Origin of the sequence: Streptomyces sp. BB1-1-1 (assembly GCF_031597775.1) — a bacterium.
GTDB lineage: Bacteria > Actinomycetota > Actinomycetes > Streptomycetales > Streptomycetaceae > Streptomyces > Streptomyces thinghirensis.
In genome coordinates this window covers 1,535,819-1,651,161 of the sequence record NZ_CP134203.1, presented here as the reverse complement: position 1 = coordinate 1,651,161, position 115,343 = coordinate 1,535,819, and the positions used below count along the sequence as shown (strand labels likewise).

The 115,343-nt window shown below is 71.8% G+C and carries 98 protein-coding genes, 8 pseudogenes and 1 riboswitch (2 of these 107 running past the window's edge); of the genes and pseudogenes, 69 read left to right on the top strand and 37 right to left on the bottom strand.

Annotated elements, in window-relative coordinates; all coding sequences use genetic code 11:
• The 5 genes from RI578_RS07665 to RI578_RS07645 all read right to left on the bottom strand — a co-directional run.
• Nucleotides 1-155 carry the 5' end (the start) of a TIGR04222 domain-containing membrane protein gene (locus tag RI578_RS07665; RefSeq protein WP_310870383.1) on the bottom strand. The gene continues 490 nt to the left of window position 1, outside the view, so 155 of the gene's 645 nt are visible here — the first part of the coding sequence; the start codon lies at nt 153-155; the stop codon falls past the left edge of the window.
• Nucleotides 156-222: 67 nt separating this feature from the next.
• On the bottom strand, nt 223-474 hold the full coding sequence (locus tag RI578_RS07660) for a hypothetical protein (protein WP_310870382.1): 252 nt from the start codon (nt 472-474) through the stop codon (nt 223-225).
• A 450-nt stretch (nt 475-924) separates the two neighbouring features.
• Nucleotides 925-2,403, bottom strand: a complete 1,479-nt coding sequence (locus tag RI578_RS07655; protein WP_310870381.1) for a catalase — start codon at nt 2,401-2,403, stop codon at nt 925-927.
• Between the two features lie 178 nt (nt 2,404-2,581).
• The gene (locus tag RI578_RS07650; RefSeq protein ID WP_121749895.1) at nt 2,582-3,472 is read right to left on the bottom strand and encodes a 2-hydroxy-3-oxopropionate reductase; all 891 of its coding nucleotides are present in this window, start codon (nt 3,470-3,472) and stop codon (nt 2,582-2,584) included.
• 48 nt (nt 3,473-3,520) lie between these two features.
• Entirely contained in the window at nt 3,521-4,360 is an 840-nt protein-coding gene (locus tag RI578_RS07645) for a TIM barrel protein (RefSeq protein ID WP_310870380.1), read from the bottom strand.
• A gap of 139 nt (nt 4,361-4,499) precedes the next feature.
• On the opposite strand from RI578_RS07645, the gene RI578_RS07640 reads away from it, so the two are divergent.
• From RI578_RS07640 to RI578_RS07605, 8 genes are all read left to right on the top strand, one after another.
• Nucleotides 4,500-4,766, top strand: coding sequence for a hypothetical protein (locus RI578_RS07640; protein ID WP_310870379.1), 267 nt, complete (start codon nt 4,500-4,502; stop codon nt 4,764-4,766).
• Entirely contained in the window at nt 4,763-5,131 is a 369-nt protein-coding gene (locus RI578_RS07635; protein WP_310870378.1) for a helix-turn-helix domain-containing protein, read from the top strand. The genes RI578_RS07640 and RI578_RS07635 overlap by 4 nt, the downstream gene beginning before the upstream one ends.
• 167 nt (nt 5,132-5,298) lie before the next feature.
• Complete coding sequence (uraD, locus tag RI578_RS07630; protein WP_310870377.1) at nt 5,299-5,808, top strand: 2-oxo-4-hydroxy-4-carboxy-5-ureidoimidazoline decarboxylase; 510 nt, start codon at nt 5,299-5,301, stop codon at nt 5,806-5,808.
• Nucleotides 5,809-5,810: 2 nt separating this feature from the next.
• Complete coding sequence (gene uraH, locus RI578_RS07625) at nt 5,811-6,212, top strand: hydroxyisourate hydrolase (RefSeq protein ID WP_310870376.1); 402 nt, start codon at nt 5,811-5,813, stop codon at nt 6,210-6,212.
• Between the two features lie 7 nt (nt 6,213-6,219).
• A complete protein-coding gene (gene pucL, locus RI578_RS07620) occupies nt 6,220-7,155 on the top strand; it encodes a factor-independent urate hydroxylase (protein ID WP_121749901.1) in 936 nt (311 codons plus the stop codon).
• A gap of 64 nt (nt 7,156-7,219) precedes the next feature.
• A complete protein-coding gene (locus RI578_RS07615) occupies nt 7,220-8,632 on the top strand; it encodes a nucleobase:cation symporter-2 family protein (protein WP_310870375.1) in 1,413 nt (470 codons plus the stop codon).
• 70 nt (nt 8,633-8,702) lie between these two features.
• Nucleotides 8,703-10,103: an 8-oxoguanine deaminase gene (locus RI578_RS07610; RefSeq protein WP_310870374.1), complete on the top strand. Its 1,401-nt coding sequence runs from the start codon at nt 8,703-8,705 to the stop codon at nt 10,101-10,103.
• A 276-nt stretch (nt 10,104-10,379) separates the two neighbouring features.
• Nucleotides 10,380-11,765, top strand: a complete 1,386-nt coding sequence (locus RI578_RS07605; RefSeq protein WP_310870373.1) for a nucleobase:cation symporter-2 family protein — start codon at nt 10,380-10,382, stop codon at nt 11,763-11,765.
• Nucleotides 11,766-11,873: 108 nt separating this feature from the next.
• On the opposite strand, the gene RI578_RS07600 is transcribed toward RI578_RS07605, so the two are convergent.
• The 4 genes from RI578_RS07600 to RI578_RS07585 are packed head-to-tail and all read right to left on the bottom strand — an operon-like array spanning nt 11,874 to nt 14,878.
• A complete protein-coding gene (locus RI578_RS07600; RefSeq protein WP_310870372.1) occupies nt 11,874-12,296 on the bottom strand; it encodes an acyl-CoA thioesterase in 423 nt (140 codons plus the stop codon).
• 57 nt (nt 12,297-12,353) lie between these two features.
• Nucleotides 12,354-13,010 carry a hypothetical protein gene (locus RI578_RS07595; protein WP_310870371.1) on the bottom strand — a complete coding sequence of 219 codons (657 nt, stop codon included), beginning with the start codon at nt 13,008-13,010 and terminating at the stop codon, nt 12,354-12,356.
• A gap of 49 nt (nt 13,011-13,059) precedes the next feature.
• Nucleotides 13,060-13,659, bottom strand: coding sequence for a histidine phosphatase family protein (locus RI578_RS07590; protein WP_310870370.1), 600 nt, complete (start codon nt 13,657-13,659; stop codon nt 13,060-13,062).
• 10 nt (nt 13,660-13,669) lie between these two features.
• Nucleotides 13,670-14,878, bottom strand: coding sequence for a pyridoxal phosphate-dependent aminotransferase (locus tag RI578_RS07585; RefSeq protein ID WP_310870369.1), 1,209 nt, complete (start codon nt 14,876-14,878; stop codon nt 13,670-13,672).
• Between the two features lie 88 nt (nt 14,879-14,966).
• Here RI578_RS07585 and RI578_RS07580 point away from each other — a divergent pair, with 88 nt between their 5' ends.
• Entirely contained in the window at nt 14,967-15,608 is a 642-nt protein-coding gene (locus RI578_RS07580; protein ID WP_310870368.1) for a helix-turn-helix domain-containing protein, read from the top strand.
• An 86-nt stretch (nt 15,609-15,694) separates the two neighbouring features.
• Here RI578_RS07580 and RI578_RS07575 read toward each other — a convergent pair whose 3' ends face one another.
• The 3 genes from RI578_RS07575 to RI578_RS07565 all read right to left on the bottom strand — a co-directional run bounded on the left by RI578_RS07575 (nt 15,695) and on the right by RI578_RS07565 (nt 19,325).
• The gene (locus tag RI578_RS07575) at nt 15,695-16,498 is read right to left on the bottom strand and encodes a hypothetical protein (protein ID WP_310870367.1); all 804 of its coding nucleotides are present in this window, start codon (nt 16,496-16,498) and stop codon (nt 15,695-15,697) included.
• Complete coding sequence (locus RI578_RS07570; protein ID WP_310870366.1) at nt 16,498-17,763, bottom strand: VWA domain-containing protein; 1,266 nt, start codon at nt 17,761-17,763, stop codon at nt 16,498-16,500. Before RI578_RS07570 ends, RI578_RS07575 begins: the two co-directional genes overlap by 1 nt.
• 62 nt (nt 17,764-17,825) lie before the next feature.
• The gene (locus RI578_RS07565; protein ID WP_310870365.1) at nt 17,826-19,325 is read right to left on the bottom strand and encodes an IucA/IucC family protein; all 1,500 of its coding nucleotides are present in this window, start codon (nt 19,323-19,325) and stop codon (nt 17,826-17,828) included.
• Nucleotides 19,326-19,428: 103 nt separating this feature from the next.
• On the opposite strand from RI578_RS07565, the gene RI578_RS07560 reads away from it, so the two are divergent.
• Both RI578_RS07560 and RI578_RS07555 read left to right on the top strand, forming a co-directional pair.
• Nucleotides 19,429-20,964 carry an IucA/IucC family protein gene (locus tag RI578_RS07560; RefSeq protein WP_310870364.1) on the top strand — a complete coding sequence of 512 codons (1,536 nt, stop codon included), beginning with the start codon at nt 19,429-19,431 and terminating at the stop codon, nt 20,962-20,964.
• 30 nt (nt 20,965-20,994) lie between these two features.
• Entirely contained in the window at nt 20,995-21,909 is a 915-nt protein-coding gene (locus RI578_RS07555; RefSeq protein WP_310870363.1) for a HipA family kinase, read from the top strand.
• 82 nt (nt 21,910-21,991) lie between these two features.
• On the opposite strand, the gene aceB is transcribed toward RI578_RS07555, so the two are convergent.
• On the bottom strand, nt 21,992-23,614 hold the full coding sequence (gene aceB, locus RI578_RS07550; RefSeq protein ID WP_310870362.1) for a malate synthase A: 1,623 nt from the start codon (nt 23,612-23,614) through the stop codon (nt 21,992-21,994).
• Between the two features lie 184 nt (nt 23,615-23,798).
• The gene (locus RI578_RS07545; RefSeq protein WP_310870361.1) at nt 23,799-24,407 is read right to left on the bottom strand and encodes a nucleotidyltransferase family protein; all 609 of its coding nucleotides are present in this window, start codon (nt 24,405-24,407) and stop codon (nt 23,799-23,801) included.
• Nucleotides 24,408-24,604: 197 nt separating this feature from the next.
• On the opposite strand from RI578_RS07545, the gene RI578_RS07540 reads away from it, so the two are divergent.
• A complete protein-coding gene (locus tag RI578_RS07540; protein ID WP_310870360.1) occupies nt 24,605-24,919 on the top strand; it encodes a DUF5955 family protein in 315 nt (104 codons plus the stop codon).
• A 36-nt stretch (nt 24,920-24,955) separates the two neighbouring features.
• Here RI578_RS07540 and allR read toward each other — a convergent pair whose 3' ends face one another.
• Nucleotides 24,956-25,759 carry an allantoin degradation transcriptional regulator AllR gene (allR, locus tag RI578_RS07535; RefSeq protein WP_310870359.1) on the bottom strand — a complete coding sequence of 268 codons (804 nt, stop codon included), beginning with the start codon at nt 25,757-25,759 and terminating at the stop codon, nt 24,956-24,958.
• A 230-nt stretch (nt 25,760-25,989) separates the two neighbouring features.
• Between allR and allB the strand changes: the two genes are divergently transcribed.
• Together allB and alc are read left to right on the top strand one after the other, a co-directional pair.
• On the top strand, nt 25,990-27,345 hold the full coding sequence (gene allB, locus RI578_RS07530; RefSeq protein WP_310870358.1) for an allantoinase AllB: 1,356 nt from the start codon (nt 25,990-25,992) through the stop codon (nt 27,343-27,345).
• 44 nt (nt 27,346-27,389) lie between these two features.
• The gene (gene alc / locus RI578_RS07525) at nt 27,390-28,520 is read left to right on the top strand and encodes an allantoicase (RefSeq protein ID WP_310870357.1); all 1,131 of its coding nucleotides are present in this window, start codon (nt 27,390-27,392) and stop codon (nt 28,518-28,520) included.
• A 223-nt stretch (nt 28,521-28,743) separates the two neighbouring features.
• Here the strand turns inward: alc and RI578_RS07520 are convergent, their stop codons facing one another.
• Nucleotides 28,744-29,514: an SDR family oxidoreductase gene (locus tag RI578_RS07520; protein WP_310870356.1), complete on the bottom strand. Its 771-nt coding sequence runs from the start codon at nt 29,512-29,514 to the stop codon at nt 28,744-28,746.
• 130 nt (nt 29,515-29,644) lie between these two features.
• On the opposite strand from RI578_RS07520, the gene RI578_RS07515 reads away from it, so the two are divergent.
• A complete protein-coding gene (locus RI578_RS07515; RefSeq protein ID WP_310870355.1) occupies nt 29,645-30,259 on the top strand; it encodes a dihydrofolate reductase family protein in 615 nt (204 codons plus the stop codon).
• Between the two features lie 86 nt (nt 30,260-30,345).
• The gene (locus RI578_RS07510; RefSeq protein WP_310870354.1) at nt 30,346-30,741 is read left to right on the top strand and encodes a ribonuclease domain-containing protein; all 396 of its coding nucleotides are present in this window, start codon (nt 30,346-30,348) and stop codon (nt 30,739-30,741) included.
• Nucleotides 30,742-30,791: 50 nt separating this feature from the next.
• Here RI578_RS07510 and RI578_RS07505 read toward each other — a convergent pair whose 3' ends face one another.
• On the bottom strand, nt 30,792-30,992 hold the full coding sequence (locus tag RI578_RS07505) for a hypothetical protein (RefSeq protein WP_310870353.1): 201 nt from the start codon (nt 30,990-30,992) through the stop codon (nt 30,792-30,794).
• Nucleotides 30,993-31,171: 179 nt separating this feature from the next.
• Between RI578_RS07505 and RI578_RS07500 the strand changes: the two genes are divergently transcribed.
• Both RI578_RS07500 and RI578_RS07495 read left to right on the top strand, forming a co-directional pair.
• Nucleotides 31,172-32,422 (top strand): histidine kinase, encoded by a 1,251-nt coding sequence (locus RI578_RS07500; protein ID WP_399059646.1) that lies wholly within the window; start codon nt 31,172-31,174, stop codon nt 32,420-32,422.
• 115 nt (nt 32,423-32,537) lie between these two features.
• Nucleotides 32,538-33,218 carry a response regulator transcription factor gene (locus RI578_RS07495; RefSeq protein ID WP_310870351.1) on the top strand — a complete coding sequence of 227 codons (681 nt, stop codon included), beginning with the start codon at nt 32,538-32,540 and terminating at the stop codon, nt 33,216-33,218.
• A gap of 102 nt (nt 33,219-33,320) precedes the next feature.
• Here RI578_RS07495 and RI578_RS07490 read toward each other — a convergent pair whose 3' ends face one another.
• Complete coding sequence (locus RI578_RS07490; protein WP_310870350.1) at nt 33,321-34,343, bottom strand: Gfo/Idh/MocA family oxidoreductase; 1,023 nt, start codon at nt 34,341-34,343, stop codon at nt 33,321-33,323.
• Between the two features lie 129 nt (nt 34,344-34,472).
• Between RI578_RS07490 and RI578_RS07485 the strand changes: the two genes are divergently transcribed.
• From RI578_RS07485 to RI578_RS07425, 13 genes and pseudogenes are all read left to right on the top strand, one after another.
• On the top strand, nt 34,473-35,210 hold the full coding sequence (locus RI578_RS07485; RefSeq protein ID WP_310875695.1) for a myo-inositol degradation transcriptional regulator: 738 nt from the start codon (nt 34,473-34,475) through the stop codon (nt 35,208-35,210).
• Nucleotides 35,211-35,430: 220 nt separating this feature from the next.
• A complete protein-coding gene (locus tag RI578_RS07480) occupies nt 35,431-36,435 on the top strand; it encodes a sugar ABC transporter substrate-binding protein (protein ID WP_310870349.1) in 1,005 nt (334 codons plus the stop codon).
• Nucleotides 36,432-37,475, top strand: coding sequence for an ABC transporter permease (locus RI578_RS07475; RefSeq protein ID WP_310870348.1), 1,044 nt, complete (start codon nt 36,432-36,434; stop codon nt 37,473-37,475). The genes RI578_RS07480 and RI578_RS07475 overlap by 4 nt, the downstream gene beginning before the upstream one ends.
• Nucleotides 37,472-38,263 carry an ATP-binding cassette domain-containing protein gene (locus tag RI578_RS07470; RefSeq protein ID WP_310870347.1) on the top strand — a complete coding sequence of 264 codons (792 nt, stop codon included), beginning with the start codon at nt 37,472-37,474 and terminating at the stop codon, nt 38,261-38,263. The genes RI578_RS07475 and RI578_RS07470 overlap by 4 nt, the downstream gene beginning before the upstream one ends.
• Before the next feature lie 115 nt (nt 38,264-38,378).
• A complete protein-coding gene (locus RI578_RS07465; protein ID WP_210961637.1) occupies nt 38,379-39,527 on the top strand; it encodes an ROK family glucokinase in 1,149 nt (382 codons plus the stop codon).
• Nucleotides 39,524-40,105 carry a sugar kinase gene (locus RI578_RS07460; RefSeq protein WP_310870346.1) on the top strand — a complete coding sequence of 194 codons (582 nt, stop codon included), beginning with the start codon at nt 39,524-39,526 and terminating at the stop codon, nt 40,103-40,105. The genes RI578_RS07465 and RI578_RS07460 overlap by 4 nt, the downstream gene beginning before the upstream one ends.
• Nucleotides 40,106-40,800: 695 nt before the next feature.
• A pseudogene (locus tag RI578_RS07455) lies at nt 40,801-43,494 on the top strand (DEAD/DEAH box helicase); the annotation flags it as partial.
• Nucleotides 43,491-45,878: an SWIM zinc finger family protein gene (locus RI578_RS07450; protein ID WP_310870345.1), complete on the top strand. Its 2,388-nt coding sequence runs from the start codon at nt 43,491-43,493 to the stop codon at nt 45,876-45,878. The pseudogene RI578_RS07455 and the gene RI578_RS07450, both read left to right, overlap by 4 nt.
• A gap of 86 nt (nt 45,879-45,964) precedes the next feature.
• Nucleotides 45,965-46,633: a dienelactone hydrolase family protein gene (locus RI578_RS07445; RefSeq protein WP_310870344.1), complete on the top strand. Its 669-nt coding sequence runs from the start codon at nt 45,965-45,967 to the stop codon at nt 46,631-46,633.
• A 126-nt stretch (nt 46,634-46,759) separates the two neighbouring features.
• The gene (locus RI578_RS07440) at nt 46,760-47,422 is read left to right on the top strand and encodes a phosphoribosyltransferase (RefSeq protein WP_310870343.1); all 663 of its coding nucleotides are present in this window, start codon (nt 46,760-46,762) and stop codon (nt 47,420-47,422) included.
• A gap of 228 nt (nt 47,423-47,650) precedes the next feature.
• Nucleotides 47,651-49,144: a PHB depolymerase family esterase gene (locus RI578_RS07435; RefSeq protein WP_310870342.1), complete on the top strand. Its 1,494-nt coding sequence runs from the start codon at nt 47,651-47,653 to the stop codon at nt 49,142-49,144.
• A 184-nt stretch (nt 49,145-49,328) separates the two neighbouring features.
• Nucleotides 49,329-49,982, top strand: a complete 654-nt coding sequence (locus RI578_RS07430; protein ID WP_310870341.1) for a hypothetical protein — start codon at nt 49,329-49,331, stop codon at nt 49,980-49,982.
• Nucleotides 49,983-50,035: 53 nt separating this feature from the next.
• Nucleotides 50,036-51,520, top strand: a complete 1,485-nt coding sequence (locus RI578_RS07425; RefSeq protein WP_310870340.1) for an alpha/beta hydrolase — start codon at nt 50,036-50,038, stop codon at nt 51,518-51,520.
• A 103-nt stretch (nt 51,521-51,623) separates the two neighbouring features.
• On the opposite strand, the gene RI578_RS07420 is transcribed toward RI578_RS07425, so the two are convergent.
• From RI578_RS07420 to RI578_RS07395, 6 genes are read right to left on the bottom strand one after another with little or no spacing between them, the layout of a single operon-like run.
• Entirely contained in the window at nt 51,624-52,595 is a 972-nt protein-coding gene (locus tag RI578_RS07420) for a fumarylacetoacetate hydrolase family protein (protein WP_310870339.1), read from the bottom strand.
• A gap of 55 nt (nt 52,596-52,650) precedes the next feature.
• Nucleotides 52,651-53,583 carry a VOC family protein gene (locus RI578_RS07415; RefSeq protein WP_310870338.1) on the bottom strand — a complete coding sequence of 311 codons (933 nt, stop codon included), beginning with the start codon at nt 53,581-53,583 and terminating at the stop codon, nt 52,651-52,653.
• Nucleotides 53,584-53,587: 4 nt separating this feature from the next.
• Nucleotides 53,588-54,586, bottom strand: coding sequence for an amidohydrolase family protein (locus RI578_RS07410; protein ID WP_310870337.1), 999 nt, complete (start codon nt 54,584-54,586; stop codon nt 53,588-53,590).
• A complete protein-coding gene (locus RI578_RS07405; RefSeq protein ID WP_310870336.1) occupies nt 54,583-55,713 on the bottom strand; it encodes an FAD-dependent oxidoreductase in 1,131 nt (376 codons plus the stop codon). Before RI578_RS07405 ends, RI578_RS07410 begins: the two co-directional genes overlap by 4 nt.
• Nucleotides 55,714-55,736: 23 nt before the next feature.
• Nucleotides 55,737-56,699: a cyclase family protein gene (locus RI578_RS07400; RefSeq protein WP_310870335.1), complete on the bottom strand. Its 963-nt coding sequence runs from the start codon at nt 56,697-56,699 to the stop codon at nt 55,737-55,739.
• Nucleotides 56,696-57,691 carry a fumarylacetoacetate hydrolase family protein gene (locus RI578_RS07395; RefSeq protein ID WP_310870334.1) on the bottom strand — a complete coding sequence of 332 codons (996 nt, stop codon included), beginning with the start codon at nt 57,689-57,691 and terminating at the stop codon, nt 56,696-56,698. The genes RI578_RS07400 and RI578_RS07395 overlap by 4 nt, the downstream gene beginning before the upstream one ends.
• Nucleotides 57,692-57,825: 134 nt before the next feature.
• On the opposite strand from RI578_RS07395, the gene RI578_RS07390 reads away from it, so the two are divergent.
• From RI578_RS07390 to RI578_RS07345, 10 genes and pseudogenes are all read left to right on the top strand, one after another.
• On the top strand, nt 57,826-58,755 hold the full coding sequence (locus RI578_RS07390) for a LysR family transcriptional regulator (RefSeq protein ID WP_310870333.1): 930 nt from the start codon (nt 57,826-57,828) through the stop codon (nt 58,753-58,755).
• Between the two features lie 272 nt (nt 58,756-59,027).
• Nucleotides 59,028-59,387, top strand: coding sequence for a hypothetical protein (locus RI578_RS07385; RefSeq protein ID WP_310870332.1), 360 nt, complete (start codon nt 59,028-59,030; stop codon nt 59,385-59,387).
• A gap of 150 nt (nt 59,388-59,537) precedes the next feature.
• Nucleotides 59,538-60,518, top strand: a complete 981-nt coding sequence (locus RI578_RS07380; protein WP_310875693.1) for a ferric reductase-like transmembrane domain-containing protein — start codon at nt 59,538-59,540, stop codon at nt 60,516-60,518.
• A 67-nt stretch (nt 60,519-60,585) separates the two neighbouring features.
• Nucleotides 60,586-60,711, top strand: a riboswitch (cobalamin riboswitch).
• 71 nt (nt 60,712-60,782) lie between these two features.
• Nucleotides 60,783-61,178 (top strand): (2Fe-2S) ferredoxin domain-containing protein, encoded by a 396-nt coding sequence (locus RI578_RS07375; protein ID WP_310875692.1) that lies wholly within the window; start codon nt 60,783-60,785, stop codon nt 61,176-61,178.
• Nucleotides 61,179-61,236: 58 nt separating this feature from the next.
• Nucleotides 61,237-61,725 (top strand): GNAT family N-acetyltransferase, encoded by a 489-nt coding sequence (locus tag RI578_RS07370; RefSeq protein ID WP_310870331.1) that lies wholly within the window; start codon nt 61,237-61,239, stop codon nt 61,723-61,725.
• Nucleotides 61,722-61,889, top strand: a pseudogene (locus tag RI578_RS07365) (tartrate dehydrogenase); the annotation flags it as partial. The gene RI578_RS07370 and the pseudogene RI578_RS07365, both read left to right, overlap by 4 nt.
• 86 nt (nt 61,890-61,975) lie before the next feature.
• Nucleotides 61,976-62,173: a hypothetical protein gene (locus RI578_RS07360; protein ID WP_310875993.1), complete on the top strand. Its 198-nt coding sequence runs from the start codon at nt 61,976-61,978 to the stop codon at nt 62,171-62,173.
• Nucleotides 62,174-62,343: 170 nt separating this feature from the next.
• The gene (locus RI578_RS07355) at nt 62,344-62,499 is read left to right on the top strand and encodes a hypothetical protein (RefSeq protein ID WP_010059700.1); all 156 of its coding nucleotides are present in this window, start codon (nt 62,344-62,346) and stop codon (nt 62,497-62,499) included.
• Between the two features lie 535 nt (nt 62,500-63,034).
• Nucleotides 63,035-63,541: a hypothetical protein gene (locus RI578_RS07350; RefSeq protein ID WP_310870330.1), complete on the top strand. Its 507-nt coding sequence runs from the start codon at nt 63,035-63,037 to the stop codon at nt 63,539-63,541.
• A 137-nt stretch (nt 63,542-63,678) separates the two neighbouring features.
• Nucleotides 63,679-64,389, top strand: coding sequence for an AIPR family protein (locus RI578_RS07345; protein WP_310870329.1), 711 nt, complete (start codon nt 63,679-63,681; stop codon nt 64,387-64,389).
• On the opposite strand, the gene RI578_RS07340 is transcribed toward RI578_RS07345, so the two are convergent.
• The 3 genes and pseudogenes from RI578_RS07340 to aztA form a co-directional block, all read right to left on the bottom strand.
• Nucleotides 64,339-64,926, bottom strand: coding sequence for a hypothetical protein (locus RI578_RS07340; RefSeq protein WP_310870328.1), 588 nt, complete (start codon nt 64,924-64,926; stop codon nt 64,339-64,341). The genes RI578_RS07345 and RI578_RS07340 overlap by 51 nt on opposite strands.
• A 17-nt stretch (nt 64,927-64,943) precedes the next feature.
• Nucleotides 64,944-65,963, bottom strand: a pseudogene (locus RI578_RS07335) (permease).
• Between the two features lie 93 nt (nt 65,964-66,056).
• Nucleotides 66,057-66,791, bottom strand: a complete 735-nt coding sequence (gene aztA, locus RI578_RS07330; protein WP_310870327.1) for a zinc ABC transporter ATP-binding protein AztA — start codon at nt 66,789-66,791, stop codon at nt 66,057-66,059.
• A gap of 23 nt (nt 66,792-66,814) precedes the next feature.
• On the opposite strand from aztA, the gene aztB reads away from it, so the two are divergent.
• The 4 genes from aztB (at nt 66,815) to aztD (ending at nt 71,215) form a co-directional block, all read left to right on the top strand.
• Complete coding sequence (gene aztB / locus RI578_RS07325; protein WP_310870326.1) at nt 66,815-67,711, top strand: zinc ABC transporter permease AztB; 897 nt, start codon at nt 66,815-66,817, stop codon at nt 67,709-67,711.
• Between the two features lie 10 nt (nt 67,712-67,721).
• Nucleotides 67,722-68,963, top strand: coding sequence for a hypothetical protein (locus RI578_RS07320; protein WP_310870325.1), 1,242 nt, complete (start codon nt 67,722-67,724; stop codon nt 68,961-68,963).
• Complete coding sequence (gene aztC, locus RI578_RS07315; RefSeq protein ID WP_310870324.1) at nt 68,960-69,922, top strand: zinc ABC transporter substrate-binding protein AztC; 963 nt, start codon at nt 68,960-68,962, stop codon at nt 69,920-69,922. The genes RI578_RS07320 and aztC overlap by 4 nt, the downstream gene beginning before the upstream one ends.
• Nucleotides 69,923-70,012: 90 nt before the next feature.
• Nucleotides 70,013-71,215 carry a zinc metallochaperone AztD gene (gene aztD / locus RI578_RS07310; RefSeq protein WP_310870323.1) on the top strand — a complete coding sequence of 401 codons (1,203 nt, stop codon included), beginning with the start codon at nt 70,013-70,015 and terminating at the stop codon, nt 71,213-71,215.
• A 188-nt stretch (nt 71,216-71,403) separates the two neighbouring features.
• Here aztD and RI578_RS07305 read toward each other — a convergent pair whose 3' ends face one another.
• Entirely contained in the window at nt 71,404-71,892 is a 489-nt protein-coding gene (locus RI578_RS07305; RefSeq protein WP_310870322.1) for a Fur family transcriptional regulator, read from the bottom strand.
• A 134-nt stretch (nt 71,893-72,026) separates the two neighbouring features.
• On the opposite strand from RI578_RS07305, the gene RI578_RS07300 reads away from it, so the two are divergent.
• The 5 genes from RI578_RS07300 to RI578_RS07280 all read left to right on the top strand — a co-directional run bounded on the left by RI578_RS07300 (nt 72,027) and on the right by RI578_RS07280 (nt 77,406).
• Nucleotides 72,027-72,248, top strand: a complete 222-nt coding sequence (locus RI578_RS07300; RefSeq protein ID WP_310870321.1) for a ferredoxin — start codon at nt 72,027-72,029, stop codon at nt 72,246-72,248.
• A 187-nt stretch (nt 72,249-72,435) separates the two neighbouring features.
• Nucleotides 72,436-74,022, top strand: a complete 1,587-nt coding sequence (locus RI578_RS07295; protein ID WP_310870320.1) for an ABC transporter substrate-binding protein — start codon at nt 72,436-72,438, stop codon at nt 74,020-74,022.
• The gene (locus tag RI578_RS07290; RefSeq protein WP_310870319.1) at nt 74,019-74,969 is read left to right on the top strand and encodes an ABC transporter permease; all 951 of its coding nucleotides are present in this window, start codon (nt 74,019-74,021) and stop codon (nt 74,967-74,969) included. Before RI578_RS07295 ends, RI578_RS07290 begins: the two co-directional genes overlap by 4 nt.
• A complete protein-coding gene (locus RI578_RS07285; RefSeq protein ID WP_310870318.1) occupies nt 74,966-75,826 on the top strand; it encodes an ABC transporter permease subunit in 861 nt (286 codons plus the stop codon). Before RI578_RS07290 ends, RI578_RS07285 begins: the two co-directional genes overlap by 4 nt.
• A complete protein-coding gene (locus RI578_RS07280; RefSeq protein WP_310870317.1) occupies nt 75,823-77,406 on the top strand; it encodes an ATP-binding cassette domain-containing protein in 1,584 nt (527 codons plus the stop codon). Before RI578_RS07285 ends, RI578_RS07280 begins: the two co-directional genes overlap by 4 nt.
• A gap of 72 nt (nt 77,407-77,478) precedes the next feature.
• Here RI578_RS07280 and RI578_RS07275 read toward each other — a convergent pair whose 3' ends face one another.
• A complete protein-coding gene (locus RI578_RS07275; RefSeq protein ID WP_310870316.1) occupies nt 77,479-79,143 on the bottom strand; it encodes a (2,3-dihydroxybenzoyl)adenylate synthase in 1,665 nt (554 codons plus the stop codon).
• 281 nt (nt 79,144-79,424) lie between these two features.
• Between RI578_RS07275 and RI578_RS07270 the strand changes: the two genes are divergently transcribed.
• The 11 genes and pseudogenes from RI578_RS07270 (at nt 79,425) to RI578_RS07220 (ending at nt 103,697) form a co-directional block, all read left to right on the top strand.
• Nucleotides 79,425-86,066, top strand: coding sequence for a non-ribosomal peptide synthetase (locus tag RI578_RS07270; RefSeq protein WP_310870315.1), 6,642 nt, complete (start codon nt 79,425-79,427; stop codon nt 86,064-86,066).
• On the top strand, nt 86,063-91,636 hold the full coding sequence (locus RI578_RS07265) for a non-ribosomal peptide synthetase (protein WP_310870314.1): 5,574 nt from the start codon (nt 86,063-86,065) through the stop codon (nt 91,634-91,636). Before RI578_RS07270 ends, RI578_RS07265 begins: the two co-directional genes overlap by 4 nt.
• Complete coding sequence (locus tag RI578_RS07260) at nt 91,633-92,784, top strand: saccharopine dehydrogenase NADP-binding domain-containing protein (RefSeq protein WP_310870313.1); 1,152 nt, start codon at nt 91,633-91,635, stop codon at nt 92,782-92,784. The genes RI578_RS07265 and RI578_RS07260 overlap by 4 nt, the downstream gene beginning before the upstream one ends.
• Nucleotides 92,781-94,838 carry a Gfo/Idh/MocA family oxidoreductase gene (locus RI578_RS07255; RefSeq protein ID WP_310870312.1) on the top strand — a complete coding sequence of 686 codons (2,058 nt, stop codon included), beginning with the start codon at nt 92,781-92,783 and terminating at the stop codon, nt 94,836-94,838. The genes RI578_RS07260 and RI578_RS07255 overlap by 4 nt, the downstream gene beginning before the upstream one ends.
• A 9-nt stretch (nt 94,839-94,847) precedes the next feature.
• Nucleotides 94,848-96,113: a cytochrome P450 gene (locus tag RI578_RS07250; RefSeq protein ID WP_310870311.1), complete on the top strand. Its 1,266-nt coding sequence runs from the start codon at nt 94,848-94,850 to the stop codon at nt 96,111-96,113.
• Nucleotides 96,110-96,949: an alpha/beta fold hydrolase gene (locus tag RI578_RS07245; RefSeq protein WP_310870310.1), complete on the top strand. Its 840-nt coding sequence runs from the start codon at nt 96,110-96,112 to the stop codon at nt 96,947-96,949. The genes RI578_RS07250 and RI578_RS07245 overlap by 4 nt, the downstream gene beginning before the upstream one ends.
• Nucleotides 96,950-97,034: 85 nt before the next feature.
• A complete protein-coding gene (locus tag RI578_RS07240) occupies nt 97,035-97,763 on the top strand; it encodes a class I SAM-dependent methyltransferase (protein ID WP_310870309.1) in 729 nt (242 codons plus the stop codon).
• Nucleotides 97,760-99,646, top strand: coding sequence for an ABC transporter ATP-binding protein (locus RI578_RS07235; protein WP_310870308.1), 1,887 nt, complete (start codon nt 97,760-97,762; stop codon nt 99,644-99,646). Before RI578_RS07240 ends, RI578_RS07235 begins: the two co-directional genes overlap by 4 nt.
• The gene (locus RI578_RS07230; RefSeq protein ID WP_310870307.1) at nt 99,643-101,400 is read left to right on the top strand and encodes an ABC transporter ATP-binding protein; all 1,758 of its coding nucleotides are present in this window, start codon (nt 99,643-99,645) and stop codon (nt 101,398-101,400) included. Before RI578_RS07235 ends, RI578_RS07230 begins: the two co-directional genes overlap by 4 nt.
• A 64-nt stretch (nt 101,401-101,464) precedes the next feature.
• Nucleotides 101,465-102,871: a salicylate synthase gene (locus tag RI578_RS07225; RefSeq protein WP_310870306.1), complete on the top strand. Its 1,407-nt coding sequence runs from the start codon at nt 101,465-101,467 to the stop codon at nt 102,869-102,871.
• A 153-nt stretch (nt 102,872-103,024) separates the two neighbouring features.
• Nucleotides 103,025-103,697 (top strand): annotated as a pseudogene (locus RI578_RS07220) (class I SAM-dependent methyltransferase).
• 2 nt (nt 103,698-103,699) lie between these two features.
• On the opposite strand, the pseudogene RI578_RS07215 reads toward RI578_RS07220, so the two are convergent.
• The 3 genes and pseudogenes from RI578_RS07215 to rpmG form a co-directional block, all read right to left on the bottom strand.
• Nucleotides 103,700-104,245 (bottom strand): annotated as a pseudogene (locus RI578_RS07215) (cobalamin biosynthesis protein CobW); the annotation flags it as partial.
• Nucleotides 104,246-104,273: 28 nt separating this feature from the next.
• On the bottom strand, nt 104,274-104,528 hold the full coding sequence (locus RI578_RS07210) for a type B 50S ribosomal protein L31 (protein ID WP_310870305.1): 255 nt from the start codon (nt 104,526-104,528) through the stop codon (nt 104,274-104,276).
• A 46-nt stretch (nt 104,529-104,574) separates the two neighbouring features.
• A complete protein-coding gene (rpmG, locus tag RI578_RS07205; protein ID WP_310870304.1) occupies nt 104,575-104,748 on the bottom strand; it encodes a 50S ribosomal protein L33 in 174 nt (57 codons plus the stop codon).
• Here rpmG and RI578_RS07200 point away from each other — a divergent pair.
• Nucleotides 104,716-104,847 (top strand): annotated as a pseudogene (locus RI578_RS07200) (50S ribosomal protein L28); the annotation flags it as partial. The gene rpmG and the pseudogene RI578_RS07200 sit on opposite strands and share 33 nt — an antisense overlap.
• Nucleotides 104,847-105,190, top strand: a pseudogene (gene rpsN / locus RI578_RS07195) (30S ribosomal protein S14). The pseudogenes RI578_RS07200 and rpsN, both read left to right, overlap by 1 nt.
• A 46-nt stretch (nt 105,191-105,236) precedes the next feature.
• Here the strand turns inward: rpsN and RI578_RS07190 are convergent.
• The 3 genes from RI578_RS07190 to rpmF form a co-directional block, all read right to left on the bottom strand.
• A complete protein-coding gene (locus RI578_RS07190) occupies nt 105,237-106,067 on the bottom strand; it encodes a class I SAM-dependent methyltransferase (RefSeq protein WP_310870303.1) in 831 nt (276 codons plus the stop codon).
• A gap of 74 nt (nt 106,068-106,141) precedes the next feature.
• Complete coding sequence (locus RI578_RS07185) at nt 106,142-107,329, bottom strand: GTP-binding protein (protein WP_310870302.1); 1,188 nt, start codon at nt 107,327-107,329, stop codon at nt 106,142-106,144.
• A 7-nt stretch (nt 107,330-107,336) separates the two neighbouring features.
• On the bottom strand, nt 107,337-107,507 hold the full coding sequence (gene rpmF, locus RI578_RS07180; protein ID WP_310870301.1) for a 50S ribosomal protein L32: 171 nt from the start codon (nt 107,505-107,507) through the stop codon (nt 107,337-107,339).
• A 615-nt stretch (nt 107,508-108,122) separates the two neighbouring features.
• Here rpmF and RI578_RS07175 point away from each other — a divergent pair.
• From RI578_RS07175 to RI578_RS07155, 5 genes and pseudogenes are all read left to right on the top strand, one after another.
• Nucleotides 108,123-108,754 (top strand): annotated as a pseudogene (locus RI578_RS07175) (transposase).
• Nucleotides 108,755-108,774: 20 nt separating this feature from the next.
• A complete protein-coding gene (locus RI578_RS07170; RefSeq protein ID WP_310870300.1) occupies nt 108,775-110,145 on the top strand; it encodes an alpha/beta fold hydrolase in 1,371 nt (456 codons plus the stop codon).
• A 44-nt stretch (nt 110,146-110,189) separates the two neighbouring features.
• Nucleotides 110,190-110,825, top strand: coding sequence for an MBL fold metallo-hydrolase (locus RI578_RS07165; protein ID WP_310870299.1), 636 nt, complete (start codon nt 110,190-110,192; stop codon nt 110,823-110,825).
• A gap of 65 nt (nt 110,826-110,890) precedes the next feature.
• Nucleotides 110,891-111,670, top strand: coding sequence for an exodeoxyribonuclease III (locus RI578_RS07160; protein ID WP_310870298.1), 780 nt, complete (start codon nt 110,891-110,893; stop codon nt 111,668-111,670).
• A gap of 73 nt (nt 111,671-111,743) precedes the next feature.
• Complete coding sequence (locus RI578_RS07155) at nt 111,744-112,151, top strand: DUF6278 family protein (protein WP_310870297.1); 408 nt, start codon at nt 111,744-111,746, stop codon at nt 112,149-112,151.
• Nucleotides 112,152-112,368: 217 nt separating this feature from the next.
• On the opposite strand, the gene RI578_RS07150 is transcribed toward RI578_RS07155, so the two are convergent.
• Nucleotides 112,369-113,121 carry a hypothetical protein gene (locus tag RI578_RS07150; protein ID WP_310870296.1) on the bottom strand — a complete coding sequence of 251 codons (753 nt, stop codon included), beginning with the start codon at nt 113,119-113,121 and terminating at the stop codon, nt 112,369-112,371.
• Between the two features lie 119 nt (nt 113,122-113,240).
• Here RI578_RS07150 and ggt point away from each other — a divergent pair, with 119 nt between their 5' ends.
• Entirely contained in the window at nt 113,241-115,043 is a 1,803-nt protein-coding gene (gene ggt, locus RI578_RS07145; RefSeq protein WP_310870295.1) for a gamma-glutamyltransferase, read from the top strand.
• Nucleotides 115,044-115,046: 3 nt separating this feature from the next.
• On the opposite strand, the gene RI578_RS07140 is transcribed toward ggt, so the two are convergent.
• Nucleotides 115,047-115,343 carry the end of an ATP-dependent Clp protease ATP-binding subunit gene (locus RI578_RS07140; protein WP_310870294.1) on the bottom strand. It continues 2,232 nt past the right edge of the window, so only the last 297 of its 2,529 coding nucleotides appear in the window; its start codon lies beyond the right edge, outside the window; its stop codon occupies nt 115,047-115,049.

Sequence of the window (115,343 nt, the reverse complement as noted above, 5' to 3'; positions counted from 1 at the left end):
CCGGGCGGGCCGGCGTCCAGGGCACCGCGCAGATACAGGTCCACCACGGCGACGGTCACGGCGGCACGGGGGCCGCCCCGCAACAGCGCGACCTCGTGCGGTGCGAGCCGGACCGTCCTGCCGTCGTGCCTGCCGTCGTCCCCGTCGTCGCCCATGAGACCACCCCCGAGAGCACCCCGTGTGCCCGGGGTTGTGCCCGCTGCCGGGGGCACCTACGCGCGTTCAGCCCTCGTGGTGCTCGTGGTGCTCGTGCAGTCCCGGCCAGTCGTCCGGGCCGCCGCCCTGCCACTCGACCAGCTCGCTCTCCGCCACGTCGGTCACGTACAGGTCGGCCAGCCGCAGCAGCTCGGCGACGTCGTCGACGTGCGAGGCGACGCCCAGCGTCTCGTCACCGGAGGTGACCCGGCGGGAGCCGTCGAGTGCGGGGGAGTGGACCACGATGTGCGGATGCTCGGGTGGGTGTGCCGTTGCCATGCCTTCAGGCTGCTGCGCGGGCAGCCGATCCGCACCCCGGCGAACGCCGAGAAGCGCCGGATGCGGGACCGTCCGCATCCGGCGCTGCTCAGCCGGTGAAGGTTCTTCGCGTGATGTCACGCTGTGTCACGTGGTGTCCGTCCGACAGCGCGAGGCTGGGCGCGACAGGTCGTTCGCGCCGCCGGACGGAGTTCTCGGGCCCCTTCTCGCGAAGGGGCGGGTGGTGGCTGGGACCGCGGCGGTGCGACGGGTCCGGAACGCCTCTCCCCTCAGGTCGTAGGAGAAGCTTCCGGGCCCTTCACCACCGCACTGGCTCGCAGGCCGCCGCGGTCCTCGCCCTGCCCGCGCCGGCACCGGGCGGCCACCCCTCATCCGGGCCACTCCGGCGCCTGCGCGGGCCGCGCGCACGGTCCCGGCCTCCCCGCCGGGTCCCGCGCGCGAGCCGGTGGATCAGTCCTCGCGCAGGGAGCGGACCGCCTCCTCCACACGCTTGCCGTACTCGGTGTCGGCGGCGTGGAAGTGCGCGAGGTTCTTCTCGACCACGTCGTTGCGGGAGACCTGGGACAGGCCGCCGGCGATGTTCGCGATCAGGCGCTTCTTCTCGTCCTCGGACATCAGGCGGAACAGCTCGCCCGCCTGGAAGAAGTCGTCGTCCTTGGTGTGCTGCGGCGCCTCGTGGGTGCCGGTGTGGCCGGACACCGCGAGCGGGGCCGCCAGCGCACGGCCGGTCTCGACCGGGCCGTCGTAGGAGTTCGGCTCGTAGTTCTTGGCGCCGCGGCCCTGCGCGTTGGCGGCCATCAGACCGTCGCGGCCGTAGTTGTCCGCGCCGCCGAGCACCGCCTTCGGGGCGTTCACCGCGAGCTGGGTGTGGTTGACGCCCAGGCGGTAGCGGTGCGCGTCCGCGTAGGCGAACAGGCGGCCCTGGAGCATCTTGTCGGGGGAGGGGCCGATGCCCGGAACGAAGTTGTTCGGGGAGAACGCGGCCTGCTCGACCTCGGCGAAGACGTTGTCCGGGTTGCGGTCCAGCACCAACCGGCCCACGCGCTTGAGCGGGTAGTCGGCGTGCGGCCACACCTTGGTCACGTCGAACGGGTTGAAGCGGTAGTTCGCCGCGTCGGCCACCGGCATCAGCTGCACGTGCAGCGTCCAGGACGGGTACACGCCCCGCTCGATGGCCTGCACCAGGTCCGTCTGGTGCGAGGTCGGGTCCTCGCCCGCGAGCTTCGCGGCCTCGTCGGCGGTCAGGCAGCGGATGCCCTGGTCCGTCTTGAAGTGGTACTTGACGAAGTACGACTCGCCCTTGGCGTTCGTCCACTGGTAGGTGTGCGAGCCGAAGCCGTCCATGTGGCGGTACGACGCCGGGATGCCGCGGTCGCCCATCAGCCAGGTGATCTGGTGCGTGGCCTCGGGGGAGTGCGCCCAGAAGTCGAAGACGTTGTCCGGCTCCTGACGGCCCGAGAACGGGTCGCGCTTCTGCGAGTGGATGAAGTCGGGGAACTTGATCGGGTCCTTGATGAAGAACACCGGGGTGTTGTTGCCGACGAGGTCGTAGTTGCCCTCTTCGGTGTAGAACTTCAGCGCGAAGCCGCGCGGGTCGCGGACCGCGTCCGCGCCGCCCAGCGAGTCGGCCACGGTGGAGAAGCGCAGGAAGACCTCGGTGCGCTTGCCGACGGTGTTCAGGAAGTCGGCGTGCGTGTAGTCGGTGACGTCGTCGGTCACCTCGAAGTGGCCGTAGGCGCCGGAGCCGCGGGCGTGCACCACGCGCTCCGGGATGCGCTCGCGGTTGAAGCGGGCCAGCTTCTCGATGAGGTGCTGGTCCTGGATCAGGAGGGGGCCGCCGATGCCGGCGGAGGCGGAGTTCTGGTTGTCTGCGACCGGGGCGCCGGACTCCGTGGTGAGAGTCCGCGTCGTGAGCACGCGCTGCGACATCGGGGACCTTCCGTGCGAGTGGTCAGCGGAAAACTGTTTCCGCTTCGTGGAGCCTAAGTTCGGGTGAGATGCACGTCAACAGTTTGTTGAAGTGGGTTCCGGGTGGCGTCGCCGCTCGGGCGCGACAGGACAGGTGTCAGCGACGGCGCCACCCGGAGGTCTCGTGAGGTGCCCGCGGTCAGACCTGGGCGCCGGACAGGCGCTCCACGGCCCGCAGCAGGGCCGAGTGGTCCAGGCCGCCGTCACCCTGGGCGCGCAGCGAGGCGACCAGCTGGGCGACCGTGGCGCCGACCGGCAGCGCGGCGCCGACGTTGCGGGCGGCGTCGGTGACGATGCCCATGTCCTTGTGGTGCAGGTCGATGCGGAAGCCCGGCTTGAAGTCGCGGTTGAGGAAGTTGTCCTTCTTCCGCGTCAGCACGGTCGAGCCGGCCAGGCCGCCGTTGAGGACGTCGAGGGCGGCCTTCAGGTCCACGCCCGACTTCTCCAGGAAGACCACGGCCTCGGCGCACGCCTGGATGTTCACGGCGACGATCAGCTGGTTGGCGGCCTTCACGGTCTGACCCGAGCCGTGCGGACCGCACAGCACGATGGTCTTGCCCAGCGCCTCCAGGAGCGGCTTGGCCTCGTCGAAGTCGGCCTGCTCACCGCCGACCATGATGGACAGCACGGCCTCGATGGCACCGGCCTCGCCGCCGGAGACGGGGGCGTCCAGGACGCGGATGCCCTTGTCCTTCGCGGCCTTCGCGAGGTCGACGGAGGTCTGCGGGGTGATCGAGGACATGTCGACCAGCAGCGCGCCGGACTTCGCGTTCTCCAGGATGCCGTCGGGGCCGTAGGCGATGGCCTCGACCTGCGGCGACGCGGGCACCATGGTGACGACGACGTCCGCGTCGCGCACGGCCTCGGCGATGGAGCCGGCCACGGTGCCGCCGGCGGCGGACAGACGGTCCAGCTTCTCCTGCTCCAGCGTGAAGCCGGTGACCTGGTAACCCGCCTTGATCAGGTTCTCCGACATGGGGGATCCCATGATGCCGAGACCGATCCAGGCGACCTTGGGAAGCGTGCTCATGATGGATGCCTCTCTGAAAATCTCTGGAAAGTTCGTGCGGTACGGCGCTCAGCGGGCCGCGCGGGCCTCGGCGGGCAGCCAGGAGAAGGCCTCGGCGCTGGGGTTGTCGCCCGGCTTGTACTCCAGGCCGACCCAGCCGTCGTAACCGGCCTTCCTCAGCTGGTCGAGCAGCTCCTCCAGCGGGAGGGAGCCCGTGCCCGGGGCGCCGCGGCCGGGGTTGTCGGCGATCTGCACGTGGCCGGTCTTCGCGGCGTACTGCTCGATCACCCGCGGCAGGTCCTCGCCGTTCATGGACAGGTGGTAGAGGTCCATGAGGAACTTGGCGTTGCCGAGTCCGGTGGCCTCGTTGACCTTGTCGACGACCTCGATCGCGGCCGGCGCCGAGACCAGCGGGTACAGCGGCGACTCGGGCTTGTTGAGCGCCTCGACCAGCAGGATCGCGCCGATCCGGTCGGCCGCGCGGGCGGCCAGGACCAGGTTCTCCAGCGCGAGCCTGTCCTGCTCGGCCGGGTCCACGCCCTCGACGCGGTTGCCGTACAGGGCGTTGAGCGCCGTGCAGCCCAGCGACTTCGCGAAGCCGGCGGCCACGTCGATGTTGGCGCGGAACCGGTCCGACTCCTCGCCGGGGACCGACAGGGCGCCGCGGTCGGGGCCCGGCAGCTTCCCGGCGTAGAAGTTCAGCCCGGTGAGCTGGACGCCCGCGTCCTCGATGGCCTTCTTCAGGCCGTCGAGCTCGGACTGCTCGGGGGTGGGCGAGTCGATCCAGGGCCACCACAGCTCGACCGCGGTGAAGCCGGCCGCGGCGGCGGCCGCGGGACGCTCCAGGAGCGGGAGTTCCGTGAAGAGGATCGACAGGTTGACGTTGAAGCGCTGGTCTGCGAATCCCATCGGATGCCGCGCTCCCTTCCGTTTCGATCTAGTTCCGCATTACGGAAGTTCGTTTCTGCTTAATGGAAGATTGCCGTCGGTCGACGGAGCTTGTCAAGAGGGGGCGGCGGAAACGGTCACCGCGCGTTAGGTTGACCGGGTGCGATTGAGAGTGGAGTTCACGACCGAGCCCTTCGACCTGGAAGAGGCACCCGCGCACGCGGTGGTGGCCCGGGAGGTCGTCGAGGCCGCGGAGCTGGACGAGGTCGACGTCGGCCCGTTCGGCAACACCGCCGAGGGCGGTGCCGACGCGGTACTCACCGCCGTGGACGCGCTGCTGCGCCGGTCCCTGGAGGCGGGCGCCACCAGGATCTCGCTCCAGGTGAACGTGGTCGAGGAGAGCGCGGGCGGGGAGGGTGAGCGGTGACCGGGCCGGGGGAGGAGCCCTTCATCGCGGCCGTGAAACCCCTGGTCGACGCCATCGGCGGCGAGATACTCCCGCCGGACGAGGCCGGCCAGGACGACGTGGTGCTCTCCTGGGAGGGCGCCGATGCCGTCGCCGTACGCCTGCCGCAGCTCGCCGACTCCCTGGACCACATCCTGGCCGCCATGGAGCGCCGGGAGGGCAGGCCGCTGGCCGAGCTCGACCGGCGGAGCAAGCAGGAGGTCGTGCGCACCCTGGAGGCGCGTGGCGCCTTCTCCGTGCGACACGGCGTGGAGACCGTCGCGGGCGCACTCGGTGTCAGCCGGTTCACCGTGTACAACTACCTCAACCGCGAGAAGGGTGCCTGACCGGAGAACGGCGTCTGACCAGGCACGACCTCATGAACGGCAAGCCGCCGTCCGGTTACCGGGCGGCGGCTTTCGTCACCCCGAATTTTCAACAAAGTGTTGACGGCTTGTTTCCGAGGGCGTTAGCTATCGGCACGCCCGTTCAGCACAAGGCCACGGAGGCTCCCGTGACGTCCACTTCCGCGTCGGGCCTGGCCCGTTTCAACACCCTCGAGGAGTCCGCGGCACTCGCGGAACTCCACGAGGCGTGTGCCTCCACGGCGTGGGCCCGGCAACTGCTCGCAGCCCGCCCCTTCGCCACCCCCGAGGACCTGTACACCGCCAGTGACGCCGCCATGGCCGAGCTGACGGCGGACGACCTCGCGGAGGCGATGGCCGGGCATCCGCCGATCGGCCGCCCCAAGCCGGGCGACCCGACCTCGTCCCGCGAGCAGGCGGGAATGGCCGGCGCCGCCGAGGAACTCAAGGCGGAGATGCTCGAACTCAACCTGGCCTACCAGGAGAAGTTCGGCCACGTCTTCCTCATCTGCGCCACCGGCCGGACCGGCGAGCAGATGCGGGACGCGGCTCTGGAGCGGATCGGCAACTCGCCCGAGCAGGAGCGAGAGATCGTCCGCACCGAACTGGGGAAGATCAACCGCATCCGCCTGAACCGACTCGTCGAACAGGACGCCTGACCATGAGCACCAGCACCACCGCCTCCGTGTCCACGCACATCCTGGACACCAGCGTCGGCCGCCCCGCCGAGGCCGTCGCCGTCCGACTCGCCGCCCGCGCGGGCAGCGAGGCGGACTGGCAGACGCTCGGCGGCTCCGCGACCGACGCCGACGGCCGGTGCAAGGACCTCCCGGCACTGCCGGAGGGCACCACACACGTACGGCTCGACTTCGAGACCGAGACGTACTTCGCCAAGAAACAAGCCGCGGCCCAGCAGGACGCCCCCGCGCTCCGGGACAGCGAGAACGGCCGGCCGGTGTTCTTCCCCGAGGTCACCATCACCTTCGCGGTGGTGCCCGGGGAGCACTACCACGTTCCGCTGCTGCTCAACCCGTTCGGCTACTCCGTTTACCGAGGGAGCTGACCGACACATGACCCGTTTCGTCCTGGGACAGAACCAGTACGGCAAGGCAGAGAACCGCGTTGTCAAGATCACGCGTGACGGCGACACGCACCACATCAAGGACCTGAACGTCTCCGTCGCCCTCTCCGGCGACATGGAGGAGGTCCACCGCAGCGGGTCCAACGCGAACGTCCTGCCGACCGACACCACCAAGAACACGGTGTTCGCCTTCGCCAAGGAACACGGGATCGAGAGCGCCGAGGACCTCGGCGTCAAGCTCGCCCGCCACTTCGTGGACAACAACGAGCCCATCCACCGGGCCCGCATCCGCGTCGAGGAGTACGGCTGGGAGCGGATCGAGACCTCCAAGGGCGGCGCCCGCTTCGTCGGCTCGGAGGAGATCGCCCACTCCTTCGTCCGCACGGGCCAGGAGACCCGCGTCGCGGAGATCACCTACGACGGCCACGGCATCCAGGTGCTCTCCGGCTTCAAGGACCTGACCGTCCTGAACTCGACCAACTCCGAGTTCTTCGGCTACCTGAAGGACAAGTACACCACCCTCAAGGAGGACTACGACCGGATCCTCGCCACCACCGTCTCCACCTGGTGGCGGCACAACTGGGACGGCGTCGACTCGCACGCCCCGGACTGGGACCGCTCGTACAACGGTGTGCGCAAGCACGCGCTCCAGGCGTTCGCCGAGACCTACTCGTACTCGCTCCAGCAGACCCTCTTCGAGATGGGTGTGCGGGTGCTCAACTCCCGCGACGAGGTCGACGAGATCCGCTTCTCGATGCCCAACAAGCACCACTTCCGCTCGGACCTGTCGCCCTTCGGGATCGACAACGAGGCCAAGGACGGCGCCGTCTACTACGCCGCCGACCGTCCGTACGGCCTGATCGAGGCCACCATCCTGCGGGACGGTGCCGAGCAACTCATCCCGGTCGACATGACCAACCTCTGACGCGGACAGCGCGCCCCCGGCCGGCCATCCGGACCCGGGGGCGCGCCACACCGGAGGAAACAACATGGCACTGCCTGCGAAAGGGCCCGTCACAGGCCCGGGTTCCACCCCGCCGGTGCACAAGGAGGACGCCGTCACGTCCGTGCACCCGGTGGACGAGAAGCTCCACCCCTCACGGCTCGTCCCCGCCGCGCTCCAGCACATCGCCGCCATGTACGCGGGCGTTGTCACTCCTCCGCTCATCATCGGCCAGGCCTGCGGACTCGACCTCGAGGGCCGCACCCGGCTGATCGCCGCGAGCCTGCTCATCGCGGGCATCGCCACCCTGATCCAGACCATCGGCGTCAAGGGCTTCATCGGCAACCGCCTGCCCTTCGTCAACGCCGCCTCCTCGGCCGGCATCGCGCCCATCCTCGCCATCGCCGAGACCAACGGCGACGGCCGCCAACTCCCCGCCATCTACGGCGCGGTGATGGTCGCCGGTATCTTCTGCCTCGCCGTCGGCCCGTTCTTCGGCCGACTGCTGCGCTTCTTCCCACCGCTGGTCACCGGCGTCGTCATCACCCTCATCGGCGTCACGCTGATGCCCGTCCCGGTCGGCTGGGCCCAGGGCGGCGACAAGGCCGCCGCCGACTTCGGCTCGATGCGCAACCTCGCGCTCGCCGCCTTCACCCTCGGCGTCATCCTCGTCATGCAGCGCTTCGGCAAGGGGTTCCTCAAGCAGGTCGCCCTGCTCTTCGGACTGCTCATCGGCACCCTGGTCGCCATCCCCGCCGGCATGGCCGACTTCAGCGCCCTGAAGTCCGCCCCGGTCGCCGCGCTGCCCACGCCCTTCGCCTTCGGCGCCCCCGAGTTCCAGCCCGCGGCCATCCTGTCGCTGTGCATCGTGATGCTGGTCCTGATGACCGAGTCCAGCGCCGGCATGCTCGCCCTCGGCGAGATCTGCGACCGCCGCGCCGACTCCAAGGTCATCACCCGCGGCCTGCGCACCGACGGCCTCGCCACCATGATCGGCCCCGTCTTCGGCGGCTTCCCCACCTCCGCCTTCGCCCAGAACGTCGGCGTCGTCTCCCTCACCCGGGTACGCAGCCGCTACGTCGTCGCCGTCGCCGGCGCCACCCTGCTGGTCCTCGGCGCCTTCCCGGTCCTCGGCGCGGTCGTCTCCCTGGTCCCGATGCCGGTCCTCGGCGGTGCGGGCATCGTGCTCTTCGGCTCGATCGCCGTCAGCGGCATCCGTACGCTGTCCGAGGCCGGACTGGACGACAGCTCCAACATCATCCTGGTGGCCGTGGCGCTCGGCGCCGGCATCATCCCGCTGGCCGCGCCGACCTTCTACGCCGAGTTCCCGGCGTGGGCCCAGACCGTCCTCGGCTCCGGCATCAGCGCCGGTGCGCTCGTCGCGGTCTCGCTCAACCTGTTCTTCCACCATCTCGGCACCCGGAGCCGCCAGACGGTTCCGGCACTCAAATCCTCCTAGGGTCCTGCCGTGCCCTCCCCGTGGGTACTCACTCCCGCCCATGGGCCACACTGAAAGAGAAGGAAGCAGCATGGCAGCATCATCGGCAGCCGAGCGCGTGGCCGAGCGCGTGGTCATCGAGAACTGCGCGATCGCCACGGTGGACGCGGGCGACACCGAGATCGCCTCGGGCCACCTGGTACTCGCCGGCAACAGGATCGAGTCCGTCGGCGCGGGACAGGCGCCCCAGGGCCTTGAGAACGTGGTCCGCCGGATCGACGCGACCGGTCACCTGGTCACGCCCGGCCTGGTCAACACCCACCACCACTTCTACCAGTGGATCACCCGGGGTCTGGCCACCGACCACAACCTCTTCAACTGGCTGGTCGCGCTCTACCCGACCTGGGCGCGCATCGACGAGCCGATGGCGTACGCGGCGGCCCAGGGCTCCCTCGCGATGATGGCCCGCGGCGGCGTCACCACCGCCATGGACCACCACTACGTCTTCCCGCAGGGCTCCGGCGACCTGTCCGGCGCGATCATCCGCGCCGCCAGTGAGATGGGGGTCCGCTTCACCCTCGCCCGCGGTTCCATGGACCGCGGCGAGTCCGACGGCGGGCTGCCGCCGGACTTCGCGGTGGAGAGCCTGGACGGCGCGCTCGCCGCCACCGAGGCCACCGTCAAGGAGCACCACGACTCCTCCTTCGACGCGATGACCCAGGTGGCCGTCGCCCCCTGCTCCCCCTTCTCCGTCTCCACCGAACTGATGCGCCAGGGCGCGGAGCTGGCCCGCCGGCTCGGCGTGCGGCTGCACACCCACGGCTCGGAGACCGTGGAGGAGGAGAAGTTCTGCCACGAGCTGTTCGGCATGGGCCCGACCGACTACTTCGAGTCCACGGGCTGGCTCGGCGAGGACGTGTGGATGGCGCACTGCGTCCACATGAACGACTCCGACATCGCCGCCTTCGCCCGCACGAAGACCGGCGTCGCGCACTGCCCGTCCTCCAACGCGCGACTTGCCGCCGGCATCGCCCGCGTCCCCGACATGCTCGCCGCCGGCGTCCCGGTCGGCCTCGGCGTCGACGGCACCGCCTCCAACGAGTCCGGCGAACTCCACACCGAACTGCGCAACGCCCTGCTCATCAACCGCCTCGGCGCCCACCGCGAGGCCGCGCTGAACGCCCGCAAGGCGCTGCGGCTGGGCACCCACGGCGGCGCCCAGGTCCTCGGCCGGGCCGCCGAGACCGGCTCGCTGGAGCCGGGCAAGCTGGCCGACCTCGTGCTGTGGCGGATGGACACCCTCGCCCACTCCTCCATCGCCGACCCGGTGACCGCCCTGGTCTTCGGCGCCGCGGCCCCGGTCACGGCGTCGTTCGTGAACGGCCGCCAGATCGTCGAGAACGGCCGGCTGCTCACGGTCGACGAGGACGCCATCGCCCGCTCCACCCGGGACGAGGCGCGGCGCCTGGCGCGAATCGCGGCGCAGGGCTGAACGACCGGGCAGCCGGTCCGCCGGCCCGCCGGTAGTCACCCTCGTACAACTGAACACCACTAGATCTCCGGCCGGGAGGGACGGCTTCCGGCCGGTAGCCGTGGACCCGAGCGGGGTCCATGGCGGCCGTCTCCGGGGCGTGCGCCCATGCGCACGCCCCCGGAGCGGTCACCGTTTCCCCGAACGGCCCGTCACGGTCCCGCACGACCACCACCAGCACCACCTCCCTGACACCCGCGTCAGAGTCGACGTGTACCCGACCGGAGGAACGCCGCCGTGGCCGACCACCCTGTTGACGAGAAACTCCCGCCACTGAAAATGGCGACGACCGGCCTGCAGCACGTGGCCGCCATGTACGCCGGAGTCGTCGCACCACCCCTGATCGTCGGTGCGGCCATCGGCCTCACCGCCACCGAACTCACCTTCCTCACCGGCGCCTGCCTGTTCACCGCCGGCCTCGCCACCTTCCTGCAGACGCTCGGCATCTGGAAGATCGGTGCCCGGCTGCCCTTCGTCAACGGCGTCACCTTCGCCGGTGTCGCCCCCATGACCGCGATCGTCGCCTCCACCGAGGACAAGTCCGACGCGCTGCCGATCATCTTCGGCGCCGTCATCGTCGCCGGACTCCTCGGATTCATCGCGGCCCCCTTCTTCAGCAAGGCGATCCGCTTCTTCCCACCGGTCGTCACCGGCACGGTCATCACCCTGATCGGCATATCCCTGCTGCCGGTGGCCTTCGGCTGGGCGCAGGGCGCCAGTCCGGAGGCCGACGACTTCGGGTCCGCGACCAACCTGGGCCTGGCCGCCATCACCCTGGTCATCGTCCTTCTGCTGCGCCGCTTCACCCGCGGTTTCGTCAAGCAGATCGCCGTACTGCTCGGCCTCGTCGCGGGCACGCTCATCGCCATCCCGTTCGGTGTCACGGACTTCGGGCCGGTCGCGGACGCGAGCGTCGTCGGCTTCCCGACCCCGTTCCACTTCGGCGCCCCGCAGTTCCAGCTCGCCGCGATCCTCTCCATGTGCGTGGTGATGGTGGTCTCGATGACCGAGTCCACCGCCGACATGCTCGCCCTGGGCGAGATCGTGGACCGCAAGGCCGACGAGAAGACCATCGCGGCCGGCCTGCGCGCCGACACCCTCGGCTCGGCGGTCAGCCCGCTGTTCAACGGCTTCATGTGCAGCGCCTTCGCCCAGAACATCGGCCTCGTCGCGATGACGAAGATCCGCAGCCGCTACGTCGTCGCCGCGGGCGGCGGCTTCCTGGTCCTGATGGGCCTGTGTCCGATGGCCGCCTCGCTCATCGCCGTCGTGCCCCGGCCGGTCCTCGGCGGTGCCGGCGTGGTGCTGTTCGGCTCGGTCGCGGCCAGCGGCATCCAGACCCTGGTCCGGGCGAGCCTGGACAAGGACAACAACGTCCTGATCGTGGCGGTGTCCCTGGCCGTCGGCATCATCCCGATCGCGGCGCCGGAGTTCTACCACTCGTTCCCGGAGAACGCGAAGATCATCCTCGACTCGGGCATCTCGACCGGCTGTGTGGCCGCCGTCCTGCTCAACCTGATCTTCAACCACATCGGCCAGGGACGGGAGGCGGAGGAAGTGACCCATCCCATGGAAGCGGGGGAGGAGATCACCGAGGCGTCCCGCGCCGCGGCCACGCCGTGAGGCCGGGTGCCTTAAACACGCGGGTCGGCGCCTCGACGAGAGGCGCCGACCCGCACACGTCACCGCCCCCGCCGCCCGGAACCGCCGGACGCCTGGGCGTCGCGTCGGTCACAGACCGAACAGGCCCGGCCGCGCCGCCAGTTCCTTGAACCGCTGCCGCGGATCGGCCATCAGTTTGCGGGCGCCGAGGTCCATGAGCCCGCCGACGCCCTCGACCTCGGCCGCGACCGTGCCGTCCGCCTTGCGGATGATCTGCCGGATGCGGAACGTCTTGCCCTCGCCCCACTCGAACGCGCAGGTCACCTCGACCTCGTCGCCCGCGAGCAGTTCCCGCCGGAAGCGGATGGTCGTCTCCAGGGCCACGGGCCCCACGCCGCGGGCCACCAGGTCGGCCTGCCGGATTCCGGCCGCCCGGAGCAGCGACCAGCGGGCGTGCTCGGCGTAGTTCAGGTACACGGCCTGGTTCAGGTGGCCCTGGGTGTCGGTCTCGTACCCGCGGACGGTCACCGGCACGGAAAACGGCTCGCTCACCGCTACTGCCTCTCCTCGTGGACGTGCTGACGCCCGATCCTGACACGGCCGCGTCCGTCACACCTTGCGCGGGGACGCCAGCAGATAACGCACCCTGGTCCGTGGCTCCGTGTACTCACCGACCTGCCAGCCCGCGCCCTCCAGAGTCGCCCCGCAGCCTCGTAGCGCGGTGCCGTCGGGCCCGTACACGGCGACGGCCTCCGGCTGCGGTGTCGCGCGCACCCGGTACCCGTCACCGCCGTCCGGGCCGGCCGGCCGGTGTCCCGCCGCCTCCAGGGCGAGCGCGGCGGCCTGCACGAGATGCGTCCGCTCCCACCCGCAGGGCCGGTCCGTGCTCCCGTCGGAACCCGTCATCCGGCGCAGCTCCAGCAGCCCCTGCCAGGCGCTGCGCACCTCACGCAGCCGCGCGGGCCCGGCGTCGCCCGGCACGGCGTCCTCCCCGCCCACCCGCGCGGCGAACACCCCACCGGCGGCCGGCGCGGCGGACGGTGCCGCGGGCTCGGTCGTCGCCGGTGTCCGGGGCCCGGCGGGGGACTCCCGTATCCGATGCCCGGCCGGCGTCAGGAAGTGGTCGTGCGGCGGGCGCGGGTGCCGGAAGGCGAGCCCTCGCTTCACCAGCGCCGCGAGCTGCGCCTCCGTCCCCTTCAGACGCCCGGTCGCGGGGTCGGCGGCGTCGATGACACGCCGCTGCGCGGCGGTGGGCGACAGTGCCACGGCGTCCTCCCTCCCTCATCGGTGCCGCCGGTGGAGACGGCGACACCCCCTAGGACGGAGGTCTGACATTCCACGCGGCGATCACCGGCCGCCCGTGCTCGGTGCCCAGCCGGCACAGCGTCCCCGTGCCCAGCTGGAACAGGGCGCCGTCCGATGCCGGAAGCCCCAGGTGCCGCGCGGTCAGCACCCGCAGGAAGTGCCCGTGTGCCACCAGCACCACGCACCCCTCGGTGTTCGCGAACGCGGCCTCCACCTTGGCCAGCACCCGGTCGGCCCGCTCCCCGACCTGCTCCGGAGTCTCCCCGGGGTGGTCCGGCGGTCCCGCCGTGACCCCGTCCGTGAACAGGAACCAGTCCGGCCGGCTCCGGTGGATCTCGACCGTCGTGATCCCCTCGTACCCGCCGTAGTCCCACTCGTGCAGATCCGGTTCGATCCGCACCCCGTGCAGCCCGATCAGCTCCGCCGTCTCCCGGGCCCGCTGGAACGGGCTGACGAAAGCGGCCCCGATCCGGTGCGACCGGATCAGCGGTACGAGGCTCCGAGCCTGCTCCCGCCCGTTCTCGGTCAGCGGCACGTCCGTCAGCCCGGTGTGCCGCCCGGACCGTGACCACTCGGTCTCACCGTGCCGGACCAGAAAGAGATCACCCATGCCGCCCAGGCTACTGCCGGTACCCGCCCAGGAACCGTCCGATCCGCCCGATGGCGGCCTCCAGGTCGTCCGCGTGGGGCAGGGTCAGGATGCGGAAGTGGTCGGGGGAGGGCCAGTTGAAGCCGGTGCCCTGGACCACCTGGATCTTCTCCCGCAGCAGCAGGTCCAGGACGAACCGCTCGTCGTCGTGGATCCTGTGCACCTTCGGGTCGATGCGCGGGAACGCGTACAGCGCGCCCTTCGGCTTCACGCACGACACACCCGGGATCTCGTTCAGCTTCTCCCAGGCCACGTCCCGCTGTTCGCGCAGCCGCCCGCCCGGAGCCGTCAGCTCGCGGATCGACTGGCGGCCGCCGAGCGCCGCCTGGATGGCGTACTGGGCGGGCGCGTTGGCGCACAGCCGCATGGAGGCCAGCATGGTCAGGCCCTCCAGGTAGTCGCGCGCGTGCTGCCGCGGTCCCGTGACCACCAGCCAGCCGGAGCGGAAGCCCGCCACCCGGTAGGTCTTGGACAGGCCGCAGAAGGTCAGGACCACCAGGTCGGGGGCGAGCGCGGCGGCCGAGTGGTGCACGGCGTCGTCGTACAGGATCTGGTCGTAGATCTCGTCGGCGAAGACCATCAGGCCGTGCCGGCGGGCGAGGTCGAGGATGCCCTCGACGATCTCCTTGGGATAGACGGCGCCGGTGGGGTTGTTGGGATTGATGATGACGACCGCCTTGGTGCGGTCGGTGATCTTCGACTCCATGTCGGCCAGGTCCGGGTACCACTCCGCCTGCTCGTCGCACAGGTAGTGGACCGCCTTGCCGCCCGCGAGGGTCGTCACCGCCGTCCAGAGGGGGAAGTCGGGGGCGGGGATCAGGATCTCGTCGCCGTCCTCCAACAGGGCCTGTACGGCCATGGAGACCAGTTCCGAGACGCCGTTGCCGAGGAAGACGTCGTCCACGTCGACTTCCAGGCCGAGGGCCTGGTAGCGCTGGGCGACGGCCCGGCGGGCGGAGAGGATGCCCCGCGAGTCGGTGTATCCGTGCGCTCGCGGCAGCATGCGGATCATGTCCTGGAGGATCTCCTCCGGCGCCTCGAAGCCGAAGAGCGCCGGGTTGCCGGTGTTCAGGCGCAGCACGCTGTGCCCCGCCTCCTCCAGCGCGTTGGCCTGCTCGATGACCGGGCCGCGGATCTCGTAACAGACCTCGCTGAGTTTGTTCGACTGCCGGAACTCCATTGCGGCGCTTCCCCTCCGGTATCTGGTGTTGCTTGGTTTTACCAAGCAGGAGCTTGGAAAGTCCAACAACTTGTCTACACTGCGTCGCATGTCACCTCGCCGAAGCTACGACCAGTACTGTTCCGCCGCCCGCGCGCTCGACGCCGTCGGCGACCGCTGGACCCTGCTGATCGTCCGGGAGCTGCTCGCCGGTCCGCGGCGCTACACCGACCTGCACGCCGACCTGCCCGGCGTCAGCACGGACGTACTCGCCTCGCGGCTGAAGGACATGGAGCGCGACGGACTGACGACCCGGCGCCGGCTGCCCCCGCCCGGAGCGGCGTATGTCTACGAACTGACCGCTCGCGGGAGCGAGTTGCTGCCGGTGCTGGAGGCCCTCGGCGCGTGGGGCGCCGGCGAGCTGGGGGAGCGGAGGCCGACGGACGCCCTGCGGGCGCACTGGTTCGCGCTCCCCCTGCGGCGGGCCCTGCGGGAGGCCGGGGTGGCGGAGGGGCTCATCCAGGTCCGGCTCGAGGAGGGGAACTTCCACCTCTGCGCGGGCGGGGACGGGAAAGACCCCGTGTACGGCGACGGGTCCGCGCCGGGGGAGCCCGACGCCCTGCTCGTGCTGGACGCCGGGACCTGCGCCGCGCTCAGCCGTGGGGAGTTCGGCCTGCGGGACGCCGTGCGGGACGGCCGCGTCGCGGTGACCGGCGACGGAACGGCGGCCAAGGCGCTCCGGGAGGGGTGATACGGCGGAAGGCCCCACAAGGCCCGCCGGGGACGGGCCTTATGGGGCCTTCGGGAGCGGGCCTTATGGGGCCTTCGGGGGTGGCGTCAGACGCCCGGCGGTACCCGCCCAGGCCGTCCCGCCCCGCGGGTCAGCGCGTATCCGCCGATGCCCGCCAGCGCGGCCAGCACGCCGCCGATCCCGGTCCACACCCACCGGTCGGACCACCATCCGGAGGACCAGCCGTCGTCGGGCTCGATCGCGGACAGCACGGCCCCGCGTTCCGAGTCCTCCTCGTCCGCGCCGGACTTCATCGCCACGCCCGGCACCAGCGGCTCGGCCAGCGAACCGTCCACCGCCGCCGCGCCGCCCATGTCCTCGGAGTCCACCCGGACCTCGGCCGAGACCGGGACACCCAGGTCCGACGTCGGGAGGTTCACCGCCGTCAGCCGGATGTAGTACGTCCCCGGCAGCGGATCGTCGGCCCACGGCTCCGACCAGGCACGGACCGTGCGCAGCACGCAGGCCAGCTCCACGGACGAGGTGCCCGCCGCGGCGGTGCGGGACTGCGCGCCGTACTGACAGGCCTGGCGGCGGCGCAGGCCGTCGTACACGTCGATCCGCCAGGTCTCGGCGGCGTGCTTCTCGGGCAGCCGCACCGTGGCCTCGACGGTGGGGCGCTGCCCGGCGTCGGCCGGGAACGACCAGTACAGGTAGTCACCGGCGGAGCCGTTGGCCGTGGCCCGCTGCCCCTGCTCGATCTCGGTCGCCGTACGGAAGGCCGTGCCCGCCTCGGTCGGCGCGCCGGCGTCGTCCGACGGGCTCGCGGAGGGCGAGGAGTCGGCCGCCGCGGGGGACACGGCGAGCCCGAGCAGCAGCGCCGCGGCGCCCAGCACTCGTGTGAAGCGCATCAGTTGGTCCTCCAGACCGCGAACCGCCAGCGCGAGAGCCAGCCCCACAGCAGACCGGCGAGGAACCCGGCCAGGATCAGCGCACCGAGCAGCCACCAGCCGCGCCCGAGGCCGAAGGAGGCCACGTCGCCGGCGTCGCTCGGACCGTCCACGACGTCGACGGTCAGCTCCACCGGCAGCCCGGGCGTGGTCTTCACACCGGCGGCGACGGAGAAGGAGTTGGTGACCTGGAGGCACACGGTCTCGGCAGGGGCGTCCTCCTCGTCGCTCGCCGCCTTCGGATACCGCAGCCCCGTGGAGAGCACATCGGTACGGCCGTTGCCGGCCGCCTCGCCGCGCACGATCTCCCGGCCGTGCACCGTCACCGCCCGCAGCAGCACCCCGTAAGAGGGGTTCACGGCGCGGTCGGCACCCACGCTGACCGAGGCGCGCAGTTCCTGGCCCGGCTCCACGTCCACCCGGTACCAGCGCTGCCGGCCGAACTCCTCGCGGTCGGTGTACAGCCCCGATTTCAGCGTCGGCGCCTTCGCGCACGCGTCCGCGCCCTCGGTGGCGACCGGAGTCACCACCGGGTCGGCCGCGCGGTCCACCAACTGGTTGACCTTGTCGGTGAGTTCGTCGGTGTGCTCGACCGAGGTGTACGTCCCGCCGGTCGCCTCGGCGATGCAGCTGAGCTGCTGCCGCATCTTGGCGTTGGGCACCAGACCCAGCGTGTCGATGGTCAGCCCGATGCCCTTGGCGGCGATCTCCCGGGCCACCTCGCACGGGTCGAGCGGGGCGCAGGTGTCCTCGCCGTCACTGATCAGCACGATGCGCTTGGAACCGTCGCCGCCGTCGAGGTCGTCGGCCGCCTGGAGCAGCGCGGGGCCGATCGGCGTCCAGCCGGTGGGTGCCAGCGTCGCCACCGCCGTCTTGGCCTCGGTGCGGTCCAGCGGGCCGACCGGATAGAGCTGCGCGGTGTCCTTGCAGCCGGTCTTGCGGTCGTCGCCCGGGTAGTCGGCGCCCAGAGTCCGGATCCCCAGCCGCACCTCCTCGGGCGTCGCGTCGAGCACCTCGTTGAACGCCTGCTTCGCCGCGGCCATCCGGGTACCGCCGTCGATGTCCCGCGTCCGCATCGAACCGCTGACGTCGAGCACCAGGTTGACCTTCGGCGCGTCCTCGCCCGTGGGTTCACCGGCGGCCGCTGGGGCCGGGAAGGCGATCCCGGCCGTCAGCGCGGCGAGCAGGGCACAGGCACCCGCCGCCAGCCGTGTTCTTGTGATCATCGGCGGATCTTAATGATCAGTGGTGCCGGGCTCCAAAACGAGACCGCGACGACGCCCCGACTTCATTTCCAGTGCAGCGGATTGGGCAACTCCGCCCACAGATCCCCGGCGCCGCCCGACGAAGTACGCATCAGTGACAGGGCCTTCACCGGCAACGGCTCCCCGCACAGCGGCACGACGTCCGCCGTGCGCGGCAGTTCGCCCACGGCCGCCTCCATCGCGTCCCGCAGCGCCGCACCCGAGCCCGCCGTCGCCGCCAGGGCCCCTCCCACCAACGAGCCGAACAGCTTGCGGCGCAGCACCGGCGGGTCGTCGGTGAGCATCCGGGCGGGCAGGTCCGGGGCGTCGACGCCGTGCCGTGCGAGGCGGGCCGGGCTGACGCGGATGTCGGCCAGGTCGCGGTAGACCAGGCGCAGCGGCTCGCCCGCCGGGGACAGCACGACGAGGAGGTTCTGGCCGTGTGCCTCCAGGGCCACGCCCAGTTCCAGCGTGCGCAGTCCGACGGTGAGCGCGAGACGTGCGAAGGAGGCCAGCCACGCCGGGGAGCGGGGCAGCCCGGTGGTCGCCAGCGCGGCCACCGGTACGACGTACTCGCCCGGGGCCGCGTACGCCCGCGGCGACTCGCGCAGTACGGCGGCCAGGTCGGGGGAGTGGGCGGTGGCCGCGCCCAGCGTGCGGGTCACGTGCAGCAGGCCGTCCGTGCGGGCCGCCAGATCCTCACCGAACGACGACAGGGTCGCCGACGCGGCGATCGAGGCGATCGAGATGTCCCGTACGGAGGACGTCAGCCGGGTGCTCAGCGCGGTCTTGACGTGCGGTCCGCCGGGCACGGCGAGCGTGCGCAGGGACATCAGCGGGTGGGCGGCGAGCTGGTCGTCGCACGCTCGCTTGAGCACGTGCGCGGCCTGCCACGGGTGCACGGGCACCAGTACGTCCGCCCCGTCGCGCAGTCCCCGCGGCCACTCGCCCGTCATCAGGCACTCGGCCGCCGGAACCGGCACCAGCCCCAGCCCCACCACCGGTCCGTGCTCGGGCGCGTACGCGAGCTGCTCCGCCACCGAGAAGCCGGGTCGGGAACGGCAGCCGGGGTGGTACGGATGCCCGTCGACCACCCGCTGCTCCCAGGCCCAGTCACTGTCCGGCCACTCGTCCGGGTGATTCTCCCGGCCCGCCCGCGACAGCGCCAACGACGCGACACCGTGCCCGAGTTCGGCGGCGAACCCCGCGGAGTGCGGTACGGCGAGGTCCGTCATCAGCCGCGCCGGATCGTCGTACGGGACCTCGTCGAGCCGTACGACGCGGACGTAACCGTCCGTGCGGTACGGGTCGGCGGCCGGACCGGCCAGTCGGCGGCCGTCCCGGAGGCGCAGGACCAGTCCCTCCCCGACGGGCTCCCGGCCGGCGATCCACGGCAGGGGTTCATGGGCGAACGCCCGCCACAGCCGGGACAGCACGGCCGCGCGGGCGCCGGGCAGCTCGGCCGTGAACCGGGCGACCAGACCGGGGCGGACGGCCGCCAGCTCGTCGGCGACCTCGGCCTCTGCGCTGGGGGGACGATGCACGGGCGGGCTCCTCGGGTACGAGTAGGACGTCACGGCACACGGGCGACGACAGACATACTGATCGTCCCCGCCATCTCCGCCATGGACAGACCGTAGGGAACGAGTGGAACGCGTGGATCTCCTGCCCCCGCCCACCGGCGCCGACGCCGCCTCCCCGGACGACGTCGCGGAACGCGCCGACGCCCATGCGGCGGTGCCGCTGCTGAACTGCCTGCTGCGCGAGGTCGCCGAACCGCTGCCGGGCCCCGGCACCCGGCCGGTGTACCGGCTGCCCGGCGGCAGACTGCTGCGCGTACGCGGAGGCCGGCGACCCGCCGAGCCGGAGGTGCGCGCGGCGGACGGCTGGCACCGCGTCGGCCACACCGAGCTGGTGAAACTCGTCGCGGAGGAGCTGCGCCGGCACACGGGTCTGCCCAACCACGAACTGCCCACCGAGATGACCGACAGCCGGGACGCGGTGGCCGCGCTGCTCACGGCACGCGCGCGGGCGACCCCGCCCGAGGACCCGTATCTCCGCTCCGAGCAGTCCCTGCTCACCGGCCACACCCACCACCCCGCCCCCAAGGCGCGCGGCGGTGGCCCGCACGCGGGCTGGCTGCCGTACGCGCCCGAGGCACACGCCCGTTTCACGCTGCCGCTGCTCGGCGTGCGCGAGGACACGGTCGTCGACGAGGGCGACACCGCCGCCCTGGACGCCCTGGGCGAGGCCCCGCCCGGCTACCGGCTGCTCCCGGCCCACCCCTGGCAGCTCGACCTGGCCGGAACCGCCCTGGCCCCGGCCATCGCCGACGGCCGCCTCCTCCGGCTGGGCACGACCGGCTTCCCCACCTGGCCGACGGCCGCGATCCGCACGGTGTACGCCCCCGAGTACCTTCCGGGGCGCGACCTGTTCCTGAAGTTCAGCCTCGACGTGCGCATCACCAACGACATCCGCCGCCTGTGGCGCCACGACCTGATGAGACTGCGCCGCACCGACACGGCGGTCACCGAGGCCTTCGCCGCCATCGGGTCCCCGGCGGCCTGGCTCGGCGACCGCGGCTACCGCACCGCGGACTTCGCCTTCGAGGAACTGGCCGTCGTGGTCCGCGACGGACTGCGGGACCGCGTCCTGCCGGGCGCGACCCCGCTGCTCGCCGCCGCACTCGTCGAGGGCTTCCCGGGCAGCCCGCTGGAGGGCGCCACGGACCCGGCGGCCTGGTGGGAGGCCTACCTGGCCGCGGTCATCCCACCCGTGCTGACCGCCTTCGCCGACGACGGCGTCGTCCTGGAGGCGCACCTGCAGAACACGCTGGTCGCCGTGGACGCGGGCGGCACACCGGTACAGGCCCTGTTCCGGGACGCCGAGGGCGTCAAGCTGCTGCCGGACACCTCCCGGGCGGCCGGCTGGGAACGGCTGGTGTACTGCCTGGTCGTCAACCACCTCTGCGAGATCGCCGCCGCGCTGGCCGAGTACCACCCCCGCCTCGACCCGTGGCCCGCCGCCCGCCACGCCCTGGCCGGCCACGACCTGCCCGAGATCCCGGCCCTCCTCGCCTCGCCCACCCTCCCGGGCAAGACCAACCTCCTGCTGCGCTGGACGGGCGCGGACGGCGCCGACGCGCGGTACCGGCCGCTGCCCAACCCTCTGCTCAGGGCGTGAGTGTCAGCGGCCTGGCTTACCCTGGCCGGTGTGCTGCGCGACGTGACTGCTGTTCGATACGTGACCCCGCTGACGTCAGGCGGCTCCGTCCCCGGAGTCGTCGAGGCCGACGACCTCGGCACCTACGTCGTGAAGTTCACCGGCTCCGCGCAGGGCCGCAAAGCGCTGGTCGCCGAGGTGGTCGTCGGCGAGCTGGCGCGTGAGCTGGGGCTTCGGGTGCCCGAGTTGGTGCTCGCCCACTTCGACCCGTCGATCGCCGCCGACGAACCGCACCAGGAGGTGCGGGACCTGCTGAACGCCAGCGCGGGACTCAACCTCGGCATGGACTACCTGTCGGGCGGCGCCGACTTCACGCCCGAGGTCGCGGAAGTCTTCCCGGTGGACGCGGAGGAGGCCGGGCGCGTCGTCTGGCTGGACGCCCTCACCGTGAACGTCGACCGCACGGTGCACAGCTCCAACCTGATGGTCTGGCCGACCTTCGGCACCGCGCCCCCGCGCCTGTGGCTCATCGACCACGGGGCGGCCCTCGTCTTCCACCACCGCTGGGACGCCTCCGCACCGGACAAGGCGTACGACTTCCGCCACCACGCCCTCGGCCACTACGCGCCGGACGTCCGCGCCGCCGACGCCGAACTGGCGCCGAAGGTGACGGAGGAGCTGCTGCGCGAGGTGGTGGCGCGGGTGCCGGAGGCCTGGCTTACCTGTGAGGCCGGCTTCGACACGCCGGACGAGGTCCGGGGCGCCTACGTCGGCTATCTGCACGCGCGCGTCCGGGCCTCCCGCGACTGGCTGCCCACCGACTTCCCGACCCGCGAGGAACTCGCCGCCGAGAACGCCGCCCGTGCTGCGCGCACCCGGCGGGGCCGTCCCGACTGGCTCAAGCGAGTACCCGACCTGCACGGCAAGCCGCCCGCCGAGCAGGACTGGTCCGTGCACCTGGGCTGAGACGCGTCCGCGCCCCCGGTGCTGTGCGGTACCGGGGGCGCGGACGGGCTCTCCTGCGGACGGGCTCTCCTGGGGCCGGGCGTCAGCCCTTCAGCTGCTCGTACGCCGGCAGCGTCAGGAAGTCGGCGTAGTCCTCGTCGAGGGAGACGGTCAGCAGCAGGTCGTGGGCCTGCTGCCAGTTGCCGGCCGCGAAGGCCTCGTCGCCGATCTCGGCGCGGATGTTCGCCAGCTCCTCGGCGGCGACCTTGCGGGCCAGCTCCGCGGTGACCTGCTCGCCGTTGTCGAGGACGACCTCCGCGTTGATCCACTGCCAGATCTGCGAGCGGGAGATCTCGGCGGTGGCCGCGTCCTCCATCAGGTTGAAGATGGCGACCGCACCGAGGCCGCGCAGCCACGCCTCGATGTAGCGGATGCCGACCTGCACGGCGTTGACCAGGCCCGCGTACGTCGGCTTGGCGTCCAGGGAGTCGACGGCGATCAGGTCGGCCGCCTTGACGTCGACGTCCTCGCGCAGCCGGTCCTTCTGGTTGGGCCGGTCGCCGAGCACCTTGTCGAAGGACTCCATGGCGATCGGGACCAGGTCGGGGTGGGCGACCCAGGAGCCGTCGAAGCCGTCGCCGGCCTCGCGGTCCTTGTCGGCGCGGACCTTCTCGAAGGCCACCTTGTTGACCTCGGCGTCCCGGCGGGACGGGATGAACGCCGCCATGCCGCCGATCGCGTGCGCGCCCCGCTTGTGGCAGGTGCGGACGAGGAGCTCGGTGTACGCGCGCATGAACGGGGCGGTCATCGTCACCGCGTTGCGGTCCGGGAGGACGAACTTGGCGCCACCGTCACGGAAGTTCTTGACGATGGAGAACAGGTAGTCCCAGCGGCCCGCGTTCAACCCGGAGGCGTGGTCGCGCAGTTCGTAGAGGATCTCCTCCATCTCGTACGCGGCCGTGATCGTCTCGATCAGGACGGTGGCGCGGACGGTCCCCTGCGGGATGCCGACGTAGTCCTGCGCGAAGACGAAGACCTCGTTCCAGAGGCGGGCCTCCAGGTGCGACTCCGTCTTCGGGAGGTAGAAGTACGGGCCCTTGCCGAGGTCCAGCAGGCGCTGGGCGTTGTGGAAGAAGTACAGGCCGAAGTCGACCAGGGCGCCGGGGACCGGCCGGCCGTCGACCTGGAGGTGGCGCTCGTCGAGGTGCCAGCCGCGCGGGCGCATGACGACCGTCGCCAGTTCCTCGTCCGGGCGCAGGGCGTACGACTTGCCGGTGCGCTCGTCGGTGAAGTCGATGCTCCGCGTGTAGGCGGAGGCCAGGTTGAGCTGGCCGAGGACGACGTTCTCCCAGGTCGGTGCGGAGGCGTCCTCGAAGTCCGCGAGCCAGACCTTCGCACCCGAGTTGAGGGCGTTGATGGTCATCTTGCGGTCGGTCGGGCCGGTGATCTCGACCCGGCGGTCCTGCAGCGCGGCCGGAGCGGGGGCCACCTTCCAGGAGTCGTCCGCGCGGACGGCGGCGGTCTCCGGGAGGAAGTCGAGCGTGGAGGTGCGGGCGATCTCGGCGCGGCGCTCCGCACGGCGGGCGAGGAGTTCGTCACGCCGGGGCGTGAACCGCCGGTGCAGCTCGGCCACGAAGGCGAGCGCCGCATCGGTGAGGACCTCCTCCTGCCGGGGCAGGGGCTCGGCGTCGACGATGGCCAGCGTGGACGGCGCTGGTGCGGACATGAGCTGTCACTTCCTTCAGCGGTGGCACCGGGTGCCAACGGGCACGTATGGGGCATAGCGCACTCGCTGTGCGGTCGAGTGCTTCTGGTCAGTGGATAGTAGTTTCCTCATTGTGGAACTTCAATGGTTTGTTGATGTCGAGATTCTCTGAGTCGAGGGAAGGTGGCGCCCAGTGCCACACTCCTTACTCAAGGTGGCGCAGGTCGGCCTCGGTGTCGATGTCGTACGGCCGCGCCACGTCCGCGCACTCCACCAGCGTGATGTCCGTCTCGTGTTCCCTCAGATAGGCGCGTGCCCCCCGGTCCTCGGTGGCAGTCGCCGAGACGCCTGCCCAGTGGGCGGCGCCGAGGAGGACGGGATGCCCGCGCTCGCCCGCGTACGCCGCCGAGGCGAGCGATGTCTCGTCCCGGTAGGCGGCGCGCACCCGCGCCATCGCCTCCGCTCCGATGCCGGGCTGGTCCACCAGTGAGACCAGCGCGGCCCGCAGACCGGCCCCGGCCGGCCCGGCCAGCGAGTCGAGCCCGGCGCGCAGGGACGACCCCATGCCCTGCTCCCAGTCGGGGTTGTCCACGACGACGCACCCGTCGAGCGCCGCCCGTGCGCGTACCGTCTCGGCCCGCGCCCCCAGGACGACGTGCACGCGGGCGCAACCGGCCGCGCGCAACGCGGCGATCGCGTGTTCGACGAGTGGATGTCCGCGGTGTTCGAGCAGTGCCTTGGGGCGTCCGCCGAGTCGCCGCCCGCCCCCGGCGGCGAGCAGCAGCCCCGCTACCTGGTCTTCGTTCTCCGTCATGGGTCCTGCATACCTGACCGCCCGCCAAACGCTCCGGCGTGCGCGGGTTTCGGGAGACTGAAATTCGGTCCGCGCGGTGGCGCGTCCGGTGCGGGGTGGCGTTTACTGGCCCGCGTCCCCGGCGCCCGACCAGTGGTCAGGGGCGCTCGGCGCGATCATCACGTAGGGGCGCACAACGGGGTGCGAGGGGGAGGGCTGTGTTGCGGAGCTTGGGGCAGAGGCAAGTGACCGTGGGTGACGAGGACGTGAGGGTGGCGGCACTGCGGACCGCGGTGTCCCGGTTGCGCCGCCAGCTCGCCCTGTTGCCTGCCGATTTCCCGGACCGGGCCATCGCCGAGGACGAACTTGCCGACCTTGCCGCGATGGCGAACCACGGTGTCCCCGAGGTGCCGCGGCTGCACCGTGCCCTGCTGCTGATAGCCGGCGCGATCGGCTCCGTCAGCGCCCTGTCCCGGGGGCTGACGGAGGTCCGGCACGCCGTGGAACTGTTCGGCGACCCCCCGCGCCGCTGAGTCCCGCGCCGCTGAGTCCCGCGACGCGGGGGCGGGTCACGCCGCCGGGTTGCCGTTCGAGGTGAGCAGGGCCTGCGACAGCTCCGCCGCCACCTGCTGGAGCAGCGGCACCATCCGCTCGGTCGCGGCCTCCGTGACCCGGCCGGCCGGGCCGGAGATCGAGATCGCCGCCGCGGTGGGGGAGTTCGGCACGGAGACGGCCAGGCAGCGGACGCCGATCTCCTGCTCGTTGTCGTCGATCGCGTACCCCTGGCGCCGCACGTCCGCCAGCGCCGCGATGAAGCCGTCCGGCGTGGTGATCGTCTTGTCGGTCGCGGCCGGCATGCCGGTCCGGCCCAGCAGGGCCCGCACCTCGTCCGCCGGGAAGTCCGCGAGCAGCGCCTTGCCGACGCCCGTGGAGTGCGGCAGGACGCGGCGGCCGACCTCGGTGAACATGCGCATCGAGTGCTTGGACGGCACCTGGGCGACGTACACGATCTCGTCCCCGTCGAGCAGCGCCATGTTCGCCGTCTCGCCGGTCTCCTCGACCAGGCGGGCCAGGTGCGGGCGGGCCCAGGTGCCGAGCAGCCGGGCGGCGGACTCGCCGAGCCGGATCAGCCGGGGGCCGAGCGCGTAGCGGCGGTTGGGCTGCTGGCGTACGTACCCGCAGGCCACGAGCGTGCGCATCAGGCGGTGGATGGTCGGCAGCGGCAGGCCGCTGCTCGCGGAGAGCTCGCTCAGGCCGACCTCGCCACCCGCGTCCGCCATCCGTTCGAGCAGGTCGAAGGCGCGCTCCAGGGACTGGACGCCGCCTGTGGCGGACCTGGCGGAGTCGGTGGTGCTGGCGCTGGACGTCGGCACGGCACGTTCCTTTCGGGGCTGGCGGGAGGAAAGAAGCGTACCCGGCGGCCGGTTGACTACCGGCTTGTACGTAGCTACGTTCTGCTTGCTGGAATTCTAATTCCGCTTTGTGGAAACGTCCAGGGTGAGCCCGCTGGGCATGCCCGCACAAAGGGTGCCTCTTGACGGCGCGGAACCGGGAATGAAGACTTCTTCAACAGAACGTTGAAATCGGTGAGAGAGAGGTTCGGGTGTCCGAAGCTGAACTGGTGCTGCGCTCGACGCGCGTCATCACTCCCGAGGGGATACGCGCCGCGTCGATCGCGGTGACCGGGGAGAAGATCACGGCCGTCCTGCCGTACGACGCCCCCGTCCCGGCGGGCGCCCGGCTGGAGGACGTCGGCGACCACGTCGTGCTGCCCGGCCTGATCGACACCCACGTGCACGTGAACGACCCCGGCCGCACCGAGTGGGAGGGCTTCTGGACCGCCACCCGCGCCGCGGCGGCCGGCGGCATCACCACCCTCGTCGACATGCCGCTCAACTCCATCCCGCCGACCACCACGGTCGAGAACCTGCGCACCAAGCGCGAGGTCGCCGCCGACAAGGCCCACATCGACGTCGGCTTCTGGGGCGGCGCCCTGCCCGACAACGTCAAGGACCTGCGCCCGCTGCACGAGGCCGGGGTCTTCGGCTTCAAGGCCTTCCTGTCGCCGTCGGGCGTGGACGAGTTCCCGCACCTCGACCAGGAGCAGCTCGCCCGGTCCCTCGCGGAGATCGCGGCCTTCGACGGCCTGCTGATCGTGCACGCCGAGGACCCGCACCACCTGGCCGCGGCCCCGCAGCAGGGCGGCCCGAAGTACTCGCACTTCCTCGCCAGCCGCCCGCGCGACGCCGAGGACACCGCGATCGCCGCGCTCCTCGCGCAGGCCAAGCGGCTCAACGCGCGCGTGCACGTGCTCCACCTGTCCTCCAGCGACGCCCTGCCGCTGATCGCCGAGGCCCGCGCCGACGGCGTACAGGTCACCGTCGAGACGTGCCCCCACTACCTCACCCTCACCGCCGAGGAAGTGCCGGACGGCGCCAGCGAGTTCAAGTGCTGCCCGCCGATCCGCGAGGCCGCCAACCAGGACCTGCTGTGGCAGGCACTGGCGGACGGCACGATCGACTGCGTGGTCACCGACCACTCGCCGTCCACCGCCGACCTCAAGACCGACGACTTCGCCACCGCCTGGGGCGGCATCGCCGGCCTCCAGCTCAGCCTGCCGGCCATGTGGACCAAGGCCCGTGAGCGCGGCCACGGCCTGGAGGACATCGTGCGCTGGATGTCCGCGAACACGGCACGCCAGGTGGGACTCGACGGACGCAAGGGCGCCATCGCGGCCGGCCACGACGCCGACTTCGCGGTCCTCGCCCCCGACGAGACGTTCACCGTCGACCCGGCCGCCCTCCAGCACCGCAACCGCGTCACCGCGTACGCGGGCAAGACCCTGTACGGCGTCGTGAAGTCCACCTGGCTGCGCGGACAGCGCGTCGTGGCGGACGGCGCGTTCACCGAGCCGAAGGGACAGCTCCTCACCCGGACCTGGCCCGTCCGGACCCCCTGAATCCAGCTCACCTCGAACGACCCCGAAAGGAACACCTGATCACCGTGACGGCCCAGCAGAACCCCTCGTTGGCCAGCTTCACCGGAGACGCGAACCCCTACGGAGGCGGCGACCCGTACGCGGACTACCGCACCGCCGACCTCCCCTTCACCCAGTACGCCAATCTTGCCGACCGGCAGCTCGGCGCGGGTGTCGTCGCCGCCAACGACGAGTTCTTCGCCCAGCGCGAGAACCTGCTGGTGCCCGAGCCCGCCGAGTTCGACCCCGAGCACTTCGGGCACAAGGGCAAGGTCATGGACGGCTGGGAGACCCGCCGCCGCCGCGGCGTCTCCGCCGAGCAGCCCTGGCCGACCGAGGACGACCACGACTGGGCGCTGATCCGCCTCGGCGCCCCCGGCGTGATCCGCGGCATCGTCGTCGACACGGCCCACTTCCGCGGCAACTACCCGCAGGCGGTCTCCGTCGAGGGCGCCTCGGTCGCCGGCTCCCCGTCGCCGGAGGAACTGCTCGCGGACGACGTGAAGTGGACGACCCTCGTCCCGCGCACCGCGGTCGGCGGCCACGCGGCCAACGGCTTCGCCGTCTCGGCCGAGCAGCGCTTCACGCACCTGCGTCTCAAGCAGCACCCGGACGGTGGCATCGCCCGTCTGCGCGTGTACGGCGAGGTCGTCCCGGACCCGGCGTGGCTCACCGCCCTCGGCACCTTCGACGTGGTCGCCCTGGAGAACGGCGGCCAGGTCGAGGACGCCTCCAACCTCTTCTACTCGCCGGCCACCAACACCATCCAGCCGGGCCGCTCCCGCAAGATGGACGACGGCTGGGAGACCCGCCGCCGCCGCGACCAGGGCAACGACTGGATCCGCTACCGGCTGGTGGACCGCGCCCAGATCCGCGCGATCGAGATCGACACGGCCTACCTGAAGGGCAACTCGGCCGGCTGGGCGTCGGTGTCCGTGAAGGACGGCGAGTCCGGCGAGTGGCGCGAGGTGCTGCCGCGCACCCGCATGCAGCCCGACACCAACCACCGCTTCGTCCTGCCCGAGGCGGCCGTCGGCACCCACGCGCGCGTGGACATCTTCCCCGACGGCGGCATCTCCCGCCTGCGCCTGTTCGGCTCGCTGACGGAGGACGGCGCCACCCACCTGGCCGCCCGCCACCAGGAACTCGGCGGCTGACCCAGTAGACGGACCGGCCGCCTGCCGAACGGGGCGGCCGACCCACGAACGGACCGGCCGCCCCACCGGAACGGGGCGGCCGGCCCTCCAAGACCCGCGGGGCGCACCGGCTGGACAGCACCGGTGCGCCCCGCGTGTGTGACAGCACCGGTGCGCCCCGCGCGTGTGTCCGCCGACGAGCGCGTCACCCACGCCGGTGCCGTCCCCGCAGCGGATCCGCCGCTTACGCCGCGTGCCCGCCGTCCACCGCGAACTCCGCGCCCGTGACGTACGAGGCGGCCGCCAGGTACGCCACCGTCGACGCGACCTCGTCCGCCGTGCCGAAGCGGCCCAGCGCCGTCATGGCCGCCTGCCCGCCGGCGTAGGGGCCGTCCGCCGGGTTCATGTCGGTGTCGATCGGCCCGGGGTGGACGATGTTGGCCGTGATCCCCCGCGGACCCAGCTCCCTGGCCAGGGCCTTGGTCAGCCCGATCAGCGCCGACTTGCTCGTCGCGTAGAGCGTCCCGCCCGGTCCGGGCACCCGCTGGGTCATGCAGGTGCCGATCGTGATGATCCGGCCGCCCTCGGTCATGTGGGACGCGGCCGCCTGCGAGGTCAGGAAGACCCCGCGCACGTTCACGGCCAGCAGCCGGTCGACGTCGGCGAGCGACAGCCCCTCCAGCGGGCCGAGCAGGCCCACGCCCACGTTGTTGACCAGCACGTCGAGGCGTCCGCCGAGCGCCTGTGCCGCCCGCTCCACCACCCCGGCCGCCTCGTCGGCGTCGGCGGAGTCCGCCCGCAGCGCCACCGCCCGTCGCCCCAGTGCCTCGACGGCCCGTACGACGTCCTCGGCCGCGTCCTTGCCGTTCACATAGGTGAGGGCCACATCGGCGCCCTCCCTCGCCAGCCGCAGCGCGGTCGCCGCGCCGATACCGCGACTGCCGCCCGTCACCAGGGCGGTCCGGCCGGTCAGAGGTGCCGAAGGGTGAGCAAGTGTTTCCGTGTTCGTGTTCATGGGTCCATCCCAGCGGGCCGGGCCCCCGCGCGCTGGCGGCGAACGGACGTCGACCTGACCGATGAGTTACGGGCGCCGGCGCGGTCTGAACCGATGACAGTGAAGACCACGGCACCGGAAGGCACCCGTCATGGGCAAGCTCGTACTCACCACGTTTCTCACACTCGACGGCGTCTACCAGGCCCCCGGCGGGCCCCGGGAGGACACCCGCGACGGCTTCGAGCAGGGCGGCTGGAGCGTTCCGTACGGCGACGAGGACTTCGGCCGGTTCGTCGACGAGGTCTTCGGCCGCGTCGGCGCGTTCCTCCTCGGCCGCCGCACGTACGACATCTTCGCCTCGTACTGGCCCAAGATGACCGACCCGGCCGACCCCGTCGCGTCCAAGCTGAACGGTCTGCCGAAGTACGTCGCCTCCACCACCCTCACCGACCCCGGCTGGGCGGGCACGACCGTGCTCGGCGGCGACCTGGCCAAGGAGGTCACGGCGCTGAAGGAGCGCACCGACGGGGAGCTTCAGGTGCACGGCAGCGGAGCCCTCGCGGGTTCGCTGCTGGCGCTCGACCTCGTCGACACCGTCCACCTGCTGACCTTCCCCGTGGTGCTCGGTGCGGGCCGCCGCCTCTTCGCGGAGGGCGCCCTGCCGACGGCCTTCCGGCACACCGGCGGGCGGGTGACGGCCGCGGGCGTCTCCATCCAGTCGTACGACCTGGCCGGGCGTCCCGAGTACGGCTCGTACGAGCTGTGAACTCGCCGAAAACACATATGACTTCCCGGTAAACTCCACGACCTTGTCATTGACATGCCACTGTCTACGCGCGTCATCATGAGGTCATGCGATTCCCCCCACGCGCCGCTCGGCTCGGCGCGGCAGCCGCAGTCCTGTCCGCCCTTCTCGTGGGCGGCACCGTCTCCGCGACCACGGCCGGCGCCGCCCCCGCGGCGGTCGGCGACATCTGCTACAGCGACCTGCCCTCGCAGGCGCACGACACGCTCGACCTGATCGAGCAGGGCGGCCCCTACCCCTTCGAACAGGACGGCACGGTCTTCCAGAACAGGGAGGGCATCCTGCCCAGCCGGTCCACCGGCTACTACCACGAGTACACGGTGATCACCCCCGGCTCCGACACGCGCGGCGCCCGCCGGATCGTCACCGGCGACGCCTCCCAGGAGGACTACTACACGGCCGACCACTACGCCTCGTTCGACCTCGTCGACTACGGCTGCTGAGGGCGTCGACCACCGGGTCCGCCGTCCGGGGCCGGGGCCGGGGCCTGGGCTCACCCTGACTTACGGCTCTCGGCGGCGGCGAACAGCGCGCCGCCGAGAGCGAGCAGCGCGACACTCGCGTAGACCTCGTAGCCATCGAGGGGACCGATCCGCTGCACCAGGCCCCAGTTCCAGTCGGTGAACTCGTGCACCAGGCCCGCCACACCCTGAATCACGGCCATCAGGCCCAGGAACTCCAGCAATTCCTTCATGACCCCGACTCTCGCCCCGCGGTCCCCCCACGCACATCGGCCGCGGGGCGAGCCCTGCCCGACGAAAGGCGCCGTCCTGTGCGACCCGGCGCGCCGAAAGTCTCCGGTCCCGCGACTTTGGTCGGTGATCCCGTCCTGCCGGCCGTCACCGTCGCCGTCGCTGCGTAGATTTGTCGACTGTGAACAGTGACAAGCAGGCCACGACACCCCCCGCCTTCGCGAGGCGGCGCTGGGTGCTGCCGGCGGCGCTGGTCGAGGACCTGTACCCGGAATCGCGGCGGCCCGGCGGGCGGCCCCGGCGCACCGCGCGCGACTGGATCGTCGACTTCACGTGCTTCCTGCTCGCGGTCGTCATCGGTCTGCTGGCCGCCGACACGCTCCAGGACGAGCCGGACCTCTCACCGGCCATGGAGGTCGCCGACCAGGTGGTCGGCGCCCTGGCCTGCGCCGCCGTGTGGCTCCGGCGCCGGTGGCCGGTCGGGCTGGCCGTGGCGATGCTGCCCGTCTCCCTCGTCTCGGCCACCGCGGGAGGCGCCGTCCTCGCCTCCCTGTTCACCCTCGCCGTACACCGCCCCTTCCGGTACGTGGCCTGGACCGGCGGCGCGAGCCTCGCCCTGGTCCCCCTGTACTACTGGATGCGCCCGGAACCCGGCCTGCCCTACTTGGCGTCGCTCGTCATCGCCTTGCTGCTCGCCGTCGCGGTCATCGGCTGGGGCCTGCTCGTCCGGTCCAAGCGCCAGCTCCTGCTCAGCCTCCACGACCGGGCCCGACGCGCGGAGACGGAGGCGCGGTTGCGGGCCGAGCAGGCGCAACGGCTGGCCCGGGAGGCCATCGCCCGTGAGATGCACGACGTCCTCGCGCACCGGCTGACACTGCTCAGCGTGCACGCGGGCGCCCTGGAGTTCCGGCCCGACGCACCCCGCGAGGACGTGGCGCGGGCGGCCGGTGTCATCCGCGAGAGCGCGCACGATGCCCTCCAGGACCTGCGGGAGATCATCGGCGTCCTGCGGGCCGGGGAGTCCGACGACGCGGGCCGCCCCCAGCCGACGCTCGCGGCACTGGAAGCGCTGGTCGCCGAGTCCCGGGAGGCCGGCATGAAGGTCGCCCTCGCCGGCCGGGTCACCGACCCCGCCGCCGTGCCCGCCTCCGTCGGCCGCACCGCCTACCGCATCGCCCAGGAGGCCCTGACCAACGCGCGCAAGCACGCCCCCGGCACCGAGGTCACCGTCTCCGTCACCGGGGCCCCGGGCGACGGTCTCGCCATGTCCGTGCGCAACGCCCCGCCCGAGGGCGAGGCGCCCCACGTGCCCGGCTCCGGGCAGGGCCTGATCGGGCTGACCGAGCGCGCCACGCTCGCGGGCGGCACCCTGGAGCACGGCCCCACGCCCGAGGGCGGCTTCGAGGTGCGGGCACGGCTGCCGTGGGGGTGAGCCGGGAGCCGGCGAACGGACGACGGCCGTCGCCGAAGCCCCCGAAGCCTCCGAAGTGACCGCAGTCGCCGGAGGACCCGACTCGCCTGCCGGCAACCGTGGTTTCGTAAGGGCCATGACTGCGATCAGACTGCTCCTCGTCGACGACGACCCGCTGGTGCGGGCCGGGCTCTCCTTCATGCTGGGCGGCGCGGAAGACGTCGAGATCGTCGGCGAGGCCGCCGACGGTGACGAGGTCGAGGCGCTCGTCGACCGCACCCGCCCGGACGTCGTCCTCATGGACATCCGGATGCCGGTGGTGGACGGACTGACGGCCACCGAGCGGCTGCGGGGCCGCCCGGACGCCCCGCAGGTGGTCGTGCTCACCACCTTCCACGCGGACGAGCAGGTGCTGCGCGCCCTGCGCGTGGGCGCCGCCGGCTTCGTCCTCAAGGACACCCCGCCCGCGGAGATCCTCGACGCGGTGCGCAAGGTGGCGGCGGGCGACCCCGTCCTGTCGCCCGCCGTGACCCGGCGGCTGATGGAGCACGCGGCCGGTACCGCCGCCGACACCAGGCGCACGCGCGCGCGTACGCGCGTCGCCGCCCTCAACGACCGTGAGCGCGAGGTGGCCGTCGCGGTCGGCCGGGGCCTGGCCAACGCCGCCATCGCGGCGGAACTCTTCATGAGCGTCGCCACCGTCAAGACCCACGTCTCACGCATCCTGGCCAAGCTCGACCTCAACAACCGGGTCCAGGTGGCCCTGCTGGTCTACGACGCGGGGCTGCTGGACGAGGACGGGGAGGACACCCCCTAGCCGAAGACACGGGCGTCGGCGTTGCCGCGTGCTCGGCCCGGGGAGCCGGAGTCCGCCGACGGCTTCCGCAGGAACCCCCTCACGAACCCGCTCACGAACCGCTCATCCCGCCACGGACGCCTCGGCCCCCGGGATCTCCGCCAGCCGCACCGGTCTGCGCTCGCGCCGGGAGCTCTCACAGGCCTCGGCGATCCGCAGCGCCTGAAGCGCCTCGCGCCCGTCGCACGGATTGGCCCGCTCGCCGCGCACGACCTCGACGAACGTGGTCAGTTCCGTCTCGTAGGCCGGACCGAACCGCTCCACGAAGCCGGTCCACGGTTTGTCCGCGGCCGGCGGCCCGGTGGGCTCCGTCGAGGCGATCGGCGTACGGTCGTCCAGGCCCACGACGATCTGGTCCAGCTCCCCGGCCAGCTCCATGCGCACGTCGTACCCCGCGCCGTTCAGCCGCGTCGCCGTCACCGTGGCCAGTGTGCCGTCGTCCAGCGTGAGGAGCGCCGCGCCCGTGTCCACGTCGTCCGCGGCGCGGAACATCGGCGGCCCGGCGTCGGACCCGGCGGCGTACACGTCGGTGATCTCCCGGCCGGTCACCCAGCGCAGGATGTCGAAGTCGTGGATGAGGGTGTCCCGGTAGAGCCCGCCGGACTGCGGCAGATACGCGGCCGGCGGCGGCTCCTGGTCGCTGGTCACCGCCCGGACGGTGTGCAGCCGGCCGAGCCGCCCGGACCGTACCGCCTCACGGGCCCCCGTGTAGCCGGTGTCGAAGCGGCGCTGGAACCCCATCTGCAGGATCGTCCCGGCGGCTTCCACCTCGGCGATGGCCTGCAGCGTGCCGGGCAGGTCCAGGGCGATGGGCTTCTCGCAGAACACCGGTAAACCCGAACGTGCTGCCCGACCGATCAGTTCGGCGTGGGCCGGCGTCGCCGTGGTGATCACCACGGCGTCCACGCCCCACTGGAAGATCTCGTCCACTCCTGGTGCCGCCGTCTCGCCCAGCCGGTGGGCCAGGTCCTGGGCACGCGCGATGTCGGCGTCCGTGAGGATCAGGGATCCGACGTCGCGATGACGGCTGAGCGTGTTGGCGTGAACGGTACCGATGCGGCCCGTTCCGATGACCCCGATGCGCATGGAATCAAAGTGGGCTCACAGCCCGTGCGCTGTCAATGCGTATGTCCGGACAATCGAACTACACAACTTCCCGTCAACAGCGCACGGAGCTACGCTCGGCCCGTGCCGAAACCAGAAGTGGACCCCACCGTGTCGCTGGACCTCAGCGTGGATCGCAGCAGCCCCGTGCCGCTGTACTTCCAGCTGTCGCAGCAGCTGGAGGCGGCGATCGAGCACGGCGCGCTGACCCCCGGCAGCCTGCTGGGCAACGAGATCGAGCTGGCCGCGCGGCTCGGCCTGTCCCGGCCCACCGTCCGCCAGGCCATCCAGTCGCTCGTCGACAAGGGCCTGCTGGTGCGCCGTCGGGGCGTCGGCACCCAGGTCGTGCACAGCAAGGTCAAGCGCCCGCTCGAGCTCAGCAGTCTCTACGACGACCTGGAGGCGGCGGGCCAGCGCCCGGCCACGAAGGTCCTGGTCAACACCGTCGTCCCCGCGACCGCCGAGGTCGCCGCCGCGCTCGGCGTCGCCGAGGAGAGCGACGTGCACCGGGTGGAGCGGCTGCGGCTGACGCACGGAGAGCCGATGGCGTACCTGTGCAACCACCTGCCGCCCGGTCTCGTCGACCTGGACACCGCGCAACTGGAGGCCACCGGCCTGTACCGGCTGATGCGCGCCGCCGGGATAACGCTGCACAGCGCCCGCCAGTCCATCGGCGCCCGCGCCGCCACCGCCGACGAGGCCGAGCGGCTCGGCGAGGACGAGGGCGCCCCCCTGCTCACCATGGAGCGCACGACCTTCGACGACACGGGACGCGCGGTCGAGCTCGGCACGCACACCTACCGGCCGTCCCGCTACTCCTTCGAGTTCCAGCTACTCGTACGGTCCTGACCTGCGCCGACCGCCGGCCCGGGGGCGCCGGGTGATTCCCGTGCGGCTCGCCGTGCGAGTTCGTGCCAATGTCCGGACAATGTGACCGACGCCTGCTCCCCGGCGCCGAGTGATCGATTGCCATGTCGGACAATGGGGCGTTTGGGGTTTCGAGAACCCGGCCGGGTTCCCGCGGAGCCCCGGCACGCACAGCACGGCACAGCAAGAAGGGCACGGCCTCGTGGCACGGTTTCGGACATGGGTGGGCATAGCGCTGGCAGGGGCACTGTCGGTGTCCCTGGCCGGGTGCAGCAGTACTGGCGGCAAGCGCGCCGAGGATGCCCGCAAGGCCGCGTCGGCCCAGGGGAAGGCGGCGGTGAACACGCCCCGCTGGACCTTCGCGATGATCACTCACTCGGGTGATGGCGACTCGTTCTGGGACATCGTCCAGAGCGGCGCCGAGCAGGCCGCGGTGAAGGACAACATCAACTTCCTGTACTCCCAGGACGACGAGGGCCAGCAGCAGGCGCAGCTCGTGAACGCGGCCATCGACAAGAAGGTCGACGGGATCATCGTCACGCTGGCCAAACCCGCCGCCATGAAGTCCGCCCTGGCCCGTGCCCAGAAGGCGGGCATCCCCGTGATCACCGTGAACTCCGGCTCCGAGGAGTCCAAGAAGTTCGGCGCCCTCACGCACATCGGGCAGGACGAGACGATCGCCGGCGAGGCGGTCGGCGAGGAACTGAACGAGCGGGGCCGCGAGCAGGCGATCTGCGTGCTGCACGAGCAGGGCAACGTCGGTCACGAGCAGCGCTGCGACGGCGTCGAGAAGACCTTCGACGGCAAGATCCAGCGGCTCTACGTCAACGGCACCAGCATGCCGGACGTGCAGTCCGCCATCGAGGCCAAGCTCCAGACCGACAAGTCGGTCGACGCGGTCGTCACCCTGGGCGCCCCCTACGCCGACACCGCGGTGAAGGCCAAGCAGGGCGCGGGCAGCAAGGCCGAGATCGACACCTTCGACCTCAACGCCAAGGTGGCCGCCGGACTGGAGGACGGCACCCTCGGCTTCGCCGTCGACCAGCAGCCCTACCTCCAGGGCTACGAGGCGGTCGACCTGCTGTGGCTGTACAAGTACAACGCCGACGTCCTCGGCGGCGGCCGGCCGGTGCTCACCGGTCCGCAGATCATCACCAAGGACGACGCCGCCGAGCTGGCCGACTACACCAGGCGGGGCACCCGATGAGCGCGGGCACGGACGTGGCGACCGCTGACGAAAGGATTCTGCAGACCTCTCCGCTGCGGAAACTCCTGGGCCGTCCCGAGCTGGGCTCCGTGGTCGGCGCGATCGCCGTCTTCGTCTTCTTCGCGTTCTTCGCCGACAGCTTCCTGCGCGCCACCAGCCTCAGCACGGTCCTCTACGCCGCCTCCACGATCGGCATCATGGCCGTCCCGGTGGCGCTGCTGATGATCGGCGGTGAGTTCGACCTGTCCGCGGGCGTCATGGTCACCTCGTCGGCGCTGGTGTCGTCGATGTTCAGCTACCAGATGACCGCCAACGTCTGGGTCGGCGTCGGCGTCTCCCTGCTGGTCACCCTGGCGATCGGCGCCTTCAACGGCTTCATGCTCACCCGCACCAAGCTGCCCAGCTTCATCATCACGCTCGGCACCTTCCTGATGCTGACCGGCCTGAACCTGGGCTTCACCAAGCTGATCGACGGCACCGTCTCCACCAAGACGATCGCCGACATGGAGGGCTTCCCCTCCGCCCGTGAGATCTTCGCCTCCACGCTCACCATCGGCGGCGTCGGCTTCAAGGTCACCATCCTGTGGTGGCTCGCCCTGGTCGCCGTCGCCAGTTGGATCCTGCTGCGCACCCGCGCCGGCAACTGGATCTTCGCGGTCGGCGGCAACAAGGACGCCGCCCGCGCGGTCGGCGTCCCGGTGACCAAGACCAAGATCGGCCTCTACATGGGCGTCGGTCTCGGCGCCTGGATCTCCGGCCAGCACCTGCTCTTCTCCTACGACGTCGTCCAGTCCGGCGAGGGCGTCGGCAACGAGCTGATCTACATCATCGCGGCCGTCATCGGCGGCTGCCTGATCACCGGCGGCTACGGCAGCGCCGTCGGCTCGGCGGTCGGCGCGTTCATCTTCGGCATGACCAGCAAGGGCATCGTCTTCGCCGAGTGGAACCCCGACTGGTTCAAGTTCTTCCTCGGAGCGATGCTGCTCCTCGCGACCCTGCTCAACGCCTGGGTCCGCAAGCGCGCGGAGGCCACCAAGTGACCGGGACGGAAGCACGTACGGCGCTCGTCGAGCTGTCCGGCGTCAGCAAGAACTACGGCAACGTCCGCGCCCTCGAAGGCGTGTCCCTGGAGGTCCACGCGGGCGAGATCACCTGCGTGCTGGGCGACAACGGCGCCGGCAAGTCGACGCTCATCAAGATCATCGCCGGTCTGCACCAGCACGACGGCGGCACCCTGAGCATCGACGGCGAGGAGACCCGCCTCTCCTCCCCGCGCGAGGCACTGGACCGCGGCATCGCCACCGTCTACCAGGACCTGGCCGTCGTCCCCCTCATGCCGGTCTGGCGCAACTTCTTCCTCGGTTCGGAGCCGCGCAAGGGTGTCGCCCCCTTCAAGCGCATGTACGTCGACCACATGCGCCGCACGACCCGCGCCGAACTCCTGCGCATGGGCATCGACCTCCGCGACGTAGACCAGCCCATCGGCACCCTCTCCGGCGGCGAGCGCCAGTGCGTGGCGATCGCCCGCGCGGTGCACTTCGGCGCGAAGGTGCTGGTGCTCGACGAGCCGACGGCGGCACTGGGCGTGAAGCAGTCCGGCGTCGTCCTGAAGTACGTGGCGGCGGCACGTGACCAGGGCCTGGGTGTTGTCTTGATCACCCACAACCCGCATCACGCGTACCTGGTGGGCGACCGGTTCGTCCTGCTGAAACGCGGCACGATGGTGGGCAACCACGAGCGCGAGGACATCACCCTGGACGAGCTGACGCGGCAGATGGCGGGCGGAACGGAGCTGGACGATCTACGCCACGAACTGGAACGCAGCTAGGGGCGCGGGGAACGGCGCGACCAGCCACAACGAACCCGCACCCGGTAACGAACCGCTTCCACCCACCCCCTGTCCATTCGGCACCCAGCGTGAGCGTGCGGCACAATCGCACCCGATGAGCACCTACCGCGACTTCACCGCCCCCATCGGCTCCCGCCGCGCCCCGGTCCTGCGCACCGTGGGCACGAGGGAACGCCGCTCGCACCTCACGGCACCCCGCGTGCCGACGGTCGGCATCGACATCGGCGGCACGAAAGTCATGGCGGGCGTCGTCGACGCCGACGGCAACATCCTGGAGAAGCTCCGCACGGAGACCCCGGACAAGTCCAAGAGCCCCAAGGTGGTCGAGGACACCATCGTCGAACTGGTGCTGGACCTCTCCGACCGGCACGACGTGCACGCCGTCGGCATCGGCGCGGCCGGCTGGGTCGACGCCGACCGCAACCGCGTGCTGTTCGCCCCCCACCTGTCCTGGCGCAACGAACCGCTGCGCGACCGCATCGCCGGCCGTCTCGCCGTGCCCGTCCTGGTGGACAACGACGCCAACACCGCCGCCTGGGCCGAGTGGCGCTTCGGCGCCGGCCGCGGCGAGGACCACCTGGTCATGATCACGCTCGGCACCGGAATCGGCGGCGCGATCCTGGAGGACGGGCAGGTCAAGCGCGGCAAGTACGGGGTCGCCGGAGAGTTCGGCCACATGCAGGTCGTCCCCGGCGGCCACCGCTGCCCGTGCGGCAACCGCGGCTGCTGGGAGCAGTACAGCTCCGGCAACGCCCTGGTCAGGGAGGCCCGCGAACTGGCCGCCGCCGACTCGCCGGTGGCGTACGGGATCATCGAGCACGTCAAGGGCAGCATCGGCGACATCACCGGCCCGATGATCACCGAGCTGGCCCGCGACGGCGACGCCATGTGCATCGAACTGCTCCAGGACATCGGCCAGTGGCTCGGCGTCGGCATCGCGAACCTCGCCGCGGCCCTCGACCCGTCCTGCTTCGTGATCGGCGGCGGGGTCAGCGCCGCCGACGACCTGCTGATCGGCCCCGCGCGCGACGCCTTCAAGCGCCAGCTCACCGGCCGCGGCTACCGCCCCGAGGCCCGCATCGTCCGCGCCCAGCTCGGCCCCGAGGCCGGCATGGTGGGCGCCGCCGACCTGTCCCGGCTGGTCGCCCGCAGATTCCGCCGCGCCAAACGGCGCCGGGTGGAGCGGTACGAGCGCTACGAGCGGTACGCGGAGGCCCGCCGCACGCCCCGGGAGTCGCTGTGACGGATTCCCTGCCCCACCAGGCCGGGCCCCCGGACGGGCCCAGGCGTCCGGTGGAGGACCGCCGGCACAGGATCCGCCGCCGGTCGCTCACCCTGCTCATCATCGTGCTGCTCATCGGCATCCCGGCCGGCTACCTCATGATCTCCGCCAACCAGAGCCGCGACAGCGGCCGGGAGAAGGAGGCGAAGTACGCGGCGACCGGCATGACCGAGGGCTGGCCGTCCAAACTGCAGCGCCGGGTCTACGAGGTGCCCGTCCCGGTCCCGTCCGAAGAGGTCGCCTACTACGAGACGAACAACTGGAAGACCAGTCGCCTCTACGTCCAGTTCGAGACCACCAACGCCGGCCTGGACGCCTTCCTGGCGGGGCTGGGCGTCGACCGGGACGCACTGGAGAGCGGCAAGATCGCCATCAGCGACCGCGCCCAGCGGGTCACCGGCTGGGAGTTCGGCGGGTCGGGAGCCTGGTACGGCCTCGTCAACGAGCAGCGGAATCCGGCGCCCACCCAGGACGTCGTGGTGAACATGGACGACCCGGACTACCCGATGGTGTACGTCGTCTCGCGCACGGTTCCCTAGACCGCGCACAGGCGTCGCCGACCGGGCCCCGGCAGGGCGCCGGGGCCGATTGTCAGACCCCGCCCGTAAAGTCGAAGACATCTGATCGGGCACGCGGGCGGGAGGTGACAGGACGTATGAGCGACATGGCCGTGGTGGGCACGATGGCCACCGGTCGAGCGGGGGAGCGGGACGAGGCGACGCGGCCGGAGGCAGCCACTCCGTCCGTCCCCGTCCGGCTCGCGGCCGTCTTCCTGCCCGCGCCTCTCCCGCGCGATGGACGGATCGCCTTCTGGGACCCCGAGGACGGCCTCGCGGCCACCGCCTTTCCCGAGCACGGGGCTGCCGCCGCGACGCCGGAAGGCGGGGCGGCTGCCGTTTCGTCTTCCAGGGACGGTGGGTCGGCCGTTTCGTCTTCCGGGGGCGGTGGGTCGGCCGCCTCGCCTCCCGGGGGCGGCGGGTCGGCCGTTTCGTCTTCCGGGGGCGGTGGGTCGGCCGCCTCGCCTCCCGGGGGCGGCGGGTCGGCCGTTTCGTCTTCCGGGGGCGGTGGGTCGGCCGCCTCGCCTCCCGGGGGCGGCGGGTCGGCCGTTTCGTCTTCCGGGGGCGGCGGGTCGGCCGCCTCGCCTCCTGGGGACGGCGGGTCGGCCGCCTCGCCTTCCGGGGGCGGCGGGTCGGCAGCCGCTTCGCCTTCCGGGCACGGCGCCCGGCCCGCCGGGGCCACGGACCTCACCGTCGTACGGCGGCACGGCGCCGGGGTGCGACGCCGGACGACGCCCGCGTTGTCCCTCCCGCTCGCCGAGGCACTGCCCCTGCTGGTGCGCGCCCGGCACGACCCGGCCGCCCACCCGGCCACCGCCTGCTGGGGCGCCGCGGCCCTGCACGCCCTGCGGCTCGCCGCGCGCGGCCGGCTCCTGCCCGGCCTGACGGCGACCGGACACGACGCCTGGCGGGCCGGCCCGCTGGACCCCGACGACATCGCGCACCTGCGGTCGGTGGCCGCCGCCCTGCCCCCGGAGGGCCACGCGGTCCCGCTGGACGGCCCAGGCCCGATCCGGCTGCCGGAACCGGAAGCACTCGTCCGCGCCTTCCTGGACGCGGTCGCCGACACCCTGCCCCGCACCCCGGCCGCGCCCCACGCCTCGGGCCGGCCCTTCGCCGCACGCGCGGCGCAACACCTGCCGGACGCCCACGACTGGGCCGCGGAGGTCGCCGCCGGCATGGACGCGGGCGTGCGGATCTCGCTGCGCCTGGATCTGTCGGCGTACGACCTGTTCGACGGGGACGACGAGGGCAACGGCGGCGCGCGCAGCGCGGGTGCGGCGGTCGTCCAGGTGCACAGCCTCGCCGACCCCACCCTCGTGGCCGACGCGGCGGACCTGTGGTCGGGAGCGGCCGACGCGGCGTTCGGTCCCCGCGCGCGCGTGGACGCCGCCCTCGGGGTGCGGCGCGCGGCACGGGTCTGGCCGCCGCTCGACCGGCTCACCGAGCAGGACGTGCCCGACGTCCTCAGCCTCTCCGAGGAGGAGGTCATCGACCTGCTGGGCGTGGCGGCCGGCCGGCTCTCCGCAGCCGGGGTCGCCGTGCACTGGCCCCGCGACCTCGCCCAGGACCTCACCGCGACCGCGGTGGTCCGGCCCGCGCCCGGCTCCGCGACCGACGGCACCGGCTTCTTCGAGAGTGAGGATCTCCTCCAGTTCCGCTGGCAGCTGGCGATCGGCGGCGACCCGCTCACCGAGGCCGAGATGGACACCCTCGCGGAGGCCCACCGCCCGGTCGTCCGGCTGCGCGACCGGTGGGTGCTGGTCGATCCCGCCCTGGTCCGCCGCGCCCGCAAGCGCGACCTCGGCCTGCTCGACCCGGTCGACGCCCTGTCCGTCGCCCTCACCGGCACCGCGGAGGCCGACGGCGAGACGGTCGAGGTGGTGCCGGTCGGCGCGCTGGCCGCCCTGCGCGACCGGCTCACGGCAGGTGTCCGCCCCGCCGAACCGCCGCCCGGCCTGCACGCCACCCTCCGCGACTACCAGCTGCGCGGCCTGGCCTGGCTCGACCTCATGACCTCGCTCGGCCTCGGCGGCTGCCTCGCCGACGACATGGGCCTCGGCAAGACGGTCACCGTCATCGCCCTGCACCTCAAGCGGGCCCGCACCGAACCGACCCTGGTGGTCTGCCCGGCCTCGCTGCTGGGCAATTGGCAGCGGGAGATCACCCGGTTCGCACCCGGCCTCCCCGTCCGCCGCTTCCACGGCCCCGATCGCACCCTGGACGATCTGACCGGCGGCTTCGTCCTCACCACGTACGGCACGATGCGGTCCGCCGCGGCGACCCTGGCCGAGCAGCCCTGGGGCATGGTCGTCGCGGACGAGGCGCAGCACGTCAAGAACCCGTTCTCGGCGACGGCGAAGGCTCTGCGGACGATCCCGTCCCCCGCGCGCGTGGCGCTGACCGGCACACCGGTGGAGAACAACCTCTCCGAGCTGTGGGCGCTGCTCGACTGGACCACCCCCGGGCTCCTCGGTCCCCTGAAGTCCTTCCGCGCCCGGCACGCGCGCGCGGTGGAGAACGGCGAGGACGAGGAGGCGGTGGAGCGCCTCGCCGGCCTGATCCGTCCCTTCCTGCTGCGCCGCAAGAAGTCCGACCCGGGCATCGTCCCGGAGCTGCCGCCGAAGACCGAGACGGACCACCCCGTCCCGCTCACCCGCGAACAAGCCGCGCTGTACGAGGCGGTGGTGCGCGAGTCGATGCTCGCCATCGAGTCGGCCGAGGGCATGGGCCGCCGGGGCCTGGTGCTCAAGCTCCTGACCTCGCTGAAGCAGATCTGCGACCACCCCGCACTGTTCCTCAAGGAGGAGCACCCGCCGGGCCGAGCGGATCGACTGACCGACCGCTCCGGCAAACTCGCCCTGCTCGACGAGCTGTTGGACACGCTCCTCGCGGAGGACGGTTCGGCGCTCGTCTTCACGCAGTACGTCGGCATGGCCCGCCTCATCACCTCCCACCTGACCGCCCGCGCGATCCCGGTCGACCTGCTGCACGGCGGTACGCCGGTGCCGGAGCGCGAGCACATGGTGGACCGCTTCCAGAGCGGGGCCACCCCGGTCCTCGTCCTCTCCCTGAAGGCCGCCGGCACCGGCCTGAACCTCACCCGCGCGGGGCACGTCGTGCACTTCGACCGCTGGTGGAACCCGGCGGTCGAGGAACAGGCCACCGACCGCGCCTACCGCATCGGCCAGACCCAGCCGGTCCAGGTCCACCGCCTCATCACCGAGGGCACGGTCGAGGACCGCATCGCCGAGATGCTCCAGTCCAAGCGTGCCCTGGCCGACGCGGTCCTCGGCTCCGGCGAGGCGGCCCTCACCGAACTGACGGTCCGCGAACTGTCCGACCTGGTGTCCCTGCGGAGGCCGTCATGACCCCCCGGCCCGCCGACGAGGCCCGCCGCGCCCTGCGCGAGGCACGCGAGCGAGGCGAGGGGGCGGCGCCTGGACCGACCGTCGATGCGGATGCGGCAACCGAAGCCGAAGCCGAAGCGGCCGCCCCCGAACGCGAGCCGGCGCAGGCGCAGGCGCAAGGTCATGACCAGCACCAGCACCAGCACCAGCACCCTGACCGGGGCCGGAATCGGGATCGGAAGCCGGAGGAGCGCACCGAGCGGCCCCGCCCCGGGGACGTCGCACGCGCGGCGCTGCGCAGCGCGCGGACCGCACGGCATGCAGGGGAGGACGACGGAGCGGGCGGCGCGACGGGGGAGGAAACCAACCGGCCCGAAGACGTGACTCGCTCTGCTGGGCGGCCGATCGTCTCTGACGGAACAACAGTCGCCGCCCCGGCGGATCACTCCGATGATGCGGCGACCGATGCCTCGGCCTCGGCCTCCGACCCGACGTCCCTCCCCGGTGAGGCGACCGCCGACGCGGCCCCCGCGGCACGCCCAGGCTCCGCGGGCACGAGCGACAGCCGGCCGGCGGATGTGGCGCGTGAGGCGTTGCGGGCGGCTCGCCGGCAGGCGACGGCGGACACCGCGGCCAAGGGGGCGGAGGGCACCCGGCGGCTGTCCCGCCCGGCCCGTCGTCCGCAGGGGGGCGGCGGTTCGCGCACCGCCGACGCCCGCGCACGGGCCGTACGGGACTTCGCGGCGGACGCGTTCCGTCTCCCCCCGGAGGCGGACCCCGACGAGGATGCCCTGACCCCGGACGAGCCCGCCTCCGACTCCACTCCCACGCCGTATCGCGCCGCGCGTTCAGAGGGTGCTGCCGAGGGCCCGTCTCCTGCCGCCGGTGAGCCGTGGCTTCCATCACTTCCGTCCACGTTGTCCTACGAGCCACCGCCCCCACGCCGGCAGGCGCCACCGCGACCCGGGCGTGCCCCGGCGGCGCCGGACCGAGCTCCGCACCCGGCGGCTCCGGGCCGGGCTCCGCACCCGGCGGCTCCGGACCGGGCTCCGCACCCGGCAGCGCACGACCAGACGTCCCCCCAACCGCCCGCGAACCAGACGTTCCCCCCGCCGCCCGCGACCCCTCGCACCCCCCGCTCGATGGCCGCGCCGGGCCGGGACGGCGAGCTGCGTCGTACCTTCCCCGCCCTCCCGCCCCGCGCGGCGGCGGACGGGAGTCTCGCCGGGACCTGGTGGGGAAACGCGTGGGTGACGGCGCTGGAGGAGGGCGCCCTGGACGCCGCGCGGCTGGCGCGAGGGCGGGGGTACGCCGAGCGGGGACACGTCGACGCCATCACCGTGACGCCCGGCCTGGTCCTCGCCTACGTGCAGGGCAGCCGGCCCCGGCCGTACCGCGTGCAGATGCGGCTGCGCACGCTCGACGACGCCGACTGGGAGCGGTTCCTGGACGCGGCCGTCGAGCGTCCCGGCCACATCGCCGCGCTCCTCGACAAGGAGCTGCCCCACTCCCTGGCCGACTGCGGTGTCCCCCTGCTCCCCGGCCCCGGCGACCTCGCCCCGCAGTGCAGTTGCCCCGACTCCGGGCACCCCTGCAAGCACGCCGCCGCCCTCTGCTACCAGACGGCACGTCTGCTCGACGCCGACCCCTTCGTCCTGCTCCTGCTGCGCGGCCGGGGCGAACGCGAGCTGCTCGACGCCCTGTCCCGGCTGAACGCGGCCCGTGCGGCCCGCGCCGCCCAGGATCGCGGACCGGAGCCCCTGCCCGGTGTCCGGGCCGCCGCGGCACTGACGGCGCGCGCCCTGCCGCCCCTCCCGGCGCCGCTGCGCCCGCCCCCGCACCCCGAACAGCCCCCGGCCTACCCGGCGGCACCGGGCGGCCCCGACCCCTTCGCGCTGGACCAGCTGGCCACCGACGCCGCCGCCCGCGCCCACGCCCTGCTCACCACGGGCCGTGACCCGGTCGGCGGGCTGACGCTGTGGCAGGACGCCGTGCGCCTCGCCGCGGCCCGCCCCGGTTCCGGCCTCACCGTCGGCACCCGAGCGCTCTACGCGTCCCTCGCGAAGGCCGCCGGCCGCGACACGGCGGACCTGGCGCGCGCCGTGGCCGCCTGGCGCCAGGGCGGACCGGAGGGCCTCGACGTCCTGGAGGAGCCCTGGGACCCGCCGGCCGGCCGCTTCGACCGAGCCCGCCCGCTGCTGCTCGCCGCCGACCTCCCCGCCTTCCGCCCCTGGCGCAACCGCCTCACCCACCCCCAAGGCCACGTCCAGCTCAGGCTCGGCCGGGCAGGGCTCTGGTACGCCTACGAGTCGGAACCCGGCCGCGACGACTGGTGGCCGCGCGGCACCCCCGACCTCGACCCGGTCGGCGCCCTGACGGGCCTGGGCGGTCCCGGCGACCTCTGACCGACGGCTCCGCCGCCGTCACCTGCCGGTAGGGCCGGACTCAGCGGGTACCCGGACCCCGCACAGCTGAGGGGAGATGAGTGCTCATGGTCTCGCAAACCGTCTCGCGAACCGCGAAGGTCCCCTCGGGAGACGCGAGCCTGGACGGCGACCTGACGCTTCCCGCCGGGGCGCCGGGGGTGATTCTTTTCGCACACGGCAGCGGCAGCTCACGACTCAGCCCCCGCAACCGCGCGGTCGCCGCCGGTCTGCACCGGGCCGGGTTCGGCACGCTCCTGCTGGACCTGCTGACCGAGGACGAGGAGCGCGAGGACGCCGCCACGGCACGGCACCGCTTCGACATCGCGCTGCTGACCCGGCGGTTGACGGACGCCGTCGACTGGCTGGAGCGACGCCCGGACACCGCGGCGCTGTCCGTGGGCCTGTTCGGGGCGAGCACGGGAGCGGGGGCCGCGCTCGCGGCGGCCGCCGAGCGGCCGAACCGGGTGTCCGCCGTGGTGTCGCGGGGCGGGCGGCCGGACCTCGCAGGCGACGTACTGCCTCTGGTCACCGCCCCGGTCCTGCTCGTCGTCGGCGGCGGCGACGCGGCGGTACTCGATCTCAACCGGGAGGCCGCCGAGGAGCTGTCGGCACCCCACCGGATCCATGTCGTACCGGGCGCCACGCACCTCTTCCCGGAACCCGGCGCACTGGCACAGGTGACGGAGGCCGCCGCCGGCTGGTTCCGTGACCACGTGCCGGGAAGGCTTCCGTGACCAGGCGGGCAGGACCCGGCCGCCGTCCCCGCGGTCGGTCCGCCACGGTTTCACCGGCGTCCGGAGGGAAACCCCGGACAGTGGCGCACACTCTTCGCCTCGCGTGAGAAGGGCGGACACCAGGCCATGCGATTCAACGACCGCACGGAGGCCGGCCGCGAACTCGCCCTCCGGCTGAAGGAGCGGGCAGCGAACGGCGAGTTCCCGGACACCGTCGTTCTCGCGCTGCCCCGAGGCGGTGTCCCCGTGGCCGCCCAGGTCGCGCGGGCACTCGATGCGCCGCTGGACGTGCTGGTCGTACGCAAGATCGGTCTTCCCGGCCGACCGGAGGCGGGCATCGGCGCGATCGTGGGTGACGATCCGCCGCTGTTCGACCGACGGGCCCTGGAGATGCTCGGCCTGAGCGAACACCGCCTCGCCCCGGATGTGGAACGCGAGCGCGCCGAACTGCACCGCCGCGCTCTGCTCTACCGGGGTGACCGGTCCGCGCCCGACGTCAGAAACCGGACCGTGATCCTCGTCGACGACGGTCTGGCCACCGGAGCCACCGCCCGCGCCGCCCTGCGGCACCTGCGCGGCCTGGCACCCGCACGGCTGATCCTGGCGGTCCCCGTCGGTGCTGCCGAGTCCTGCGCCGAGATGCGCTCGGCGGCCGACGACGTCGTCTGCCTGTACCAGCCGTCGGACTTCCAGGCGGTCGGCCTCTGGTACGAGGACTTCGAGCAGGTGAGCGACGACGAGGTGACCGGGACACTGCACGAACTCAGCACCTCGACGCACGACGGCTGACGTACGGGGCCGGACCGCGCGACCGCGCGGGACCGCCCGGAGCACGGTCTCCCCATACACTCCGGAGCCGAACCGGGACCATGGACCGCCGTCACACACGGCCCACGCCCACCCTGGTTGTTCCGTCCATGCCAACAGTGGCATGGGCGCCGGATGATGCGCACACACCGATGACCAGGCACCTGGCATCGCTCCGAGAGCGCGTCCATCCTCCAGGAGGCAGCCGACATGGGACAGCCGCACCCTCCGCCCCGCGCCCCCAAGGGCCGCCACCTCCTCGAAGGCGTCCGCCGCTGGATCACCGCCGCGGCCGGCGCCCTCGCCCTGACCGCCGCACTGGTGGCCGCGGGCCCGCCGGCGTCCGCCGCAGGCCTGACCCAGGTCACCGGGTTCGGTACCAACCCCGGCAACCTGTCCATGTACGCGTACGTGCCCGACGCCCTGCCCGCCGGCGCGCCGCTCGTGGTCGCCCTGCACGGCTGCACGCAGAGCGCGAACGACTACTACGCGCACTCGGGCTGGCCGAAGTTCGCCGACCGCTACGGCTTCGCGGCGGTCTTCCCCCAGACGAGCGGCGCGAACAACGCCAACTCCTGCTTCAACTGGTTCCAGCCGGGCGACAGCGCCCGCGGCCGTGGCGAGGCACTGTCGATCAAACAGATGGTGGACGAGGCGATCTCGCGGTACGGCAGCGACCCCGGGCGCGTCTTCATCACGGGCCTGTCGGCCGGCGGCGGCATGACGGCGAACATGCTCGCCGCCTACCCCGACGTCTTCGCGGGCGGCGCCGTCGACTCCGGACTGCCCGCTTCCTGCGCCGACAGCGTGACCGCGGCCTACACCTGCATGTACAGCCCGCCCGACAGGACACCGGCCCAGTGGGGGAACCTGGTGCGTTCCGCCGCTCCCGCGGGCACCACCTCCTGGCCGCGCGTGGCGATCTGGCAGGGCACCGCCGACACCACCGTCCGGCCCGCCAACGCCACCGAGCTGCGCGACCAGTGGACCGACGTGTGGGGCACGGGCCAGACCCCCTCCCGTACCGAGAGCCTCCCCGGGGGCACCACGCGAAGCGTCTACGCCGACGCCTCCGGCCGGTCCGCGGTCGAGGTCTACTCGATCTCCGGCATGGCACACGGGCTCGCGGTCGACCCCGGCAGCGGCGCCGAGCAGTGCGGCACCGCCGGCACCTACTACCTCGACACCATCTGCTCCAGCTACCACACGGCTCTCTTCTGGGGGCTGGACGGCGACGGCGGAGGCGAGGAGCCCGGGACGCTGCCCGCCCCCACCGGGCTGACCGTCACCGCGACCACCGGCTCCACCGCCTCCCTGAGCTGGACCGGCGTCACCGGAGCGGCCTCGTACGCCGTCCTCCGCGACGGCACCGAGGTGGCGACCACGACGTCGACCACCTACACCGACTCCGGCCTGACCAGCGGCACCGCGTACGACTACACCGTGGCCGCCGTCGACTCCGCGGGCGCGGCGGGCCCGGCCTCGTCCACGGTCACCGCGACCACCGGCGGGTTCGCGCCCACGTGCCACACGGCGAGCAACTACGCCCACACCGTCGCCGGACGTGCCTACGCGGACGGCGGGTACGCCTACGCACAGGGCTCGGGTCAGCCCATGGGCCTGTGGAACACCTTCACCACCCGTACCCTCCAGCAGACCTCACCCGGCCACTACGTGGTCGCGGACGCTGGATGCCCCGCCTGACCACCGCGCCGAACGGTCCGGACACCCCACCTGGACCAAAGTCGCATCACCACCTCGCCTCTGGTCGAAGACGCTCCGAGCCGCCGGGATGATGTGCCGTCCGCGCCGCACGGACAGACTCGTTCGAGGCCGGGCGGCACTCACCCGCCACCCGGCCACCGAGCGAGCAGAGGGAGTGGGAGGCATGTTCGAGGAGACGCGGCGTCGGCGGGCCGCGAGGCGGGTCACGCCCGGGGACGGACGACCACTGAAGCCGTTCCGCTGGTGGCAGATGACTTTCCGGGCACTGTTCTACCTCCGGCTGACGAACGATGACGGCCGGCAGGCGATCTACGCCGTCGACGTCAGGCACTGGCAGAACAATTCTTCCGGCAACGTCAAAGCCGACCTGTACCTCGACGACAGGCACCACGCCCAGTCCGGACTCCCCGCCGCCTTCCCCGTCCCGGGCGGCACCGTCGAAGTGAGGATGAGCGCCTTCGGGCTCAAGCGCTGCCACTACGTCAGCGCCGACGGGGCCGAGTACCAACTCGTCCCGGACCGCGACTCCGCCGAAGGGCGCCGCGCGCACTTCGACCGCAGGCACCCCGCACTCAGCCGCGGGATCGGGTTCCTGTCGTCGATCGTGCTCGTCGTCGCCCTGTTCGTCCTCGTCGCACAGCTCGTCGAACAGCTCACCCTTTCCCAAGGCGTCTCCCAGCACGTCGGGACCTTCACCTCGCCCATCGATCTGTCGGCATGGGGCAACACCGTGATCGGGCTCATCACCGTCACGGCCAGCACGGAGCGAGCGCTGCGGCTGCGCTACAGCCGGCTGCTCGACGGCGCGGCGGGCTGACCCGCCCCCTGGACCGGTCCGGACGAAAGCCGCCACGCCCATAAGGACACCGCATGCGAAAGTACGTCGTTGCCGTTCTCGCCACCGTCATGGTGGCGCTGCTCACCTGGCAGGGGGCCTCGGCCGAAACGGCGCCGAGCACGTCACCCGAGCGCGTGAGCTGGGGCGAATGCCCGGACGGCACCTCACTGCCGGGACTGGAGTGCGGCACGCTCGAGGTGCCGCTGGACTACCGCGACCCCGAGGGCGAGAAGATCGCGCTCGCGATCTCACGTATGGCCAGCCCACAACCCCACAAGCGCCGCGGCGTGCTGCTGACGAACGCCGGCGGGCCGGGCGAACCGGGCCTGAACTACCCGTTGGTGCTGAAGTACTACGGCGTGCCGCAGAGCGTCCTGGACACCTACGACGTGATCGGCTTCGATCCGCGCGGGGTCGGCCGCAGCGCTCCGGTGACCTGCGACCTGGAGGGTGAGGCGACGGCGACGGCGAACATCCCGGAATACGCACTGGACTCGGCCGACGTCGCCGAGCGTGCCGAGTACGCCGCCGAGGTCGCCGAGAAGTGCGGATCCGCGGCGACCGCGCCGATGCTGCCGCACATCAGCACGGCCAACACCGCGCGCGACATGGACCGGATCCGAGCCGCGCTGGGCGAGCCGAAGATCTCCTACCTCGGCATCTCCTACGGCACCTACCTCGGTTCGGTCTACACCACGCTGTTCCCGCGCCGCAGCGCCCAGATCGTCCTCGACAGCGCGATGGGTCCGAAAGGCAGCGGCCCGTCGGCCTCCCGCGGCTTCGGGGAGGGCGTCGAGGACAGGTTCCCGGACTTCGCGAAGTACCTCTCCGAGCATCCCGAGTACGGTTTCGGCACCTCGGTGGAAGGGATCAGGGCGAAGTACTTCGAGATCGCCGCCCGGCTGGACGCGGAGCCGAGGCCGGACGGCTTCGACGGCAAGCGGTTCCGCAAGGTGACGTTCGAGAAGCTCTACCTGGACCAGTGGCTGCCCGAACTGGCCGAGATCTGGCGTGCCGTCGAGACCGGACAGCCCCTCCCGCAGACCTCACCGTCCGAGGTACCCGCCCGGCAGCCGGCCGACAACGCCGTCGCCGGACAGCTCGCGGTGCTCTGCAACGACCGCGACTGGCCGGAGTCCGTCGCCACATACCAGCGCAACGTCGAGGCCGACCGCTCCCGCTACCCGATGTTCGGTGCGGCCGCGGCGAACATCTGGCCCTGTGCCTTCTGGCCGACGGAACCGTCCGAGCCCCCGGTGAGGATCAACAGCCGAGGGCCGTCGAACGTACTGATCGTGCAGAACCTGCGCGACCCGTCGACGCCGTTGTCCGGTGCCCGTGAACTGCGCAGGGCGTTCGGTGAGCGGGCACGGATGATCACCGCGGACCAGGGTGGACACCTCGCCTACCTCTTCCTGAAGAACCGCTGCCTCAACGACAGGACGACGAACTTCCTCGTCACCGGAGAACTCCCGCGCACCGACGTCGCCTGCGCGGCCGAACCGAACCCGAACTGAGCCCCGCCGACCGAGCGCACTCACTCGTCCGGAGACGAGAGCCACCTTGTGGCGCCGGTGCCGACGACGACCTTGCCGAGCAGCCTCTTGGGGCGCGGGGCGCTCACGGCCGTTCCCGGTTGCGCCGTCGGCCGGTCGGGAGCGGTACGGGCTCGGCGCCGGCAACGACGGTGTTCGTCAGGGTGCCGACGCCCTCGACGGTGAGGGTGACGGTGTCGCCGGGCTTGAGCGGCGGCGGGGTCCGCTCGCCGCCTCGGCCCCAGAGTTCGGCGAGGCAGCCGCCGTTGCCGCAGGTGCCCGAGCCGAGGACGTCACCCGGTACGACGTGGGTGCCGCGGGAGGCGTAGGCGGTCATCTCCTCGAAGGTCCAGCTCATGTTGGACAGCAGGTCCTCGCCGACCTTCTCGCCGTTGACCTCGGCGGTCAGGGCCAGGCGCAGGAAGCCGTCGGCGTCCCGGTACGGTTCGAGCTCGTCGGCGGTGACGAGGTACGGGCCGAGGGTGGTGGCGGTGTCCTTGCCCTTGCAGGGACCGAGGCCGACTTTCATCTCCGCGCCCTGCAGGTCGCGCGCGGACCAGTCGTTGAACACGGTGTAGCCGACGATGTGGTCGCGGGCCCGCTCGGGCGTGAGGTCCCGGCCCTCCCTCCCGATCACGGCGCCCACCTCCAGCTCGAAGTCCAGTACGGCGGAGCCGGGCGGCATCGGAACGTCCTCCCGGTCGCCGTAGACCGCGTGCGGGTTGGTGAAGTAGAAGGTCGGCGCCGCGTACCACTGCTCGGGGACGCCGGTGACGCCGTCGACGGAGCGGCGTACGCCTTCGACATGTTCCTCGAAGGTGACGAAGTCCCGTACGGAGGCGGGCTGGAGCGGGGGCAGCAGCCGTACGTCGGAGACATGCGGGCCGGGCGGGACGTCGAGCGCCTCCCGGCCGGCGGCGAGCAGCCCGGGCAGGCCGTCGGTCTCCGTGAGCAGGGCGGACAGGGAGGAGACGCCCGGTAGCGGGAGGAGGGTGCCGTCGTCCTCCACGACGGCCACCCGGTGGCGGTGGCGGTGTTCGTAGGCGGCGAAACGCATGGCGGGCTCCAGTGGGAGGGCGGTCGGTCGGGACCCCCGGGGCCGGGGAGCCGGCTCAGACCGGCGGGGCGACGAAGACGCCCCGGTCGGGGTCGTTGAAGGACTCCTTGGCGACGAGTTCGTTCATGGGGTTGGCGGTGCCCCACTGGTCGGTGACCTCGGGCTGGGAGAAGTCGTAGACGTGGGGATGCCAGGTGTCCTCGTCCAGGTTCTCCAGCTCGGTGGTGTACTCGACGGTGTTGCCGTGCGGGTCGAGGAAGTACGTGAAGGTGTTGTCGCCCGCCATGTGCCGTCCCGGGCCCCAGATCTTCTTGAAGCCCGCCCGGATGACGCGCCCGGAGCCGCGCATGTACTCGTCGATGCCGCGCATCTCGAAGGAGATGTGGTGCAGGGCGGTGTGCGGGCCCTGGGCGATGGCCATGGAGTGGTGCCGGCTGCTGATCCGCATGAAGTGCATGACCTCGCCCATGTGCGGCGAGCTGAGCGTGTCGGACAGCGCGAAACCGAGGTGGCGCTCGTACCACTCGCGGGTGCGGTTGAGGTCGGGGGAGTTCAGGACGACGTGGGAGAGCTTGACGGGGATGGCCTCCTTCTCCTCGATCCTGCGGTGCCGGCGGACCTCGACGTCGGCGGAGACCTCGATGGTGCGGCCGTCGACGTCGAAGAAGCGGAAGCCGTAACCGCCGCCCGGGGTGTCGACCTTGCCCGGCCGGGAGATCAACTGCACGCCGCCCGCGAGCAGTCGCTCGGCGAGGGTGTCGACGTCCGCGGCGGACGCGGCGCCGTAGGAGACGAGGTCGAGACGCTTCTCCTCGGCCTTGCGCAGCCGCACGACGTACTGCTCGGGGGAGCCCTCGGCGGCCAGGAAGGAGATGCCGGAGTCCTCGGCGACCTTGGTCAGGCCCCAGACGCCGGCGTAGAAGTCGAGCTGCTTGTCGTAGTCGGGCACGGCGAGGTCGACGTGCCGCAGGTGGGTGAGCAGGCGCATGGTGTCAGTCCTTCCGGAGGAGGGCCGCCGCGTTGCCGCCGCGGACGGCGTGGAAGTCGGCCTCGGGGAGCCGTGCGGCGCGCAGCGCGCCGACCGGGTCCTCGGTGCCCATGTCGAAGGGGAAGTCCGAGCCGAGCAGGACGCGGTCCGCCCCGGCGACCCGGACCAACTCCCGCAGTACGTACGGGTCGTGGACGAGGGAGTCGAAGTACAGCCGCTTCAGATAGCTGCTGGGCGGGTGCGCGCAGCCGGCGCCCGCGTCGGCGCGGGCGGACCACGCGTGGTCGGCGCGGCCGATGTGGGTGGGCAGGTAGCCGCCGCCGTGTGCCGCGATCAGCTTCAGACCGGGGTGGCGGTCGAGTACGCCGGAGAAGATGAGGTGCGAGAGCGCGACGGCGTTCTCGGTGGGCTGGCCGACGGTGTTGGACAGGTACCACTGGTCCAGGCGCTCGTCGAGCGTGCACCCGAAGGGGTGCAGGAAGAGGATCGCGCCGGTCTCTTCGGCCCGCGCCCAGAAGGGCTCGTAGGCCGGGTCGGAGAGTTCCCGCCCAGGCGCGTGACTGGAGATCTCCACACCGGCCAGCCCCTGTTCCAGGGCGTGGTCGAGGGCGCGCACCATGTGGTGCGGGTGCTGGAGCGGTACGAGGCCGAGCCCGCGCAGCCGGTCGGGCGCCTTCGCACAGTGCGCCGCCGTGGCCTCGTTGGCGAGCCGGTACAGCTTCTCGGCACTCTCCTCGTCCGCCCAGTAGTGGTAGTGCGACGGCGAGGGGCTGACCAGCTGAACGTCCACGCCCTGCGCGTCCATCGCGGCCAGGCGCACGGCGGCATCGGTCAACCGGGGGACGCGTTCACGGACCATGGGCCCGCTGACCGCGAGCGCGGCAGGTCCGTTGCGCCGGGCGTCCAACTCCTTGGCCTCGGCGTGGCCGGGCAGGCCGGCCACGAGTGACTCGACCGCGGGGAGCAGGACGTGTGCGTGCACGTCGATGGTGGGCCGGGTCATGGCAGCTCCCTGAGCATGGTCATGGTGCCGGCCATCAGGCCCGGTACGTCGGCGTCCCGGACCCCGTCGAGCTGCCACCGCCCGATCTGCACCGACGCCTCGACGACCGGCCGGACGCGGGCGACGCGCCGCTCGTAGTACGCCTGGAACAGTGCGTCGTCCCAGACGTCGGAAGCGCTCAGCAGTTGCGCGAGCACCCAGGCGTCCTCCAGGGACAGTGCGGCGCCCTGGGCGAGGGTGGGCGGGCAGCAGTGGGCGGCGTCGCCGACGAGGACGACCCGGCCGCGGTGCCAGGAGCCCTCGACCAGCAGCCGGTCGAACCAGGTGTAGTTGACCTTCGCCGGGTCGGTGATGTGCTCGGTGATCTCCGGCCAGTGGCCGCCGTACGAGGAGGCCAGCCGGCGCATCTCGTCGGCGTACGACTCCGGCGGGATCGACGCGCGGTCCCGGTTGGCCTCGACGACGTACGCGTAGATCGTGTCCTCGCTGGTCGGGCAGTAGCCGGCGATGTAGGCCGGGCCGCCGTAGGCGAGGTCGGTACGGACGACGCCCGCCGGACGCGGGGCGGCGATGCGCCAGATGGCCATGCCGGTCGGTTCGGGCTTGTCCGTGATGCCGATCGCGGCGCGGGTGGCGGAGCCGAGGCCGTCGGCGGCCACCACCAGGTCGTAGCGGTGCTCGGAGCCGTCGGAGAGCCGGACGCGGACACCGTCGGGGCCCTGGCCGAGGATCTCGGCGGTGGTGCCCAGGCGGACCGTCGCGCCGCTGTCGCGCACCGCCTCGATGAGGATCCGCTGGAGCCGCGGGCGCTGCATGCCGACGGTCGCGGGCAGGTCGTCGCCGCCGGTGCGCAGGTCCTCCTGCGTGTGCAGGACGGTGCCGTCGGGGGCGGTGATGGCGACGGAACCGAAGCCGAAGCCGGACGCCTTCACCTGTTCCCAGACGCCGAGTTCGCGCAGGACGCGCAGGGCGTTGCCCTGGAGGGTGATGCCGGAGCCGGCGGTGGCGTTCCAGTCGTCCTTGGCCTCGACCAGGTCCACCGTGAGGCCGGCCCGGCGCAGCAGGATCGTCACGGCGTTGCCGGCCGCACCTCCGCCGATCACCAGGACCGTACGGGCTGTGCTCATGGGGAACTCCCTCGTTCCGCTGGTTACTTGACGGCGATCGGGTTGACGGGCGAGCCGACCGCGCCGGTGATGGGCAGCGGCGCCGCGGTGAGCCAGAACTCGTACACCCCGTCGTCGGCGCAGTCCTCGGCGAGGGCGTCCAGGTCCCACATCTCGCCGATCAGCAGGCCGATGTGCGGGATGGCGACCTGGTGCAGCGGCTGGAAGGCGTGCTCGAACTCGTTCGGACGGACCTCGAAGCCCCAGGTGTCGGTGGCGATCGCGGCGATCTCGCTGCCGTGCAGCCAGCCGGCCGTGGTGAACGAGAGACCGGGCGCGGGCCCTCCGGCGTACTCGCCCCAGCCGGCGCGGCGGACCCGGGCGAGCTGCCCGGTGCGCACGAGCACGAGGTCACCGCGGCCCACGCGCACGCCCTGGGCCCGGGCGGCCCTGGTCAGGTGCTCCTCGGTGATCGCGAAGCCGTCGGGCAGCTCACCGCCCTCGCCGACGACCCGGCCGACGTCCAGGAGCACTCCGCGTCCGGCGACGTGCGGGGCCATGTGCTCGATGCCGGTGACCAGGTCGCCGTCGGAGGTGACGACCTTCTCCGCGAGGCGTCCGTTCCACGCCCTGCCGTGGTCGAAGATGTGGCCGAGCCCGTCCCACTGGGTGGAGCACTGCAACGGCATCGCGATCACGTCGTCGGCGCCACCGATGCCGTGCGGCAGCCCCTGGTTGCCGAGGGCCGCGTCGGTGCCGGTGTCGAGCATGGTGTGCACCGGGTTGGTGCGCCGCCGCCAGCCCTTCTGCGGGCCGTCGATGTCGAAGCGCTGGGAGAGGGAGAAGCTGACACCCCGCCGGACCAGCGAGGCACCTTCGCGGCGCTTGGCCTCGTCGAGGAAGTTGAGGGTGCCGAGGACGTCGTCCTCGCCCCAGCGGCCCCAGTTCGAGCACGCCTTCGCGGTCCGGGCGATCGACCCCTCGGGGTCGGTGCGGTCCAGCGTCATCGGGCCTCCTCCGCCACGCAACGGGTGCGCTGGGCGCCGAGTCCGGTGATGGCGGCGTCCATGACGTCGCCGTCGCGCAGCAGGCGGCCCCAGTGCATGCCGTTGCCGGCGGGGGAGCCGGTGAGGACCAGGTCGCCGGGGAGGAGCCGGGCGGTCTGCGAGGCGTAGGAGACCATCCGCGCCACGTCGAAGATCATGTCCGCGGTGGACTCGTCCTGCATGGTCTCGCCGTTGAGCTGCAGCGTCAGACGCAGGTCGCCCGTGTCCCCGACCGAGGCGGCGGGCACGATCCAGGGTCCGAGCGGCGTGAAGCCCGGGGCGTTCTTGCTGCGCAGCCAGTCGGTACCGATCTGCGGCATGTCCCGGCGGAAGACGGTGGCGCGGTCGGTCAGGTCGTTGGCGATCGTGTACCCGGCGACGTGGTCCAGTGCCTCCTCGACGGACACCCGGTGGGCCGGCCGGCCGATCACCGCGGCCAGTTCCAGTTCCCAGTCGGGCTTCTCGGCCCACGCGGGCAGCACGACGTCGTCGTAGGGACCGGTGAGGGCGCTCGGCAGACCGATGAACACGTACGGCAGGTCCTCCGCCGCCCTCCGGTCCATGATCTCCGCCGCCTCCGCGCGCCGGTCCTCCTCGGGACGGTCGTCGCCCGGCGCACGGTGTGCGACGTGCAGGTCGATGACGTGCTGCCGGTAGTTGGCGCCGGACTGGAACACCTGGCGCGGTGCGACCGGCGCGTGCACCCGGAAGTCCGCGAGCGGCATACGAGGCCGACCGGCGTCGTCGGGCAGCGCCCGCAGCCGCGGCAGTGCCGTCTCCCAGCTCTCCAGCAGTGTCCGGGTGGTCAGCCGTTCGTCGTCGAAGGCGACGCGCAGATCGAGCACCTGGGCGTCGGCGGTGACGAGGGCGGGGAAGGCCGGCCCGCCCGGGGCCGACAGCGTGCCGAGGGCGAAGGGGCCCGCGAACAGTGCGGACGAGGGTGCGGGATTCACGTACGTGTCCTCCTGATTGCGATGGGGACTAATCTGGACCCGCCGCCACCGATCAGGGAAATCGATTCTGTGGATGACTACCATCCATGCCAGTGATTCCACCTGGTCAGCACCGTTCAGCCAAGGGAAGAGCCGTGCAACTGAGCCGCCTGGACCTCAATCTCGTCGTCGCCCTGCGCGCCCTGCTGGAGGAGCGGAACGTCACCCGCGCCGGGCAGCGCATCGGCCTCAGCCAGCCCGCGATGAGCGCTGCGCTGGCCCGGCTGCGCCGCCACTTCGACGACGATCTGCTCGCCCGTGTCGGCGGCCACTACGAGCTCACCGCCCTCGGACAAGTCCTTCTGGACCGCACCTCCACCGCCTATGACGTGCTCGAACGCCTCTTCGCCAGCCAGGCCGACTTCGACCCCGCCAAGGAGAGCCGCGAGTTCAAGCTCGTGGCGTCCGACTACGCCGTGGCCGTCTTCGGTACCGAACTCGCCCGTGTCGTGCACGAGGAGGCCCCCGGCATCCGGCTGCGTTTCGCGCAGACCCCGCCCACGGTGGTGGACGCCACGGACACGCTGCTCAGCACGACCGACGGCCTGCTGATGCCGCACGGCGTCATCAGCGACTTCCCCGCCACCGACCTCTACCGGGACCGCTGGGTCTTCCTCGTCGCCGACGACCACCCCAGCGTCGAGGAGCACCTCACCCTGCACGACCTCGCCCGGCTGCCCTGGGTCACCTACCAGCGCACCTACGACGCCCCCGCCGTGCGCCAACTCGGCATGCTGGGCATCGAACCCCGGGTCGAGGTCTCCGTCGACAGCTTCCAGCTGCTGCCCCTCCTGGTGGCCGGTACCGGGCGCATCGCCCTGATCCAGGCCCGCCTCGCCCGGCTGATGGAGCCGCTCGCCGCCGTGCGGGCCGTGGAGCCGCCGTACGAGGCGGTGCCGCTGCAGGAGGCGATGTGGTGGCACCCCGTGCACACGCACGACGCGGCCCACATCTGGCTACGGGAGACCGCCGCGCGAGTCGGCAGGCACATGGCGGCGGTGAACGAACCCCGGGCCGCCACCTGAGTGGAAGGCGCTTGCTCCGAGTGGGCGCGTCCGGTGAAGACCTCTCGCCCGTCGGCGCGCTGGGTGGTGACCTCGGGGCGGCAAGCGCTTCGATCCTCGGGTCAGGTCGTTCCTGGTGGACGCGAACGGGGGCCTGAAGTACACCGGGGACGCCTATCTGGACGACTGGATGGGGTCGTACTCCCACGACACCGACTCGGAGTTCTTCGCCCACTCCAGCGTCCACCGCGACAAGTTCGCACCCCGGCCTGGACACCGCTGTCGCGTCCCTCGTGCCGACCACGGACGCCTACGGACGCGTCGGCTCGGTCAACGAGGTCTGGGACGAGCTCCTGGAACGCATTCCACTGCCCCCGGGTACCACCACGGACCAGAACGAGTCGATGCTCAAACAACTGGCCTGTCACCTGCTGTACGCCATACCGGACCACGAGTGCAACTGGGGCTTCGAGGGTGATCGGTTGCCCAGCCCGGGGGCGAACTGGGACATCGACCGGGCCGAGCCGAAGAGGGTGACGGTCGGGGCGATGATCATCGACTCGGGCTGGATCCCAGGACTCCCGCAACCGCGCGGCACCGGAGGCCTGCTGGACGACCTGCTGCCGGGAATCGGGCTCGACCTCGGCCGCTGAGCACCGTCCGGACGAGGGTGGTTCAGATATCGGGCTCACGGCGGCTCTGGCCGGATAACGCCTCCGTGGGTCGTTGTCTCTTCAGCAAGACTTGTTGACCCACGACACATGCGCACCGTCGCTGCGGTGGCCCGTGCCCGGGAGGCCCTGATGCTGTCAGACGCGAGTCCGGACGAGGACGGGACAACAGCCCCGCCCGGACGGCAACGGCCTCCCGCCGATCGCGTCGCTCTCCGCGGCGACCTGCGGTCCGCCCTGCCCGACGCCACCGCGGCGGTGGTGGTCACGGCGCTCGTGTTCGCGTTCCTGTACGCCCGCATGGAGTCGGGTGCTTCGGACACCGTCGCGGTCATGCCGTTCATGGACGACGCCGGCACCTACTGGATGTACCTGCTCAGCCAGGCGTTCGGATGGTCGGGGCTGCTGTGGGCCTGGGGAACGGTCATGCTCGGCCTGCTGCTGTCGGGACCACGGCCCACCCGGCTGCCGGTCTCCCGGCGGGTACTGGAGCGCTGGCACCGCACCACGAGCCTGACGACGATGGCGCTCATGACCGCGCACGCGCTGATGTTCGCGGCGGAACTCGTGCGCTACGAGACGAAGGTGGGCTGGGCCGAGCGGTTGTGGGTGGGCTTCGCCGACAGCTTCGTACCCGGCTGGTACGACTCCGGCACCGGTCGCATCGCCATCCCGCTCGGCCAAGGTGCCCTGTACCTGGCGATTCCGCTGGGGCTGCTGTTCTACGTCCGGCACCGCATCGGGGCGAACACCTGGCGACGGCTGCACCGTTTCGTGATCGTCGTCTACGTGCTGAGCGTGTGGCACACACTGCTGTACGGAACCAACGTCTGGTACGGGGAGTGGCCGCGCACCGTCCTGTGGCTGCTGCAAGTCCCCGTGGCCTTGCTGCTGTTGGCCCGCCTGCTGAGACCGGCCCGGCGGGCCGAGAGGCTGGGCCGGCCGGGTGGGGGTACGGCCCGGTCGGGCTGGTGGCTACGGGTGGCAGGACGGGCCGCCGCCGGGGCTGTCGTCGTCGGGCTCGTGGTCGTCGTGGTGTCCGGCCGTGACGGCGGACGGGACCGTCCGTCCCATCCGCCCGCGACGGCCCCCCACTCCCAGGAGACCGATTGACGGCTTGAACGGGGCGGGCGAGGCGGTTCGCGACATGGGATGATGGCCGGCGACAAGGCGACGGCGGACGAGGAAGCCGGTGGAAATCCGGTGCGGTCCCGCCACTGTGATCGGCGAGCGAGTTCCCGACAGGCCCTGCCCGGCAACGGGCGGGAACGCCGGGTACGAGCATCGACCTGAGAGCCAGAGACTCACGCGGTCGCCTCCTCGACGAACCACCGGGGCGGATCTCCCCGGAGAGAGGGACGGCACCGCATGCCCGCAATGCCGACCGGACGAACGACAGACGACGCGAGGGCCGCAACGGCCACCGGCCCGGTGCCGTGCCGCATCGTCGTGTGCCGCGACTGCTGCTGCGGCAGCCCCAAAGTGACCGGCGTCGACCACACGGCCCAGACCGAACGCCTGCGCGCCGCGGCACCGGTGCGTGTTTCCGACTGCCTCGACGTCTGCGACCAGGCCAACGTCATCGTCGTACAACCCTCCGCGGAAGGCCGCGCCGCCGGTGCCCGGCCGGTCTGGCTCGGACTGGTCAACGATCCGGACGCCACCGAGGACATCGCCGCGTGGGTCCGCGCCGGTGGCCCCGGCGTGGCGCCCCGGCCGGACATCCTGGACCTCTACGCCTTCACTCCGCCCGGGCGCCGCGCGACCCGCTGACCCCGCGTCCACCAAGCGTGCGGACCAACGGCACGCCCCTGTGCGAAATACTCTCCCGATGAGTTCACGCACGTCCCCGATCAGCCGGCCGATCAAGATTCGGAGGGCCGTCGCGCGGGATGCCAAACGCCTCACGCGGCTCGTGCGTGGCTCGGGCGCCTACGCCGGTAAGTACGCAGCCGCGGTCGCGGGCTACCGGGTCGGGCCCGACTACATCGAGGCCCACCGCGTCTTCGTGGCCGTCGGCGCCGACGAGCCTGGAGGCCCGGTTCTCGGGTTCTACTCGCTCGTCCTCGCCCCACCGGAGCTCGACCTGCTGTTCGTCGCCGACGAAGCGCAAGGACGGGGTATCGGACGGCTGCTCGTCGCGCACATGCGGTCCGAGGCCCGTGCCGCCGGGCTCGACCGTGTCAAGGTCGTGTCGCATCCTCCCGCCGAGGACTTCTACCACCGCGTAGGCGCGACGCGGACCGGAACCGCGCTCGCCAACCCGCCCGCCGTGCCGTGGGACCGCCCCGAATTCGAGTTTCGCATCGCTTCGGAATGACGCGGTGTCTCATAGGTTCCGCCTGTACGGGCCATCGATTAGCCGTCCAGTCCGCCCTGTTCACCGAGGTCGGCTGCGAACGCGTCATCCGCTTCGCCTTCGACCTCGCGCGCACCCGCACCCGCCGCAAGGTCTCCTCCGTCACCAAGAGCAACGCCCAGCAGTACGGCATGGTGCTGTGGGACGACGTCTTCAAGCGCGTCGCAGCCGACTACCCCGACGTCGGACCGAGAGCGTCCTGGTCGACGCCATGTCCGCCAAGTTCGTCCTGCACCCCGAGGACTGGTCGGTCGTCGTCGCCTCCAACCTCAACGCCGATATCCTCTCCGACCTCGGCAGCGCCGCCCTGATGCTCGACCGTTTCGGCCCGCCCGACCAAGCGGCCCGACCGCACCGGGCCTCCCGCTCAGCGGGGGCCCGGTACGGCTGTGTGTTCAAAGGCCATTGAACGAAGTTTCGAGGGGGTGCGTGAACGCCGTGTCGCCGGGCACAAGGGCTATCGCACCGAGGTCCTGGCATTCGTAGCTGGTCGGGACCTACCAACCAAGGGGCGAACTGAGGCCCTGTGAGGCGTATACGCACACGCGCCTGAGTCGGAATCGACGATGGGATTTTAAAATGATCATTCTTGGGCTCATTCTGCTGATCATCGGCCTGCTTGTAGGCATGGGTCTGCTGACGACGATCGGTGGCATCCTCATTCTGGTCGGCGCCATCCTGTGGATCCTGGGTGCGACCGGTCGCGCGGTCGGTGGACGCAAGCACTTCTTCTGAGGTCAAGGCGCCTCACCGACTCGCTGCGACGAGTGACTGTCCGGTCCTGCCTCGTTGGCGACGGGTTTGCCCAGGAGGGCAAGACCTGGCGTGAGATCACCTGGTCAGACCGGTGTCCCGCACCCTCTCGTTATAGCCTCGGTCCCTCACTGGATACCACATGGCACAGGTTGTAAGACCGTCTACAGGCGTCCAGGTCAGTCCAGGGTGACCGTGTAAGGCCAGCTCAGAGCGTTTGATCTGAAGGCGTCGACTCAGTTGGTGATCGGCTTGTGATAGCGGCGTTCGACGAGAAGCTCCGCAGGTGCGGTCCGGCAGGGCTCTTGAGTGGGGTGGGTTTCTGCGTCTGTCTTGGGCGTCCTTTCACTTGGGGGTCCTCCTCTCCGAGTACGGAGGCGGGGACGCGGTGACAGCAAGCCTCCAGGGTCGAGCCACAGCGTGCGGCCCGGGAACTGTGCGCAATCGGCTTCGGGGCACACTGTCTGCCACTGCAAAGTTCACGCCTCGGTGTCCCGGCCGGTCGGGGGGGCCATGCGTGGTGTCGGTGCAAAGCAAGGATCAGCGGTTGTTGGAACGTATCCTGGAGGACCAGCATCGCAAGCTGGCGCCGGACAGGAACCGGGATGACTTCTTCACGTTCTTCGCCGCGGACAAGGCTCTGCAGGACTGGGACCTGGACAACGACGAGATCACGGACGGCATCGTCGACGGCGCGCATGGTTGCGGCATCGACGGCATCTGGACGTTCGTGGACGAGCGCTACATCACCGCTGATGCACATCAGTTTCTCCCGTCGCGTGCCGGCAAGATCGAGCTGGTCGTCTTGCAGGCGAAGAACTCCTCGGGATACCAGGAGTCGGTGATCGAGAAACTGCACTTTCATCTGCCCGCTCTGCTGGACATGGGTCGGGACGAGGAATACCTGGTCGCCCACACCAACGCCAAGCTGCTCGAACGCACGCGTCGCTTCCTGCATATCCTCGAAGAACTGGCATCGTCCTTCCCGCAAGTTCGCATCAAGGTCATCTACGCGAACAAGTAGGCGAAGATCACTTCCGACACCCGGGCCGACCTTGAATACCTCAGCGCCGCTGACCTGCGCGAGCGGACTGCCCGCGGAGCCAAAGCTGTCGCACAGCTCACTACCGCTTCATCACGTCCGATAACGAAGCGTTGCGCTTGGAGCTGTTCGAGTCCAACGTGCGCGACTACGCGGGGTCTACGGCCGTGAACAACGCCATCGGCGAAACCCTGAAGTCCGGGACCGGCGAGGACTTCTGGTGGTTCAACAACGGTGTCACCGTCGTCGCGGACGCTGCCCAGATCGCCGGCAAGAGGATCGTGGTCAAAGAGCCTCAGATCGTCAACGGGCTCCAGACCAGCCACGAGATATACAGCTACATTCAGAACGGTGGTCAGCACCGCGACCGGTCCCTCCTCGTCAAGATCGTTGTCGCGCCTGAATCCGGCACGGCTCGCGACCGCATCATCCGAGCGACCAACAGCCAGACCCAGCTGCCCGCCGGCGCACACACCAGGCTGCGCGCGTTCCTCGCCCGCTATGCCGAAGACCGGCCCTTGCTGGGTGACTCGCTGGGGAACTGGCTCCACCCGCTGGCAGCCATGTCCGCCTACACACTCACTCGGCTGCGGCAGCCTACGCCGCGAGACCTGCTCAACATCGACCCTGGGCACCTCAGCGATGACTTGATGTTCCGCATGACAGGCACTCTGGAGCAGAGCTTCAAAAGCGTTCTGCGCCGCAACAAGGCCGGCGGCGTGGACCGGATCGCCCGTACCCCCGACTTCACCACCTGGGGTACCAGGTGCCGGTCACCGTCACCCACGTGTCGGTCTCCGGTGCACGCACGCCACGGACCTCCGCCTTGACCGCCGTCGCGTCGGCCGCGCAGCACGCAACCGGGTCACGTCCCAGGTGCCGTCGTCATCACGGGTGACGAAACCGGTGAGCCGCACCGTGCGGTCTCGCAGCGAGAAGCCGCTGTCGTACGCGGCCCGGGAACCGAACTCGGCCAGGCTCAGACCCACCGGGTCACGGGCAGGCAGTGCGGGGAACGTGCCGACGAACTTCTCGGCACGCCCGGCTTCTTCCCGTGCCGCGCTGTAGAAACCCAGCGCAGGAGGAGGGAAGCAGAGCAGGGCGACGGCGGGCAGGGCGAGCAGCCAGGAGACACGAGGAGCGCCGGTATGGGCGTAAGCGTGATCATGCTGACCGCGCCCGTCGGCCTCGTCGGCGCCCTCCCGTGCCGCTCGGGCCGTCAGCGCGCCCCGCACCAGACCGAGAAGCGCCAGCAGCGCACCGGAGGCGATCAGGTACGGCCGCAGTCCGTCCGGTACGTAGCGGAGGTAGAGGTCGCTGAAGAGCGAGACGCGCAGCACCGCGGCGCCGACGAGCAGCAACAGCACGGCGGAACCGTACTTCCTCACAGCAGCCACCACCCCACCAGGACGCTGCCGGCCACCGCGGTCGCCCAGGTGACGGACGAGAATCGGAGGGCGCAGCCCCGCCCGAACGTGCCCGCCTGGAGGCGAAGAGCTTCAGACCGACCATCGGCCCGACCACCATGAACGCCAACTGGGCCACCGGTCCGAACCCGCTCAGCGACGCAGCCACGAAGGCGTCCGCCACGCTGCACACCACAGCACCACCGCGAGCACCGCCAGGAGCAGCACCGACACCCAGGCGGATGCCGTGAAGAGGTCGAGCAGCGACCGCGGCACGGCGCTGTTGAAAGTAGCCGCCGCGGCCGCCCCGACCACCAGAAAGCCCTCTGCGTGCAGGAAGTCGTGCTGCAGCCCGGACGCGAAGGCGCCCGCGCGTGAGCCCGCGGCCTCCGTGGTGGGCCTCGTCGGCAGCCTCAGCCACTCCGGGCGGCCGAAGCATGCCCACAGCCAGCCCATGGTCACGGCGGTGCCGGGGCGGCGAACCGGGCCACCACCATCATCGGTTCACCGGGGAAGGCGAGGGACGTGGCGACGAGCACCACGGGGTTGACCGCGGGCGCGGACAACAGGAAGGCGAGGGCGGCCGCCGGGGCCACCCCGCGCCGCATGAGACTGCCGGCCACCGGCACGGACGCGCACTCGCACCCGGGCAGCACCACTCCGGCCGCACCCGCCACGGGTACCGGGAGAGCGGGACTGCGCGGAAGCAACCGGGCGAAGACCCGTTCGGGAACCAACGTGCCGACGGCCGCGGAGACCAGCGCACCGAGCAGGAGGAACGGCACCCCCTGGACGACGACGGCGGTGAACACCGTCCACCAGGCCGCGACGGGAGGCGTGTAGAGATCGAGGGCGAGTGTCGGGCCAAGCACGCTGGCGACCGTGACGATCGTGAGGAGCGCGAACCCGCCGAGCAGGACGTTCACCGCCGCCCGCACGGCCAGGCGTATGGCGTCGGCCGGCCCGCCCCGCTCTCCGGCGTACTTCTGATCGCTCACGTCACTCGCTTCACCGTTCGGCAACTACCGCGCGGTAGTTGCCCGCCCACCTTAGTGAGACCACGCTGAGCGCCCCGCGTCCGGTCCTGTGCTTCACGCCGGCTGCCAGATCCGGGTCAGTGCCTGAGGGGTGAGTACCTGCTCGGGCGGGCCGTGTCCGACCAGCCGTCCGTCGCTGAGGAGCAGACAGGCGTCGGCCGAGCGAGCGGCCTCGAGATCGTGCGTGGCCTGGACGACGGTCGTGCCGTCGGCCACCAGGTCGGTCAGCAGGGCCGTGATGCGTTCCCGGGCTTCAGGGTCGAGGCCGGTGGTCGGCTCGTCCAGGAGCAGCAGGTCGGACTGCTGGGCGAGGCCCTGGGCGATCAGGACGCGTTGGCGCTGGCCGCCCGACAGCTCGCCGAGCTGGCGGGCGCGGAGGTCGGCGACGCCCAGGCGTTCCATGGCGGAGTCGACCACGGCCCGGTCCTGCCGGGTCGGCCGCCGCCACAGTCCACGCTCGCCCCAGCGGCCCATCTCCACGGTCTGCCGCGCGGTGAGGGGGAGTGTGTCGCCGACGGCGCCGCGCTGCGGGACGAAAGCCGGTGGCGAGCCCTCCGCGTACCGGAGCTGTCCGGATGTGGCAGTGATCACGCCGGCCAGGACGCCCAGCAATGTGGACTTGCCGCTTCCGTTCGGCCCCACGAGTGCGGTCATGGTCAAAGCCGTTATTTGCGCGCTGAGTTGGCGGAGAACGGGGCGGCCGGGGTAGCCGGCGTTCAGCTCATGGAACCGGACGCGCTCGTTCCTGGCTGCGCCGTCCGGTGGTGGCAGCGGGGTGTTTTTGAACATGGTTGTCATTGTAGGCTCCTCGTATGGAGTGGTTGACGGCCCCTTTCGAGGTGGCCTTTGTGCAGCGGGCCCTGTGGGCCGGGATCCTGGTTTCGGCGATCTGCGCCCTCGCGGGTACGTGGGTGGTGCTGCGAGGGATGGCCTTCCTCGGCGACGCCATGTCCCACGGGCTGCTGCCCGGCGTCGCGGTCGCCTCGCTGCTCGGGGGCAACCTGCTGGTGGGGGCGGTGGTGAGCGCGGCCGTCATGACGGCGGGCGTCACGGCGCTCGGACGCACTCCGAGGCTGTCCCAGGACACCGGCATCGGCCTGCTGTTCGTCGGCATGCTCTCGCTCGGCGTCATCATCGTGTCCCGTTCGCAGTCCTTCGCGGTGGACCTCACCGGGTTCCTCTTCGGTGACGTCCTCGCCGTGCGGGAGAGCGACCTGACGCTCCTCGGGGCGGCCCTGCTGTTGGCGCTGGCCGTCTCGGTGCTCGGTCACCGTGCCTTCCTGGCCCTGGCGTTCGACGAGCGCAAGGCCCGCACCCTCGGGCTGCGTCCCCGGCTCGCCCACGCCGTGCTGCTGGGACTGCTGGCGCTGGCCATCGTCGCCTCCTTCCACATCGTGGGCACGCTGCTCGTCCTGGGCCTGCTCATCGCCCCGCCCGCGGCGGCCCTGCCCTGGGCGCGCAGCGTGAGCGGCGTCATGGTCCTGGCCGCGGTCCTCGGTGCCGCCGCCACCTTCGGCGGCCTGCTCCTGTCCTGGCATCTGAGCACCGCGGCCGGCGCGACCGTCTCGGCCCTCGCGGTCGGCCTGTTCTTCTTCTCCCACCTGGCGTCCGGACTGCGGCACCGCCGCCGTGCGCGCCGGGCCGGCCTCCCGGCTCCGGCGGTCGCCTCGGCTCCGAGCACCTCCCTGTCCCGACCGAACGAAACCTGAGGCGATCTCCTTGTTCGTCCGAAGAAACGTCACATCACTGGCGCCCGCGCTGGCGGCCGTGCTTCTCGTGACCACCGGATGCGGCGGTCATGAGGAAGCCGACTCCGGCTCCGCGAGCCCCACTTCGTCGAGCACCCCCCACGGCTACGTCGAGGGCGCCGCCGAGGCGGCCGAGCAGCAGTCCCGGCTCCTGCTCGGCGACACCGGCAGCGGCGACACCCGGGTGCTGGACCTGATCACCGGCAAGGTGCACGACACCGCCCGCATGCCCGGTGTCGCCGCACTCACCACGGACGGCCGCTTCGGCTACTTCCATGGTGCGGACGGCACCCAAGTCCTCGACAGCGGCGCGTGGATGGTCGACCACGGTGATCACGTGCACTACTACCGCGCGAAGATCAAGGAGGTCGGCGAGTTCCCGGGCGGTGCTGGCACGCGCGTCCGCAGTGACGCGGGCGTCACCGTGGTCACGTCAGCTGACGGGAAGGCGAGCGCGTACCCGCGCGCGGAGCTGGAGAAGGGCGCCCTCGGCACCCCCACCCGGCTCCCGGGCACCTACGCCGGCGCCGTCGTGCCGTACGCGGAACACCTGATCACCCTCACCGGCGAAGGCGGTGACCCCGCGAGGGTCGCCGTGCTCGACCGGTCCGGCAAACGGGTCGCCACCCCGGAGGAGGAGTGCGAGGACCCGCGGGGTGACGCGGTCACCCGGCGCGGGCTCGTCCTCGGCTGCGCCGACGGCGCCCTGCTCGTCCACGAGGACGACGGCGCCTTCACCGCCGAGAAGATCCCTTACGGCGAGGACACGCCGCGGCACGAGCGCGCCACCGAGTTCCGGCACCGACCCGGCAGCAGCACCCTCACGGCACCCGCGGGCAAGGAAGCCGTCTGGGTCCTGGACGTCACCAAGGGCGCCTGGACCCGGGTGGAGACCGGCCCCGTGGTCGCCGCCAACACGGCCGGCGAAGGCGCACCCCTGCTGGTCCTGGAGACCGACGGAGCCCTGCACGGCTACGACATATCCGCCGGCAAGGAGACCGCGGTCACCGATCCCCTGCTGAAGGACCTCCCCGAAACCGGGCCCGGCCCCGGGACCGCGACTCCGGTGATCGAGGTGGACCGCAGCCGCGCCTACCTCAACGACCCCGAGGGCAAGCGCGTGTACGAGATCGACTACAACGACAACCTCCGAGTGGCCCGCACGTTCGATCTGGACGTCCGTCCGTCCCTGATGGTGGAGACGGGCCGATGAGCGTGCGCGTGGGTGCGGCACGGGTCCGTGCCCTGCTGCTGACCGTGGTCAGCTTCTTCGTCCTCGCCGGTACGGCGACCGGCTGCGCGGGCGGTGGCGACGAACGGCCCCGGGTCGTGGTGACCACCAACATCCTCGGCGACATCACCCGGGAGATCGTCGGGGGCGAGGCGGACGTCAGCGTCCTGATGAAGCCCAACGCCGACCCGCACTCCTTCGGCCTGTCGGCCGTGCAGGCCGCGGAACTGGAGAACGCGGACCTGGTCGTCTACAACGGGCTCGGCCTCGAGGAGAACGTACTGCGGCACGTGGAAGCGGCCCGCGAGTCCGGTGTGGCCACCTTCGCGGCAGGCGAGGCGGCCGACCCGCTCACCTTCCACACCGGGCAGGAGGGCGGCCCCGAGGAGGAGGCCGGCGAACCCGACCCGCACTTCTGGACCGACCCCGACCGGGTGCGCAAGGCCGCCGGCCTGATCGCCGACCAGGTCGTCGAGCATGTGGACGGCGTCAACGAGAAGGCCGTCCGGGCCAACGCGGCACGCTACGACGGACAACTCGCCGACCTCACCACCTGGATGGAGAAGTCCTTCGACGCCGTCCCCGAGGACCGGCGTGCCCTGGTGACCAACCACCACGTCTTCGGCTACCTCGCCGACCGTTTCGACTTCCGCGTGATCGGCGCCGTCATCCCCAGCGGCACCACCCTCGCCTCACCCAGCTCCTCCGACCTGCGCTCCCTCACCGAGGCCATGGAGGAGGCCGGGGTGCGCACCGTCTTCGCCGACTCCTCCCAGCCCACCCGGCTCGCCGAGGTGCTGCGTCAGGAGATGGGCGGTGACGTGGACGTGGTCTCGCTGTACTCCGAGTCGCTGACCGAGAAGGGCAAGGGCGCCGGCACCTACCTGGAAATGATGCGCGCCAACACCTCGGCCATGGCCGACGGCCTCACCGGCGACTGAACGCGCTTCCCCGCGGCCCGGCGAACCGAACACGCCGGCCGTTCCACCCCACAAACCCGCGCCCTGAGGGCCGGAGAGGACAGACACACCATGAACAGGTCGACACGCGCCAGAACGCTCACCGGCACGGCACTCGCCCTGGCGGCGGCCATGGCGCTGACCGCCTGCGGCGGCAGCGACGACGCCTCCTCCGACGCCGAGCCGAAGAAGCAGACGAAGGGCAGCGAGGCCGCTGCCGTCAAGAACCCGGTCGTCGCCTCCTACGACGGAGGGCTGTACGTCCTCGACGGCGAGACCCTGAAGCTGGCGAAGACCGTCGAGCTGCCCGGCTTCAACCGGGTCAACCCGGCCGGCGACGAGGACCACGTCATCGTCTCCACCGACAGCGGCTTCCGCGTGTTCGACGCCGCCCGACAGACGTTCACGGACGCCGAGTTCAAGGGCGTGAAGCCGGGGCATGTGGTGCGGCACGGCGGCAAGACGGTGCTGTTCACCGACGGCACGGGCGAGGTGAACGTCTTCGACCCCGCCGACCTGGCCGGCGGGAAGCAGCCGGAGGGCCGCAACTACACCTCCGCCAAACCCCACCACGGCGTCGCCATCGAACTGGCGGGCGGCGAACTCGTCACCACGCTGGGCACCGAGGAGAAGCGCACCGGCGCCCTCGTCCTCGACAAGGACAACAAGGAGATCGCCCGCGCCGAGAACTGCCCCGGCGTGCACGGCGAGGCCGCCGCCCAGGGCGACATCGTCGGACTCGGCTGCGAGGACGGCGTACTCCTCTACAAGGACGGCAAGTTCACCAAGGTCGACGCCCCCGACGACTACGCCCGCACCGGCAACCAGGCCGGCAGCGACGCCTCCCCGATCCTCCTGGGCGACTACAAGACCGACCCCGACGCGGAACTGGAACGGCCCACCCGCATATCGCTGATCGACACCCGCACCGCGAAGATGAAGCTCGTCGACCTCGGCACCAGCTACTCCTTCCGCTCCCTCGCCCGCGGCCCGCACGGCGAAGCACTCGTGCTCGGCACCAACGGCGTACTCCACGTCATCGACCCCGAGACCGGCAAGGTCAAGAAGAAGATCGACGCGGTCGGCGACTGGACCGAGCCTCTGGACTGGCAGCAGCCCAGGCCCACCCTCTTCGTCCGCGACCACACGGCGTACGTCTCAGAACCGGGCAAGCGCCAACTGCACGCCTTCGACCTGGACTCCGGCGACAAGATGACGTCCGTGACGCTGCCGAAGGCAACCAACGAGCTGTCCGGGACGGTGGCCGGTCACTGACCGGACCCGCTCCCAGCGCTCCCTGAGCAGCGCCCGCCGGCCCTGGGCCGGCGGGCGCTCTGTACTGCCCGCATCAGCCGCACCCGCGACCACTCACAAGGACCGGTAGGCTCCTCGCGCCGGTCGGTGAGGCCGCCAGACCTCCGTCGTTCCTTCTGAGCGTCCGTCCGTCGGGAGCTGGACGCTGTTCAAGCACGCTGCTCCGCGGAGCCCGGGCCCGGAGTGATCCGAGTGAAGCCGCACCTGTCGCAGACACCGGTCAGTTCCACTGTGTGCTCGACCTCGCTGAAGCCCATGCCTTCGGCGACGCTCTCCGCCCAGCGCTCGACCACGCCGGCCTCGACCTCCGTGCTCAGGCCGCAGTCACGGCAGACGAGATAGTGGCGGTGCCCGTCGGCGGGCCGGGGCCGGTACAGCCGCTCCCCGCTCTTCTCCCGTACGACGTCGAGCTGTCCAGACCGTTCCAAGGCGTGGAGAGTCCGGTACACCGTGGTCAGACCAATGGTGATGCCGTCGGCTTCCAGTGCTTCATGCAACTCCTGCGCGGAGGTGAAGCCGGCTCGCTGGTGCAGTGCGGTCATCACGGCCGTCCGTTGGCGTGTCGGGCGCAACGGGGCCGGCAGCTGTGTTGCGGATGTTTCGCGCAGGCTGCCCACCTCCAAAGTGATGACGCACATGGTAATCATTTCCATAAGAGATTCAAAGGACGGTTGGGGCTTTGGCGGCGCTAGTTGAATATGGAAGTCATTATCGACTACTGTCTGACTGTCGAACAGATGGCCGCGTGGACGGCGGCAGGGGAGGGGCCCTCATGACCGTCGCAGGCCGGGCGTCCGAAGCCCGGAATATCAGTGTCGAGCGGGATCGGTGTGTGGGGGCGGGGCAGTGTGTGCTCGCCGCGCCGAGCGTCTTCGACCAGGACGAAGAGGAAGGGCTCGTGCTGGTCCTGGACGGGGAGCCTCCCGCGTCCCAGTCGGACGCGGTGCGTGAAGCCGTGTGGGCCTGCCCGTCTGGGGCCCTGGCCTTGCGGTAGTCCGCGAGCATCGCGGTAGTCCACGAGCGCTGCGGGACGCTCCAGGCGCCCAGACGTGACGGAAGCGGTACGTCTTGCCGCCGAGCGCCGCTGACCTGCCGGTCACCGGCTCCCGTTGGGCCCTACTTCACACGCCGTGTATGTGCCACGGCTTCTTGATCAGCTCAGCAGAACGTCAAGGAGAAGCATGTCCAGACAGACCGATCGCCGCGCCTTCCTCCGCCGTGGTGCTGCGGGCGCCGCGGCTATGGCGGTGGGCCCCGGCCTGCTGGCGGCGTGCTCCACCGACGAGCCCGCGTCCGACCGCAAGTCCGGACCGGGTTCGTCGCCCCGCTCGGGCGGCACGCTGCGGGCCGCCTTCGTCGGAGGCGGCGCCTCCGAGACGCTCGATTTGTTCAACGGCCCGTCCGCGCTGGACCTGGTGCGGGCCCGGGCCTGGCACGGCACGCTGGGCAACCTGGACCCCAGTGGGCCCGACGGGGTGCGCTATGGCGTGCTCAAGGGCATCGACATCGCCGACGATCTGTCGGCCTACACCCTGCACGTGCGGCCCGGCGTCCGCTTCACCGACGGCTCCGAGCTGACCGCTGCCGACGTCCTGCACTCCCTCAGCGCCCTCGCGGCCAACAGCAAACTGCCCGTGTACCGGCTCGCCGCCGCCAACTTCGACCTCGCGCACGCCAAGGCCGACGGTGACCTGAAGGTCGTACTGCCCACCCTGCGGCCCATCGCCGACGGTCGCCTGATCCTCTGCCAGGGCAACTTCCCGGTGGTCAAGGACGGCACTAAGAACTTCCGCAAGGGCATGCCCAGCTGCGGACCCTTCCGGCTGACCGAGTTCACGGCCGGCCAGGGTGCGGCGTTCGAGCGCTACGACGACCACTACGGCCACGTACCCCACCTGGACGGACTGGAGCTGCGGTCGATCGCTGACTCGACCGCCAGGGCCGGAGCGCTCACCGGCGGTGAGATCGACTTCGCACACGACCTCTCACCCGTCACCGCGCGCACACTCGGGGACAACGGGAACGTCGAACTCGTTCCCACGAGGAGCCCGTACCTGATCGGCCTGTCCTTCCAGATGAACATGAAGGTCAAGCCCTTCGACGATCCCAGGGTGCGCGAGGCGTTCAAGCTCGCGGTCGACCGGCAGGCCATGGTGGATACGGTGTTCTACGGCAACGCCGAAGTCGGCAACGACCTGCCCTCCATCGGTTTCCCCGACTACGCGGAGGGCCTGCCCCAGCGCGCCCACGACCCCGAGCGGGCTCGGGCGTTGCTCAAGGAGGCCGGAGCCGAGGGGATGAAGGTCGCGCTGACGACCGGGCCGGAGACGCCGGGCATGGTCGAGATGGCCACCCTCTTCGTCGAGGACCTGAAGAAGGTCGGTGTCCGGGCGTCTGTGCGTGAACTGCCGGCGGGACAGCTTTACGCCGACTTCCCCGCCTACGCGGCGCTGCCGCTGGCGGGCTCGTACCAGATGCCCATCCCCGCACTCTCGATCTACCAGATGAGCACGGCGGGTGGATCGCCGTCGGCGTTCGGCTGGAAGGAGTCCGCGACCGACACCCTCGTGGCGAAGGCCCGCGCCGAGAGCGACCAGGCCGAGGCCAGGAAGTTGGGAACGCAGGCGCAGCGCACGCGCTGGGAGGAGGGCAACCAGGTGCTGCCGGTCTTCAAGCCGAACCTGAACGCCCAGGCCAAGGGGGTCCGCGGGATACGTGACGATCTCTTCGAGCAGTTCCCCGGCTTCTCGCAGGCGTCGCTGGCGTGAGCCTGATCGCGTTCGTCGGCCGTCGCCTCGTGGGGGCGGCCGTCCTGCTCGTCGTGCTGTCGGCCGCCATCTTCGCGGCCACGGCGGTCCTTCCGGGCGACGCGGTCAGCGCGGTCGCCGGGATGGACGCCTCCGATGCGCAGCGCGCCGAGGTCCGCGCCGAACTAGGGCTGGACCGGCCGGCCGCCGAACGGTACGCGGACTGGGTGGCAGGCGCGGTCCGGGGGGATCTGGGCCGTGGCTTCGTGGGGGAGCGGCCGGTCACCGACGTCCTCGCCACTCGCCTGCCCAACAGCCTGCTCCTCGCCGGGCTGACGCTCGCGGTCACCGCGCCATTGGCCGCGCTCCTGGGCCTGTGGACCGGACTGCGCGGGGGCGGTGCCGACCGCTTCGTCTCCACGGCCGCCCAGGTCCTTGCCGCGGTACCGGAGTTCGTCATCGCCGCGCTGCTCGTCGCGGTACTGGCGGTGTGGCTGGAGCTCCTGCCGCGTGTCTCCGTCATCCCCCTGGGAGGTACGCCCCTCGATGTGCCGCAGGCGCTGATCCTGCCCGTACTGACGCTCAGCGCCGTCGGGTTCGCGGTGGCCACCAGGCTTCTGCGGGTTTCCGTCGCGGACGCGGCGGCCACACCCTACTGCGAAGCCGCACGGCTCAACGGAGTACGCGGAGTACGGCTCGCTGTCCGCCACATCCTGCCCAACGCAGCGGCTCCCGCCGTCCACGCGCTCACTCTCACCACAGGGGCGCTGGTCGGCTCGGCGGTGGTGGTGGAGAACGTCTTCGACTACCCGGGCATCGGTAGGGAACTGCAACTGGCCGTCGCGGCACGGGACATACCCATGGTGCAGGGCATCGCCACGGTACTCGCCGGGGTGATGCTCGCGGTGCTGCTAACGGGTGACATCTGCGCCCGCCTGCTGGGCGCGCGGGAAGGACATGGCCGATGACGACCGTCCTCACACCATCGGGGAGGCGGGCACGCACCGCCCGGACGGGCACCCTCCACCGCCGCCGGCCACCACTGCTCACCGGGACGGGCACCCTGCTCGTCCTCCTGCTCGCCCTGCTGGGCCCGCTGGCCGCTCCGCACAGTCCCACCGCGCAGCTCGCCGCACCCTTCCAGCACCCCGACGGTCAGTTCCTCCTCGGCACCGACGTGCTGGGCCGGGACGTACTGAGCCGGGTCCTCAGCGGCGGCCGCACCATCGTGCTCACCGCGCTGGCGGGCACGGCCGCGGCCGGAGCCATCGGGCTGGCCGCCGGCGTTCTGGCGGCCATGGTCTCCCGCCGGCTGGGCGACCTGCTGCTCCGCTGCGTCGACGCCCTGGCCGTCCTCCCCGCTCTCTTGGTCGTCCTCGTCCTCGCCGCGGGGTTCCCCGGCAGCGCTACGGCCCTGGTGGCCGCCGTCGCCCTCGCCACCGCCCCGTTCTCGACCCGCGTGCTGCACGCCGCGGCGGACACGGTACTCAGCAGCGGGTACGTCGAGGCCGCCCTGTCCCGGGGCGACACGCGGCGGGCCGTACTGCGCCACGACGTGCTGCCCAACATCGCCGGACCGGCGCTGATGGACACCGCCCTGCGCTTGGTCGCTTCCCTCCACCTCACCGCCACCGCGGGGTTCCTCGGCCTTGGACCGGGCGGGGCGACGCCGGACTGGGGGCGCATGGTGAGTGAGAACGTACCGGGTGCGACGCTGGCCGCCATGCCGTTCCTCACCCCGGCGCTGCTGCTGGTGCTGCTGTCCGTCTGTGTCGGCCTGCTGGCCGGGCGGCTGGCCGACACCGTGGGGAGGGGAGCCGCATGACCGGCCGCCGTGCCACCGCTTCCCTCCCCGGCGCCGGTCGGCTCGCGGAGACCAACGCCCTGACGCTGGGCCCCACGGCCGGTGGGCCGCCCGTCGTGCACGACGTCGGCTTCTCGGTGTCGCACGGGCAGGTGCTGGGGATCGTCGGCAGGTCGGGATCGGGCAAGAGCACCCTGGCGCACAGTCTGCTCGGCCATGTCCGCCCTGGCCTGCAGATCCGCGGCGGAACCGTCCGGGTGGCCGGCCTCGATCCCTTCGACCGGGCGGATGCCCGCCGGCTGCGCGGCCGGGTGGTGTCGTTCCTCGGGCAGGACCCGGCCTCGTCACTCAACCCCGCGCTTCGGATCGGCACGCAGGTCGCCGAGGCGGTGCGGCTGCGCTCGTCCGTGACGGGGAGAGCCGACGTCTCCGCGAGGGTCGGGGAGTTGCTGTCGTCCGTGCGACTGCCGGCCGACCGAGCGTTCCGGCGACGGCTGCCCCGGCAACTGTCCGGGGGACAGGCCCAGCGGGTCGCCCTCGCCCTGGCGCTGGCAGGCCGGCCCAGCCTGCTGGTCCTCGACGAGCCCACCAGCGGCCTGGACCCGGTCCTGGCGGACGGCATGCGCGGTCTGCTGGCCGAGGCTCTCTCCGAGGGGGACCGCGCCGCATTGCTGGTCAGCCATGACCCGGCGTGGATCGCGTCCGTGGCGGACGACCTGATCCGTCTGGAACAGGGCCGGATCATCGCGCGCCGGAAGCCCGGGGCGGCGTCGGCCGTCCAGCTCTCCAGAACCCCCAAGGTCACCACCCGCCGCTCCGAGGCCCCCCGCGACACCGCCGCGGACCTCGCCGCCTCAGGCGGGCTTTCCGTACGGGGTCTGCACGCCGTCCACGGGCGGGTCTCCGTGCTGCACGATGTCTCCCTCACCGTTCCGGCGGGTTCCTGCACCGCCATCGTGGGTGCGTCCGGATCGGGGAAGACCACCCTCGCCCGATGTCTCGTGGGACTGCACCCGCCGGTACGGGGGAGCGTCGAGTGGCGTGAGGGAAGCGCGCCGCGCCGACGCGGGGCTGCGGTGCAGCTCGTCGCGCAGGACTCCCGTGGGGCTCTCAATCCGCGCGAGTCTGTGGCCGACGCGCTCACGCGCCCACTCAGGGGGTTGCGGAGCCGGTCGGCCCGGGAGGCGTCCGAAGAGGCCGTACGGCTGCTGAGACTGGTCGGGTTGCGAGCCGACGTACTGGCACGGCGGCCCGGGGAGTTGTCCGGCGGGCAGCGGCAACGCGTCGCGCTGGCCAGGACGCTGGCCGCCGAGCCGCGTGCTCTCGTCTGTGACGAGATCACCTCGGCGCTCGATCCGGAGACCGCGGGCAAGGTCCTGGACCTGCTGGACTCGCTGCGGCGCACACTGGGCCTGACAGTCGTCATGGTGACGCACGACCTGACAGCCGTCGCCACCCGCGCGGAGCAGGTAGTCGTCCTGGACGCGGGCCGGGTCGTCGAAGCCGGTCCTGCTGACCGCGTGCTGGTGGACCCCGAGCACCCCGTCACCCTAGGACTGCTCGCCCGCGAGGACGGTCCCGCCCTCGTCGTGCCGGAGTAGCCGAGAATGAGGGGCGTCTTACGGTCGTCGGGAGGAGCGCCCCGCCTAGTGGGCGCTCCCTCGCGACACGCCTTACGGCCGGAGCAGTGTCTGCGCCAGCGCGGCCTTGTCGACCTTTCCGACTGCGGTCAGCGGGAGGCCGGCCACCTGGACGACCTCGTCCGGGGTCTTGTATCCGGCCAGCCCGCGCTCCCTCAAGTGGGCGGCCACCTCCCGCGCGCCGGGGGCCTCGCCGTCGCACACCACGAAGGCGACGGTCCGCTCGCCCCAGCGCTCGTCCGGCACTCCAACCAACGCCGCGGCCGTGATCGCCGGATGCGTGAGCAACTGCTCCTCCACCTCGACGGCAGCGATTTTCTCGCCGCCTCGGTTGATCTGGTCCTTGATCCGGCCGACTACTACGAGGTGTCCGGTCGGCAGCCGACGCACCACGTCGCCGGTCCTGTAGTAGCCGTCCGGGGTGAACGCCGTGCGGTTGTGATCCTCGGCGCGGTAGTAGCCGCGCAGCGTGTACGGGCCCCGGGTGAGCAGTTCGCCCGCCGCCCCGTCCGGCACGGGCCTGCCGTCGGCGTCCACCACCAGGATCTCATCGTCGGGGGAGACGGGACGGCCCTGGGTGGCGCAGACGAGGTCCTCGGGGTCGTCGAGGCGTGTGAGGTTGATCAGTCCCTCCGCCATGCCGAAGACCTGCTGCACGGTCGCCCCGAGCGCCGGACCGAGCTTGCGGGCGTGCTCCTCCGGCAGCCGCGCCCCGCCGACCTGCACCACCGAAAGGCTGTTGAGGTCCCACGAACCGGAGGCGGCCTCGTCCACCCAGTGGGTGGCGAGCGGCGGGGTCAGCGAGGTCACGGTCACGCCCTCCCGCTCGACGAGCGCGAACGCCGTCTGCGGGCTGGGATCCGGAGCGAGCACGACGGTCCCCCCGGCCATGAGGGTGCCCAGCACACCGGGGCAGGCGAAGGTGAAGTTGAACCCGACCGGCAGCACCGCCAGGTAGACGGTCCGTTCGTCGAGGGCGCAGACCTCGGCACAGGCGCGGGCGTTGTAGGCGTAGTCGTCGTGCGTCCGCGGAATGAGCTTGGGCAGGCCGGTGGTGCCGCCGGACAGCAGCAGAAGGGCGACGTCGGCGGGGCCCGCTCCGCCGTCTTCGGATACCGGCGCCGGAAGGGCGTCCGGCGCGGTACGACCGGGCAGGGGGAGCGGGGTCGCCCGCAGTGTCTCGAACGGGACGAAGCCGCTCTCCGAACCGGAATCGCCAACCACGACGACTGTCCGGAGCGAGCCGCCCGGCCCCTGCTCCGCCCTTGTCTCGCGCATCAACTCCCGGTGGTCGAACCTGGCGTGCAGGTCGGGCACCACACAGGCCACCGCACCCGACACGCGCACCAGATGACCGACTTCCCGGCGCCGGTGGCCGGGCATGGCGTGCACCGGGACCGCCCCGAGGCGCTGCAGTCCGAACCAGACGAGTACGAACTCGGCGCAGTTGGGGAGCTGGACGACGACGCGGTCACCCCGCTCGATCCCGAGCGCGCGCAGTCCGTGGGCGACGCGGTCGGCCTCGATGTCCAGATCCGTATAGGTCCACCGCCGGTCCCCGTCGACCAAGGCGACACGGCCCCCATGGTCGGTGCTCGCCTGACGCAGGCGGGCACCGAAGGTGAACCCCTGCCAGTGGCCGATGGCCCGGTAGCGCGCTGCTTCCGCCCCCGACCAGCCACTCTGCTTCTCGCTCATGTGGTTCTGCCCTCTCTCCGTCGGTATCGGGCCCTGGTGCCGCGGCCCGTGGTGTGACTACGATGTGAAGCATAGAAATGATAATCATTTCAATCTAGAGTGGTGTTCGGCCTGGCGGGCGAGAGTTCCGTTTCAGACGCCGGCCCTCAACTGGCCACCCCATCCGACCGGAAGGCCCCTCAGTGAGCGATGAAGCAGCCGTCCAGGCGCGGACAGCGGACGGTGACGGAACCCTTCACACGTCGGCCACAGTGCGCGAAGCGGTCGCACACGCACTGCAGATGGCGCCCCATGAGCTGGACGACGACCGAGACCTCTTCGAAGTCGGTCTCGACTCACTGATGTTGATGTCCTTGGTCGGCACCTGGCGGCGCGAAGGCAGCACGGTCACCTTCCAGGACCTCACCCGCACGCCGACCCTGGCCGCGTGGACCGCCCTGCTGGTGCAGGAGGAACGCGCCGAGGCATCCGCCACCGCGCCACCCGTCCCGCTCGACGCGGTGACGGCCGAAGGGCGGACGGAGACGTTCCCACTGGCGACGATGCAGCACGCCTACTGGATCGGCCGCCAGGACGGACAGCCCCTCGGTGGCGTCGCCGCGCACTTCTACGTCGAACTCGACGGCCACGAGATCGACCTCGCCCGGCTCGACACCGCCGTGCGGGCGCTCGTGCTGCGGCACGGCATGCTGAGGGCGGTCTTCGACGAGGAGGGACGACAGCGCTTCGGCTCTCCGGCCACTTCCCTCACTGTCCACGACCTGCGTGAGCACACCGCCGTCGAAGCCGAGGCCCAGCTGGAGCTGCTGCGCGAGCGCAACACCCACGCCCGCCCCGACATCACCTCCGGTGACGTCTTCCGCGTGGCCCTCTGTCTGCTCCCCGACGGTAGGACCCGGTTGCAGATCGACCTGGACATGATGGCCGGTGACGCGCTGAGCCTGCGGGTCCTCCTGGCCGACCTGCGCCGCTTCTACGAGTCTCCCGGCGACCAGCCCCGTGAACTCGCCCTCGACTACCGCCGATACCTGGCGGAGCACGACGCACGACGAAAAGCGGAGCGCGAACAGCACGCCGCCTGGTGGCGCAAGCGGCTGCCGGATCTGCCCCGCGCTCCGCGCCTGCCGACGACCGTCGACCCGCTGACGCCGGTGAGTGCCGACGACACCGCGCTCACCCACTCCCGCCGCCTGCACCACTGGCTGGGCCCCGCCGACAAGGCGGCGCTGATCAGCGCGGCGCGCCGGCACGGCATCACCCCCGCCGCCGCGCTCGCCACCGCCTTCGCCGAGGTCATCGCGGCCTGGAGCGACAGCCGGCGCTTCCTGCTCAACCTCCCGCTGTTCGACCGGGAGATGTTCACCCAGGACGTCGCCGGTCTGGTCGGCGACTTCAGCAGCTCGGTCCTGCTCGACGCGGACATGAGTGCCCCCCTTCCCTTCTCCCGGCAGGCCCGCGGCCTCCAGGAACGCCTGCAGGAAGGCATCTCCCACGGCGCGTACGGCGGGGTGGAGGTGCTGCGCGACCTCGCGCGCGTCGAGGGGGCCCCGGTGCTGGCCCCGGTCGTGTACACCAGTGCCATCGGACTGGGGGAGATCTTTGAGCAGGACGTGCAGAAGTCCTTCGGCCGCCCCTCCTGGATCATCTCGCAGGGGCCGCAGGTCCACCTGGACGCGCAGGTCACCGAACTCGACGGCGGTCTCCTCCTCAACTGGGACGTCCGCGACGGTATGTTCGAGGCCGGCGTGCCCGACGCCGCCTTCGCCGCCTACCGCCGCCTCATCACCCGTCTCGTGACGGACCCCGACGCCTGGGACCGTCCGGTGGACGGCCTGCTCGCCCCCGACGTCCTGCCCCGGCGGGCGGTGGCAGCCCTGTCCCCCACGCCGGTCCCGGACCGCGCCCTGCACACCTGCTTCTTCCGGCTCGCCGAGACCGAACCGAACCGCACCGCGGTCGTCCGCACGACGGGTGACACGCTCACCTACGGCGAACTCGGCCGCACGGCACGGAGGATCGCCACGCTGCTGCACGCCCACGGCGTACGGGAGGGAGACACCGTCGCGGTGACCCTGCCCAAGGGCGCCGACCAGATCACCGCGGTCCTCGGCATCCTGGCCGCCGGCGCGGCCTACGCCCCCGTCGGCGTGGAACAACCCGCCGTGCGCCGGGCACGCATCCACTCCGTGGCCGCCGCGTCCGCCGTGCTCACCGACCGGGACCACGCCCACCTGTGCGAGGACGTCTCCTCGGCTCCGGTGCTGCTTCTGGAGGACGCGTCGGAGGCGGAACCCGCGCCGGTCGTCCAGCCGGATCCCGCCCTGCCCGCCTACGTGCTGTTCACGTCAGGCTCGACGGGACTGCCCAAGGGTGTCGAGGTGTCGCACCGGGCGGTCGTCAACACCATCGAGGCGATGGAGGAGCAGCTCGGGCTCGGCCCCTCGGACCGTACGCTCGCTATCTCCGCGCTGGACTTCGACCTCGCCACCTGGGACATCTTCACCCCGCTGTCCCTCGGCGGCCAGGTGGTGACCGTGGGACAGGAGCACCGCCGCGACGCGCACCACTGGGCGCGGCTGGTACGTAAGCACCGGGTGACGTTGGTGCAGTGCGTCCCCGCCCTGCTGGACCTGCTGATGGCCGCAGGCGAGGACGACGGGCTCGGCGACTCCCTGCGCATGGTGCTGCTCGGTGGGGACTGGGTCGGACTCGACCAGCCCCGCAGACTGCGGGCCCTCGTACCAGGCTGCCGTTTCGTGGCACTCGGCGGCATGACGGAAGCCGCGGTCCACTCCACGGTGTTCGAGGTGGAGGAAACCGACCCGGCCTGGAAGTCCGTCCCCTACGGGGTTCCCCTGCGCAACATGCGGGCCCGAGTCGTCGACGGGCGCGGGCGCGACTGCCCCGATCTCGTCCCCGGCGAGCTGTGGATCGGCGGCCCCGGTGTGGCGAACGGCTACCGTGCGGACCCCGCGCGCACGGCGGAACGCTTCGTCGAACACGACGGCGAACGCTGGTACCGCAGCGGCGACCTGGCTCGCTACCGGCCCGACGGAATGATTGAGTTCCTCGGGCGCGCCGACCACCAGGTAAAGATCGGCGGCCATCGCATCGAGCTCGGCGAGGTCGAGTCGGCGCTGGAGGACGACCCCGCCGTCCTGCACGCGGTCGCCACCGTCCTCGACACACCGGCGCGGCACCTCGCCGCGGCCGTGTCCGTCCGCGGTGAGGCACCCGACTCGGAGAAGGTCCGCCTCCGGGCGGCGGACCGACTGCCCGCATACATGGTCCCCGAGCGCCTCCTGGTCCTGCGCGACCTGCCGCTGACCGCCAACGGCAAACTCGACCGGGCCGCCGTCCACCAGGCGCTGAGCGAGGCCGCCGGACAGGACGGACCGCGCACCTCCGTGCCGGTCGGCCCCGTGGAGACGGCTGTGGCGGCCGAGTGGGCAGAGCTGCTCGAGGTGTCCGAGGTGGGTCGCGAGAGCAGCTTCTTCCTGCTGGGCGGCGACTCGCTCGTCGCGACCCGTATGATCGGCCGGCTGCGCGCCGCCGGATTCCCCGGCGCGCGCGTGGCCGACCTCTTCGCCCGTCCCGTGCTCCAGCACTTCTGCGAGACGCTGCACCCCGCGACGACCGTCGGCGATGAGCAGGCACCGGCCGCCGCCCCCCTCCTCGTGCCCGACCAGGGCCACGCCCACGAGTCCTTCCCGCTGACGGACGTCCAGGCCGCCTACCACACCGGCCGCGATCCCCGTTTCACCCTCGGCGGCGTCGGCACCTGGCACTACACGGAGTTCGACGGCACGGACGTCGACCTGGACCGGCTGGAGCGCGCCTGGAACACCCTCGTCCGACGGCACGGCATGCTCCGCGCCGTCGTCGAGGACGGGCACCAGCGGGTCCTGCCCGAGGTGCCGCCGGTGCGCGTCCCGGTGGCGGAGGCCCCTGCCGGCGGCACGGCCGAGGCCCTGGCCGGCCTGCGGGCGCGCCTGTCCCGCCAGGTCCGTGATCCCGCGCGGTGGCCGCTCTTCGCGATCGAGGCGGTGCGCTACCGCGAGGACGAGGACGCCGGGGAGGAGGACGGTGAGGTACGCACTCGCGTCGGCGTCGGCCTGGACTACCTCGTGCTCGACGCGCTCTCCATCACCACGCTCTACGCCGAACTGAACGTGCTCTACGCCGACCCGGACCAGGAGCTGCCACCCGTCGAGGTGACGTTCCGCGACTACCTGACCCGCCTCCCTTCTGACCCCGAGTCGACCGCGCGTGCGCGTGCCCACTGGCAGTCCCGTCTGTCCGAGCTGCCGCCGCCTCCGGCCCTGCCCTTCGACCGCGACCCGGCGACGCTCGACGCGCCCGTCTTCACCCGGCGTCGGCTGAGCCTGCCCGCCGAGGACTGGCAGGCCGTCAAGCGGGACGCGGCCCGGCACGGCCTCACCCCCTCCACCGTTCTGCTCTCTCTGTACGCGGAGGTCCTGGCGACCTGGAGCGGGACCGACGCCCTGACCGTCACGCTCACCCTCTTCAACCGGCGTGACGTCCATCCCCACATCCACCGGGTGCTGGGCGACTTCACCTCCCTGTCCCTCGCCGGTCACCGGCGCGAGGGCACGTCCTGGCTGGCGGCGGCCACGGCGCTGCAACGCCGTCAGGCGGAGGATCTCGATCACGCCGACGTGCCGATCGACTGGCTGCTGCGCGAGTTCGGCCGGCGCACGGGCACAGTGGACGCCGCCGCGCCCGTGGTGTTCACCAGCGCCGTCGGCGTCGGTGACGCGACGCTGGCCGCACCGGGCACCGGCCTGCCCGCCAAGGTCTGGGGCATCTCCCAGTCCCCGCAGGTGTGTCTGGACAACCAGGTCACCGAGGAGTCCGGGAACCTGGTCGTCACCTGGGACGCCGTCGAGGAGCTGTTCCCCGAAGGCGTCCTGGACGCGATGTTCGCCGCCTACGAACGTCTGTTGCGGCACGTCGTCGCTGGCGACTGGGAGGCACCGCTCCCCGACCTGCTGCCGGCCTCTCAGTACGAACGGCGGACCGCTACGGCTCGGGAGGCCGCCCTTGAACCGGTGGCCCCACGCCTGCTGCACGAGGCATTCTTCACCCACGCGACCACCACCCCCGGCCGTAGCGCCCTCGTCACGACGGCCGGTCAGGACGTGACCTATGGATCCCTCGCCCGGCAGGCGCTGCGCGTCGCCGCGGCACTCGGTGACGCGGGCGTACGTCCGGGGAACCTGGTCGCGGTCACGCTACCCAAGGGCCCGGAGCAGATCGCGGCGGTCCTGGGCGTCCTCGCGGCCGGCGCCGCCTACGTTCCCCTGAGTCTCGACCAGCCCGCCGCACGGCTGGCACGGGTGCACACCACCGCCGGATTCGAGGCGGTCCTGGGGAGCTGGCCCACCCAGGAGGGAACCGGCCCCCGCGGTCTGTCCTTCGCGGACACGCAGGACCGCGAGCCGCTGCCTGCGCCCTGCGATGCGTCCCCGGACACGCTCGCTTATGTGATCTTCACGTCCGGCTCCACGGGCGAGCCCAAGGGAGTCGAGATCACCCACGCCGCCGCCTGGAACACGGTCGCCGACATCAACGCCCGGCACGGCATCACCGGCGACGACCGCGCCTTCGCCCTGTCGGCGCTGGACTTCGACCTGTCCGTGTACGACGTCTTCGGGCTCCTCGCCGCAGCAGGGTCCCTCGTGCTGCCCACCGAGGACCAGCGCCGTGAACCGGCCCGCTGGCCGAGCCTGGTGGAGCGGTACGGCGTGACCGTCTGGAACACCGTGCCCGCCCTGCTCGACCTGCTGCTCGACGCCGACGAACAGGGCGGGGAAAATGGCCGGATCGCCGGGCTGCGGACCGCACTCGTCTCCGGTGACTGGATCGGCCTCGACCTGCCCGCCCGGCTGCGGGCCCGGACCGCACGGCCCTGCTCCTTCGTCGCCATGGGCGGAGCCACGGAAGCCGCCATCTGGTCCAACACCCTCACCGTCACCGAGCTGGACCCCCGGTGGGTCTCCATCCCCTACGGACGTCCCCTGACCGGGCAGCACTACCGCGTGGTCGACCGGGACGGCCGGGACTGCCCCGACTGGACGCCCGGCGAACTGTGGATCGGCGGCGCGGGACTGGCCCGCGGCTACCTCGCTGACCCGGCCCGCACCGCCGAGAAGTTCGTCGAGCAGGACGGCCGGCGCTGGTACCGGACGGGTGATCTGGGCCGGTTCCGGGGCGACGGACTGCTGGAGTTCCTCGGCCGGCTCGACAGCCAGCTGAAGATCGCCGGTCACCGCATCGAGGCGGGAGAGATCGAGGCCGCACTGGAAACGCACCCGGCCGTCGCGCGGGCCGCCGTCGTGGCCGTGGGGGAGCGCACCGCCAAGCGCCTGGTCGCCTTCGCCGTACCGCAGGAACCCACCACGGGCGGCGCGACCGCCCCCCAGCCGCTTCTCGCCTGGCCCGGCACACCGGCTCCCGAGGACCCCGAACTCACCGAGGAACTCTTCGCCCTGCTGGCGGAACGGGTGCCGGTCTACGCCGTCCCGTCCCGCATTCTCCTCCTACCCGCCCTGCCCCTCACCGCGAACGGCAAGGCCGACCGGGGAGCCCTGGCCGGCATGGCGGGCCCGCAGGCGGTGTCCGCCGGCGCCGAACCGCCACGGGGCGAGACCGAAGAGGCCCTCGCCGCGCTCTGGCACGGGTACCTGCCGCACTGGGTGCCGGACCGCAACGCCAACTTCTTCACCGCCGGCGGCGACAGCCTCACCGCGCTGCGCCTGCTGACCGCGATCGATCGCCGCCTGGGGGCCGCCGTGCCCGTCCGGCGCTTCTTCGCCGCACCGACCATCGCCGCGCTCGCCGCGGACGTCACCCGAACGCTCGCGGCCCACGGGACCGCCTACGAGACCGGAGAGCTGTGAACATCGCTGAACTGCTGGCCCGCTACGCCGACGACGGCGTGGTGCTGTGGGCCCAGGACGGACAACTGCGCTTCCGGGCCCCCCAGGGCCGGCTCACCGACACGCACCGAGCCGAACTGCGCACGCACAAGGACGCCATCCTGCGCCACCTGGAGGCCGGGGAACCGGCCCTGCATGCCGACCCCGACAACCGCCACGAACCCTTCCCGCTGACGGACATCCAGGCCGCCTACCTCATCGGCCGCACCGACGCCTACGCCTACGGGGGCGTCGGCTGCCACGCCTATGTCGAGCTGGAATACCCCTCCCTGGACGTGGACCGCGCCACCGCCGTGTGGAGGGAACTGGTCCAGCGCCACGACATGCTCCGCGCCGTCGTCCACCACGACGGCTACCAGCGGGTCCTGCCCGACGTACCCGCCCTCGTGGTCGGGACCGACGACCTGACCGCGCTCCCGGTCGGCACCGCCGAGACGGAGCTGGAGCGCACCCGAAGGCGTCTGGCCACCCGCGAGGCACCCACCGACCAGTGGCCGCTCTTCGACGTGCACGTGAGCCGGACCGCCGAGCGGGCCGTACTCCACCTGGCCTTCGACATGCTCGTCATCGACCACGCCAGCCTGCGCATTCTGCTCGCCGAGTTCCAGCGGAGCTACGGCGGCGCCGCCCTCTCCGACGTGCCGCGGATCACCTTCCGCGACTACGTCCTGGCCCGACGCGCTCTCGCCGACAGCGACGCGCACACCCGCGACCGCGCCTACTGGACCGGCCGCCTCGACACCCTGCCGCCCGCCCCCGAACTGCCCCTGGCCGAAGCCTGGGAAGCCGCGGTGAGCGATCCCGGAGAGACAGGCCGCACTCCGGCTCCCGATGACCCGGTGACGTTCCGTCGGCTGGAGATCCTGCTTCCCGCGCCCGACCGGGACCGCCTCACCGAGCGGGCCGCGCGGCGCGGGCTGACCGTGTCGGCCGCCCTGCTCACGGCGTACGCCGAGACGGTCGGCGCCTGGTCACGGACCAGCCGCTTCACGCTCAACGTGCCCACCGTCGACCGGCCCGCCCTGCACGAGGACATCGACCGTCTCATCGGCGACTTCACCTCGCTCGAACTCCTCGCCCTCGACCTCGATGCCCCGGCCGGCTTCGCCGAACGGACCAGGGCCGTGGGGGAGCAGCTCCTCGAGGACCTGGCGCATCCGCTGTTCACCGGCTCGGAGGTGCTCGCCGAGCTCTCCCGCAGGGCCGGCGCGCCGGTACTGATGCCGGTCGTCTTCACCAGCGCTCTGGGCACCGGAGCCACTTCCGAGGGTGTTCCCCCCGAGGTGACGTACGCCGTGACCCGGACGCCGCAGGTGTGGCTCGACTGCCAGGTCATGCACCGCGGTGACGCGCTGAGCCTGTCCTGGGACATCCGGGCGGGCGCGCTCGCCCACGGAGTGGCCGACGCCATGTTCGAGGCGTACACGGGACTCGTACAGTCGCTGTCGGCCGAGGGAGAAGCCGGTGAGGCCGCCTGGGACGCCCCGGCACGCATCCCCCTGCCCGAGACGCAGGCGACGCGCAGGCGCGCGGTCAACGCGACCGAGGGGCCCCTGCCGGATGCCCTGCTCCACGAACCCGTGCTCGCGCAGGCACAGGCCACACCGGACGCGATCGCCGTCCGGACCCCCGAAGTCGCCCTCACCTACCGACAGCTCGTGGCCCGCGCGGGCGCTCTCGCCGAGGCACTGACGGCAGCCGGGCTGCGTCCCGAGGAGCCCGTGGCCATCTGGGCGGACAAGGGCTGGGAGCAGGTCGTCGCGGTCTTCGGCACCCTCATGGCGGGCGGCGCCTACCTGCCCGTCGACACCGCTCAGCCACCGGCCCGCCGGGACACGATCATCGCGGACGCGGGCGTCCGCACCGTTCTCACCCAGTCCTGGCTCGCCGAGATCGACGACCTGCCGGAGAACGTCACGGCCATCGCCGTCGACCTCCTCCTCGGTGACACCGCCGCCACGCCGGACGCGGCGGGAGCCCGACGCGACCCGGACGACCTCGCCTACATCATCTACACCTCGGGCTCCACCGGCACGCCCAAGGGCGTGATGATCAGTCACCGCGCCGCCCGAAACACCGTCGAGGACATCAACCGCCGCTACGGCGTCACCGCACGCGACCGCGTCCTCGGCATCGCGGGACTCGGCTTCGACCTGTCCGTCTACGACCTGTTCGGGCCGCTCGCGGTGGGCGCCACCCTCGTCCTGCCCGCGGCCGACCGGCGCGGCGACCCCTCCCACTGGGCCGAACTCGTCCGCGACTACGGGGTGACCGTGTGGAACTCGGTCCCCGGTCAGCTCCACATGCTGTGCGACTGGCTCCGCTCCGAACCCCCCGCCGACGACGCCTCGCTACGGCTCGCGCTGATATCCGGCGACTGGATACCGGTCTCGCTGCCCGACCAGGCCCGCGCACTCCTGCCGGGGCTGGAGATCATCTCCCTCGGCGGCGCCACCGAGGGCTCCATCTGGTCCATCGCCCACCCGATCGGCGACGTGGACACGGCCCGCCCGAGCATCCCCTACGGCAAGCCCCTGACCAACCAGACGTTCGCCGTACTCGACCGGCACCTGCGACCCCGCCCCGAATGGGTACCGGGCGAGCTGTACATCGGCGGCACAGGCGTCGCCCTGGGCTACTTCGGCGACGAGGAGCGCACGACACAGCGATTCCTCACCGACCCCGTCACCGGAGAGCGGTTGTACCGCACGGGCGACCTCGGGCGGTACCTCCCCGACGGGACCATCGAGTTCCTGGGCCGCGAGGACGCCCAGGTCAAGATCCGCGGATACCGGGTCGAGCTCGCCGAGGTGGAGGCCGCCGTACAGGCCCACCCGGCGGTCGCGGCGGGCGCGGCCGTCGTCGACGACTCCGCGGCGGGCGGACGGCGCCTGGCCGCGTTCGTGGAGACGGCCCGCAAGGACGGTGGGCCGGCCGGTCATTTCGGGGCGCCGACCAGGGACGGCGAGGAGCCCGCTGCGGCGAGGCGGGCCCAGGCGCGGACAGTTGCCGCCGACGCCGTACGTGAAGCCTCCGCGGCCGTCGACACCGTGCGGCTCACCGACTTCCTGGCAGCCCTCGACGAAGTGGCGATCACCGAGATGACGCGCGTCCTCGCCGCCTCCGGAACGTTCGCCGACGACGCGTCGCGCACGGCGGAGGAAGTGGGCGCGGCCCTGCACGCCACGCCCCGCCACCGGCACATCGTGCGGCGCTGGCTGCGCGCCCTGGCCGCCCGGGACAGGCTCACCCACCGGGCCACGGACGACACCTACACCGGCCTTGTCCACGTCTCCGACATTGAGAGGGAGCGCCGCTGGCAGCGGGCCGCGGCGCTGGAGCACGAGGTCGGCTGGAGCACGGAGCTGCTCACCGTCATGCGTACCTGTGCCGAGCGGCTGCCCGAGCTGGTTTCCGGCGAGACGGGCATTCAGGAGCTGCTCTTTCCCGGCGCGGCAACGGAGGCCGCGGACGCCGCCTACCGCGACAACCTCGCCATCCGGCACCTCAACCGGGCGGTGGTCGCCGCGCTGCGCGAGATCGCCGCCGGTCACACCGGCGAGGAGCGGCTGCGCGTCCTCGAAGTGGGCGGCGGTGTCGGTGGCACCACCGGCGAACTGGTGCCCGTCCTCGCCGAGTACGGCGTCGACTACCTGTTCACCGACGCCTCCGCGTTCTTCCTGAACGAGGCCCGCGAGCGCTTCGCCGACCACGCATGGGTGCGCTACCAGCGCTTCGACGTCGACGAGGACCCGCGCGCCCAGCAGCTGCTGCCCAACACCTTCGACGTAGTGATCTGCGCCAACACGCTGCACGCCGCCGCCGACGCGGACGCGGCCGTGGGCCGACTGCGGGAACTACTTGTTCCCGGAGGACAACTCGTGTTCGTGGAGAACACCCGCGACGAGAACCTCCCGCTACTCGTCTCCATGGAGTTCCTGGAGGTCGCCGGCCGGACCTGGACCGATGTGCGCGAGCACACCGGGCAGTCCTTCCTCACCCACACCCAATGGCGGGAACTCCTCGACACGCACGGGGCGTCCGAGGTCACGTCACTGCCCGACGCCCGAGACGCCCTGGCACTCACCGGTCAGGAGGTCTTCTTCGCCACGCTGAAGGACGACCGGTACCACGTCCCCGTGGGCGAGCTGGCCCGCACGGCGGCCACCCGCCTCCCGGAGTACATGCTCCCCTCGGTGTGGCAGGTCGTCGACACCCTGCCCCGCACGGCCAACGGCAAGACCGACCGCTCCCGTCTGCGGACCTGGCTGCCCCGCGAGAGCGCACCGGTCGTCGTGGACGAGCAGCCGAAGGACGAGCTGGAGAACAGCCTCGCCGGGCTGTGGACGGAGCTCCTCGCGGTCGAGCGCGTCACCCGGAACGACGACTTCTTCGACCTCGGCGGCGACTCGCTCCTGGTGGCCCGCATGGTGGGCCGGCTGCGGGAACGCGTACCGCAGGCGGCGGACCTGGAGTGGGAGATCGTCCTGCGCCACATGCTGCGCCGCCCCACGGTCGCCGGTCTCGCCGGGTTCCTGCGCGGCCTGGCCGGCGCCGAGGACGCGCCCGCGACGGAGGCCGTACGCACGGACCCGGTGATCCACCTGCACGGCGCCCGCTCCGACGACGAGCCGACGACCGTCCTGGTGCACGCGGGAACGGCGACGATCATGCCGTACCGGGCGCTGATCACCGAGATCAGGCGCCGTTCACCGGGCGTAGCCGAGGTCGTCGGCGTGGAAGTCCCGGATCTGCACGGGTTTCTCAACGCGCCGCCGGAGGGGCTCATCGAGCGGATGGCGGCCGACTACGCGCGGGCACTGACGGCCGACGGACGCAGCCGCTTCCACGTTGTCGGCTACTGCCTGGGCGGTCTGATCGCCACCGAGGTCGCCCGCAACCTGGCCGAGTCGGGGGCGGAGGTGGAGAGCCTCACCGTCATCAGCAGCCACAGTCCACGCTTCCGGCTCGACGACGAACTGCTCGCCGAGTACTCCTTCGCCGTCATGATGGGCATCGACCCGGTGGACCTCGGCTTCCCGGGCGACCAGTACCGGGTGGCCGCGGCGGCCGACACGGTCCTGGCCGCCAGTCCCGGCGTACTGCCGGACGGCGGACTCGCCGCGCTGCCCGAGGAGTTCGAGGACGTCGCGGGTTGCTTCCGGCGACTCGCCGACGTTCCCCGGGCCACCCGCATCGCGCGGATGTGCGAGGCGGTGCCCGCTTCGGCAGGCACCTACGAACCCGACCACATGACACGGCTCTTCCTCGCCTTCCGCCAGAGCGTCTTCGCCATCACCCGTTACGACGCCGAGCCCTACGCGGGCGACATCACCTTCCTGCGCCACGACGGCGCCTACCCCTTCCCCGGCAGCAAGGACGCCGTCACCGCCTACTGGGAGGAACTGACCCTGGGCGACCTTGACATCGTCGACATCGGCGGCGACCACTACAGCTGCCTGTCCGTCGAACACGCGCCCGGCATCCTCAAGACCCTCGACGGGCTGACCCAGGGGGCGATCACCCGATGACCAAGCCTCTGATCGGGGTCCTCGGCGCCTCCGGGGCGGTCGGCCGGGCCGCCGTGCGGGAACTGCGCGCACTCGGCCACACCGGGCTGCGTCTGGGCGGCCGTACCGCGTCGGCCCTGTGCGCGGTCGCCGAGGAGGACCCCACCGGCCATGACGAGACCGTGTGGGCGGACGCCACCGCACCGGACGGCCTGCGCGCCTTCACCGACGGCTGCGACATCGTCCTCAACTGCGTCGGCCCCACCTACCGGCTCCGCGCCACGGTGGCCGCCGCCGCACTTGCCGCAGGCGCCCACTGCGTCGACGTGGCCGGGGACGACCCGGCCGCCGAAGACCTCCTCGCGGCCGGCGACCCGGCCCACGACGGCCGCACCGTCGTCCTTTCGGCGGGAGCGCTGCCCGGACTGTCGAGCCTGCTGCCGCGCTGGCTGGCCGGGCAGGGCCTGGACAGCGCCTCCTTGCTGACCGCCCACTGCGGCGGCCTGGAGACCTGCTCGCCGACGGTGGCGCACGACCTCATGCTCTCCCTCACCTCCGGAGGCGCCGACGGCGCGGCATACGGCGAGGCCCTCGCCGCCGTCCGCGGCGGCCGGCGCGTCCCGCGCGCCCTGCGAACGGCCGAGGACACCGAACACCGGGCCTTCCCCGGCCGGGTGGCCCTCCAGCCCTATCTGAGCGGGGAGAGCGAACGCCTCGCCACCGCTCTCGGCCTCGACCGGCTCGACTGGTACAACGTCCACCCCGGCCCCGCCGTACGCGCCCTGCTCAACCGACTGCCGGGCCGCCTCGCCGCCGGGGACGACCCGGCGGAGCTGGCGGACCGGCTGATCCTCGCCGCCGACCTCGACCTGGCCGGACGCAAGCCGTACTACGTCATGGACTTCGCGCTGTCGGGCACCGCGTCCGGACGGCCGGCGACCGCGGGACTGACCCTGCGCGCGTCCAGCAGCTACCGCCTCACGGCGGCCGTGGGCACGCTGGCGGTGGACGCGGTACTGCGGGGCGAGGTCCCGGCGGGCGTGCACTTCGCCTGCGAGGTGCTGGACCCGGACACCGTGGTCGGGCACCTGCGGTCACATGGGGCCGCCGACTTCCGGCTCACCGGCGCGGCGGTCGGCGCCGACCAGGTGGAAGAAGGTGTGCTGTGAGCGAAGCGTCGTCGCCGCTGCGCGTACTGGTCTGCGGCACCAACTTCGGGCGCTTCTACGCGGAGGCGGTACGCCGGCGCCCCGGATACGTCCTGGCCGGAATCCTGAGCCGGGGTTCGGCAGCGTCCCGGGCGTACGCCCAGAGCGTCGGCGTCCCGTTCTTCACGGAGGTCGACGACCTCCCGGCGGGCATCGACGCCGCCTGCGTCGCGGTGAGTTCCTCCATTTCGGGCGGCCAGGGGACCGAGCTGGCCCGGGCACTCATGGACCGGGGCATCCACGTCCTCCAGGAGCATCCCGTCCACCTCACCGAGTTGACGGGCAACCTCAGACACGCCCGCAAGCGGGGAGTGCAGTACCGGCTCAACACCCACTATCCGCACGTCGCCCCGGTCCGCGCCTTCGTCGAGGCGGCCCGTCGGCTCGTCGCAGAGCAGCGGCCGCTCTTCGTGGACGCGGCCACCCCGGTCCACCTGATGCACCCCTTGGTGGACATCCTCGGGCAGGCGATGGGCACGCTGCGGCCCTGGCGGTTCGCGGACCCGGCACCGCTGCCCGCCGAGATCGGACCGCAGCCGTTCCGCTCCCTGCACGGCGTGTTCGCCGGCGTGCCCCTCACCCTGCGGGTGCACCACCAACTCGACCCGTCCGACCGGGACAACCACGCCCTGCACTGGCACCGGATATCGCTCGGGACCGAGGGCGGAGTGCTCACCCTGGCCGACACCCACGGCCCCGTGCTGTGGAGCCCTCGGCTGCACATCGGGCGCGACGCGGACCGGCGGTTCGTCCTGGACGGTCCGGGCACCGGCCGACTCGGGCTCGGGACCACGGCGGTGGTCGGCACCACGGTGTCCTTCCGTACGGTCTTCTCCGACCTGTGGCCCGAAGCGATCGGCACGGCCCTCGACGGACTCCGCGAGGCTGTCGTGCAGGGCGGCGACGCCTTGCGCGCGGGCCAGTACGACCTGGCCGTGTGCCGTATCTGGACCGACCTCGCGGCCCGGCTCGGGCCACCCGAGATCGTTCGGCCGGCCACGCCCCGGCCTTTGGCGGTCAGTGACGTCTTCCCTGTGCCGGAGGAATTCTCGCGCGAGACAACGTCCCTCCCCGGACCGGCCTCCCCTCCCGGCAACCGGCCGGCTCCTGCCGGGGAGCGGGTCGGCCCTTCACCGCAGACCGATCCGCCCCGCCCCGAGGACGCCGCCGCGTACTCTCCGTCGGCCGAGTTCTTCGACCTCGTCGCCGCCGAGCACACCGCGACCTCCAGCGCCCCCGCGATCGCCGCCCTCCTCGCCGACGCCGACCTGAGCACCGGTCCGGTCGTCGACATCGGCGCGGGCACCGGCCTGGTGACCGAGGCCGTGGTCCGGGCCCGGCCGGACGCGGAGGTCATCGCCTGCGAACCGTCGGTCGGCATGCGCGCCGTGCTGACCAGCCGGGTCTTCAGCGACGAGGACCTGCGCACGCGTGTGACCGTCACCGCGGACTCAGCTCCCGACCTGGAACTCCCGGACCGGATCAGCGTCGTCCTGCTCTGCGGAGTCCTCGGCCACCTCGACGCCGAAGAGCGGGCCGGGCTGTGGCGGCGGTTGATCCGACGGCTCGCGCCCGGCGGGCTGGTGGTCGTCGAACTCATGCAGTTCGAAAGCCCCTTGACCCTTCCCGAGACCCGGCTCGCCACCACCAGAGCCGGCCGCCATCGCTACGAGTGGTCGTTCGGCGGAGCACCTGACGAGACGGCTGCCGGAGTGATGCGCCTGAACTCCACCTGGCGGGTCTATCGGGACGACGCCGCCCAACCGGAACGCGAGGTGCGCGACTCCTACCGCTGGGCGCCCTTCGGACTGAAGGACGTGGCGACCGAGTCCGGCATGGCGGCACGTGCCCTGCCCACCCGCCCCGGAGCACCCCCGCTGGCCGTGCTCACCCGGGCACCGGGCAGCCCCGGCCCGGCCGCCGCACCGCAACTTCCGCACGCACGGCCCTCGTTCGGCGGCCCGGACGCCTCGCGCACCACCACCTCACTCGTCTCCTCCTCCACCGACGGCTAGGACAACCCCATGAACACCCCAGAGACCTCGACGGCGTCCCACGCCTCCGACCCACTCCGCACGGATGCCGCGCCCGAACCCGCTGCCGAGCCCCTGGACTTCCCGATCCAGCGCGGCTGCCCCTTCGCCGCGCCCGCGGAGTACGCCGCCCTGCGCACCCACGACCCGGTCGCCCGCGTCACCCTGCCGACCAAGAAAGAAGCCTGGGTGGTCACCCGCTACGACGACGTCCGCGAACTGCTCTCCGACCCCCGTGTCAGCGCCGACATCCGCCGCCCCAACTTTCCGGCCCTCGGCGAGGGCGAACAGGAGGCCGGGGCCAGGTTCCGTCCCTTCATCCGGACCGACGCCCCCGAGCACACCAAGTACCGGCGGATGCTCCTGCCGGTGTTCACGGTGCGCCGGGTGCGGGCGATGCGCCCCGCCGTACAGGCACGGGTGGACGAGATCCTGGACAGCATGCTCGCCGCCGGCGGCCCCGCGGACTTCGTCTCCGCGTACGCCAACGCCGTCTCCACCTCGGTGATCTGCGAACTGCTCGGAATCCCGGGCGAGAACCTGGAGTTCTTCCGGGACGTCACCCGGATCTCCGGCTCCCGGAACAGCACCGCCGAACAGGTGTCCGAAGCCCTCGGTGGCCTCTTCGGCCTGCTCGCCGAACTGGTCGGCAAGCGGCGGGAGGAGCCCCGCGACGACCTGATCTCCAAGCTCGTGACCGAGCAGCTCGTCCCCGGCCACGTGACCATGGACCAGCTGCTGTCCACCCTCGGCATCACCATCAACGCCGGCCGCGAGACCACCACCAGCATGATCGCCCTGGGCACTCTGCTCCTCCTGGACCAGCCGGAGCTGATGGAGGAACTGCGCCGAGACACCTCCCTCATGCCCGCAGCCGTCGACGAACTCCTGCGCGTCCTGTCCGTCGCCGACTCCATTCCCCTGCGCGTGGCCGCCGAGGACATCGACCTGTCCGGCCGGACGATCCCCGCCGACGACGGCGTCATCGCCCTCCTGGCCGGGGCCAACCACGACCCCGAGCAGTTCGACGAGCCGGAGCGGGTCGACTTCCACCGCACCGACAACCACCACGTCGCGTTCGGCTACGGCGTCCACCAGTGCGTCGGACAGCACCTGGCCCGGCTGGAGCTGGAGGTCGCGCTGGAGACACTCATCCGCCGCGTCCCCACCCTCCGCCTCGCCGGGGACCGGGAAGACGTCGTCATCAAGCACGACTCGGCCACCTTCGGCCTCGAAGAACTGAGGGTGACCTGGTGACCGTCCCACCGAATGCGTCCACGCGGCCCTCCGCCCGCGCAGCCCGGGCCGACAGCCCCTGGATCAGGCGGTGGAGCGGCGGATCCGCCCCCCGGTACACGCTCGTCTGCCTGCCGCACGCGGGCGGCACCGCGGGCTTCTACCGGCCCTGGGCGGCACTGATGCCCCCAGAGGTCGAACTCCTCGCCATCCAGTACCCCGGCCGCGAGGACCGCTTCGAGGACACCGAGGCGGCCGACATGCACGAGCTGGTGGGTGCGGTGGCGGACGCTCTCCAACCGCTGATCGACCGGCCGTACGCCCTCTTCGGACACAGCATGGGCTCCGCCGTGGCCTGGGAACTGGCCCACGAACTCACCGGCCGCAAAGTCCCCGGCCCACAACGGCTGTTCGCGTCCGGCCGGGCCGCTCCCGGCACCGCGGTGACCGGACACCTGCACCGCCAGAACGACGAGACACTGAGCGTCGAACTGGCCCGACTCGGCGGCACCAGCCGCGAGGTTCTGGACGATCCCGGGCTGCGGTCCCTGGTCCTCAAGGCCATACGCCACGACTACCGGATCATCGAGACCTACCGGCCGGCGGACCGGCCGCCACTGTCCTGCCCCCTGCACGTCCTGACCGGCAGCGCGGACCCCGAACTCGGCGAGGAACGCAGCCGCGACCGGGCAGGGGGCTGGGCGGACCTCACCACCGCCCGCACCGAGGTACGGGCTTTCCCCGGCGACCACTTCTACCTCACGCCCCGGCGCCGCGAGGTCGTCGCCACCGTCCTGCGCCGGCTGGACCCCTCGCTGACCACCGGCGGCGCACGCACCTGGCCGAGCACCCCGTGAACCGTGACCACGCGGCGAGCCCGACGCCGCGCCGCACGCCCACCCGCACACGACCCGCCACGCCCGCCCCCACCCGGAGCACGTCGTGATCGACTACTACTCGACCTCGGCCGAGTTCTACGAACTGGTAGCCACCCGGCACATCGCCAGCAGCGGCCCCCCGCTGACCCGCGTCCTCACCGGACTGGACGTGTCCCACGGGCCCGTCCTGGAAATCGGCGCGGGTACCGGCCGCGTCACCGAGGTGATCGCCTCCGCCCTGCCCGAAGCGGAGATCCTCGCGGCCGAGCCGTCGGCCACCATGCGCGCCATGCTCACCTCCCGGGTAGCCCGCGACCCGGATCTGCGCCGGCGCGTGACCGTCGTCGACGGGGCCGCCCAGGACCTGGTCCTGCCCGAACGGCTCTCCGCCGTCGTCATCTTCGGCGTGGCCGGTCATCTCACCGTCCCCGAACGCGTCGCGCTGTGGAAACGGCTCGCGGACCGTCTTCCGGACGGCGCGCCCATCGTCGTGGAGCTGATGGGTGTGTCCTCGCCCCGCGTCATCCCACCCGTGATGTCCCTCAGGGAGACCATCGGACAGCAGACGTACGAGTGGTGGATCGGCGGCGCACCCACCGAGGGCGACGCCATGCGCTTCACCACCACCTGGAAGGTGCTGCGCGACGGCCGCACCGTGCGCGAGGTCTCCGACACCTACGACTGGCACACCTTCGACGTCGCCCGGCTGGCCCGCGAGGCCGGCATGACCAGCCGCCGCATCACCGAGGCGGGCGGCAGGCCCATCCCCGAAATCGGAGTACTCGTCAAGTGAAGTCACAACCGTCCGAGCCCGGCCCGGCACCGGCAGCCCCGGACGCCGCTGCCGGCGGCACGGGCACCCACGTCACCCCGCCGCCGCTGCGGGCGCTCGCCGCGCCCGTCCGCGGGCGGCTGGCGCTCGCCGTCGGCCTCCAAGCCGTGGCCGCCCTCGCCGGAGTGGTCCCCTTCATCGCCGTCTCCCGCATCGCCGAGCGGCTCACCGGCCGGTCCCCGGCCGACGGTGACGCCCTGTGGCCGCTGGTGGTACTGGCCTGCTCGTCCGGCTTCGTCGCCCTGGTGTGCGGCACGGCGGCCGGCGCCCTCGCCCACATCGCCGACAACGACCTCCAGCTCACCCTCCGCCGGCGGCTCGCCCGGCACATCGGGCGGCTGCCGCTCGGCCGGCTCGTCGACCGGGGCACCGGTGAGGTCAAGCAGGCCGTGCAGGACGACGTGAGCGCGCTGCACACGCTGTTCGCCCACACGCTGCTCGATGTCGTCGCAGTCCTCACCGCCCCCCTTCTGGCACTGGCCTACCTGTTCACGATCGACTGGCGTCTCGCCCTGATCAGCGTGCTGCCCCTGCTGCTGGGCGTGTTCCTGTTCAGCCGGGCCATGGCGGGCGCGGCGGCACAGATGGCCGAGTTCGGTGCCGCGCTGGGCCGGATCTCCGCTGCCGCCGTGGAGTTCGCGTCCGGCATCGCCGTGTTCAAGAGCTTCGGGCGCGGGCGCAAGGCCCACGAGCGTTTCGTCCGCGCGACCGAGGGCTTCGCCGACTTCTTCTCCGGCTGGGTCCGCTCCACGCTGGTCAGCTCCACCGCCGCGATCCTGGTGGTCGCACCGGCCGTGGTCCTGCTGCTCCTGTCCGTGCTGGGCGCGCTGTTCGTCACCCAGGACCGGATGACCGGCGCCGAACTCGTCCCCTTCCTGCTGCTCGGCCCGGCCGTCGCCGCACCCATGGGTGTCGTGGGACCCCGCATCCAGCAGATCCGGGCCGGTCAGGCCGCCGCCGTACGTATCACGGAGCTGCTGCACGCCCCCACCCTCCCCGAGCCCACGAACCCCGCCGTGCCCGGCGGTCACCACATCTCGATGCGCGGGGTGTCCTTCTCCTACGACGGGCATACCGACGTCCTCAGTGGCGTCGACCTCGACCTGGCCCCTGGAACGGTCACCGCACTGGTGGGCCCCTCCGGCTCCGGTAAATCCACCCTGGCGTCACTGCTGCCTCGCTTCCACGACGTCACGGCCGGCACGGTGTCCCTCGGCGGCGTCGACCTCCGCGACATTCCCGCGACCGAGCTGTACCGCCGGGTCGGCTTCGTCCTCCAGGACGTACGGCTCCTGCGGGCGAGCGTCGCCGACAACATCCGCCTCGGCCGCCCGGACGCCACCGACGAGGAGGTCGAGCGGTGCGCCCGCGCCGCCCGCATCCACGACCGGATCACGCAGCTGCCCGACGGCTACATGACCGAACTCGGCAGGACCGTCACCCTCTCCGGCGGAGAGGCGCAACGCCTGTCCATCGCACGGGCGTTGCTCGCCGACGCCCCCGTCCTCGTCCTCGACGAGGCGACGGCGTACGCCGACCCGCACTCCGAGGCACTGATCCAGGACGCGCTGTCCGCGCTCGCGGCAGGCCGCACCCTCCTCGTCATCGCCCACCGCCTGTCGACCATCCGCTCCGCCGACCGGATCATGGTCCTGGAGGGCGGACGCGTGACCGAACAGGGGCGACACGACGACCTGCTGGCCGCCCAGGGCCGCTACACCGCGCTGTGGGAGGCCCAGCACACCACGGCCCCGGACGCGAGCGACCGCATACCGCACCATCGGCCCGCGTCTGTCGGGGCCGACCGTGCGACGGACGACATCCGAGAAGGAAGTGCACGATGATCCGTCAGCTCTACCGCGTCCTGGGACCGGAGGGCTCCCGCCCACTGAACCGGTTGCTGGTCCTCCAGTCCGGCGCGGCCGTCCTCCAGGGCGTCGCCTTCGCCCTCCTCGTGCCCGTTCTCAAGGCCCTGCTCGGCACGGACCCCGACGACGTCTGGCCCTGGCTGACTGCGTTCACCGGCTGCGTACTCGCCTACGCGGCGCTCCAGGGCGCCGCCCTGAGCGGCGGGTTCACCGTCGGCTCCCAGCTCTCCCGGGTGCTGCACCGCCGTATGGCCGACCAGGCCCTGCGCCTGCCGCTGGGCTGGTTCACCGCCGGCCGCACGGCCGAGTACAGCAGGCTGGCCGGCCAGAACGTCATCCAGGTGATGAGCACACCGGCCCACCTGCTGCGCCCCTTCATCAACTCTCTCCTCACCCCGGCCACGCTGGTCATCGCCACCTTCTTCTTCGACGTCCGCACCGCCCTGGTGCTCCTGGTCTGCGCGCCCGTGCTGTTCGCCGTCCAGCAGGCGAGCACTTCGCTGATGCGCCGACTCGACCTCGGCCGCGACGCCGCGATCGGCGAATCCGCCGACCGGGTGCTGGAGTACACCCGCAACCAGCCGGTCCTGCGGGCGTTCGGCCGGACCGCCGAGGGTTACGGAGCACTGGACGACGCCCTGGTGGCCGAGGCGCGCGCCGATCGGCGGCTCATCGTGCGCGGCCTTCCCGGCCTGGTCTCCTTCACCTTCGCCACCCGGCTCGTGTTCGCCCTGCTGCTCGCACTCGGGGTGTCCTGGCAGCTCGACGGGTCGCTCACCGTGCCCACCCTGCTGGCGCTCCTGGTCCTGCTGGTCCGCCTCATCGACAGCGTGTCGTCCGCCGCCGAGGCCGGTGCGGGCATGCGCATCGCCCGCAACACCCTGGAACGCCTCGGCGCCGTCCTCGACGAACCGCCGTTCCCCGAGCCCGCCGAGCCGAAGACACCCCGCGACGCGAGCGTGGAGTTCACCGGGGTCGGCTTCCGCTACGACGACGGGACGGCCGACGGAGACTCGGCACGTCCGGTCCTGAACGACGTGACCTTCCGTCTGCCCGAGCGCAGCATGACCGCCCTGGTGGGGCCCTCCGGCGCCGGCAAGACCACGGTCGCCGGCCTGATCGCCCGCTTCCGGGACACCACGGAGGGCACCGTCCGCATCGGCGGCGTCGACGTCCGCGAGATCGCCGCCGACGATCTGGCCGCCCATGTCTCCCTCGTCTTCCAGGACGTCTACCTCTTCGACGGAACCATTGAGGAGAACGTCAGGATCGCGGCCCCGGACGCCGCCCCGGACGAACTGGCCGAAGCCGCGGCTCTGTCCGGACTCGACCGGGTGATCGCGGAGTTGCCCGACGGCTGGGACACCAAGGTGGGGGAGGGAGGCGCGCGGCTGTCCGGCGGGCAGCGCCAGCGCGTGTCCATCGGCCGCGCACTGCTGAAGGACGCACCCATCCTTGTCCTCGACGAAGCCACCGCCGCGCTCGACCAGGAGAACGAGGCGCTGTTCGCCGAGGCTGTGCGCACCCTGGCCGACCGCAAGACGCTGCTCGTCATCGCGCACCGGCTGAGCACCGTCGTGCACGCGGACCAGATCCTGGTCCTGGAGGACGGCGAGATCACCGAGCGAGGCACGCACCACGACCTGGTCACCGCAGGCGGAACCTACGCGTCCTTCTGGCAGGGGCGGGCACGGGCCCACGGCTGGCGGCTGGAGGCGGCACGGACGTGACCCCACACCCCGTACCAGCGCCCCACCGGACACGGCCGCAGCGTCAGAGGGAAGGCACGACACGATGAACACCGGTTCGAGGAACATGTGGGACTCATGGGCGAGTTCCGTTCCCGCACTCGTACACTCGACCACCCTGGAGCCCTGCCGTGACCTCGCGGCCGCCGCCACCCGCCTGGCCCAAGCCGCTCTCGCCGACCAGTACATGGTCTACGAGGCAGCGGGCGGTGTCTGGCACTTCGCGGCCGGCTCCGCCATGGACCTCACCGCGCACCCGGCCACCCTCACCGCGCGGGCGGCGGGGCGCACCTGGACCTCCCCCACCGACGACAGGCCACTGACGGTGTTCTCCGACGCACTGAGCGCCCTGTCCTCGGCGCACGGCGCGCACGACGGCGGACGTCCCTTCTACGGCTGGGCGGCCTTCGAACTCGCCCACCTCCTCCACGCCGACCCCGCGGCCACCGGTGACGGACCTCTGCTGCACGCACTGATCCCGTCCGTCGAGGTGACCCTCACCGGCGACCGGACCGGGGTCCGCGCGGTGGACGAGGCGTGGCTCCGCAAGGTCGCCGACCTGCTGGCGGAGCCGGCGACCCGGCAGCTCCCACCGGACGAGACGACTCCGGACGTGACCGAGCGGATCATCGCGGCCGGCACCGCCGCCTACGGCGGCGCGGTGTCCCGGACGGTCGAGGACATCCGTGCCGGGCTCCTGGAGAAGGCCGTCGTCTCCCGGAAGGTCCCGCTGCCCGCCGGACCACCCGTGGACTTCCCCGCGACGTACCTCGCCGGCCGCCGGGCCAACACACCGGCCCGTTCCTACCTACTGGATCTCGGCGGCTACCGGGCGGCCGGGTTCAGCCCAGAGACGGTCCTGGAGGTGGGGGAGAACGGCCGCGTCAGCACCCAGCCGCTCGCCGGCACCCGCGCCCGCGGTACGGATCCGGCGGAGAACGAGCGCCTGCGCGCGGAACTGCTCACCGATCCCAAGGAGATACACGAGCACGCCGTGTCCGTGCGCCTGGCCTGGGACGAGATGGCGGCCGTGTGTGTGCCTGGGTCCGTCGCTGTGGAGGAGTTCATGACCGTCCGGCCGCGCGGTTCGGTGCAGCACCTCGCCTCGCGGCTGACAGGCCGACTGCGGCCCGACGCCGGAGCGTGGGACGCCTTCGCCTCCCTCTTCCCCGCGATCACCGCCACCGGCGTCTCCAAACGCTCCGCCCTCCAGGCACTGGCCCGCCACGAGGAGGGGCCCCGCGGTCTGTACGGCGGCGCGGTCTTCCGGGGGAGCACCGGCGGGGCCCTCGACGCCGCCCTCGTCCTGCGCACACTCATCGGTGAGGGCAACGAGACGTGGCTGCGCGCGGGCGCGGGAGTCACCGCTCAGTCCAGCCCCCAACGCGAGATCGAGGAGACTTGCGAGAAGCTCCGCAGCGTCGCCCCGTACCTGAGACACGCCACGGGCTGACCGCGGTCCGCGTGGCCCAGGCACCCCTCGGCGGCGGGAACCGGGCCCGTCTTGCCGGAACGGCAAGGAACTTGGCGGCGAGGCCGACCTTCCGGAGACAGTTGGGACGCCGCCGCGCCCTTTGACGGGCGGAACGATCGAACAGGAGTCGTCATGGCACAGCAACCCCAAGGGCCCACGGCGGAGCAACTCGCCGCGTCCACACCCGGCGAGTTCTGGGACAGCCTCTACCGTGAGCGAGCCGACGACGGCGCCCCTTGGGGCACCCGGGTGAACCCGGTACTGGAGGAGGTCGCGGGCGGGCTCCCGCCAGGAACCGCGCTCGATCTCGGGTGCGGGACCGGCGGAGACACCCTGTGGCTCGCCACCCGCGGATGGCAGGTCACAGCGGTCGACATCTCTCCGACCGCTGTGGACCGGCTCACCGACGTCGCTCGTGCCCAGGGACTCGACGAGCTTGTCTCGGCCGAGTGCCACGACCTGGCCCGGACGTTCCCGGAGGGAGAGTTCGACCTGGTCTCGGCGCAGTACTTCCACACGCCGTACGACCCCCCCCGGGGCACCATCCTGCGCATCGCGGCCGAGTCACTGCGACCGGGCGGACGGCTCATTGTCGTCGACCACGGCTCTCTCGCTCCCTGGTCCTGGAACCAGGACCGGGACACACTTCCCCACGCCGGACGAGGTCCACGCCGACCTCGGCCTGCCCACCGCTGGATGGGCCGTCGAACGGGCCTGCGCGCGAGACCGCCGGGCAATGGGTCCGGGCGGGCAGTCCGCCACCGTCACTGACCACGTCCTGCTCGTCCGCCGCGCGACCGGCTGAGCACGTTCGGGGTGGAAGGGACGGTGCCGACGCCAGACGAAGGTGGTGACGCCTGCTTCGTCGGCTTCCTGGGGGAGCAGGGCGCACGCAGGGTGCTGGGCTGCGGCGGCAGCCTCGGCGTCGAAGCCGGCGAAGGCCAGCCGGGCGAGCTCCGGCGAGTCGGCGCTCACCTGACGGGCGGTGGGGTGGAGTTGGGTGAAGAGCGCCCGGTCCTCGTCGTCGGCGTCCTCGCTCTCCACGACGGCGAGGACGGGGGCGTACTCCAGTTGCCTGGCCCAGGTGTCGCCGACTGTGCGCTGGTCGCCGGCTGCGGCCGCGAGGCCCGCTTCGGCCAGGTCGTCGCCGTTGCCGAGGCAGGGGAGGACGAGAGCCGGATCGACTGCCGTGCTCACGTTGGTGAGTTGGACCGCGTCGTCGCGCACCTGGCGCAGGACGGTGCCGTCGGCCGCTGTGGACAGGTCGTGGTGAAGGGCGACGCTGTCGGGTTCGAGGCGCAACAGGCGCTCCACGACCTTCCTGCGCGCCTCGCAATGGAGCCCGGCGACGATGACGACGGGCGTCCGGTCTCGCCCCGCATCAGTTGGCTCCGCGCCGACCGTACCGGCGCTCGAAGCGCTCGACTCGCCCGGCGGTGTCCAGGACCCGGGCGGTCCCGGTGTAGAAGGGGTGGCTGACGTTCGAGATCTCGACGTCGACCACCGGGTAGGTGTTGCCGTCCTCCCAGTCGATGGTCTTGTCGCTGGTCATGGTGGAGCGCGTGAGAAACGCGTAGTTCGCGGCCCGGTCGCGGAAGACGACGGGGCCGTAGGCGGGGTGGATTCCGGGCTTCATGGGGCGTCCTTGAGATCTGGGGCGGCGGAGGCGGAGTGGCGGGAGGTCAGCGTTCCTCGCGGAAGTCGACGTGGCGCCGGGCGATCGGGTCGTACTTGCGCAGCACCATGCGGTCGAGGTCGTTACGGCGGTTCTTGCGAGTGACGTACGTGTAGCCGGTTCCCGCCGTGGAGCGGAGCTTGATGATCGGGCGTACTGGCTGCCCAGCGAGGGGCGGCATGTCCGGCTGACGCTCAGTGCGAAGGCGGTCAAGACCGTCGACAGCATCGGCATCGAGGCCGCCGTGGCCCGGATCCGCGCCCGAGGGGAGAAGGTCTGATGGCCACGAAGAGCAAGATCGCGCAGACGAGAAGCGCAAGGCGGTCGTCGAGCGGTACGCGGCCCGCCGTGCGGAGTTGAAGGAGATCATCCGTCGGCCGTCCTCCACCGACGCCGAACGCCCGGCCGCAGTGGAAGAACTGCGGCGCCGGCCCCGCAACGCGAGCGCTACCCGAGTGCGCAACCGGGACAGCGTGGACGGGCGGCCGCGCGGTCACCTTCGGAAGTTCGGACTGTCTCGCGTCCGCGTGCGTGAGCAGGCCCATGCCGGCTTCCTGCCCGGGGTCACCAAGTCCTCCTGGCAGCCGCGCCGCTCGCGCGACGGGCCCCGAGTCCGGCCATGACTTGGCGGAGTCATGGCCGGACCTCCGCTGAGCGTGCCTGCAGGTATCAGGGCAGGCGCAGGAGGTTGAGCCGGTAGCCCTCGGCCTGGGGCAGCCGCTGCGCAGCGATGGCGGACACCATCTGCTGGTAGGGGAGTGGCAACTGGGCCACCAGGTCCTCGGGCAGGCTGGTGAGGGTGTGTGACGCCAGTACGTGTGCTCCCGGCCGCCAGTCGACCAATTGGGCCGGACCAGGGCAGTACCAGTGCATACGGGCCTCGACCTTGCTCAGGGCGTCATGCTGTTCCTGAGTGTCGAAGAAACCGGGGCCGGCGGTGTCCAGGGCCAGCAGGGCACCCGGGAAGTGGTCGGCGAGGAGGTCGATGACCCCGCGCACGTCGGGTTCGTGCAGGTAGGGCAGTACGGCCTCCGCGACGAACAAGTACGGACCGGTGGCGTGCGAGGCCACCTCCGCGGCCCACGCCCGGTCTGTCACCGACGCCGCGATCATCGTCCGTCGGGGGCTGTCCGCGAAGAAGTTCCGGCGCAGGTCGATCACGTCGGGCAGGTCGAGTTCGTACCAACGGGCGCGGCCGTTGTCGACGCGTTCATGGCGGGTGTTGAGCCCGGTGCCGATCTCGACCACGGTGGCGTCGGGGTGCGCGGACAGGAAGTCATTCACCCAACGGTCGAAGAGACGGGTGCGCAGTAACGCGCCGGTGAGGCTCGGGAGTTCGTCGAAGCGTCCGAAGTCGTAGTCGATCGAGGCGACGATCTCTTCGGCCCGTGGGTCCCTCAGTAGTGCGTGTTCCTTGCGGTTCTCCACGGCGCGGGCATACAGCGGTATGAGGAGGGTCTCCTGCACCGTCCCCAGGCGCGGCTTCTTCCTGTCGTCCATGAGCGGCCTCTCTGACACGGGTGTGTACCGGGCCGGACGGTGCCGTGGCTGCGACCACCGCCCGACCCGGAGTTTCAGCGCCCCGTCACGGTGGCGAGGGGGTCGTGCTCGTGCGCGCAGCTCTCGTCGAAGCCGTAGGTGTCCCAGGCGGGGAAGGGGTCGGAAGCGGGCAGGGCTTCGCCTTCCCGCATGAGGCAGTCGGTCAGGGCCGCCCGCAGCGGCTCCGCGTCCAGCTGGGTTCCGATGAAGACGAGTTCTTGAGCGTAGGGGCTGTCGGCGTCGCGAGCGGAGGAGGGTTCGAAGCGGGCCACCGACCCGGCCTGCGACCACAGTCCCGTCACAAGGGGGCGGCTGGCGAGGGTGAAGAAGCCCTTGGACCGGAGGACCTGCCCGTAGTCGCCGCTGTCCAGTGCCTCCGTCACGAACGTCCACAGCCGCCCGGGGTGGAAGGGCCTTCCGGAGCGGAAGACGGTCGACGAGATGCCGTATTCCTCCGTCTCGGGGACGTGGTCGCCGTTGAGTTCCCTGACCCAGCCCGGTGCCTGCTGGGCCCGCTCCAGGTCGAAGCGGCTGGTGCCCAGCACTTCGCTGACGGGTACACGGCCTCGTTCGGCAGGCACGATGCGGGCGGCGGGATTGAGACGCGCCAAGGTGGCGTGCAACTGCTCGGCGGCAGTGGACTCGACGATGTCGAGCTTGTTGAGGACGATGACGTCGGCGAACTCGATCTGGTCCATCAGTAGGTCGCTGACCGTGCGTTCGTCGTCCTCGTACTGGTCCAGGCCCCGTTCGGCCAGCTCGTCGCCGCCGGCCAGTTCGGGCAGGAAGTTGGCGGCGTCCACGACCGTGACCATCGTGTCCAGCCGGGCCAGGTCGCCGAGGGTGGCGCCGTCGTCGCGGGCGAAGGCGAAGGTGGCGGCCACCGGCATGGGCTCCGAGATACCGGACGACTCGATGAGGAGGTAGTCGAAACGCCCCTCGCGCGCCAGCCGGTGCACCTCTTCGAGCAGGTCGTCCCGGAGGGTGCAGCAGATGCACCCGTTGGTCATCTCGACCAGGCGTTCCTCGGTGCGGGACAGTGCGGCTTCGCCGCCGCGCACCAGGGCTGCGTCGATGTTGACCTCGCTCATGTCATTGACGATGACAGCGACGCGCAGACCCTCGCGGTTGGTGAGGACGTGGTTGAGCAGGGTGGTCTTTCCGGCACCGAGGAACCCCGACAGGACGGTGACGGGAAGGCGCCGCGAGGGAGCGTGGGTCATGCCGGGGTCAGCCTTCCGGGCGAAGGAGACCGCGCTCGTACGCCTTGGCCAGCCGCTGGGGGACGCGGTACGGGACACCGTCCACCGTGACCGTCACCAGCTGTGGCGTCGTGGCCTTCCACTGCGCGCGACGGTGCCGGGTGTTGCTGCGCGACATCTTGCGTTTGGGTACGGCCATGAGGACCTCCGGGTGCGATTGGTAAGCAGGACAAACGATACATGAAAATGAATGTCATTACGATCGGTGTCGTCGTGCCCCTTCGTGCCGATTTCTCTCGGCGGCTTCCCGGGGTGACCCTGCGCCACTGCCTCGGTCGGCGCGGACCGTCGGACTGGTGGGCAGACGGGTGCGCCAGCCGCTCGCACCGTGACGCTCCGCGTGGAGATGTGCGGGACTGCAAGCCCGGGAATAGAACCTGACCTAGTGGTGGCCCCCGGCCGCGAGTGACCGGGGCTGCACGTCAAGGCAGTTCCAGGAGTCCTCTTGGCATCCCCCTGTCAATACCGGTCAGAAGTGGACGAGAGACAACTCCTTGTCGGCGCGCTCAGTCAGGTTGAGCATAGGTTCGGCCGAAGCCATCCGGCGGTGATCGAGTCATGCCTCTGCACCGGGATCGATGGGACGGTTGTGCAGTGCCGTCCCGGGCGGGGGTCTGACTCGTGAGATCTATGACCGAAGTGTCCAATCACGGACCTGTCGACTGCCGTTGCGGGATGCTGCCTGCCACCGAGCCCGACCCGACAGAGCAGTACCTCCTCAAGCACGGAACCACCGGCCCGGCGCGAGGTCGTCCTGGGCGTGGACACGCACGGCGAGGTGCACGTCGCCGCCGTGATCTCCCCGCTGGGGAAGATCCTGGGAACGGAGTCCTTTCCGGCCACGGCGGCCGGCTACCGACAGCTGCTCGTCTGGGCCCGCAAGCGGGGCACGGTGCGCCGGGCCGGCGTGGAGGGCACCGGCACCTTCGGAGCGGGTCTGTCCCGCTACCTGCTGGCAATGAGCTCAACCAGCGACTGACCCGGCTCGTCGAACTCCACGCCCCACAGCTACTCGTGCCGGTGGGCATCGGCCCGGACAGCGCCGTCACTCTCCTGATCACCATGGGAGACAACCCCGAGCGGCTGAACACCGAGGCGTCCTTTGCTGCCCTTTGCGGAGTCAGCCCCATCGAGTACTCCTCTGGCCGGCGGCGCACACGCCGGCTCAACTACGGCGGCGACCGCCAGGCGAACGCCGCCCTGCACCGCATCGTCTTCACCCGGCTACGTCACGATCCCCGTACCCAGGCGTACTACGAACGCCGCACCCAGGAGGGCAAGACTCGCCGTGAGATCATCCGATGCCTCAAGCGATACGCAGCCCGCGAGGTCTTCAACCTGGTCAGACAGGTTCCCCGTACCCCCGCGTTACAGGGGCGTCCGTGAGACGTGAGAGGGTCTGGGGCGTGAGTGAGACACCGTCGACCCCCCTGCAATACCGCTTTGACGGGCCAGAAGAGGCCCCGGTCCTGATCCTCGGTCCCTCACTGGGTACCACATGGCACATGTGGGACCGGCAGGTGCCCGAGTTGGCGCAGCAGTGGAGGGTCTTCCGCTTCGACCTGCCGGGACACGGCGGCGCCGCCGCCCACCCGGGGGGCTCCGTCGCCGAGCTCACCACGCGTCTGCTGGCCACACTCGACGGACTCGGCGTGCAGCGCTTCGGCTACGCGGGCTGCGCCTTCGGCGGTGCCGTCGGCATCGAGCTGGCGCTGCGCCATCCCGAACGCCTCGCCTCCCTCGCGCTGATCGCCGCCTCGCCGCGCTTCGGGACGGCGGACGAGTTCCGCCAGCGTGGTGTGATCGTCCGTACGAACGGGTTGGACCCCATCGCGCGCAGCTCGCCGGAGCGATGGTTCACGGGAGGGTTCGCCGCCGCGCAGCCCGCGATCACCGAGTGGGCCGTGCAGATGGTGCGGACCACCGACCCCGGCTGCTACATCGCCGCCTGCGAAGCGCTCGCCGCGTTCGACGTGCGTGGCGAGCTCGGGCAGGTCGGCGTCCCGACCCTGGTCCTGGTCGGCTCCGACGACCAGGTCACCGGCCCCGCCGAGGCCCGCACCCTGGTCGCCGGCATCCCGGACGCCCGTCTCGCCGTCGTCCCCGGCGCCTCCCACCTGGTCCCGGTCGAGCAGCCCGCGGCCGTCACCGACCTGCTGGTGCGGCACTTCACCACCGCCTGGCAGACCGGCCACGACGCGTCCACGGGCCAGATCGCCGTCCCGGCCGCCCACGCGACCGCACCCGTCGCCCCCGCGGGGCCCGCAGCACCCGCGGCCCTCGCGCCCTCGGCCGCCCCCGTCCAGCCGGCCATGGCCCCGCCGCCGCAGTCGGCCGCGCCCATCGCCGAGATCGCCCCGGCCGCCGTACCGCCGCAGGTCCCGGCACAGGGACGGCCCGACCCGTACGAGGCGGGGCTCAAGGTGCGCCGCGAAGTGCTCGGTGACGCGCACGTCGACCAGGCGCTGGCGCAGGCGGACGAGTTCTCGGGGGACTTCCAGGAGTTCCTCACCCGGTACTCGTGGGGCGAGGTCTGGGACCGGCCCGGCCTGGACCGGCGCACCCGTAGCTGCGTCACCCTCACCGCCCTCGTCGCCGGCGGCCACCTGGAGGAACTCGCGCCCCACCTCCGGGCCGCCCTGCGCAACGGCCTCACCCCGGGCGAGATCAAGGAAGTACTGCTCCAGGCGGCCGTCTACTGCGGCGTACCGGCCGCAAACGGCGCCTTTCGGGTGGCGCAGCAGGTGATCCGGGAGGAGACCACGCCGCCCGAGTGAGTCCTGCCCGGCCGCGGGCCGGCCCGCGGCGGCAGGATGGAGTCATGAAGCTCACCAAGAAGTCGCATGCCTGCGTCCGCCTCGAAAAGGACGGGCGGACGCTCGTCCTGGACCCCGGCGGATTCAGCGAGGAGGACGCCGCCCTCGGCGCGGACGCGATCCTCGTCACCCACGAGCACCCCGACCACTTCGACGAGCTGCGGTTGCGCGCCGCGATGGAGAACGACCCGGCCGCCGAGATCTGGACGCTGAAGTCGGTCGCGGAGAAGATCTCGGCGGCGTTCCCGGGCCGCGTGCACACCGTCGGCCACGGTGACACCTTCACCGCCGCGGGATTCGACGTGCAGGTCCACGGCGAGCTGCACGCGGTGATCCACCCGGACATCCCCCGCGTGACCAACGTGGGCTTCCTCGTCGAGGGCGGCAAGGTCTTCCACCCCGGCGACGCCCTCACCGTCCCCGACCACCCGGTGGAGACGCTGATGCTCCCGGTCATGGCGCCGTGGAACAAGATCTCCGAGGTCATCGACTACGTCCGCGAGGTGAAGCCGCAGCGCGCCTACGACATCCACGACGCCCTCCTCACCGACCTCGCCCGGCCGATCTACGACCGCCAGATCGGCGAGCTGGGCGGCGCCGAGCACCGGCGGCTCACCCCGGGGGACTCCGCGCGCGTGTGAGGCCCCGACCGGTGACGATCCCGGGCGGGACGGGGTTGTCAGTGCCGCCCGGTAGGTTGTGGGACATGCGCATCGCGACCTGGAACGTGAACTCGATCACCGCCCGCCTGCCGAGGCTGCTCGCCTGGCTGGAGAGCAGCGGCACCGACGTGCTCTGCCTCCAGGAGGCCAAGGTCGCCGAGGACCAGTTCCCCTTCGACGAGCTGCGCGAGAAGGGCTACGAGGCGGCGGTGCACGCCACCGGCCGGTGGAACGGCGTGGCGGTGCTCTCCCGCGTCGGCCTGGAGGACGTGGTCAAGGGACTGCCCGGCGATCCCGGCTACGACGGCGCACAGGAGCCCCGCGCGATCTCCGCCACCTGCGGCCCGGTCCGCGTCTGGTCGGTGTACGTGCCCAACGGCCGCGAGGTGGAGCACCCCCACTACGCCTACAAGCTCCAGTGGCTCGAGGCGCTCCGCGCGGCCGTCGAGGGCGACGCGACCGGCAGCCGCCCGTTCGCGGTGATGGGCGATTACAACGTCGCCCCGACCGACGACGACGTCTACGACCGCGCCGCCTTCGACGACTCCACCCACGTCACCCCCGCCGAGCGTGCCGCCCTCGCCTCCCTGCGCGGCGCCGGCCTGTCCGACGTGGTCCCGCGCCCGCTCAAGTACGACCACCCCTTCACCTACTGGGACTACCGCCAGCTCTGCTTCCCCAAGAACCGCGGCATGCGCATCGACCTGGTGTACGGCAACGAGCCCTTCGCCAAGGCGGTCACCGACTCCTACGTCGACCGCGAGGAGCGCAAGGGCAAGGGCGCCTCGGACCACGCGCCGGTCGTGGTGGACCTGGACGTGTAGCCGCCCCCGGCCTCCCGCGCCGCTCCTGCGTGCCCTGTGGTGCACATGGCGGTACGAATGACAGTCTGGAGGTATGAACTTCCCCTTCCTGGGCAAGCGGCGCGAAGATCACCGGGCTCACGACGCCGAGGGCATCGGTGAACTGCTCGCCGACTGTGATCTGCTGCGCTCCCAGGCGTTGCGGGAGGGTGTCCGGCTCGACGACTCCGCGGTCTCGCTCGAGCAGCTCGACCAGGTGCTGCCGCGCTGGCGGAGCGACGAGGAGATCCTGGCCTGGCTCGGCAACGACGCCGGTCTGTACCTCGGCACCGTGATCGTGCGCACTGTGCCCGGCGCCGCCTGGTCCATCCGCTCCGACGGGCAGCCCGTCGTCCGGCTCGCCTCCGGCCGGGAGTTCGACGTGGTGGCGTCCGGCCACGCCTGGGCGGCGGACGGCGTGCCCGAGCTTTCCCAGCTGTACGGCGAGGTCGCGGAAACGTGAACCCTTGGCCCAACGATCGCCTTAAATAGGGCTAATGCCCGAAAGGTGCGTGTCGTTGGCATACCTGCCGTTTGTATCGATACGTTGCAGTGGTCGGGTCACACACGAACGCACAGGGGCATACGCAGGGTGCAGCCGGAGATCACTGTTCGCGCGGCGGATCGGACGCCAGGACGGGCCGTCCGCAGGCGAGCAGAAGGTCAGCTGCACACCGGTCTCAGGCCCGGTGGGAGTTGCGGGTCGTCGGCGCCGGCAGGGGGCTCGTCGCCGCCCGGGTCACGTCCCCGACGAGCTCGACGACATCCGGGCCGTACGCCTGCGAGTTGACCACCTTCAGCAGCAGCACGAAGGAGTTGTTGCCGTGCTTGCGGGCGAGCTTCTCGTGGTGACGCGCGAGGTAGCGGGTGGCGGCCTGGTTGGTGATCGCGCGCTGGCCGCAGAACAGGAACGCGGGCCGGGCCTCCCGCCGGTCCCCGGCGGTGAGACGGGCCAGCAGGACGTACTCCGTGACGCCCGCGTCCATGCGGTAGCGCTCGCCACCGATCTGGAAGGCGCCGCGGTCCGGGCCCGGCTCCGGATCGATGTTGATCCGCACCCCGGGCAGCATGGCCGCCATGTGGGCCACCATGCGCCGGTTCGACCCGGGACCGCCCACGCAGAACTCCGTACGCTCGCCGAAGCCCTGGTGGACCATGTCCTGGGTGACCACCTGGACGTGCGCGCCGCAGCCCTTGATCAGTGCGGACAGCTCCAGCAGCGCGAAGACGTCGAAGCGGTGGACCGCGGGTTCGGAGGCGGCGGGGTCCCGGTTGACGACCAGCAGCGACTCGGAACTGTCCGGCAGTCCGAAGAACGCCTGCTTGCGGCGGAGTCTCCGCTTCCACAGGTAGGTGCGGGCGAACCAGCCCAGCGCGGCGCTGATGCCCGCCGCGACCACGCCGAGGACGATGTTGCGTACGTCGTCAGTCATGGGCGCGCATGCTAGCGGGCATCGGCGTACCGGTGTTCGAGGGGCCGGGGCGAACGCGCTCCTGACGCGACCATGGCGATCAACTAAGCTGCCCGAACGGCCCTTCCCTGGAGGTGCGGATGCGTCGCCCTGTCGCACGGAAACTGACGGTCCTGGCGGTCTCGGCCGCCGTGGTGTCGGTGGGGGCGGCGGCGCCACCCACCGCCCAGAGCAGACCCGCCGCCCCGAAGACCCCGGTCGCCGTCGGCTACGGCGGCGCGGTCGCCAGCGTCGACCCGGACGCCTCCGCCGCCGGCATCGAGATCCTGCGCAAGGGCGGCAACGCCGTCGACGCGGCCGTGGCCACCGCGGCCGCCCTGGGAGTCACCGAGCCCTACTCCGCCGGCATCGGCGGAGGCGGCTACTTCGTCTACTACGACGCCAAGTCCCGTACGGTGCGCACCATCGACGGCCGTGAGACCGCGCCGCTGACCGCCGACGAGAACCTGTTCACGGAGAACGGCGAGCCGATCCCCTTCGCCGACGCCGTCAGCAGCGGCCTCGCCGTCGGCACCCCGGGCACACCCGCCACCTGGCAGACCGCCCTCGACAAGTGGGGCAGCCGCAAGCTCGGCTCCGTACTGCGGCCCGCCGAGCACCTGGCCCGGCACGGCTTCACCGTCGACGACACCTTCCGCTCCCAGACCGCCGCCAACGAGCAGCGGTTCCGCTACTTCCCGGACACCGCCGAGCTGTTCCTGCCGGGCGGCGAACTCCCGGTCGTCGGCTCCACGTTCAAGAACCCGGACCTGGCGCGCACGTACAAGGAGCTCGCCCGCGAGGGCGTCGGCGCGATCTACCACGGCGAACTCGGCGAGGACATCGTCGCCACCGTCAACGAGCCCCCCGTCGACCCGGACTCCGGCTGGAACGCCCGCCCCGGCGACCTGTCCGCCAAGGACCTCGCGGCCTACGAGACCAAGCTCCAGGCGCCGACCAGGACCTCGTACCGCGGCCTGAACGTCTACTCCATCGCGCCCTCCTCCTCCGGCGGCACCACGGTCGGCGAGGCCCTCAACATCCTGGAACGGACCGACCTCTCCAAGGCGAGCAAGGCCCGCTACCTGCACCGCTTCATCGAGGCGAGCCGTATCGCCTTCGCCGACCGGGGACGCTGGGTCGGCGACCCGGCCTTCGAGGACGTACCGACGAGGGAACTGCTGTCCCAGCGGTACGCCGACTCGCGCGAGTGCCTGATCAAGGACGACGCGGTGCTCACCAGCCCTCTCGCGCCCGGCGACCCGCGGCACCCGGCATCCTGCGCGGGCGGCGGCACGGCGGCGCCGACGACGTACGAGGGCGAGAGCACCACGCACCTGACGGTGGCCGACAAGTGGGGGAACGTCGTCGCCTACACGCTCACCATCGAGCAGACCGGCGGCAGCGGCATCACCGTGCCCGACCGCGGCTTCCTGCTCAACAACGAGCTGACGGACTTCTCCTTCGCCCCGGCCAACCCGGCCGTCCACGACCCGAACCTGCCGGGCCCCGGCAAGCGCCCGCGGTCGTCGATCGCGCCGACGATCGTGCTGGACCAGCACCACAAGCCGGTCGTCGCGGTCGGTTCGCCGGGCGGCGCCACCATCATCACCACCGTGCTCCAGACACTCACCGGCGTCATCGACCGCGGCCTCCCGCTCGTCGACGCGATCGCCGCCCCGCGCGCCAGCCAGCGCAACGCCGCGCAGACCGAACTCGAACCCGGCCTCTACGACAGCGGTGTGCGAGCGGAGCTGGAAGCCCTCGGGCACTCCTTCAAACGCAACCCCGAGATCGGCGCGGCGACCGGCGTGCAGCGGCTGCCGAACGGCAAGTGGCTGGCCGCCGCCGAGAAGGAACGACGCGGCGGCGGCTCGGCGATGGTCGTCAAGCCGGTGCGCTAGCCCTCACAGTTCGGGGACGGGCCGTTCGGGCGTCCGGAACGCCAGTCGCCCGTCCTCGACGTCGACCGTCACCCGGCCGCCCTCCGCGACGCGGCCGTCCAGCAGCAGCCGGGACAGCTCGTTGTCGACCTCGCGCTGGATGGTGCGGCGCAGCGGACGGGCGCCGTACTCGGGCTGGTAGCCGCGCTCGGCGATCCAGTCCACGGCCGCGTCGGTGAAGTCGGCGGTGATGCCCTGCGCGTGCACCATCCGGCGGGTCTCCTCGAGGAGCAGGCTGGTGATCTGCCGCAGCTGCTCGCC

Coding starts and splice junctions, on each gene's coding strand:
- RI578_RS07150 (WP_310870296.1), bottom strand. CDS start 113,121: ATGACTGACGACGTACGCAACATCGTCCTCGGCGTGGTCGCGGCGGGC.
- ggt (WP_310870295.1), top strand. CDS start 113,241: ATGCGTCGCCCTGTCGCACGGAAACTGACGGTCCTGGCGGTCTCGGCC.
- RI578_RS07160 (WP_310870298.1), top strand. CDS start 110,891: ATGCGCATCGCGACCTGGAACGTGAACTCGATCACCGCCCGCCTGCCG.
- RI578_RS07545 (WP_310870361.1), bottom strand. CDS start 24,407: ATGACGGAGAACGAAGACCAGGTAGCGGGGCTGCTGCTCGCCGCCGGG.
- RI578_RS07380 (WP_310875693.1), top strand. CDS start 59,538: ATGCTGTCAGACGCGAGTCCGGACGAGGACGGGACAACAGCCCCGCCC.
- RI578_RS07415 (WP_310870338.1), bottom strand. CDS start 53,583: ATGCGCCTGCTCACCCACCTGCGGCACGTCGACCTCGCCGTGCCCGAC.
- RI578_RS07585 (WP_310870369.1), bottom strand. CDS start 14,878: ATGGAGTTCCGGCAGTCGAACAAACTCAGCGAGGTCTGTTACGAGATC.
- RI578_RS07285 (WP_310870318.1), top strand. CDS start 74,966: ATGACGACCGTCCTCACACCATCGGGGAGGCGGGCACGCACCGCCCGG.
- RI578_RS07295 (WP_310870320.1), top strand. CDS start 72,436: ATGTCCAGACAGACCGATCGCCGCGCCTTCCTCCGCCGTGGTGCTGCG.
- RI578_RS07515 (WP_310870355.1), top strand. CDS start 29,645: ATGGGCAAGCTCGTACTCACCACGTTTCTCACACTCGACGGCGTCTAC.
- aztA (WP_310870327.1), bottom strand. CDS start 66,791: ATGTTCAAAAACACCCCGCTGCCACCACCGGACGGCGCAGCCAGGAAC.
- RI578_RS07370 (WP_310870331.1), top strand. CDS start 61,237: ATGAGTTCACGCACGTCCCCGATCAGCCGGCCGATCAAGATTCGGAGG.
- RI578_RS07505 (WP_310870353.1), bottom strand. CDS start 30,992: ATGAAGGAATTGCTGGAGTTCCTGGGCCTGATGGCCGTGATTCAGGGT.
- RI578_RS07420 (WP_310870339.1), bottom strand. CDS start 52,595: ATGCGTTTCGCCGCCTACGAACACCGCCACCGCCACCGGGTGGCCGTC.
- RI578_RS07400 (WP_310870335.1), bottom strand. CDS start 56,699: ATGACGCTGGACCGCACCGACCCCGAGGGGTCGATCGCCCGGACCGCG.
- aztD (WP_310870323.1), top strand. CDS start 70,013: ATGAACAGGTCGACACGCGCCAGAACGCTCACCGGCACGGCACTCGCC.
- RI578_RS07155 (WP_310870297.1), top strand. CDS start 111,744: ATGAACTTCCCCTTCCTGGGCAAGCGGCGCGAAGATCACCGGGCTCAC.
- RI578_RS07250 (WP_310870311.1), top strand. CDS start 94,848: ATGAACACCCCAGAGACCTCGACGGCGTCCCACGCCTCCGACCCACTC.
- RI578_RS07475 (WP_310870348.1), top strand. CDS start 36,432: ATGAGCGCGGGCACGGACGTGGCGACCGCTGACGAAAGGATTCTGCAG.
- RI578_RS07410 (WP_310870337.1), bottom strand. CDS start 54,586: ATGACCCGGCCCACCATCGACGTGCACGCACACGTCCTGCTCCCCGCG.
- RI578_RS07210 (WP_310870305.1), bottom strand. CDS start 104,528: ATGAAGCCCGGAATCCACCCCGCCTACGGCCCCGTCGTCTTCCGCGAC.
- RI578_RS07450 (WP_310870345.1), top strand. CDS start 43,491: ATGACCCCCCGGCCCGCCGACGAGGCCCGCCGCGCCCTGCGCGAGGCA.
- RI578_RS07645 (WP_310870380.1), bottom strand. CDS start 4,360: ATGGGATTCGCAGACCAGCGCTTCAACGTCAACCTGTCGATCCTCTTC.
- RI578_RS07280 (WP_310870317.1), top strand. CDS start 75,823: ATGACCGGCCGCCGTGCCACCGCTTCCCTCCCCGGCGCCGGTCGGCTC.
- RI578_RS07570 (WP_310870366.1), bottom strand. CDS start 17,763: ATGATCACAAGAACACGGCTGGCGGCGGGTGCCTGTGCCCTGCTCGCC.
- RI578_RS07260 (WP_310870313.1), top strand. CDS start 91,633: ATGACCAAGCCTCTGATCGGGGTCCTCGGCGCCTCCGGGGCGGTCGGC.
- RI578_RS07355 (WP_010059700.1), top strand. CDS start 62,344: ATGATCATTCTTGGGCTCATTCTGCTGATCATCGGCCTGCTTGTAGGC.
- RI578_RS07190 (WP_310870303.1), bottom strand. CDS start 106,067: ATGGACGACAGGAAGAAGCCGCGCCTGGGGACGGTGCAGGAGACCCTC.
- RI578_RS07225 (WP_310870306.1), top strand. CDS start 101,465: ATGAACACCGGTTCGAGGAACATGTGGGACTCATGGGCGAGTTCCGTT.
- RI578_RS07575 (WP_310870367.1), bottom strand. CDS start 16,498: ATGCGCTTCACACGAGTGCTGGGCGCCGCGGCGCTGCTGCTCGGGCTC.
- RI578_RS07445 (WP_310870344.1), top strand. CDS start 45,965: ATGGTCTCGCAAACCGTCTCGCGAACCGCGAAGGTCCCCTCGGGAGAC.
- pucL (WP_121749901.1), top strand. CDS start 6,220: ATGACCCGTTTCGTCCTGGGACAGAACCAGTACGGCAAGGCAGAGAAC.
- RI578_RS07300 (WP_310870321.1), top strand. CDS start 72,027: ATGACCGTCGCAGGCCGGGCGTCCGAAGCCCGGAATATCAGTGTCGAG.
- rpmF (WP_310870301.1), bottom strand. CDS start 107,507: ATGGCCGTACCCAAACGCAAGATGTCGCGCAGCAACACCCGGCACCGT.
- RI578_RS07305 (WP_310870322.1), bottom strand. CDS start 71,892: ATGTGCGTCATCACTTTGGAGGTGGGCAGCCTGCGCGAAACATCCGCA.
- uraH (WP_310870376.1), top strand. CDS start 5,811: ATGAGCACCAGCACCACCGCCTCCGTGTCCACGCACATCCTGGACACC.
- RI578_RS07495 (WP_310870351.1), top strand. CDS start 32,538: ATGACTGCGATCAGACTGCTCCTCGTCGACGACGACCCGCTGGTGCGG.
- RI578_RS07430 (WP_310870341.1), top strand. CDS start 49,329: ATGTTCGAGGAGACGCGGCGTCGGCGGGCCGCGAGGCGGGTCACGCCC.
- RI578_RS07440 (WP_310870343.1), top strand. CDS start 46,760: ATGCGATTCAACGACCGCACGGAGGCCGGCCGCGAACTCGCCCTCCGG.
- RI578_RS07520 (WP_310870356.1), bottom strand. CDS start 29,514: ATGAACACGAACACGGAAACACTTGCTCACCCTTCGGCACCTCTGACC.
- RI578_RS07165 (WP_310870299.1), top strand. CDS start 110,190: ATGAAGCTCACCAAGAAGTCGCATGCCTGCGTCCGCCTCGAAAAGGAC.
- RI578_RS07655 (WP_310870381.1), bottom strand. CDS start 2,403: ATGTCGCAGCGCGTGCTCACGACGCGGACTCTCACCACGGAGTCCGGC.
- RI578_RS07435 (WP_310870342.1), top strand. CDS start 47,651: ATGGGACAGCCGCACCCTCCGCCCCGCGCCCCCAAGGGCCGCCACCTC.
- RI578_RS07275 (WP_310870316.1), bottom strand. CDS start 79,143: ATGAGCGAGAAGCAGAGTGGCTGGTCGGGGGCGGAAGCAGCGCGCTAC.
- RI578_RS07510 (WP_310870354.1), top strand. CDS start 30,346: ATGCGATTCCCCCCACGCGCCGCTCGGCTCGGCGCGGCAGCCGCAGTC.
- RI578_RS07580 (WP_310870368.1), top strand. CDS start 14,967: ATGTCACCTCGCCGAAGCTACGACCAGTACTGTTCCGCCGCCCGCGCG.
- RI578_RS07375 (WP_310875692.1), top strand. CDS start 60,783: ATGCCGACCGGACGAACGACAGACGACGCGAGGGCCGCAACGGCCACC.
- RI578_RS07610 (WP_310870374.1), top strand. CDS start 8,703: ATGGCAGCATCATCGGCAGCCGAGCGCGTGGCCGAGCGCGTGGTCATC.
- RI578_RS07360 (WP_310875993.1), top strand. CDS start 61,976: ATGTCCGCCAAGTTCGTCCTGCACCCCGAGGACTGGTCGGTCGTCGTC.
- RI578_RS07490 (WP_310870350.1), bottom strand. CDS start 34,343: ATGCGCATCGGGGTCATCGGAACGGGCCGCATCGGTACCGTTCACGCC.
- RI578_RS07650 (WP_121749895.1), bottom strand. CDS start 3,472: ATGAGCACGCTTCCCAAGGTCGCCTGGATCGGTCTCGGCATCATGGGA.
- aceB (WP_310870362.1), bottom strand. CDS start 23,614: ATGTCCGCACCAGCGCCGTCCACGCTGGCCATCGTCGACGCCGAGCCC.
- RI578_RS07615 (WP_310870375.1), top strand. CDS start 7,220: ATGGCACTGCCTGCGAAAGGGCCCGTCACAGGCCCGGGTTCCACCCCG.
- RI578_RS07405 (WP_310870336.1), bottom strand. CDS start 55,713: ATGAGCACAGCCCGTACGGTCCTGGTGATCGGCGGAGGTGCGGCCGGC.
- RI578_RS07230 (WP_310870307.1), top strand. CDS start 99,643: ATGATCCGTCAGCTCTACCGCGTCCTGGGACCGGAGGGCTCCCGCCCA.
- aztB (WP_310870326.1), top strand. CDS start 66,815: ATGGAGTGGTTGACGGCCCCTTTCGAGGTGGCCTTTGTGCAGCGGGCC.
- rpmG (WP_310870304.1), bottom strand. CDS start 104,748: ATGCCGCCCCTCGCTGGGCAGCCAGTACGCCCGATCATCAAGCTCCGC.
- RI578_RS07590 (WP_310870370.1), bottom strand. CDS start 13,659: ATGGGTGATCTCTTTCTGGTCCGGCACGGTGAGACCGAGTGGTCACGG.
- aztC (WP_310870324.1), top strand. CDS start 68,960: ATGAGCGTGCGCGTGGGTGCGGCACGGGTCCGTGCCCTGCTGCTGACC.
- RI578_RS07185 (WP_310870302.1), bottom strand. CDS start 107,329: ATGACCCACGCTCCCTCGCGGCGCCTTCCCGTCACCGTCCTGTCGGGG.
- RI578_RS07660 (WP_310870382.1), bottom strand. CDS start 474: ATGGCAACGGCACACCCACCCGAGCATCCGCACATCGTGGTCCACTCC.
- RI578_RS07425 (WP_310870340.1), top strand. CDS start 50,036: ATGCGAAAGTACGTCGTTGCCGTTCTCGCCACCGTCATGGTGGCGCTG.
- RI578_RS07465 (WP_210961637.1), top strand. CDS start 38,379: ATGAGCACCTACCGCGACTTCACCGCCCCCATCGGCTCCCGCCGCGCC.
- RI578_RS07270 (WP_310870315.1), top strand. CDS start 79,425: ATGGCGCCCCATGAGCTGGACGACGACCGAGACCTCTTCGAAGTCGGT.